Origin of the sequence: Natronococcus sp. A-GB7 (assembly GCF_029688865.1) — an archaeon.
Taxonomy (GTDB): Archaea; Halobacteriota; Halobacteria; order Halobacteriales; family Natrialbaceae; genus Natronococcus.
The window spans coordinates 1-113285 of record NZ_JARUKV010000005.1 but is presented as its reverse complement, the minus strand read 5'-3'; the positions used below and the strand labels follow the sequence as shown (position 1 = coordinate 113285).

107 protein-coding genes and 1 pseudogene (1 of these 108 running past the window's edge) are annotated in these 113285 nt (G+C 65.5%); 52 read left to right on the top strand and 56 right to left on the bottom strand.

Annotated features, from left to right (window positions below; all coding sequences use genetic code 11):
- The 6 genes from QA609_RS06320 to QA609_RS06295 all read left to right on the top strand — a co-directional run.
- Nucleotides 1-810: the 3' portion of a phosphatase PAP2 family protein gene (locus QA609_RS06320; protein WP_278301737.1), read on the top strand. The gene continues 201 nt to the left of window position 1, outside the view; the window shows 810 of its 1011 coding nt (coding positions 202-1011); its start codon lies off the left edge, out of view; its stop codon occupies nucleotides 808-810.
- A 110-nt stretch (nucleotides 811-920) separates the two neighbouring features.
- Nucleotides 921-1571, top strand: coding sequence for a helix-turn-helix domain-containing protein (locus QA609_RS06315; protein WP_278301736.1), 651 nt, complete (start codon nucleotides 921-923; stop codon nucleotides 1569-1571).
- Nucleotides 1572-1742: 171 nt separating this feature from the next.
- Entirely contained in the window at nucleotides 1743-1991 is a 249-nt protein-coding gene (locus tag QA609_RS06310; RefSeq protein ID WP_278301734.1) for a hypothetical protein, read from the top strand.
- 182 nt (nucleotides 1992-2173) lie between these two features.
- On the top strand, nucleotides 2174-2767 hold the full coding sequence (locus QA609_RS06305) for a universal stress protein (RefSeq protein WP_278301733.1): 594 nt from the start codon (nucleotides 2174-2176) through the stop codon (nucleotides 2765-2767).
- A gap of 426 nt (nucleotides 2768-3193) precedes the next feature.
- Nucleotides 3194-5176, top strand: coding sequence for an FAD-dependent oxidoreductase (locus tag QA609_RS06300; RefSeq protein WP_278301732.1), 1983 nt, complete (start codon nucleotides 3194-3196; stop codon nucleotides 5174-5176).
- Between the two features lie 221 nt (nucleotides 5177-5397).
- Nucleotides 5398-6321 carry a CBS domain-containing protein gene (locus QA609_RS06295; RefSeq protein ID WP_278301731.1) on the top strand — a complete coding sequence of 308 codons (924 nt, stop codon included), beginning with the start codon at nucleotides 5398-5400 and terminating at the stop codon, nucleotides 6319-6321.
- Between the two features lie 40 nt (nucleotides 6322-6361).
- On the opposite strand, the gene QA609_RS06290 is transcribed toward QA609_RS06295, so the two are convergent.
- Nucleotides 6362-6673, bottom strand: coding sequence for a hypothetical protein (locus tag QA609_RS06290; RefSeq protein WP_278301730.1), 312 nt, complete (start codon nucleotides 6671-6673; stop codon nucleotides 6362-6364).
- Complete coding sequence (locus QA609_RS06285; RefSeq protein ID WP_278301729.1) at nucleotides 6670-7479, bottom strand: succinylglutamate desuccinylase/aspartoacylase family protein; 810 nt, start codon at nucleotides 7477-7479, stop codon at nucleotides 6670-6672. Before QA609_RS06285 ends, QA609_RS06290 begins: the two co-directional genes overlap by 4 nt.
- Before the next feature lie 203 nt (nucleotides 7480-7682).
- On the opposite strand from QA609_RS06285, the gene QA609_RS06280 reads away from it, so the two are divergent.
- Nucleotides 7683-8105: a CoA-binding protein gene (locus QA609_RS06280; protein WP_278301728.1), complete on the top strand. Its 423-nt coding sequence runs from the start codon at nucleotides 7683-7685 to the stop codon at nucleotides 8103-8105.
- A 736-nt stretch (nucleotides 8106-8841) separates the two neighbouring features.
- Here QA609_RS06280 and glpK (QA609_RS06275) read toward each other — a convergent pair.
- Both glpK (QA609_RS06275) and QA609_RS06270 read right to left on the bottom strand, forming a co-directional pair.
- Nucleotides 8842-10377 (bottom strand): glycerol kinase GlpK, encoded by a 1536-nt coding sequence (gene glpK / locus QA609_RS06275; RefSeq protein WP_278301727.1) that lies wholly within the window; start codon nucleotides 10375-10377, stop codon nucleotides 8842-8844.
- Between the two features lie 254 nt (nucleotides 10378-10631).
- A complete protein-coding gene (locus QA609_RS06270; protein ID WP_278301726.1) occupies nucleotides 10632-11483 on the bottom strand; it encodes a translation initiation factor eIF-2B in 852 nt (283 codons plus the stop codon).
- 783 nt (nucleotides 11484-12266) lie between these two features.
- On the opposite strand from QA609_RS06270, the gene QA609_RS06265 reads away from it, so the two are divergent.
- The 3 genes from QA609_RS06265 to QA609_RS06255 all read left to right on the top strand — a co-directional run bounded on the left by QA609_RS06265 (nucleotide 12267) and on the right by QA609_RS06255 (nucleotide 15362).
- Nucleotides 12267-13154, top strand: coding sequence for a hydroxyacid dehydrogenase (locus QA609_RS06265; protein WP_278301725.1), 888 nt, complete (start codon nucleotides 12267-12269; stop codon nucleotides 13152-13154).
- Nucleotides 13154-13939 (top strand): aldolase/citrate lyase family protein, encoded by a 786-nt coding sequence (locus tag QA609_RS06260; protein WP_278301724.1) that lies wholly within the window; start codon nucleotides 13154-13156, stop codon nucleotides 13937-13939. Before QA609_RS06265 ends, QA609_RS06260 begins: the two co-directional genes overlap by 1 nt.
- A 166-nt stretch (nucleotides 13940-14105) precedes the next feature.
- Nucleotides 14106-15362: an HAD hydrolase family protein gene (locus QA609_RS06255; protein WP_278301723.1), complete on the top strand. Its 1257-nt coding sequence runs from the start codon at nucleotides 14106-14108 to the stop codon at nucleotides 15360-15362.
- A 13-nt stretch (nucleotides 15363-15375) separates the two neighbouring features.
- On the opposite strand, the gene QA609_RS06250 is transcribed toward QA609_RS06255, so the two are convergent.
- Complete coding sequence (locus QA609_RS06250) at nucleotides 15376-16242, bottom strand: class 1 fructose-bisphosphatase (RefSeq protein ID WP_278301722.1); 867 nt, start codon at nucleotides 16240-16242, stop codon at nucleotides 15376-15378.
- On the bottom strand, nucleotides 16235-17053 hold the full coding sequence (locus QA609_RS06245; protein ID WP_278301721.1) for an aldolase: 819 nt from the start codon (nucleotides 17051-17053) through the stop codon (nucleotides 16235-16237). The genes QA609_RS06250 and QA609_RS06245 overlap by 8 nt, the downstream gene beginning before the upstream one ends.
- Nucleotides 17054-17982: 929 nt before the next feature.
- Here QA609_RS06245 and QA609_RS06240 point away from each other — a divergent pair.
- The 5 genes from QA609_RS06240 (at nucleotide 17983) to glpK (QA609_RS06220) (ending at nucleotide 24319) form a co-directional block, all read left to right on the top strand.
- On the top strand, nucleotides 17983-18810 hold the full coding sequence (locus QA609_RS06240) for a transcriptional regulator (protein ID WP_278301720.1): 828 nt from the start codon (nucleotides 17983-17985) through the stop codon (nucleotides 18808-18810).
- Between the two features lie 157 nt (nucleotides 18811-18967).
- Complete coding sequence (locus QA609_RS06235; protein ID WP_278301719.1) at nucleotides 18968-19810, top strand: alpha/beta hydrolase; 843 nt, start codon at nucleotides 18968-18970, stop codon at nucleotides 19808-19810.
- Nucleotides 19811-19872: 62 nt separating this feature from the next.
- Nucleotides 19873-20691, top strand: a complete 819-nt coding sequence (locus QA609_RS06230) for a transcriptional regulator (protein ID WP_278301718.1) — start codon at nucleotides 19873-19875, stop codon at nucleotides 20689-20691.
- Between the two features lie 130 nt (nucleotides 20692-20821).
- Nucleotides 20822-21646 carry a methyltransferase domain-containing protein gene (locus QA609_RS06225; RefSeq protein WP_278301717.1) on the top strand — a complete coding sequence of 275 codons (825 nt, stop codon included), beginning with the start codon at nucleotides 20822-20824 and terminating at the stop codon, nucleotides 21644-21646.
- A gap of 1149 nt (nucleotides 21647-22795) precedes the next feature.
- Complete coding sequence (gene glpK, locus QA609_RS06220) at nucleotides 22796-24319, top strand: glycerol kinase GlpK (RefSeq protein ID WP_278301716.1); 1524 nt, start codon at nucleotides 22796-22798, stop codon at nucleotides 24317-24319.
- Nucleotides 24320-24437: 118 nt separating this feature from the next.
- On the opposite strand, the gene QA609_RS06215 is transcribed toward glpK (QA609_RS06220), so the two are convergent.
- Nucleotides 24438-25349 (bottom strand): helix-turn-helix domain-containing protein, encoded by a 912-nt coding sequence (locus QA609_RS06215; RefSeq protein WP_278301715.1) that lies wholly within the window; start codon nucleotides 25347-25349, stop codon nucleotides 24438-24440.
- Nucleotides 25350-25465: 116 nt separating this feature from the next.
- On the opposite strand from QA609_RS06215, the gene QA609_RS06210 reads away from it, so the two are divergent.
- Nucleotides 25466-26239, top strand: a complete 774-nt coding sequence (locus QA609_RS06210; protein WP_278301714.1) for a class I SAM-dependent methyltransferase — start codon at nucleotides 25466-25468, stop codon at nucleotides 26237-26239.
- A gap of 160 nt (nucleotides 26240-26399) precedes the next feature.
- Here the strand turns inward: QA609_RS06210 and QA609_RS06205 are convergent, their stop codons facing one another.
- Entirely contained in the window at nucleotides 26400-26615 is a 216-nt protein-coding gene (locus tag QA609_RS06205; protein WP_278301713.1) for a hypothetical protein, read from the bottom strand.
- 219 nt (nucleotides 26616-26834) lie between these two features.
- Between QA609_RS06205 and QA609_RS06200 the strand changes: the two genes are divergently transcribed.
- Complete coding sequence (locus QA609_RS06200; RefSeq protein WP_278301712.1) at nucleotides 26835-27500, top strand: glycosyltransferase; 666 nt, start codon at nucleotides 26835-26837, stop codon at nucleotides 27498-27500.
- Between the two features lie 53 nt (nucleotides 27501-27553).
- Entirely contained in the window at nucleotides 27554-27940 is a 387-nt protein-coding gene (locus QA609_RS06195) for a pyridoxamine 5'-phosphate oxidase family protein (protein WP_278301711.1), read from the top strand.
- A gap of 36 nt (nucleotides 27941-27976) precedes the next feature.
- Here QA609_RS06195 and QA609_RS06190 read toward each other — a convergent pair whose 3' ends face one another.
- The 7 genes from QA609_RS06190 to QA609_RS06160 all read right to left on the bottom strand — a co-directional run bounded on the left by QA609_RS06190 (nucleotide 27977) and on the right by QA609_RS06160 (nucleotide 35431).
- A complete protein-coding gene (locus QA609_RS06190; RefSeq protein ID WP_278301709.1) occupies nucleotides 27977-29020 on the bottom strand; it encodes a deoxyhypusine synthase in 1044 nt (347 codons plus the stop codon).
- Between the two features lie 133 nt (nucleotides 29021-29153).
- Entirely contained in the window at nucleotides 29154-30017 is an 864-nt protein-coding gene (locus QA609_RS06185) for a hypothetical protein (RefSeq protein WP_278301708.1), read from the bottom strand.
- A gap of 297 nt (nucleotides 30018-30314) precedes the next feature.
- Nucleotides 30315-31088 (bottom strand): Nif3-like dinuclear metal center hexameric protein, encoded by a 774-nt coding sequence (locus QA609_RS06180; protein WP_278301707.1) that lies wholly within the window; start codon nucleotides 31086-31088, stop codon nucleotides 30315-30317.
- 49 nt (nucleotides 31089-31137) lie between these two features.
- A complete protein-coding gene (locus tag QA609_RS06175) occupies nucleotides 31138-31632 on the bottom strand; it encodes a universal stress protein (RefSeq protein WP_278301706.1) in 495 nt (164 codons plus the stop codon).
- A 140-nt stretch (nucleotides 31633-31772) separates the two neighbouring features.
- The gene (locus QA609_RS06170) at nucleotides 31773-34250 is read right to left on the bottom strand and encodes a cbb3-type cytochrome c oxidase subunit I (RefSeq protein WP_278301705.1); all 2478 of its coding nucleotides are present in this window, start codon (nucleotides 34248-34250) and stop codon (nucleotides 31773-31775) included.
- A gap of 223 nt (nucleotides 34251-34473) precedes the next feature.
- The gene (locus tag QA609_RS06165) at nucleotides 34474-35139 is read right to left on the bottom strand and encodes a class I SAM-dependent methyltransferase (protein ID WP_278301704.1); all 666 of its coding nucleotides are present in this window, start codon (nucleotides 35137-35139) and stop codon (nucleotides 34474-34476) included.
- A 97-nt stretch (nucleotides 35140-35236) separates the two neighbouring features.
- On the bottom strand, nucleotides 35237-35431 hold the full coding sequence (locus QA609_RS06160) for a cold-shock protein (protein WP_005556387.1): 195 nt from the start codon (nucleotides 35429-35431) through the stop codon (nucleotides 35237-35239).
- 103 nt (nucleotides 35432-35534) lie between these two features.
- On the opposite strand from QA609_RS06160, the gene QA609_RS06155 reads away from it, so the two are divergent.
- Nucleotides 35535-36440, top strand: coding sequence for an acetamidase/formamidase family protein (locus QA609_RS06155; RefSeq protein WP_278301703.1), 906 nt, complete (start codon nucleotides 35535-35537; stop codon nucleotides 36438-36440).
- Nucleotide 36441: 1 nt separating this feature from the next.
- Here the strand turns inward: QA609_RS06155 and QA609_RS06150 are convergent, their stop codons facing one another.
- The 3 genes from QA609_RS06150 to QA609_RS06140 form a co-directional block, all read right to left on the bottom strand.
- Entirely contained in the window at nucleotides 36442-36795 is a 354-nt protein-coding gene (locus QA609_RS06150; protein ID WP_278301702.1) for a hypothetical protein, read from the bottom strand.
- Between the two features lie 102 nt (nucleotides 36796-36897).
- A complete protein-coding gene (gene speB, locus QA609_RS06145; protein ID WP_278301701.1) occupies nucleotides 36898-37749 on the bottom strand; it encodes an agmatinase in 852 nt (283 codons plus the stop codon).
- Nucleotides 37749-38123, bottom strand: coding sequence for a translation initiation factor IF-5A (locus QA609_RS06140; RefSeq protein ID WP_278301700.1), 375 nt, complete (start codon nucleotides 38121-38123; stop codon nucleotides 37749-37751). Before QA609_RS06140 ends, speB begins: the two co-directional genes overlap by 1 nt.
- A 126-nt stretch (nucleotides 38124-38249) precedes the next feature.
- Here QA609_RS06140 and QA609_RS06135 point away from each other — a divergent pair, with 126 nt between their 5' ends.
- Nucleotides 38250-38813 carry a hypothetical protein gene (locus tag QA609_RS06135; protein ID WP_278301699.1) on the top strand — a complete coding sequence of 188 codons (564 nt, stop codon included), beginning with the start codon at nucleotides 38250-38252 and terminating at the stop codon, nucleotides 38811-38813.
- Between the two features lie 36 nt (nucleotides 38814-38849).
- On the opposite strand, the gene QA609_RS06130 is transcribed toward QA609_RS06135, so the two are convergent.
- Nucleotides 38850-39953 (bottom strand): aminotransferase class I/II-fold pyridoxal phosphate-dependent enzyme, encoded by a 1104-nt coding sequence (locus QA609_RS06130; RefSeq protein ID WP_278301698.1) that lies wholly within the window; start codon nucleotides 39951-39953, stop codon nucleotides 38850-38852.
- Nucleotides 39954-40593: 640 nt separating this feature from the next.
- Here QA609_RS06130 and QA609_RS06125 point away from each other — a divergent pair.
- Nucleotides 40594-41679, top strand: coding sequence for an ATP-binding protein (locus QA609_RS06125; protein ID WP_278301697.1), 1086 nt, complete (start codon nucleotides 40594-40596; stop codon nucleotides 41677-41679).
- Nucleotides 41680-42128: 449 nt separating this feature from the next.
- Here the strand turns inward: QA609_RS06125 and QA609_RS06120 are convergent, their stop codons facing one another.
- The 5 genes from QA609_RS06120 to QA609_RS06100 form a co-directional block, all read right to left on the bottom strand.
- Complete coding sequence (locus QA609_RS06120) at nucleotides 42129-42332, bottom strand: helix-turn-helix transcriptional regulator (protein ID WP_278301696.1); 204 nt, start codon at nucleotides 42330-42332, stop codon at nucleotides 42129-42131.
- A 6-nt stretch (nucleotides 42333-42338) separates the two neighbouring features.
- The gene (locus tag QA609_RS06115; protein WP_278301695.1) at nucleotides 42339-42758 is read right to left on the bottom strand and encodes a DUF2178 domain-containing protein; all 420 of its coding nucleotides are present in this window, start codon (nucleotides 42756-42758) and stop codon (nucleotides 42339-42341) included.
- A gap of 135 nt (nucleotides 42759-42893) precedes the next feature.
- The gene (locus QA609_RS06110; RefSeq protein WP_278301694.1) at nucleotides 42894-43949 is read right to left on the bottom strand and encodes a hypothetical protein; all 1056 of its coding nucleotides are present in this window, start codon (nucleotides 43947-43949) and stop codon (nucleotides 42894-42896) included.
- Nucleotides 43950-44028: 79 nt separating this feature from the next.
- Nucleotides 44029-45636, bottom strand: coding sequence for an AarF/ABC1/UbiB kinase family protein (locus QA609_RS06105; protein WP_278301693.1), 1608 nt, complete (start codon nucleotides 45634-45636; stop codon nucleotides 44029-44031).
- A 66-nt stretch (nucleotides 45637-45702) separates the two neighbouring features.
- The gene (locus QA609_RS06100) at nucleotides 45703-46071 is read right to left on the bottom strand and encodes an Hsp20/alpha crystallin family protein (protein ID WP_278301692.1); all 369 of its coding nucleotides are present in this window, start codon (nucleotides 46069-46071) and stop codon (nucleotides 45703-45705) included.
- A 119-nt stretch (nucleotides 46072-46190) separates the two neighbouring features.
- Between QA609_RS06100 and glp the strand changes: the two genes are divergently transcribed.
- The gene (gene glp / locus QA609_RS06095; RefSeq protein ID WP_278301691.1) at nucleotides 46191-47465 is read left to right on the top strand and encodes a gephyrin-like molybdotransferase Glp; all 1275 of its coding nucleotides are present in this window, start codon (nucleotides 46191-46193) and stop codon (nucleotides 47463-47465) included.
- Nucleotides 47466-47480: 15 nt separating this feature from the next.
- Entirely contained in the window at nucleotides 47481-47753 is a 273-nt protein-coding gene (locus QA609_RS06090; protein ID WP_278301690.1) for a hypothetical protein, read from the top strand.
- A gap of 66 nt (nucleotides 47754-47819) precedes the next feature.
- Here the strand turns inward: QA609_RS06090 and QA609_RS06085 are convergent, their stop codons facing one another.
- Nucleotides 47820-48257, bottom strand: a complete 438-nt coding sequence (locus tag QA609_RS06085) for an SHOCT domain-containing protein (protein ID WP_278301689.1) — start codon at nucleotides 48255-48257, stop codon at nucleotides 47820-47822.
- A gap of 266 nt (nucleotides 48258-48523) precedes the next feature.
- Between QA609_RS06085 and QA609_RS06080 the strand changes: the two genes are divergently transcribed.
- On the top strand, nucleotides 48524-52966 hold the full coding sequence (locus QA609_RS06080) for a thermonuclease family protein (protein ID WP_278301688.1): 4443 nt from the start codon (nucleotides 48524-48526) through the stop codon (nucleotides 52964-52966).
- Between the two features lie 57 nt (nucleotides 52967-53023).
- On the opposite strand, the gene QA609_RS06075 is transcribed toward QA609_RS06080, so the two are convergent.
- The gene (locus QA609_RS06075) at nucleotides 53024-53266 is read right to left on the bottom strand and encodes a hypothetical protein (protein WP_278301687.1); all 243 of its coding nucleotides are present in this window, start codon (nucleotides 53264-53266) and stop codon (nucleotides 53024-53026) included.
- Nucleotides 53267-53300: 34 nt separating this feature from the next.
- A complete protein-coding gene (locus QA609_RS06070; protein ID WP_278301686.1) occupies nucleotides 53301-54443 on the bottom strand; it encodes a serine hydrolase domain-containing protein in 1143 nt (380 codons plus the stop codon).
- Nucleotides 54444-54529: 86 nt separating this feature from the next.
- Here QA609_RS06070 and QA609_RS06065 point away from each other — a divergent pair, with 86 nt between their 5' ends.
- Both QA609_RS06065 and QA609_RS06060 read left to right on the top strand, forming a co-directional pair.
- Nucleotides 54530-56386 carry a molybdopterin biosynthesis protein gene (locus QA609_RS06065; RefSeq protein WP_278301685.1) on the top strand — a complete coding sequence of 619 codons (1857 nt, stop codon included), beginning with the start codon at nucleotides 54530-54532 and terminating at the stop codon, nucleotides 56384-56386.
- A gap of 63 nt (nucleotides 56387-56449) precedes the next feature.
- Complete coding sequence (locus QA609_RS06060; RefSeq protein ID WP_278301684.1) at nucleotides 56450-57103, top strand: helix-turn-helix domain-containing protein; 654 nt, start codon at nucleotides 56450-56452, stop codon at nucleotides 57101-57103.
- A 52-nt stretch (nucleotides 57104-57155) separates the two neighbouring features.
- Here the strand turns inward: QA609_RS06060 and QA609_RS06055 are convergent, their stop codons facing one another.
- The 7 genes from QA609_RS06055 to QA609_RS06025 all read right to left on the bottom strand — a co-directional run bounded on the left by QA609_RS06055 (nucleotide 57156) and on the right by QA609_RS06025 (nucleotide 62677).
- Nucleotides 57156-57806, bottom strand: a complete 651-nt coding sequence (locus QA609_RS06055) for an HAD family hydrolase (protein ID WP_278301683.1) — start codon at nucleotides 57804-57806, stop codon at nucleotides 57156-57158.
- Nucleotides 57807-57853: 47 nt separating this feature from the next.
- Complete coding sequence (gene lwrS / locus QA609_RS06050) at nucleotides 57854-58246, bottom strand: LWR-salt protein (protein WP_278301682.1); 393 nt, start codon at nucleotides 58244-58246, stop codon at nucleotides 57854-57856.
- Nucleotides 58246-58527 (bottom strand): 4a-hydroxytetrahydrobiopterin dehydratase, encoded by a 282-nt coding sequence (locus QA609_RS06045; protein ID WP_278301681.1) that lies wholly within the window; start codon nucleotides 58525-58527, stop codon nucleotides 58246-58248. Before QA609_RS06045 ends, lwrS begins: the two co-directional genes overlap by 1 nt.
- A gap of 51 nt (nucleotides 58528-58578) precedes the next feature.
- Complete coding sequence (gene hemA / locus QA609_RS06040) at nucleotides 58579-59892, bottom strand: glutamyl-tRNA reductase (protein ID WP_278301680.1); 1314 nt, start codon at nucleotides 59890-59892, stop codon at nucleotides 58579-58581.
- Entirely contained in the window at nucleotides 59889-60545 is a 657-nt protein-coding gene (locus QA609_RS06035; RefSeq protein ID WP_278301679.1) for a bifunctional precorrin-2 dehydrogenase/sirohydrochlorin ferrochelatase, read from the bottom strand. Before QA609_RS06035 ends, hemA begins: the two co-directional genes overlap by 4 nt.
- Nucleotides 60546-60674: 129 nt before the next feature.
- The gene (locus QA609_RS06030) at nucleotides 60675-62156 is read right to left on the bottom strand and encodes an aldehyde dehydrogenase family protein (protein WP_278301678.1); all 1482 of its coding nucleotides are present in this window, start codon (nucleotides 62154-62156) and stop codon (nucleotides 60675-60677) included.
- A gap of 116 nt (nucleotides 62157-62272) precedes the next feature.
- Nucleotides 62273-62677, bottom strand: a complete 405-nt coding sequence (locus QA609_RS06025; protein WP_278301677.1) for a DUF5778 family protein — start codon at nucleotides 62675-62677, stop codon at nucleotides 62273-62275.
- 201 nt (nucleotides 62678-62878) lie between these two features.
- Between QA609_RS06025 and uppS the strand changes: the two genes are divergently transcribed.
- Complete coding sequence (gene uppS, locus QA609_RS06020) at nucleotides 62879-63811, top strand: polyprenyl diphosphate synthase (RefSeq protein WP_278301676.1); 933 nt, start codon at nucleotides 62879-62881, stop codon at nucleotides 63809-63811.
- 50 nt (nucleotides 63812-63861) lie between these two features.
- Nucleotides 63862-64080: a hypothetical protein gene (locus QA609_RS06015; RefSeq protein ID WP_278301675.1), complete on the top strand. Its 219-nt coding sequence runs from the start codon at nucleotides 63862-63864 to the stop codon at nucleotides 64078-64080.
- Nucleotides 64081-64144: 64 nt separating this feature from the next.
- On the opposite strand, the gene QA609_RS06010 is transcribed toward QA609_RS06015, so the two are convergent.
- Together QA609_RS06010 and QA609_RS06005 are read right to left on the bottom strand one after the other, a co-directional pair.
- A complete protein-coding gene (locus tag QA609_RS06010) occupies nucleotides 64145-64606 on the bottom strand; it encodes a hypothetical protein (protein WP_278301674.1) in 462 nt (153 codons plus the stop codon).
- 59 nt (nucleotides 64607-64665) lie between these two features.
- Nucleotides 64666-65271, bottom strand: coding sequence for an undecaprenyl diphosphate synthase family protein (locus QA609_RS06005; protein ID WP_278301842.1), 606 nt, complete (start codon nucleotides 65269-65271; stop codon nucleotides 64666-64668).
- A gap of 148 nt (nucleotides 65272-65419) precedes the next feature.
- Here QA609_RS06005 and QA609_RS06000 point away from each other — a divergent pair, with 148 nt between their 5' ends.
- Complete coding sequence (locus tag QA609_RS06000) at nucleotides 65420-66745, top strand: DUF92 domain-containing protein (protein WP_278301673.1); 1326 nt, start codon at nucleotides 65420-65422, stop codon at nucleotides 66743-66745.
- On the opposite strand, the gene QA609_RS05995 is transcribed toward QA609_RS06000, so the two are convergent.
- Entirely contained in the window at nucleotides 66742-66900 is a 159-nt protein-coding gene (locus QA609_RS05995; protein WP_278301672.1) for a hypothetical protein, read from the bottom strand. The two genes, QA609_RS06000 and QA609_RS05995, sit on opposite strands and share 4 nt — an antisense overlap.
- Nucleotides 66901-67052: 152 nt before the next feature.
- Here QA609_RS05995 and QA609_RS05990 point away from each other — a divergent pair, with 152 nt between their 5' ends.
- The gene (locus QA609_RS05990; RefSeq protein WP_278301671.1) at nucleotides 67053-68306 is read left to right on the top strand and encodes a transposase; all 1254 of its coding nucleotides are present in this window, start codon (nucleotides 67053-67055) and stop codon (nucleotides 68304-68306) included.
- Nucleotides 68307-68363: 57 nt separating this feature from the next.
- On the opposite strand, the gene dnaG is transcribed toward QA609_RS05990, so the two are convergent.
- Nucleotides 68364-69746: a DNA primase DnaG gene (dnaG, locus tag QA609_RS05985; RefSeq protein ID WP_278301670.1), complete on the bottom strand. Its 1383-nt coding sequence runs from the start codon at nucleotides 69744-69746 to the stop codon at nucleotides 68364-68366.
- Nucleotides 69747-69874: 128 nt separating this feature from the next.
- Nucleotides 69875-70678 carry a helix-turn-helix domain-containing protein gene (locus QA609_RS05980; protein ID WP_278301669.1) on the bottom strand — a complete coding sequence of 268 codons (804 nt, stop codon included), beginning with the start codon at nucleotides 70676-70678 and terminating at the stop codon, nucleotides 69875-69877.
- A gap of 172 nt (nucleotides 70679-70850) precedes the next feature.
- Here QA609_RS05980 and QA609_RS05975 point away from each other — a divergent pair, with 172 nt between their 5' ends.
- The 6 genes from QA609_RS05975 to QA609_RS05950 all read left to right on the top strand — a co-directional run bounded on the left by QA609_RS05975 (nucleotide 70851) and on the right by QA609_RS05950 (nucleotide 76924).
- A complete protein-coding gene (locus QA609_RS05975; RefSeq protein ID WP_278301668.1) occupies nucleotides 70851-71120 on the top strand; it encodes a DUF3311 domain-containing protein in 270 nt (89 codons plus the stop codon).
- Nucleotides 71117-72586 (top strand): sodium:solute symporter family protein, encoded by a 1470-nt coding sequence (locus QA609_RS05970; protein WP_278301667.1) that lies wholly within the window; start codon nucleotides 71117-71119, stop codon nucleotides 72584-72586. The genes QA609_RS05975 and QA609_RS05970 overlap by 4 nt, the downstream gene beginning before the upstream one ends.
- 141 nt (nucleotides 72587-72727) lie before the next feature.
- Entirely contained in the window at nucleotides 72728-73342 is a 615-nt protein-coding gene (locus tag QA609_RS05965; protein WP_278301666.1) for a hypothetical protein, read from the top strand.
- 118 nt (nucleotides 73343-73460) lie between these two features.
- Entirely contained in the window at nucleotides 73461-75092 is a 1632-nt protein-coding gene (locus QA609_RS05960; RefSeq protein ID WP_278301665.1) for a bacterio-opsin activator domain-containing protein, read from the top strand.
- Nucleotides 75093-75146: 54 nt separating this feature from the next.
- On the top strand, nucleotides 75147-76049 hold the full coding sequence (locus QA609_RS05955) for a DUF6293 family protein (protein ID WP_278301664.1): 903 nt from the start codon (nucleotides 75147-75149) through the stop codon (nucleotides 76047-76049).
- Nucleotides 76050-76162: 113 nt separating this feature from the next.
- Complete coding sequence (locus QA609_RS05950) at nucleotides 76163-76924, top strand: 5-oxoprolinase subunit PxpA (protein WP_278301663.1); 762 nt, start codon at nucleotides 76163-76165, stop codon at nucleotides 76922-76924.
- A 24-nt stretch (nucleotides 76925-76948) separates the two neighbouring features.
- On the opposite strand, the gene QA609_RS05945 is transcribed toward QA609_RS05950, so the two are convergent.
- Genes QA609_RS05945 through QA609_RS05935 form a run of 3 tightly spaced genes read right to left on the bottom strand, consistent with a single transcriptional unit; the run spans nucleotide 76949 to nucleotide 80186 of the window.
- Entirely contained in the window at nucleotides 76949-78301 is a 1353-nt protein-coding gene (locus QA609_RS05945; protein ID WP_278301841.1) for an acetyl-CoA carboxylase biotin carboxylase subunit, read from the bottom strand.
- A gap of 17 nt (nucleotides 78302-78318) precedes the next feature.
- Nucleotides 78319-79284, bottom strand: a complete 966-nt coding sequence (locus QA609_RS05940; RefSeq protein ID WP_278301662.1) for a biotin-dependent carboxyltransferase family protein — start codon at nucleotides 79282-79284, stop codon at nucleotides 78319-78321.
- Nucleotides 79284-80186, bottom strand: a complete 903-nt coding sequence (locus QA609_RS05935; RefSeq protein ID WP_278301661.1) for an allophanate hydrolase subunit 1 — start codon at nucleotides 80184-80186, stop codon at nucleotides 79284-79286. Before QA609_RS05935 ends, QA609_RS05940 begins: the two co-directional genes overlap by 1 nt.
- Nucleotides 80187-80372: 186 nt before the next feature.
- Here QA609_RS05935 and QA609_RS05930 point away from each other — a divergent pair, with 186 nt between their 5' ends.
- On the top strand, nucleotides 80373-80618 hold the full coding sequence (locus QA609_RS05930; protein WP_278301660.1) for an acetyl-CoA carboxylase: 246 nt from the start codon (nucleotides 80373-80375) through the stop codon (nucleotides 80616-80618).
- 378 nt (nucleotides 80619-80996) lie between these two features.
- Here QA609_RS05930 and QA609_RS05925 read toward each other — a convergent pair whose 3' ends face one another.
- Both QA609_RS05925 and QA609_RS05920 read right to left on the bottom strand, forming a co-directional pair.
- The gene (locus QA609_RS05925; RefSeq protein ID WP_343233788.1) at nucleotides 80997-82361 is read right to left on the bottom strand and encodes an AMP-binding protein; all 1365 of its coding nucleotides are present in this window, start codon (nucleotides 82359-82361) and stop codon (nucleotides 80997-80999) included.
- A 72-nt stretch (nucleotides 82362-82433) separates the two neighbouring features.
- Nucleotides 82434-85061: an MMPL family transporter gene (locus QA609_RS05920; protein ID WP_278301659.1), complete on the bottom strand. Its 2628-nt coding sequence runs from the start codon at nucleotides 85059-85061 to the stop codon at nucleotides 82434-82436.
- Between the two features lie 203 nt (nucleotides 85062-85264).
- Between QA609_RS05920 and QA609_RS05915 the strand changes: the two genes are divergently transcribed.
- Both QA609_RS05915 and QA609_RS05910 read left to right on the top strand, forming a co-directional pair.
- Complete coding sequence (locus tag QA609_RS05915) at nucleotides 85265-85903, top strand: hypothetical protein (protein WP_278301658.1); 639 nt, start codon at nucleotides 85265-85267, stop codon at nucleotides 85901-85903.
- Nucleotides 85904-86144: 241 nt separating this feature from the next.
- A complete protein-coding gene (locus tag QA609_RS05910) occupies nucleotides 86145-88868 on the top strand; it encodes a valine--tRNA ligase (RefSeq protein ID WP_278301657.1) in 2724 nt (907 codons plus the stop codon).
- A gap of 494 nt (nucleotides 88869-89362) precedes the next feature.
- Here QA609_RS05910 and QA609_RS05905 read toward each other — a convergent pair whose 3' ends face one another.
- The 5 genes from QA609_RS05905 to QA609_RS05885 form a co-directional block, all read right to left on the bottom strand.
- Nucleotides 89363-90349, bottom strand: coding sequence for a hypothetical protein (locus tag QA609_RS05905; RefSeq protein ID WP_278301656.1), 987 nt, complete (start codon nucleotides 90347-90349; stop codon nucleotides 89363-89365).
- Nucleotides 90350-90429: 80 nt separating this feature from the next.
- A complete protein-coding gene (locus QA609_RS05900; RefSeq protein WP_278301840.1) occupies nucleotides 90430-91209 on the bottom strand; it encodes an ABC transporter permease subunit in 780 nt (259 codons plus the stop codon).
- 83 nt (nucleotides 91210-91292) lie between these two features.
- Nucleotides 91293-92075, bottom strand: a complete 783-nt coding sequence (locus tag QA609_RS05895; protein ID WP_278301655.1) for an ABC transporter permease subunit — start codon at nucleotides 92073-92075, stop codon at nucleotides 91293-91295.
- A complete protein-coding gene (locus tag QA609_RS05890) occupies nucleotides 92072-93013 on the bottom strand; it encodes an ABC transporter ATP-binding protein (RefSeq protein WP_278301654.1) in 942 nt (313 codons plus the stop codon). Before QA609_RS05890 ends, QA609_RS05895 begins: the two co-directional genes overlap by 4 nt.
- Before the next feature lie 533 nt (nucleotides 93014-93546).
- Entirely contained in the window at nucleotides 93547-94257 is a 711-nt protein-coding gene (locus QA609_RS05885; protein ID WP_278301653.1) for a DUF1405 domain-containing protein, read from the bottom strand.
- Nucleotides 94258-94348: 91 nt separating this feature from the next.
- Between QA609_RS05885 and QA609_RS05880 the strand changes: the two genes are divergently transcribed.
- The 3 genes from QA609_RS05880 to QA609_RS05870 all read left to right on the top strand — a co-directional run bounded on the left by QA609_RS05880 (nucleotide 94349) and on the right by QA609_RS05870 (nucleotide 96962).
- Nucleotides 94349-95110, top strand: coding sequence for an acetoacetate decarboxylase family protein (locus QA609_RS05880; protein ID WP_278301652.1), 762 nt, complete (start codon nucleotides 94349-94351; stop codon nucleotides 95108-95110).
- A gap of 78 nt (nucleotides 95111-95188) precedes the next feature.
- Nucleotides 95189-96097 carry a pyridoxal 5'-phosphate synthase lyase subunit PdxS gene (gene pdxS, locus QA609_RS05875; protein ID WP_278301651.1) on the top strand — a complete coding sequence of 303 codons (909 nt, stop codon included), beginning with the start codon at nucleotides 95189-95191 and terminating at the stop codon, nucleotides 96095-96097.
- Nucleotides 96098-96194: 97 nt separating this feature from the next.
- Nucleotides 96195-96962 carry a hypothetical protein gene (locus QA609_RS05870; RefSeq protein ID WP_278301650.1) on the top strand — a complete coding sequence of 256 codons (768 nt, stop codon included), beginning with the start codon at nucleotides 96195-96197 and terminating at the stop codon, nucleotides 96960-96962.
- 27 nt (nucleotides 96963-96989) lie between these two features.
- Here the strand turns inward: QA609_RS05870 and QA609_RS05865 are convergent, their stop codons facing one another.
- From QA609_RS05865 to QA609_RS05845, 5 genes are all read right to left on the bottom strand, one after another.
- Nucleotides 96990-97340: a hypothetical protein gene (locus QA609_RS05865; RefSeq protein WP_278301649.1), complete on the bottom strand. Its 351-nt coding sequence runs from the start codon at nucleotides 97338-97340 to the stop codon at nucleotides 96990-96992.
- A gap of 9 nt (nucleotides 97341-97349) precedes the next feature.
- Nucleotides 97350-98234, bottom strand: coding sequence for a homoserine kinase (locus QA609_RS05860; RefSeq protein ID WP_278301648.1), 885 nt, complete (start codon nucleotides 98232-98234; stop codon nucleotides 97350-97352).
- Nucleotides 98235-98295: 61 nt separating this feature from the next.
- Entirely contained in the window at nucleotides 98296-99564 is a 1269-nt protein-coding gene (locus QA609_RS05855) for an MFS transporter (protein WP_278301647.1), read from the bottom strand.
- A 78-nt stretch (nucleotides 99565-99642) separates the two neighbouring features.
- Nucleotides 99643-99948 (bottom strand): HalOD1 output domain-containing protein, encoded by a 306-nt coding sequence (locus QA609_RS05850; RefSeq protein ID WP_278301646.1) that lies wholly within the window; start codon nucleotides 99946-99948, stop codon nucleotides 99643-99645.
- 209 nt (nucleotides 99949-100157) lie between these two features.
- Nucleotides 100158-100754, bottom strand: a complete 597-nt coding sequence (locus QA609_RS05845; protein ID WP_278301645.1) for a DUF6149 family protein — start codon at nucleotides 100752-100754, stop codon at nucleotides 100158-100160.
- Nucleotides 100755-100982: 228 nt separating this feature from the next.
- Here QA609_RS05845 and QA609_RS05840 point away from each other — a divergent pair, with 228 nt between their 5' ends.
- The 9 genes from QA609_RS05840 to carB all read left to right on the top strand — a co-directional run bounded on the left by QA609_RS05840 (nucleotide 100983) and on the right by carB (nucleotide 111015).
- Nucleotides 100983-102221: an FAD-dependent oxidoreductase gene (locus QA609_RS05840; protein WP_278301644.1), complete on the top strand. Its 1239-nt coding sequence runs from the start codon at nucleotides 100983-100985 to the stop codon at nucleotides 102219-102221.
- A 143-nt stretch (nucleotides 102222-102364) separates the two neighbouring features.
- Nucleotides 102365-102586: a hypothetical protein gene (locus tag QA609_RS05835; protein ID WP_278301643.1), complete on the top strand. Its 222-nt coding sequence runs from the start codon at nucleotides 102365-102367 to the stop codon at nucleotides 102584-102586.
- Between the two features lie 61 nt (nucleotides 102587-102647).
- A complete protein-coding gene (locus QA609_RS05830) occupies nucleotides 102648-103058 on the top strand; it encodes a hypothetical protein (protein WP_278301642.1) in 411 nt (136 codons plus the stop codon).
- Nucleotides 103059-103249: 191 nt separating this feature from the next.
- On the top strand, nucleotides 103250-104140 hold the full coding sequence (locus tag QA609_RS05825) for a winged helix-turn-helix domain-containing protein (protein WP_278301641.1): 891 nt from the start codon (nucleotides 103250-103252) through the stop codon (nucleotides 104138-104140).
- A 194-nt stretch (nucleotides 104141-104334) separates the two neighbouring features.
- Nucleotides 104335-105252 (top strand): ABC transporter ATP-binding protein, encoded by a 918-nt coding sequence (locus tag QA609_RS05820; RefSeq protein ID WP_278301640.1) that lies wholly within the window; start codon nucleotides 104335-104337, stop codon nucleotides 105250-105252.
- Nucleotides 105249-106121, top strand: coding sequence for an ABC transporter permease subunit (locus tag QA609_RS05815; RefSeq protein WP_278301639.1), 873 nt, complete (start codon nucleotides 105249-105251; stop codon nucleotides 106119-106121). Before QA609_RS05820 ends, QA609_RS05815 begins: the two co-directional genes overlap by 4 nt.
- Before the next feature lie 128 nt (nucleotides 106122-106249).
- On the top strand, nucleotides 106250-106786 hold the full coding sequence (locus tag QA609_RS05810) for a DUF5815 family protein (protein ID WP_278301638.1): 537 nt from the start codon (nucleotides 106250-106252) through the stop codon (nucleotides 106784-106786).
- 384 nt (nucleotides 106787-107170) lie between these two features.
- Nucleotides 107171-107659 (top strand): GrpB family protein, encoded by a 489-nt coding sequence (locus QA609_RS05805; RefSeq protein WP_278301637.1) that lies wholly within the window; start codon nucleotides 107171-107173, stop codon nucleotides 107657-107659.
- 125 nt (nucleotides 107660-107784) lie between these two features.
- Nucleotides 107785-111015, top strand: a complete 3231-nt coding sequence (gene carB / locus QA609_RS05800; RefSeq protein WP_278301636.1) for a carbamoyl-phosphate synthase large subunit — start codon at nucleotides 107785-107787, stop codon at nucleotides 111013-111015.
- Between the two features lie 466 nt (nucleotides 111016-111481).
- Here the strand turns inward: carB and QA609_RS05795 are convergent, their stop codons facing one another.
- Entirely contained in the window at nucleotides 111482-112378 is an 897-nt protein-coding gene (locus tag QA609_RS05795) for a DUF3267 domain-containing protein (protein WP_278301635.1), read from the bottom strand.
- A 185-nt stretch (nucleotides 112379-112563) separates the two neighbouring features.
- Between QA609_RS05795 and QA609_RS05790 the strand changes: the two genes are divergently transcribed.
- Entirely contained in the window at nucleotides 112564-112755 is a 192-nt protein-coding gene (locus tag QA609_RS05790) for a hypothetical protein (RefSeq protein ID WP_278301634.1), read from the top strand.
- A 248-nt stretch (nucleotides 112756-113003) separates the two neighbouring features.
- Here the strand turns inward: QA609_RS05790 and QA609_RS05785 are convergent.
- A pseudogene (locus QA609_RS05785) lies at nucleotides 113004-113285 on the bottom strand (hypothetical protein); the annotation flags it as partial.

Genomic DNA, 113285 nt, shown 5'->3' with positions numbered 1-113285 from the left:
GCGATCGCCGTCACGACGCTCGCGCTCGTCGCCGGACTCAAGGGCATCCTCGAGGTCCAGCGCCCGCTGTACGCGGCCGAGCCACCGCTAGCCTTCGCCCCGGAGACGTACCCGGGCTGGAGCACACCCAGCGCCCACGCGATGGGCGCCGCGTCGGTCTACGGCGCACTGGCCGTCGTGACGAACGTCGGGAAACGCTGGCAGCGGTACGCGGTCGCGGCCGCGTTGATCGTCGCGATCCCGTTCTCGCGGGTCGTCCTCGGGGTTCACTACGTCGGCGACGTCATCCTCGGCGTCGCGCTGGGACTCGCGCTCGTCGCCGTCGCCCTCCGGATCACGAACCGATCGGTCACGCCGATGTTCGCACTCTCGCTTGCGATCGCGGTCGGGGCCTTCCTGCTCGGCTCCGAGGAGTACACGACGATGGCGATCGGGGCATCGCTTGGCGGACTCGTGACGTGGCCGCTCCTCGAGGACCGGAACGCCGAGCCGCTTGGGGCATCCGTGCTGGCGCTCGGCCTGTTCGTGCTTCCGTTGCTCGCGGTCGTCAGGCTGCTCGACTTGCTGATCGCCGTCGAGGGCGGGTTCGTGATCGCCGAGACGGTGACGGTGAGCCTGCTGGCGATCCTCGAGACCGTCGGGTTCGCAGTCGCCTTCGGGGGCGCGATCGCGGTGCCGTTCGTCGCGACTCGGTTCAACGACTCGAGGGTGACTCGGACACTCCAGACCGCGTTGCCGTTCAGCGGGCGGACCGTCGACGCCGACGCCGTCGGTGAGGAACCAACACCCGAGGAGCGGACCGACGACTGACCGACCGCGGCCGGTTCGATTCGGCGAGCCGGCGCGACCGCCCGCTCCGAACTCGCGGCGATTCGGGAGGGGCTACGGTAGAGCTTTGCGTCCTCGCGACGAGGGCCGGTATGGCGATCGAGGCCTCGTTTACCGCGACGGAGGGGGAGTTTCCGCTCGCCGAAGTGTTCTCGAAGTTCCCCGCTGCTCGGATCGAGCTGGACCGGGTCGTCCCCACGAACGATGTACTGATCCCGTACTTCTGGCTCAAGCAAGAGGACTCCGCAGAGATCAGTTTAGAAGGGATCGACCACCCCGGGATCGACGGCCTGCGCGTCGTCGACGACGTCAACGGAGAGCTGTTCGTCCGCATCGACTGGGACTTCGAGTACGAGAGCGTGCTGACGGCGATCCTCGAGACCGACGTGGCGCTGGTCTCGGCCGTCGGCAAGGAGGGGGAATGGACGTTCGAGGTCCGCGGGACCGAACAGCAGGACGTCTCGGCGTTTCAGTCCTACTGCAAGCGCCACGGCATCCCGGTGGAGCTGACCCAGCTCCACGCGCTCTCGCCGCTCGAGTCGGGCCAGGAGTACGACCTCACCGAGGCCCAGCGGGAGGCGCTGACGCTGGCGTACGCCCGCGGGTTCTACGACTCCCCGCGCGAAGTCACGCAGAAGGAGGTCGCCGACGAACTCGAGATCTCCCGACAGGCGCTTGCCTCCCGCCTCCAGCGCGGAACCAGACGGCTGATCGCGAGCACGTTGATCGGACGGTCGGACTGATCACTTATAAACACGTTACGAAAGTAAAAGTTAAACTCACCACCGCTCCGTGCTAACGGTACCACGTGATGCGAAACGAGCGCCAGGTGTCGACCCGGTTCGGCGGTGTCGACGCCACGGTCGGGGAAGGGGAACTGCTCGAGGGGGACACCAGCGACCGCAAGCAAGCCAATGGGTGAGTCGGACGAGCAACCGGGATCGAACGGCGAGCAGGTGGTCGAACGGGAGGAGACTTACGAGCACGAACGACACGGCGAGGTCGAGGTAACCGGGATCTGGAAGGGCGTCGAGGAGGTCGACGGCACGCGCGACGCCAACGAGAACGACGTCTACATCGTTCGCTACTCCACCGAGGAGGACGGCAGAGAGGTCGACGAACTCACCGACACGCTCGACGAGTTTCTCGAGGCGCTCGAATAAGCCCGCGCGTTCAGTAGGGGAGACGTCGACGGATTTGCGTTCCCCCGCTTTTGCTTCGTTCGGATCGGGCCGTTACCAGGAGCCGAAGCACTCCCGAACGCTATCCACACCGTCGTACGCCTCGAGCACCACCGACTCGAGCGGGTGATAGCGCTATCTGTCTCGAGGTCGAAGGAAACTGTATGAGTGTAGACACGATCCTGGTGACCGTCGGTGAGGAGGATCGGGGCCGCACCGACGAGATTGCCAGCGCCGTAATCGACGTCGCCGCCCCGGTGGACGCGACGGTCGTGCTCGTCCACGTCCTCACCGAGGAGACGTACCAGCAGGCGGTTTCACAGACCGAAGCGGCGAGCGACGAGGAACCCCTCGAGTGGGTACAACGGTGGTCACGGACGGAACCGGCCACCCAGCCGGGAATCGAGGGCGACGTTCCGGAATGGGTGAAAGCGTGGTCCGAGCGCGGCGACGCCGCGGAACGGGCCGAGTCGCCGTCCGTGGAGGGAATCGAGACGGTTCTCGAGCGAAAGGAACTGATTCGGGAGTTCGCGGCGGCCCTCGAGGAGGACGGCATCGACTACGAGATCCGCGGCGACGTCGGGGAACCGACCGAGCGGGTCCTCGCTGCGGTCGAGGACGTCGATCCCGACTTCGTCGTGGTCGGCGGCCGCGATCGCTCTCCCGCCCGGCAGGCGCTGTTCGGCAGCGTCTCCCAGGAGATCTTGCGATCGGTGGACCGCCCCGTGATCTCGGTTCGGAAATCCGGTCGATCGTAGCGTGGGTCGCGGACCGTCGTTTCTCTCGGTGTCGGCATGTACTACGGCGTCGTGGACGTTGCCCCCGAGACGATCGACAGCCCGGCGGCCACGAGCGCGAGGTACAGCCGATCGACGCCAATGGCCGTGGCGACAACGAACCGCGAGCGATCGATCCCCCGAGTGAGCCGAGGGTCTCGCTCGTGTTTCCGTGGTCGATTCCCTCGAGTGGACGAAGCGTCAACCAGAGTCGGATCCAGCCCCGTCCGAGAGTCGACCGATGACAGTAACGGGGGTTGACTGGAGCGAGCTGGGCTGGCATCGAGAGCGTGATACGAGGCGTAGAATATCCACTTCCGATTATTCGAGCGTTAGAACACTGCGAGAGTTTATGTCGGGCCGAAAGAACAGTAGCCCACTGCACGCTCTCTTCGGCCCACACCACCAATGACCTCCGAATTTCCACACCTGTTCGACACTGGACGCATCGGCCCCCTCGAACTCCGAAACCGCCTCGTCATGGCGCCGATGGGGACGAATTATGCCACCGCCTCGGGAGAAGTTACCGACCGGCTGCTCGACTACTACGCGGAACGTGCGGCCGGCGGTACCGGGCTCGTCACCGTCGGTACCGCGGCCGTCGAGTACCCTCGAGGACGCGCTATCGTCAACCAGCTCTCGATCGCTGACGACAGTCACGTTCCGGGGCTCTCGAAGCTCGCCCGGCGTATCAAACAGCACGGGGCGAACGCGTTCGTACAGCTCCACCACGCCGGCGGCGGGACCACGGTGAAGAAAACCGGCGGCCCCCGACCGGTCGTCAGTTCGAGAGTCGAGAACGCGTACAACGCTCGGGATCCGCGGGTTCTCGAGACCGACGCAGTCGAATCGACGGTGGAACGCTTCGTCGACGCCGCAAAACGCGCACGGAAGGCCGGATTCGACGGCGTGGAACTGCACGGCTCGCACGGCTACCTCATCCAGGAGTTCCTGTCGCCACGGAACAATCGGCGGGACGACCGTTACGGGGGCGACCTCGACGCTCGTATGCGGTTTCCGACAGAGATCGTCGAGGGGATTCGGGACGCGGTCGGCGACGACCTCGCGCTGTCGTTCCGGCTGAGCGCCGACGAGTTCGTCGACGGCGGCTACGGCCTCGAGGAGGCCACACGGATGGCCGAACAGCTCGCCGCGGCCGGCGTCGACGCCTTCAGCGTCACGGTTGGCGCCTACGGCGTGCCGACCCGCGTCCTCGAGCCGATGAGCTTCGAGGAAGCCTGGCGGTCGCAGTACGCCGCAACGATCGGGGAGACCGTCGACGTCCCTACCATCACCGTCGGGGTGATTCGTCAGCCGGAGACGGCCGAGACCGTACTCGCCGACGGCGACGCCGACTTCGTCGCCGTCGGCCGGGGTCACATCGCGGATCCACACTTCGCGCGCAAGGCCCGGGAGGGACGCGTGGCGGAAATCAACCGGTGTATCGGCTGCAACATCGGCTGTATCGGCGAGGGGATCTTCGCCGACAGGGAGCTGGGCTGTACGGTCAATCCGACGGTGGGCCGCGAGCGGGAGTTCGCCACCCTCGAGCCCGCACCGGAGCGCCAGCGGGTACTCGTCGTTGGCGCCGGCCCGGCGGGGCTTCAGGCCGCTATCCGAAGCGCCGACCGAGGACACGACGTCACACTGTACGACGCGGCTGAGGAGGTGGGCGGCCAGCTCCACCTCGCGGCCGCCCCGCCCGGAAAGGGTAAAAACGGATGGTATCTCCAGTATCTGGAGCACCAGCTCGAGCGTCGTCCGGTCGACGTTCGGCTCGGAGCACGCGTCGATCGAGCGACAGTGGAGGCGGCCGACCCCGATGCCGTCGTCGTGGCGACCGGTGCCAGTCCTCGCGGGATCAGTGTTCCGGGAGCCGACAGATCCCACGTCGTCCAGTCGTGGGACGTCATCGACGGCTCCGTTTCGGTCGACGACGAATCGGTGGTCGTCGTCGGTGGCGGCGACGTGGGCTGTGACACGGCCGGGTTCCTGGCCGATCGGGGCTGTGAAGTCACCGTGATCGAGCAAACCGATCGGATCGCGCCGGACAAGGAACGGATCAGCCGTATCGACGTGCTTCAGGCTCTCGAGTCGAACGACAACGTCGCACTCGTCACGGGAGAGACGGTGTTATCCATCGAAGAGGAGAGCGTGACCACCGTCCGTCCCGACGGCTCGGAGGCCGCCTACGAGGCCGACCGAGTGGTGCTTGCGGTAGGACACGAGCCGAACGACGGCCTCGCCGACGAACTCGAGGAGTACCCCGCGCCTGTCTACGTCGTCGGCGACGCTCGGGAGTCCCGGGACGTCTACCGCGCGACCCTCGACGGCACCGAGGCCGGCATCTCGATCGGCGATCCGTACCGGACCTTCAGCCCGCAGCCGTGATCACGTCCGGTAGCTCGCGGCGCCGGTTTTCGGCGGACAGATCCAGGTAGCGCCCGTTCTGCTGTTCTCGTCAAACGCTTTCCTCCCGACCCCACGAGTTCGAAGAGCCTGGGACCGAATCCCGCTCGCCGAACTTCGAGCGACTGGATCGCACCGGACCGATCCACGATGCTGAAAACCGGACCACGATACTATGATCGACGCCAGCCTACGTCACTGCGATGTCGTATCCGATCCGCGTCGCAGACGTCATGAGCACGCCGGTGGTTACAGCTGCGCCGAAGGAGACGGTCGCCGACGCCGCGGGGACCCTCCTCGAGAAGGAGATCAACTCGGTCGTCCTCGTCGAGGACGACGAGGTCGTCGGCATCGTCACCGGAACGGACCTCATCCGGGCGCTCGACCGGAGCGAGTCCCCGCGCGAAAAGCTACTGGCGGACGTCATGTCCGCGCCGGTCGCGACGACCGATCCGGCCGCCGAACTCAAAGACGCCCTCGAGACCATGCACGACCACGGGGTGGCGCGGCTGGTCGTCGTCGAGGACGGTCGTCTCGTCGGCCTGGTGAGCACCGACGACGTGATCCGGTACGCTCCACAGGTCTTTCACCGTCGGACGCTCACTGCCGACGCCGAGTCGGCGCCCCAGTATCACGCCAGACAGGAGACCGAGTACGAGCACGCCGACTGGACGTTCGAGTGTTCGACGGTCTCCGCCGACGGGCTGAGCGTTGGCGACCGGGCGGAGTTCTCGAAACCCATCTCCGAGGCGGACGTGCGGTCGTTCGCGACGGCGTCGGGCGACACCAACCGACTCCACCTCGACGAGCGCTACGCGGGCGAGACGCGATTCGGCCGACGAATCGCCCACGGGACCCTCGTGAGCGGGCTCATCAGCTCCGCCCTCGCCAGACTCCCGGGGGTCACCATCTACGTCTCCCAGGACCTGGCGTTTCTGGGGCCGGTCGATATCGGCGAGCGCGTCACGGCGGTCTGTGAGATCGTCGGCGAGATCGGCGACCGAAAGTTCGAACTGACGACCGACGTCCTCGATTCGGACGGCGAACGGGTCATCGAGGGGGAAGCGACGGTGCTCGTCGACGACGCACCCGAGACGGCGACCGTCGAGGTCGAGACGATCGCCTAGGGAGGGTCATCGTCGCGGAGTGCCGTGGACTCGAGATCGCTCAGGATACGGACACGGACTCTCCTGTGTCCCGCAACGCGCGGACCCCGTAGTAGAGCCCGCCGACGACCGTCGCGATCCCGTAGCAGACGACAGTGAAGGGAATCCAGTAGACCCAGAGGGAGTACTGCGGGAGCACGTAGCTCCCGACGACGGTCATCGCGAGCAAGAGTGCGTATCCCGGCGCCGCGAACGGCGTCATCAGCCGGGTGTCGAGAACGCCGAGGGCCAGGGGGACGAACAGCAGGCAGAACGCGACGACCGTCGCCGGCCCGAACAGGACCCGAACCGCGAACTCGCGATACTCGTTCATGCGATCCGCTCGAGACCGTAACGCTCCAGCAGTCGTTCGGTGAGCGCTTCCGTCCAGCGCACCTGCGTCGCCGGATCGAGCATGAAGTCCGTGAGTTCGACGAGGAAACCGGGTCGCTCGAGATCGCCGCCGACCTTGTGGATCAACAGCGGGTTCGAGCCGGTTAGCGTGTTCCCCATCGTGAACCGATGGGGGAGCATGAGCCGCGGGACGTGTTCGTCGTTCATCTGTTCGATCACCGCCCTGGCATCGGCGGGGGCGTCGCCCGCTCCCGTCGGAAAGATCGCCTGCCCGACCCACTGGTTGTGGGTGTCGTAGATCCCTCGAGAGCGATGCAGGTCGAGCACGACGTCCGGGTCGTAGCGTTCGACCTCCGCCCACAGCGCCCGTGCGAGTTCGGTCGTCGGCTCCTCGCCGGAGGGAAACTTCCGGTTCAGGTCCCCCTCCGGACCGTCGCGGGTGTTTCGCTCGACGGCGACGATCTCGGCCCAGGGGATCACGACCAGCGTGCCGCTGTCGACACCCCAGCCGATGATCTCCTCTGCGGCTCGATACCCGTTCGTTTCGCCGCCGTGGATCCCGCCGAAGACGATCGCCGTCGGGCCCAACTCGGGGGCCTCGAGTTCGAACAGTGGCGTCTCACGGTCGGTTCCCTCCATGATCGGGTGCGTCTCGAGGTCCATCGACGAGTGGGGGGACGGGGGCTCGCTCGGTCCCGACGGCTCGCCCCTCGATCGGAGGACGCTCGCGCCCGCAACCAGGCCGACGGTCGCGGCCCCGGCGCCGAGCACCGTCCGTCTCTTCATATCGTGTTAGACCTCTCGAGCGCGCAAATATAAATGATATGTCGTCAGTCCCGATCCGAGATCGCAACGGATTTCGATCGCGTATGAACTGTCTGCGGTATCGAGAGTGTGCAGCTCGCTTCAATATCCATATCGTCGGCAAACCGAGCGGGACGTGAGTTCTCCGGCGGTACACTGATCTGTCGCCTCTCGCTATCGACCGTATGCCAATCGAGGACGACGAGGAACTCCGGCGAATTCTCGGATACGATCGCGTCGCGGTCGTCGGTGCGTCGACGTCGTACGAAAAAGCGGCGCACATCGTCCCGGCGTATCTCCAGCGCCACGGGTACGAGCTACTGCCGGTCAATCCGACCGCGGACGAGATCTTCGGCGAACACGCGTTCGATTCGCTCGCCGACGTTCCAGAGCCGATCGATATCGTCCAGATCTTTCGGCCTGGCGAGGAGGTTCCGGGGATCGTCGAGGAGGCGCTCGATCGCGACGACGTCGTAGCAGTCTGGATGCAGCAGGGAATTCGGAACGACGAGGCTGCACGGGAAGCGGAGACAGCGGGGGTAGACGTCGTTCAGGATCGCTGTATGAAGGTCGAACACGGGCAACTCATCCGTAATCCGATGAAGTGAACTGTTCGTTCGTACTATAAATACCTCCGGAGTCCACTATGAGAAGCACAAAAACTGTAACAAAGTGGACTGTTTTACAGGCGGGACAGGCCGAATGCCCATCTGGTGCCGAAGGATTCCCCTCTCGAGCCCGTTCCCGTTGCCCTATTACGTTCAACCGATCTTATATTTTCCCGAACGCGGGAGCGCGAGGGCCGTCGTCCCTGGATCAGGGGTAAAACCGCTGTCAAGACTGACGGCACCTAATCTTGTGCATATTTTGCAATAGAAGTCGCTACAACGTCCGTCCCCGACATCGCACTCTTTGAACGGCGAGCTACCGATCAAGCTGCAGCGTTTTCTGCACGAACACACCGAGAAACACGGTCTCTCCACCGCTGAATTTCTCGTCGATGGTAGTTGGCATCTGACGACTGTCTATCGATTAGGGGGAAACGGCCGCTTCGATTCTCTCGATCGAAGCCACATCGGAAACTGGGTTCGTACTCTCGAGATTCGGCGTCACTGATCCCACAGTTCGTGGCCAACAGTCAGGCAAGCGGTAGAGAGTATGTTGGACTCTCTTGGCACTACTATAATATACTCCTACCATAATCATCACTCAATGAATATCTTTCGTCGGAGGTGCTAAACAGTACAGGACGGTCAAAAATCACGCACCAACACACTACCGATACGACGATCCGTCGTTACCAGACACGGCGACCAACTCGAGACCGACAGTCGACCGTTGGCCTCACTCCTTGCGAGCCCAGTCACGAGCGCGTTCGATCGCGTCCTTCCAGCGCTCGTGGCGTCGATCGACGTCTTCGGTTTCCTCGGGAGTGAATTTCCGGTCAACCTGCCAGTTGTCTCGAAGTTCGTCGAGATCGTCCCAGTAGCCGACGGCGAGACCTGCAGCGTACGCGGAGCCAAGCGCGGTCGTCTCGTCGACTTCGGGACGGACGATCTCTACCTCGAGGATATCCGCCTGCTGCTGACAGAGGAAGTTGTTCTTCACCGCGCCCCCATCTACTTTGAGACTCGTGATCTCGAGCCCAGTGTCGGCTTCCATCGCCTCCGCGACGTCGAGCGTCTGGAAGGCGATCGATTCGAGCGTCGCACGGACGATGTGTTCCTTGCGAGTACCGCGGGTCATCCCGACGATCGCGCCCCGAGCGCGGCCGTCCCAGTACGGGGCGCCGAGGCCGGTAAACGCCGGCACCAAGTACACGCCATCGGTCGAGTCGACGCTTCGTGCCAGTTGCTCGGTCTGGCCCGGGTCGTCGATCAGACCGACGTCCTCGAGCCACTCGATCGCCGCGCCCGTCACGAAGATCGCTCCCTCGAGGGCGTACTGGACGGGTTCGCCCGAGCGCTGAAAGCCGATCGTCGTCAACAGCCCGTGATCGCTCGTGACTGCCTCGGTGCCGGTGTTCGTGAGGAAGAACGACCCTGTCCCGTAGGTGTTCTTCGCGTCACCCGGATCGAAGCACGTCTGGCCGAACAGCGCCGCCTGCTGGTCGCCCAGGGCACCTGCGACCGGAACCTCGGCACCGAGGAAGCCGTCCGCGTCGGTGTGGCCGTAGAGTGCCTCGTCGCTGGACGGACGGACCTCCGGCAGCATCGCCTCCGGAACTCCGAACTCCTCGAGGAGTTCGTCGTCCCACTCGAGGTCGTGAATGTTGTACAGCATGGTCCGCGAGGCGTTCGTCACCTCGGTGATGTGGTTGCCCGTGAGGTTGTAGATCACCCAGGAGTCGATCGTACCGAAGCAGAGCTCTCCGTCGGCCGCCCGTTCGTGGAAATCGGCCGGTCGCGAGCGCTGCATCTTGACCGGCGCAGCGTTGTCGAGCAGCCACTCGACTTTCGTCGCCGAAAAGTACGCGTCCGCCTCGAGGCCGGTTTTCTCGCGGATCTCCCCGACTTTGCCCTCCTCCTCGAGTTCTTCGATCCGGTCGGTCGTCCGCCGGTCTTGCCAGACGATCGCGTTGTGAACCGGCTCGCCCGTGTCACGCTCCCAGACGACGGTCGTCTCGCGCTGGTTGGTGACACCGATCGCCGCGAGTTGTTCGGCGTCGAGGTCGGCCGAGTCGAGCGCGGTCTCGATGACCTGCGTCGTCGTCTCCCAGATTTCTCTGGGGTCGTGTTCGACCCAGCCCGGTTCCGGGTAGATCTGTTCGTGTTTCTCGTAGGCGCTGGTGAGGATTCTCCCGCTCCGGTCGAATATCATAAACCGTGTGCCGGTCGTTCCTTGATCGATCGCACCGACGTATGTGTTTTCTGAGGACATGTGTGGTTGGTTTGTTCGTAATCAGTCGCCCCGTGTCTGCGACAGCTACGAGTACTGGCGTATCCTGGTCCGTGTGGACAATGCTCACCAGAGTCTTAAACTTATGGTGCCGCCAGTGAACCGTGGTTCGAACGACCGTCGAACACTACTGTCGGTGGAGGAGGACGTGGTCGACTGGCCGTCGCCGTGAACCAAGGAAGCGAGCGCTGCCGACCGAAATCTCCGGAGACGAAACAGGTAACGGTCGCAGTTCATCAGTACTCGTGTATCTGCTCGTCCGTAACGACCGTCTCGAGGAGGCCCACCGGTGTCGCGTCGTACGCGGGGTTCGCCACGTCGAACCCCTCCGACGGTTCGAGCAGTACTTCGGACGCCAATCGGTGCTCGTTTTCGAACACGAAGCCGCTGTCGATGAACTTCGTCGACGATCCGACGACCGTTGCCGGCACGTTCGACTCGGCCGCGGTTGCGATGATCGGGTACGTCCCCACGCGGTTGTACACGGTCTCCTCGATGATGCAGTTCATCCCGACCATGACTCGATCGCACTGGGAGAGGAAGTGCCCCGCAGCACTGTCGGTGATGAGCGTCACCGCGACACCGTCACGATCGGCTAGCTGGCGGGCGGTTTTCCGCCCGATGAAACGCGGCCGAGACTCCGTCACGTACAGTTCGAACTGCTTGCCCGCATCGAGAGCGTACTCGAGCGTTGCCATCACCGTCGAGGAGTTCTCGTGTGTCAACAACGCGTCTCCGTCCTCGATGAGCGTCGCTGCTCGTTCCGCGGCACGGTCCTTGCTCGACTCGACAGCAGTGACGACGGTCTGGATCGCAGTGAGCGTTCGTTCCTTCGCTTCCTCGACGGTGTCCGGATCGGACTCGGTAACGTCGGTGACGATACGTCGCTGTGTCGTGTACAGCGTCGCGTGCGAGGGGCTCGCACGGTGGAGCGCCCCGCTGTTTCGTTTCAGCGACCGGAGATACTCTTCGACGGTATAGAACTCCCGTTCGGTCAGTTCCCGGAGCGCTTCGGCAGCCTTCACTGCTACGATCGATGCACTCTGGGTCTGCATCTCCTCGATCTGTGTCACCGTCTCGTCTATCATACCACTTACTATGGTGCGCACCTACATGGAATTTCTCCCGAGGGAGGACAGTCGTCGTCGAAACGAGTTACTCGCTACTCATACTCGAGCGGCCAGCATCGGCCGCGCGGCCGCTGATTCGCAAGCGGGAGTGCACTGATTTTCGGCGACTACTACAGAGGCCGCGTTCGTGATCGGACAACACCCGACCCCCTCCCGCGAGTCCGCAGCGAGCAGGGCCCTTCCAGCAATACCCTTTTTATTGGAGACGAGAAAGAGGAGCGAAGAAGCAGATCCAGCCTCGGCTTGGGGTTTCTCGACGCGTCCGCGGACACGGAACGCTCTCACCCCACGAAGACGACTTGAGATCCACACGAACGGGTCACTCCCGAAGTCGTCTTCGCGACCGGACTGTCAAGCGTACGGTCACGAACAGTGTCTGTACGTTGTCATGGCTACGTACACTGGATCGCAGTCAGTGACATGAGGGAGCGAGAACCGGTCGAAATAATGTAGGTGTGACTATACGAGTGACGGAGGGGTTTACATACATACCATCGTATTCGAACTGGAACGATACGTTACGACTGGCTGGTACTATCGGGATGTGACTGCGAACGGAACTAACGGAGACCTATCGAACCGAGCCGTCACGCGGAAATCCGGGGCACTCAGCCGGAGTGCATACTTTTCTCTCTGGCCGGTGAACCGGTCGCTGTGACTACAGACTGGAACGTTCTCCTCCCGACCGATATCCACCCGTCGGGCCCGGAGTCGATAACGGATTTTGCACGGTGCACCGGTATGGACGAGTACGCCAGTTACGAAGCCGCACTCGAGGATATCGGACGGTACGACGCCGTCGTCCTCAGACTGGCGTCGGTCGACGACGACGTCCTCGACCGTGCGGATCGGTTGAAGGTCATCGCCAAACACGGGGCGGGCCTCGACTCGGTAGACGTCGAGGCGGCGTCACGTCGCAACATCGTCGTCTGTAACACACCCGGAGCCAACGCACGATCGGTAGCGGAACACGCTACTGCCCTGCTGTTCGGCGTCCGGCGAAACCTCGCAACCGCCGATAGACACGTCCGTGGTGCCGGCTGGGAACGCTCGGCGTTTACGGGCCGGGAGCTCACGGGCGACACGCTCGGACTGTTCGGGTTCGGAGCGATCGCCCGGGAGACGGCGGACCTGGCCCACGGAATCGGTCAGGACGTTCTCACGTACGATCCGTACGTTCCGGACGACGACGTGCCGGCACGGGTCGAGCGCGTCTCGGAGTTCGGTGAGCTGTTCGCCCGGTCCGACGCGGTGAGCGTCCACGTGCCGCTGACTCCGGAGACTCGCCACGCGGTCTCGGCGGACGAACTGGCAGCACTCGGCGAAACCGGCGTGCTCCTCAACACCGCACGGGGCGCTATCGTCGACGAAGCTGCGCTCCTCGAGGCGCTCGAGACGGGTGCGCTCGGCGGTGCCGGCCTCGACACCTTCGAGGAGGAGCCGCCGGGCGATGACCACCCACTGTACGCCCGCGACGACGTGATCTTGACGCCCCACGTCGGGGGCGTGACCCACGAGGCGCTCGTCCGCATGAGCCGGCGGGCAGCGGCGAACGTACGCCGGGTCTACGAGGGTGGGCTCCCCGAGTCGACGGTGAACCGCGAGGACCTGGACCTGGAGGTGACGTAATGCGAACCGAGAACGGACTCCGTCGCGCGCTCGAAGACGGTGAGACGGTGCTGGGGATGAATGCAGCGACGTTCTCACCGACGGTCGTCGAGACGGCCGGTTATCTCGGGCTGGATTACGTCTGGCTCGACTTCGAGCACGGCGGACCGAGCCCGTACGACAGCACCGCCTTCGAGGAGCTGAGCCGGGCGGCCGAAACGGCCGACGTCGAACTGCTGGTTCGGCTGCCGGCACCGGACCCCCCACTCGTCAGGAAGGTACTCGACGCCGGCGTTCGAACGATTCTGCTCCCCCGAATCGAGACGGCAAGCGAGTTACGCCGGGGGATCGAGGCGGCGTACTTCTCGTACGACGGCGACGTCGGCGATAGAGGGGAGGGAATCGGTCGGTCGGGCGAGTGGGCCGGCTACGCCGACAGCTACGTCGCCGGGGAAGACGACGAGGTTCTGGTGGGGACGATGATCGAGAACGAACGGGCCGTCGAGAACATCGAGGACATCCTCGCCGTGCCCCGGCTCGGGTTCGCCTTCGTCGGTCCGGCAGACCTGGCGATGTCGCTGTCTGCCGGTGACCCCACAGCGAAGCACCCCGACGCCGTAGCGTCCGCGATCGACCGAACGCTCGAGGCCTGTCTCGCGGCCGGTATCCCGATCGGTCGGATCCGGAACGACGCCACCGCTGCGCAGGCGGCGATCGACGCCGGCTACCGGATCGTTCGGATCGGTGGGGACGTCTCGTCGATCCGCGAGACACTCGAGGGTCGGATGGACGAACTCGAGCGATAATCGAGCCCGTCCGTTGCACGGTCCGTAGCTTTCGGCAGGCGGATGTCGTCGTCGGGAGACGTTCGGTACGGGGTGAGGTTGGAATCGGGGATCTCACGGGTCAGCAACCGTCGCCAGCTTCCGGTCCGTAACCGACGTTTATTGCACTGTCTCGCGTGGGTCTCACATGGAGCGATACGACCGACTCTACCAGCTGTACGAGAACCACGACACCGACACCCTGCGTGCTCTGCAGGACCTCGTCGATCTCTTTCCGGCGATCGACTCCCGCGTCGCACTCGATCGCTGGCAGGAGGCCAGCGAGGAACTCGCCGACGGCAAGGCCGAAATCCGCGACGCGTTTCCCGCGGTCGGGGCGACGTTCGCGGATCTGGCGACCCGGGCGACGCGGGAGCAGGCCTTTACCGCGCTCGACCTCTACGAGAAGTACGACCGCGCGGTGAACGTGTTCGTCCTCGACGTCGACGAAACACTGCGCTCGACGGGAAGCACCGACAACGAAATTCCCCGCGACACGATCAATCTCCTCACCAAGTTCCACGAGGCGGGCGTTCCGATCGTCATCTGTACCGGGCAGACCCTGGAGAACGTCAAGGGGTTCGCGATCCAGGGGCTGGGCAGCGAGATCGTTCACTCGGGGAACCTCAGCATCGTGTACGAAACCGGGACGGGCGTGTTCACGCCGAGACACGGCAGCGACACCAAACAGTTGCTCTACGCGGATCTGGACGCGGAGATCCAGACCGTGTTCACCGACATCCGATCGCGCATTCTCTCGGAGGCCCCCGAGCGGCTCCGTACGGGCTGTCACCTGCAGGGCAACGAGTTCAACGTCACGATGAAACCCAACTACGAGACGGGATCGAACGCCGCGCGCGAGACTATCGACGACGCGCTCGTCTACGAACTCGATCTCCTCGGTGACGCCGTCACCAGCCTGGAACACGTCGGAGACGTCGCGATCGAAACCGCTCAGGACTGGGCACGCGCCTACTACGCCGACCAGGATCCCGAAATCCGTCTGGTTCTCGAGCAACAAGGGGGGCTCCCGGCCGCAGCCCCGGCGGACGTTCCCGAGGACGTCCGGAGCGTGTTCGATCGGATCGACGTCGGCTACTACGAGGGTGATGCAGCCGAAATCGGCAGTCTCGAGCTGAGCAAGGTGGTCGGCGTTGAGGCGGCCTTCGACGTGCTCGGGATCGACGACCCGTTCACGATCGTCATGGGCGACTCCAAGAGCGACCTGCGGGTGATGCGCTGGGTCGCCGAAAACGACGCGGGGCTCGCTGCCGCCCCGGATCACGCCTCACAGAGCGTCCTGAATCACGTGCTCTCGACGGACGAACTCGTCTTCGACCGGGGGCGTGCCAGCGACGTTCTCCGGACCGTGTACGCGCTCAACCGGCTGGCGCGAGAGCAGTAGCTCCACCTGCCCGTCAGTCCAGTGCGGCTTCGAGCCTGTCGACGTACTCGGTCGTCCCGATGTGAACCGGAACGCGCTGGTGCAGGTCCTCCGGGGGCACCTCGAGGATCGATCGGTCGCCGTCCGAGGAACGCCCGCCGGCGGCCTCGACGATGTAACCGATCGGGTTCCCCTCGTACAGCAGCCGAAGCTTGCTCTCCGGTGCCGACCGGAGCGGTGGGTACGCGAAGATCCCGCCGTAGCTGAGCACCTGATTGATGTCGCCGATCATCGCGCCGCTGTACCGGAGTTTGAGCTCCTGCTCGATCTCGCGGACGAACGCTTCGACCTCGGCGGGCCACTCGGAGACACGCCCCCCGAATCCGAACACGCCCTTGTCGCCGGCCTCGTCCGGGATACGGACGTCCTCTCGGACGACGGCCCGGTCACCGTCCTCGATGACGTACTCGGTAACGGACCCCTCGGTCGCGGCGACCATCGTCGTCCGTGGCCCGTAGAGCACGTACGCGGCACCGACGAGTTTGTCGCCGCTGGCTGGAAGCGCTCCGTCGTAGATCCCGACGATGGTTCCGGCCGCGTTGTTGGTCTCGATGTTCGACGAGCCGTCGACCGGGTCGACGGCGACGCCGTACCCCTCATCCTCCCCATCGCCGTCGGTAACGAGTTCGTCGCGCTCTTCGCTTGCGTACTCGTTCACGCCGTCGATCGGACGCAACCGCTCCTCGAGCAACCGGTCGGCGTGGACGTCGGCCGCGATCTGTTTCTCCCCGCTCGGGTTCTCCTCGCTCTCGAAGCCGACGCGGTCGACGAGCGTGGCGCGGATCTCGGGCGCGGTCGCGGCGACGACGTCGAACACCTCCTCGGTCGTTGCGTCACTCATCGCGGGCGTCCTCCTCGAGTCCTGCGTTCGTCAGCGCGGTGTCGACCGTCGCGTCCTCGAAGACGATCGCCTCCAGTGCGTCGAGAATCGCCGACGGGTCCTCATGTTGCCAGACGTTCCTGCCGACGGCGACGCCGTCCCCGCCGACGTCCATGGTGGCCCGGACGTCCTCGAGGAACGCGCGATCGGTGGTCTTCGACCCGCCGGACATGACGACCTTGGAGTCCGCGGCCATCCGGACGACGTCCGCCATCGCGCTCTCCGAGCCGGGGTACTTGACCTTCGTCACGTCCGCGCCGAGTTCGAGTCCCAGCCGTGCCGCGTACTGAATGACCTCGGGCTTCGAGGCGTTTTTGATCCCCTGTCCGCGCGGGTACCCCCACAGCACTACCGGGAGGTCGTGCTCGCGGGCGCTCTCCTGGGCCTCGCGGAACTCCTCTGCCATGCCGATCTCGTTGTTCGCACCGGCGTAGATCGTGAATCCGACCGAGGACGCGCCGATCTCGTTCGCGTAGTCCACGGAGCAGTTGACCGCGGTGTCGGGTTCGCCCATCCAGAGGTTCGAGGTTCCGTTGAGTTTCACCAGTAGGTCGACGTCGTCTTCGTAGGAGGGATAGTATCCCTCCGCGAGTCCCTTCTGGACGGCGAGCGAGGTGACAGCCGGATGCGTGGCGGCCTCGAACACCGGTCTCGGATCCGCACGCTCGAGCATTCCGGTGAAATCCGCCGGTCCGTGTTCTATCCCGTGATCGTATGCCAGGATGACGATCTTGCCATCGCTGGCGAGGGGCGTCTCGTCTATCGGGTACATTCCCTCTATTTCTCACCCGTAGCACTATTACTCTAGCTATATGAACTATTCTGACACGGTCACTTTCGAACGAACGTCGGGTCGAGAGACCCCCGATTCGTGTATCGGAGACGGAAAAAGAGCGGACAGCGACGGTTACGAAAGCGACGGTGTCGTGCAATCGATTGGAGAGCAGTGTTTTCTACTGGTCGACGAATCACGCATCCGCCTCGAGAGCAGCTCCCTTTGCGTTCTGCGGACTCCCAGCAGGGCGTTCGCCGTCCACCTTCAGCAGGCTGGCTGTTCGCTCCGAGAGATAACGTGGTTCTCGCGGAGCGATACGTCAACGCCTCTCACGGGAGCGGTCCGGAGCCGAGTACGTTGACTAGCTGACAGCAATCGAGGCACGCCAGCGGCTTCGCCATCGCGGGTCGATGGTGACCGAACTGCTGTCGAGATCGACGGCGCCCAGTATTGTATTCAAACTGCAACAGAAAAGGGCTGCAGCTGAATCTCGACGTCTCGTAAGATATGATATATGATCTCGAGTTGAAGACGCCGCTTTTACCATCGAATCCGTAGAAAGCGCAGTGTTTGGGCTACCATGTTGTATTGTATGATCCGTCTATTGATGTTTTTCTCGAGTAGATCTGGTTGGTCGACTTGGTCCACCGATCGAAGCCTTGCTAAAGGCATCTCTGACCCTCAAAGTTCCATTATTCCTCTCAGCGACTCGCGGAGTGAATAGTCAGGTGCGCATCCAGCCGCTCTTGGGGGATTGTTACATTGCTACGGTCGCGGTTAGTTGGGGCTGTCGAATGACCTCGAAACCACCTCGAACGTCGAACCGGTAGACCACTACCGGTCCGACTCCGAGCTGTGACCTCAGTTCTTCGTCGGACTGCGTAGCACCCCAAAGACGTAATACCGGTTCCGTCCGATCGTCTGCAATGGGATCGCCGATCGAGGAGATCGAATTTATCGCCAGTTCGAACCACCGGGTCGGAATACTCGATGCGCTCGCCGAACGGGAGTACGACCGGGCTGACCTGCGATCACTGACTGGCGCCCACGCCTCGACCGTCGGACGCGTCCTCGGCGATTTCGAGGAACGACGGTGGATCGAACGGAACGGACCGACGTACGAACTCACGCCACTCGGCGAGTTCGTCGCCGAACGCTTCGGCGAACTGCACGACGCGATGGAGACCGAAATGAAACTCCGCGACGTCTGGCAGTGGCTCCCGCGGGAGATGGAGGGGTTCTCCGCGGAGCTGTTCGCGGACGCCGTCGTCTCCTATCCGGCCCCGGGCTACCCGTACGAACCGGTCGATCGAGTGGTCCAACTGGTCGACGAAAGCGAGTCGGTGCACGCGCTCGGAGCGACCGTGTTCAAATCGGTCGCCAACGAGGCGTTCTGTCAGGCCGTCGATGACGGCACGGAGATCGAGGTCGTGTACTCGCCGGCCGTCCTGGCGGCGACCGTCGCATGGGACCCCGACCGTTTCGAGGAAGTGGTTGCCCGGGACCACTGTACCGTTCTCGTCCACGACGATCTCCCCGACAGGACGCGCTGTGGAATCGACATCTTCGACGATCGCGTGGGTATCTGCTGTCACGACACCGAAACCAGGGCGCTGCGGGCGTGGGTCGACAGCGACGCGCCCGAGGCCAGAGCGTGGGCGCGAACCGTCTTCGAGCGGTACCGCGAGGAGGCGCGACCGGTCGACGAAGACGCACTCGAGACGCCGGTTCCCGAGCAGTTCACGGTCCCGTAGCCAGGTCGTGGTGACCGATCTCGGCTGAGCCTCCGACGGCCGATGTGCAGTCGAGTGCGGTGATCGACGCGTCTCGGTTGCACACCGCGCAATATTTCACTAGATAGTTACACGACTACTCCCGGCGTCGCTCCAGGTGAAGGTAGGTAATCGAACCATGACCGAACACACACTCTCCGACACGGCTACCGAGATGGAAACAGTCACGTCGGCCGACGGAACCGAAATCGCGTTCGAACGAACGGGACGCGGGACACCGTTCGTGCTCGTCCACGGAGCGAGCATCGATCACCGGTACTGGGATCTCTCCGGTGTCCGCGACACCGTCGCCGAACGCCACACCGTCTACGCGATGGACTGTCGCGGTCACGGCGAGAGCGAACACCCCGGCGAGTTCGAGCTAGAGCGGGAGTTCGAGGACGTCGTCGCGGTCGTCGACTCGATCGACGAGCCCGTGGCCCTGCTCGCGGAGTCCGGCGGCGCGTTCCACGCGCTCGAAGCGGCCCTGCGAACCGACAACCTCCGCAGCCTCGTCCTGCACGAACCCGCCGTTCCGGGGTTCGAAGCCGCACTCGACGTCGACGAGGTGTTCGCGACTATGCTGGCGTTGCTGGACGACGGCGAGAACGACCGAGCAGTCACGGTCTTTCTGGAGGAGCTCGCCCTGCTCACGCCCGACGAGCTCGAGGCGCTGCACACGGATCCGACGTGGCCGGCGTACGTCGACACCTTCCTCGAGACGATCCTCCCCAAGCTGGAAGCGGCAGTCGCCGCCGACTACGAGTTCGACCCGGACCGGTTCGCGGAGCTGACCGTCCCGACGCTGCTCGTCGCGGGTAGCGAGAGCGGCGAGTGGCTTCTCGATGCGACGGACGCGGTCGCCGACGCGCTGCCGAACGGCCGAGTCGTCACCATCGACGGACACGGACACGAGGCGAACGTCACCGCGCCGGACCGGTTTACGAACGAGGTGCTCGCGTTTACCCGTGACCGACGGTGATCCGTCCGCGATGAACGCGGCTTCGGCTATACTGTTTTGGTGTGTCACCGAGTAGCAACCGTATGAGTGCGACACTCGACGAGGTCGAGTTCCTCGCCAGTTCCGCCCACCGCACCGGGGTTCTGGAAGCGCTGACCGAGCGCCCGTGTGACCGACACGACCTGCGCGAGGCGACGGGTGCGTCCGCGCCGACTATCGGCCGCGTGCTCGCCGACTTCGAGGAGCGACACTGGATCGAGCGCGACGGCAGGTGGTATCGGCTGACCGGGTTAGGCGAGTTCGTCGCCGACCGACTGGCGGCGTTCGTCGACGCGATGGCGCTCGAGCGTCGGCTTCGCGACGTCTCCCCGTGGCTCCCGTACGAACTCGACGGCTTTCGGGTAGACTTGCTCGCCGACGCGGTGGTCTCGTACCCAGGTCCAGGATATCCGTACGAACCGATGGAGCGGAATCGAGACCTCATCGACGACACCGAGACGGTTCGGGGGTTCGGAATGGTACTATTGAAGGCGAGCGTCCTCGAGCACTTCTTCGAGAGCGTCTTCGACGGGCTGGCGGTGACGATGATCTACCCGCCTGCGGTGTTCGAGTCCGTCCACGCGTGGAATCCCGAGCTCGTCTCGGAGGCGGCCGAGCTCGACACCCACGACGTGTACATCCACGACGATCTCCCGAACAGCGACTGGTGCGGTATCTGTCTCACGGACGACCACCTGAGCGTCTGCTGTTACGAACCCGATTCCGGGATGATCCGATCGCTCGTCGACACCGACGCGCCGCGGGCGTACGAGTGGGGGGAGTCGATCGTCGAGCGATATCGCGCGGCTGCGACGCCCCTCGACGAAGCGGGGGACCTCCTCTCGGTCGATCCGCTCGCGTGATCCAGCCGCCGAATCGAACCGATGTCGACGACGCCGAACTCGTTCTCGGACGCTCGAGCGTTCACGATGTGAAACGATTTCACGCGGGCGATTGACGCCGGTTCGCGGCGTACTCTCCGTTCGTAGTACTATGAGCGATCAGACACGCCGATCGACCGGCTGGCAGCTCGACCGCAGCGCCCCCGAAGCCTACGAGCGGTACCTCGTGCCGGCGATTTTCGTCCCGTGGGCGGAACGCCTCGTCGACCGAGCCGACGTCGGGAACGGGGATCGGGTGCTCGACGTCGCCTGTGGAACCGGCGTCGTGGCGCGACACGCTGCCGCCCGAGTCGGCGACGCTGGCTCGGTGGTCGGGCTCGACGTCAACGAGGGGATGCTCGAGGTGGCAGCGAGGACCGCAGCGGAGGCGCAACTCGAAATCGAGTGGCGAGCGGGCGATGCGACGGAGTTGCCGTTCTCCGGAGGCGGGTTCGACGCCGTCTGCTGCCAGCAGGCGCTCCAGTTCGTCGACGATCCGACGGCTGCACTCGAGGAGATGGGTCGCGTCTGCGGGTCGGACGGATGCGTGGTGATAAGCGTCTGGCGGCCACTGGAGCACCAGCCCGGATACGTCGTGCTGGCCGAGGCGCTGGAGCGCCACGTCGGCGAGGACGCCGGTGCGATGATGCGCTCGCCGTTTCCCGCGTGGCACGAGGAGGAGCTTCGAACGTTCGCCCGCGATGCCGGGTTCGGTGAGGTGTCGGTCGCGATCGAGATCGGCTCGGTGCGTTACCCCTCGGCCGAGGAGTTCGTGCGTCGGGAGGCGGCGAGTTCGCCGCTGGCCGAGCCCATCAGCGGCGTCGGTCGGAACGTTCGAGATGCGCTCGTCTCGGCCGTCGAGGACGGACTCGAGGCGTATACCGACGACGACGGGATCGTCTTCCCGATAGAATCGTTCGTCCTCACTCTGCGATAGCGGAGCAGGGGTGGTTCCCCTCAACCCCCGGAAACCGCGAGCTTTGGGTAAGAAACCCCGGGGACCGACCGTTTCCAGAGCGCGAAATGATTTCACGCGGGCGATTGGCGCCGGTTCGCAGCGTCGTTTTTCGTTGAGACGATGACGGCAGCCGACCGTCGGACGGCGAACACGGAGGACGGACCGATACGGATCGAGGATCTCGACCAGCGCGATGTCGGCTATGGCCGACGACGCCGCGGGCGGTTCGACGGTAACTCGATCTCGAGCGATCGGTCTCCCTCGAGGCAGTCGTGCTCACCCCGGGAAGCCACAGGCCGGGGTCGTCACTACCTAGAGACATCTGGTGGAAGAACCGACGGTGTCCGAACTGCTCGAGGTCCACCACGGCATTTCGCAGGCTGGGCTGCTCCCGGTCGAGTCGATCAATGACGTCCAGTCAACTCGGGAAACCGGTCCTACAGAGTGTCGCGTGAGCAGTCACGCACTCGCTGCAAGATCTGGCCGGAATAGGTTCTGTATGACGACTAAACAAACTCGAGAAGAGCGATCGGATCGATCGAGGTGTCGGTAGGAGGTCAGACTGGAGCCTACAACTATCCGTTCGTCTGAACGGGCCGGCCGGAGCCACCAACCATCGGTGACTGGGTAGTTTCGTCGAAAGTATTGTCAGTACCGAACATTGGCGACTGAGGTTGGCCCGTTCTACTTTCGCTACCGACCATCGGGGTTCGTGGTTCCGTTACTTCTCGAGAGTCGAGTTCGTGATACATGACTGCTTGATTATTTACGCCATGTAGTAAAACATCTTTTGGTTCTTGGAAATATCCTTCACTATCTTACATCGCATACGTACGTTTCCGTGCACAATAATGTGGTTTTCAAACACTATTGTTAGCCGTTGATTGCCACGGACTGACTGCACAAGCTGTTGTGGAGCCACGTACTACGACGGGTGACGGCTCCGGCCAGTCCGTCCGGACGAACGAGGAATCCGATTGGCGACGATAACCCGTATCGTCTGTCCATCCCGCCGCTCATTACAAAGATTCACGTCCGCCTTGACCTTTTTACCAAGACGACGGAGACTGGACTCGAGATTGTTCCAGTCGACAACTCGCGTCAGATACGGAGTGTGTTACCTACGGGATGTCTCAAAACACGTACGTCGGTTCAATCAACCAGGGAACGGCGGGGACTCGGTTCAGTGTCTTTGATCACGGCGGGAACGTCGTCTCGAGCGCCTCTCGCACACACGAACAGTTGTATCCGAATCAGGGGTGGGTCGAGCACGACCCGATGGAAATCTGGGACAACACCAAACGTGTAATCACCGACGCACTCGAGCGTGGTCCCCTCGAGGCGAACCAGCTGGAAGCGATCGGTGTAGCGAACCAGCGAGAGACGATCGTCCTCTGGGACGCGTCGACAGGGAAGCCGGTTACGAACGCGATCGTCTGGCAAGACCGTCGAACGACGGATCGGATCGAGCGCCTCGAGGCTGAAGACAAAGTCGACGCCGTCCGGTACAAAACTGGACTCGAGCCGAATGCGTACTTTTCGGCACCGAAAGCCGAGTGGCTGCTCGATAACACCGATCCGATCACACTCAGCCGGTTGCGTTCTCGAGATGTCCGCGACCGAGCGGCGGACGGAGAGCTGCTCCTCGGAACGATCGACAGTTGGCTCGTATACAATCTAACGGGCAATCACGTGACGGACGTTACCAATGCGTCTCGAACGATGCTGTTCAATACGTTCGATCTGGAGTGGGACGACGATCTTCTGGCGGAGTTCAACGTTCCGGCGGCCGCGCTCCCGGAGGTTCGGCCCTCCGCTGACGAAGCGCTTTACGGACGGACGGATCCGGCCGGCTTCCTGGGAGCGGAAATCCCCGTTGCGGCGGCACTCGGTGACCAACAGGCGGCGTTGTTCGGACAGACCTGCTTCGAGCCAGGCGAGACGAAAACGACCTACGGAACGGGATCGTTCATGCTCATGAACACCGGCGAACGGGCCGTGATGAGCGAACACGGGCTACTCACCACGGTCGGATTTCAGCTGTCGGGAGACCCTGCACAGTACGCGCTTGAGGGTCCGATTTTCACTACTGGAGCGGCGATAGAGTGGCTCGAACAACTTTCGCTTATCGAGGACCCCGCGGAGTCCGAACAGCTTGCCCGGCGGGTCGAGTCGACTGACGGCGTCTATTTCGTGCCGGCGCTTACCGGGCTCGGGGCCCCACACTGGGACCAGCGGGCACGCGGGACCATCGTCGGACTGACACGAGACACACGTCGTGAACACCTGGTTCGTGCTGCGCTCGAGTCGATCGCCTTCCAGACACGGGACGTCGCCGAGGCGATGGTCGAAGACGCATCGATCTCGCTCTCGACGCTTCGCGTTGACGGCGGCGCTGTCCGGAATACCTTCCTTTGTCAACTTCAGGCGACGATCTTGCAAAACGAGATCATCCGTCCAGTGGTCGACGAAACGACCGCCCTCGGCGCTGCGTACGCCGCTGGGCTCGCCGTCGACTACTGGGCCTCTCTCGACGAACTCGAGGAGAACTGGCAAGTCGACCGGACGTTCGTTCCGACGGAAGGGACGAACGTCGAACAGCGATACAAACGGTGGCAAGAGGCGATTCTTCGATCAGCTGACTGGGCGTGACAGCTTGTTACACGGGATCGGAAACAGTTCGACTCTCTCACAGGCGAATCAGTAGCGAGAAACGAGGCCTCGGCACTCGAACCCGGACGATGTACCAGTACCCGGAACGAACGTAGTGTCACCACTGTCTCTCGACGTTCGTCAGTGACGCATCTTCCTCCACGAAACCGGTCACCGTCTCTCCATCGTGAGTGAAGGTCACTTCGATGGAAAGAGGATCACGGGTATGTGTGGTTTCGGTCGTGTCGTCGAGAGCAGCCCAGACCTCAGAATGGGGGCCACACCTCGTATCGAACCCATGTTCGAACAGGAATCCCTCGAAAACAGGATGGAACGTCGCAATCGTTGCACCAGTCAGATGCACCTGTTTTCCACACGTTATGCAGCTAAATCTCGCCAGTGATGGCTCTGGCGGGTCGCTGTCTTCGTTTACACCGTGTATCAGTTCGCCACTCATCTCGCCTGCACAGAGTGGACAGAATCTGTCGAGAACCCGTTTCACGTGTGTTCGGTACCAACGCGCCGAGACCGCTGGAAGCTCCTCAATATCGTAGTCTGGAAGACATCCTGGTGGAAACGGGAACGAGCGACCCGCTCCGCATTCGTCGCAGTACACCCTGACCCGCTCCTGTGTGTATTCGAAAATGAGTTCGCCCCCACAGAGCTGGCACGTTCCACCAAACGCAGCGGGCTCGACAGTGGCCTTTGCCTGATACGTGCCAGCCTGAACGGAGCCGACCACCTGCTCCCCGGCGTGACTCAACAGGTACTGTTCGTCCTCTTTGAGGACAAACGTTCCCAGAACTCTGTTCAGATGGTACGCAAAATTACCGCTGTCGTCTATCTCAACAGCCTTGTACAGTTCCGTGAACGACATCTTCTCACCCGGGGGGTTTCCCAGTGCTTCCAGTATCTCGATTCGCGTCTCACTGCCGAGCGTCTCGAATACATCCGCTGATGAGTGGGTTTCAATGTCGAGCGAGCTCTCACCCTTCTCGGTGGAACTACTTTCTGAATCCTCGCTCCCCATACTGAGCGGTTGTGAGTCTACGTTGTTTAATCAAAGGCTGGCAGTCCGTCTGTCTGGTTACTGTAATCTCCTACAGAGTAACGTTATGTCTGTCCCGCTCCAGTCTCACAGACACGATGAACGAATCAAGGCTATCGCTCGAACGGTCCGACCAGAAAGCCAAAGAGTGGTGGGAAAGCTGGTCAGACACGTTCCAGCAAGCATTTGCCGAGGCCGAGACAGAGGTCGGTATCGCGTTCGGACCCGGAGTACCCGATGGCGACGACCTCGGCCTGTTCGGCGATCTCGACGGGAAACGAGCGATCGAACTCGGCTGTGGCGGCGCGCAATTCGGCCTTGCGATCTCCAAAGCAGGTGCCGAGGTGACTGGCGTGGATCTCTCCGAAAACCAACTCGCACACGCTCGTGACCTCGCGGTCGAACACGACGAGGATATCGACCTTGTTGAAGCGAGCGTGACTAACATGCCGATGGTTAAGGATGCGTCTTACGACTTGGCATTTTCCGCCTTCGCATTCCAGTGGGTCAAAGATATCCGATCCTGTTTCTCGGAAGCGCATCGCGTCCTCAAACCCGGCGGGAAACTGGTCTTCAGTGTCGACCATCCCCTGTATCGATGCCTCGACCCGGAGACTGGTGAACTGACGGTCAGTTACTTTGCCGATTCACCACGCAGAGAATACAGCGAGGAGTTCGACGCCGAAATGATCGTCTACCGCAGAACTGTCAGTGAGATTGCGACCTCACTGCTCGAAGTCGGGTTTTCGATCGAAGAACTTCGTGAACCGGGGTACGAGGACCCTGAGAAGTACGAGTCCGAGTACGGGAGTTTCCAGCCGGACCGGATGGCCCGAATCCCACCGACGCTCGTCGTAGCTGCAGAAAAGTAGTCGTCGCTATCAATCCGGTACCAGTAAATCGTTGGCCTCGGCACTCATAGGGCTCGTCACCACCGGGTGCCGAGTCCGGCTCGGAGCGAGTGGGTCGTCATCGGCCGTACGGGCCTACGCTCGAGAGCCAAAAGACGGTTTGGATCTTCCCGAACGGTCCTCACTCGGCGCTCGAGCCGTCCGCCGCGAAGGCGGTGTTCCACTCGTCGATGAGATTCTGCAGGCGGTCGCTCCGTGTCCTCGAGAACGTTGCCGGAGCGCGGTCGCTCGCCGTCGCGGGCGAGGCCGTCTCGGTTGTCGGCTGCGTCGACGGTGTCTCGGTCGTCGGCTGGTCGGGAGTCGGTTCGGGCTTGGCGTAGTGGGGATGCGTGCTCATTGTCGGTCGTGTGGGAAGTCGCGTCGTCGGCAGGCGATGCTGTCGTCGGAGAATCAGGCGAGGGGGTGTACGGGTACGACCGACATCTGTACTCCATTCTTCAGACCGAACCATAATAAACGTTCATGATCTACCGAGTATCGCCGCGATCGGCGACGCGGCTGTCGGCACCTGCCCGCCCACAGGTTATACTCGAGGGTAGCGGACTCGAAAACACGGATGGCAGCCACACCGGACGTGAGTTTCGTCGTTCCCGCGAGAAACGAGGCCGACTACCTCGCCGACTGTCTCGAGAGCATCGCCGCCCTCGAGACCGATTACGAGTACGAGGTGATCGTCGTCGACGGCGCCTCGACGGACGCCACCGCCGACGTCGCCCGCGCACACGGTGCGACGGTGCTCGAGGGATCGGGCTCGAGCATCGCCGCGGGCCGAAACCTGGGCGGCGAGGCGGCCGAGGGCGAGTGGCTGGCCTTCGTCGACGCCGACACTCGCGTTCGGCCGAGCTATCTGACCGAGCTGCTCGGCTTCGTCGAGCGCGAGAACCTCGCAGCCGGCAGCTCGGCCTGTCGGATGACCGGACCCCTGCGGGCGAAGCTGATGGAGGGGACGATCAACCACGTCTTTCCCCACTTCGAGCGCCCCATTCTTCCCGGGTTCAACTTCTTCGTCCACCGGGAGGCCTTTCTCGAGGCCGGGGGGTTCCCCGAGGTGCCAAACGAGGACACCGCCTTTAGCCGACGGCTCGCCCGGCAGCTGCCGACGGGCTACCACGATTCGGTGCTCGTCGAGAGCTCCGGTCGGCGGATCGCCGACAGCGGACTGACGGGAACGCTGTTTCACTACGTCTCCCTCGACGCGGGTCGGCTCCGGACGTCGGTTTGAGTCCGGCAGTCGCGGGGCGGCCGCTTTTGCGGGCTCGGCACCCATCCTCGGCCGTGACGACGGTTCCACCCGAAGCCGAACGACTGCTCGAGAACGAACCGGTGATGGCCCACTTCGCCACCTGCGTCGACGGGCGCCCCCACGCCGCGCCCGTCTGGTTTCGCTACGAGGACGACACGGTCGAGATCGTCACGACGGGACGCAAGCTCGAGAACGTCCGCGAGAACCCGAAGGTCGCGCTGTCGATCCAGGCCGACGACGGCGGCGACACGCAGTGGATGGTGACGCTGCTCGGCACCGCGAACGTGGTCGAGGACGAGGCCGAGACCGACGAAGCCAGACGCCGGATCAACGAGAAGTACGGCGCGCCCAGCGACGCCTACGAGGAGAACCGGCTCGTTCGGGTCGACGTCGGCACGGCGAGCTATCGGACGTACTGAACCCGCCCGAGCGCCCCCGTACCGCCGACTCGCTCGCTACTCGAGGCGTTCCCGCGCAGCGGCGATCACCAGCGGCAGCGTGATCGTCGCGTCGGCGTACACCGAGACGTTTTCTGCATCTTTCTCGAGTTTGCCCCACGAGCGGGCCTCCTCGAGGGTCGCCCCCGAGAGCCCGCCCGTCTGTTTCGGGTCCATCGTCAGCTGGACCGCGTAGTCGTAGGCCCCGGGCGCGACGAGCATCGTCTGGAGCGTGAAGTTTTTCGGGACGCCGCCGCCGACGACGAAGGCGCCGGCCTCCTCGGCCTCGAACGCGATGTCGGTCAGCGCGGTCATGTCTGCGAGGGCGTCCAGCGAGAACGGCGAGGTCTGGGAGTACATCCAGGCCTGTAGCCCGAGAACGGAGTCCTGGACGGCGGGACAGTAGATCGGCACGTCGTTCTCGTAGGCCGCGGCGGCGATGCCTGGCCCCTCCTCGACGTCCTCTTGCTCGTTGATCTCGGCGTTGGCTCGCCCGAGTTCGCGAGTCAGGCGTTCGATCGAGACGGGGCCGGAGTCCTCCGCCTCCTCCTCGAGCACGGGGAAGACCTCCTCGCGAAGGTGCGATTCGAACGTCGCGAAGAACTCCTGGGGAAGGTAGACGTTGTAGATCCGATCGACTCCCTCGTCGCGCAGCGTTTCGTCGTGTTCGCGCTCCGTTTTGCCCTCGGCCTGTACGCAGCCGTGGTGGTGTTTCCCGCCGATGGCCTCGATCGAGTCGTGGGTGAGGTTCGCCCCGGTCGTGATCAGCGCGTCGATGTAGCCGTCCCGGATCAGGTCGGCGACGATCCGACGCATCCCGGTCGGCACCATCGCACCGGCCAGCCCGAAGAAGACGGTCACGTCGTCGTCGAACATCGCCTCGGTGACGTCGACGGCCTCGTGGAGGCTCGCCGCGCCGACGCCCGCGTTGCCGTACTCGTCGGCGAGTTCGCCGACCGTCATCCCCGCGCGGGCCTCGGCGTGGCCGACGGGGTCGTGTTGGAACGTCTCGCGCTCGGGCTCGTGGTCGTGATCCTCGTCGCTGTCGTGCTCGTCGGTCATGTCCTCGAGTCGGCGGGCCAGCGCTTTCAACGCCGCGATCTCGGCGGGACCGACTCGGCCGTCCGAATCGGAAGCGCCTGATTCTGGCGACTTGCCTCCGACGACCCCGTCACCGTCGGCGACGCGCGACCGCTCAGGAACGGTCGTCGACGAACTCGTCCGGCGGCGCGACGACGGAGCTCACCTCGTCGGCCGAGATCGGACGCGGACACGCGACGTCGGCGGCGCTGGTTCGCTCGACGAGCACCTCCCCGTCCCGGAGAAGCTGTACGGCGACGGGGCCGTCCGGCGCCTCGACGGCGATGCAGGTCGTCTCTCCGGGATCCACCGTCAGCGTCTCGAGGTCGTCAGCGGAGACGTCTTCGGCACGGTCGGCATCCGCCCCCTCCTCGGGATCGTCGTCCTCGCCGTCCGAGCCGCTCTCGACGAGCACCTCGCCGAAGAACGCCTCCTGGCAGGCGTCGAACTCGGGGTTCGTGACCGCGAGGTCCCCCGCTCCCGGGAGTACGGGCTCGTCGCGGAACGCCTCGATACCGTCGATGATCGCGTCGTCGGGGACGCCCTCGAGTTCGCGGACGTCGAACGTTCGGACGCCGTCGACGCCGCCGAACGGCTCGAAGAGGTTGCCGATCTGGCCGTCCGCGGCGACGAACGTCGCGCCGACGATCACGTCGACGAACTCGCCGACGACGCGTACGGTCTGGCAGTCGACGAACTCGATTCGTTCCTCGGGCGGATCGACGGGGCGCCACTCGAGGGAGACCGGACGCGTTCCGTCGTTGGTCACGCAGAAGACGGCCGCGTCGTCGTCCGTACAGGCGGGGACGAGCCGAACGTCGGCGGGGTCCGGCTCCGCGCACGCGGGATCGACGCCGCCGTCGGTCGCCGTTGCCGCGCCGTCGCCGGCGACCGCACTGCCCGATGCGCCACCGATCACCGCAGCGGTAACGGTGACCCTTCGTAACCACTCTCGTCTGGAAGGGAGCTCTCGTGTCATTGGTTAGTTCCCCGGGTCGATCCCGAGAGTGAGAGCCCCTTCCCGCGCGACGACCATTGTTATCGACGGGCTGCAGGGCGGTTCACGGGAGCCAACAGCGCGGCTCGAGCAATCCGTCGGACGCCACCGCGACGATCGGGTCGTCGGTCGCTCAAGCGGGGCGGTCGGGGCGACGGACGGCCCGAGCGCCGCGTCAAACCGATCGTCGCCGACTCGAGCCGATCGACGGGCGACAGTACGGCGTCGCTACGTCCCGCGTCGGCGGTGTACGCACCCGCATCCATCGTCAACGACAGCCTACAGCCCGGTCGGCGCCTCGAGGAACGTCGTCTCGAGCCCCCACTCCTCGACGAGTTCCTGCAGCGCCCGAACCCCGAACGTCTCGGTCGCGTAGTGACCCGCGAGGACGACGTTGATCCCCGCCTCCCTGGCCTCGTGGTAGACCTGCTGTTTCCCCTCGCCCGTGACGAGTGCGTCCGCGCCAGCCTCGACCGCCTCGTCGAGCCAGTCGACGCCGCTACCGGTGACGACCGCGACCGCCTCGATCTCGTCGGGGCCGAACTCGAGCAGCCGGACGGGTCGGCCGTCGGTCTCGAGCTCCGACTCGAGTCGATCAGTGAGATCGTCGGGCTCGTAGGCGTCCGGAGCGGTGCCGCGCTGCCCGATGTGTTCGGGGCCGAGCTCGCCGAACGGGTTCCGGTCCTCGAGTTCGAGGACGTCGGCGACGCCCGCGGCGTTGCCGAGCTCCTGGTGGCCGTCCAGCGGGAGGTGGGAGACGTACAGCGCGATATCGTGCTCGAACAGGGGCTCGAGCCGATCGTACGTTCGTCCCGTCACCCGATCGAACCCGCCCCAGGAGAGCCCGTGGTGGACGACGAGCGCGTCCGCGTTGGCCTCGGCGGCGCGCTCGAACGTTTCGACGGCGCCGTCGACGGCGAACGCGACGCGCTCGAGGCTCCCCTCGTCGGGGCCGACCTGCAGACCGTTCGCGCTGGCGTCGAGGTCGGCGTAGTCGTCGGTGTGCAGCCGCTCGTCGAGTCGATCCGCGAACGTCGAGAGCTCGAGGGACATACCGGGCGGTTACGCCGCCGATGGCTTGTAACCTTGCGATCGCTCCCGATCAGGCGAGCTCGGGTTCGGGTTCGGCTCGATCCTGGCGGTCGTCGTCCGCGTCGATCACCATCACGGGCACGTTCGTCTCGCGGGCGACATCTTCGGTAATGCTCCCGAACAGGGCGCGCCGGACGCCGCCGCGACCCTGCGACGTCATCACGATGAGGTCGACGTCGTTCTCCGCTGCAAACCGGGAGATCACCGTCCGTGGGATCCCAGCCTCGATCACGGGATCGACCGTGACGTCGGCCGAATCGACGTACTCGCGGACCCCATCGACGGCTGCCGCGGCCCGCTCGTGGAGTTCGGTCATCTCCGCGAACTGGCCGGCGCCGATCCGATCGACCTGCTCTGGACCGAGGACGTGACCGAGCGCGTCGGTGTCGACGACGTACATCGGGTGCAGTGTCGCGTCGAACCGTTCGGCCAGCTCGACGGCGTACGGCGCCGCTCGCTCCGCCCGCTCGCTGCCGTCCGTTGGGAGGAGGATCGTTTCGAACATACGTCCGAAGATATGCGCTGGGGTAGCAAATGACTATGGTAAGGTGAGGTATACGTCCGTCAATACGAAAACGAACGTTCGGTGTTCGCCGCTCGAGCGGGTGCGACCGAACGCGACCGACCGAAGGTCGTGAGTCCCGTTCACATCAGGTAGAACAGCGGGAAGAGGATCACCCAGACGATGTCGACGAAGTGCCAGTAGAGCCCGAAGAACTCCACCGGCCGGTGGTCCTCGAGATAGGCGTCGATCGACCAGACGCGGTAGATCATGAAGCCGGCGATCAGCAGGCCGAAGATGACGTGCAGGGCGTGCATCCCCGTCGTCACGTAGTAGATCGAGTACTCCAGGCCGTACCACCAGTACTCGCCGTCGGCGAACTTCACGCTGTACTCGTAGCCTTTCACGCCCATGAACGCCAGTCCGAGTCCGAGGGTCGCACCCAGCGTCGCGAGCAGGCCCCGCTTGTTCTTGCGTTCGGCCATCACGAGCGCGAGTACGACGGTGAAACTCGAGGTCAGCAGGATGTACGTGTTCAGCAGGCCGGGCCAGGAGGCGAACGGAACCCGCGTCCAGTCGCCCCAGCCCGCGTGGAGTCGCATGAAGATGTACGCGCCGATGATGGCTCCGAAGACGACGACGTCCGAGGCGAGGAACACCCAGACCCCGAACTTCGTGTTGCCGACCCCCTCGACGGGCCAGCGCTCGGCGATGGCCATCTCGGGGACGACGAACCGCTCGCGGCCGAACTCGAACAGCGTGTACCCCATGATTGCCACGCCAAGCACGGTCAGTATCGGGTACAGGACGCTCTGCTCGGCGCTGGTCCCGGTGAGCGCCTCGGGCGGGACGCCGGTTCCCTCCGCGAAGCCGATCGTGTACGGCGTGATCCCGGTCAGTCCGAGGAAGAAGACGAACGTGCCCAACCCCACCCCGAGCGGCCAGATGCTGGCGTGGTCGGCGTGTTCCCCGCCCCCGGCAGCCTCCGAGGCGGTCCGGTTCTCGTGTGCGACGCCGCCGTCGGGCTGGGCCGCCGAGTCCTCGACGAACTCGAGCGATCCCGAGGCGTAGCTGGGGCGGCCGTCCCAGTTCTCGAGCGGCGGTGGCGAGGGGACCGCCCACTCGGCCGTGCGGGAGAACTCCCAGGGGTTCTCGGGCGCTCGCGGACCCGCAACGAGACTGTGGGCGAGCGTCGCGAACAGGATGAGAAACGAGGCGCCGAAGACGAACGCGCCGACCGTCGAGAGCTGGTGGTAGAGCTGGAGACCCTCGGTGTAGTGGAAGACGCGCCGGGGCGTCTCCCAGGCGAGAAACTGCGGGAAGTACAGCAGGTTGAACCCGACGAAGTAGACCGCGAAGTTGAGCTTGCCGAGCGTCTCGGAGTACATCCGCCCGGTGAGCTTCGGCCACCAGTAGTAGAGGCCGCCGACCAGCGCGGTGACGCCGGAGGCCATCACGTAGTGAAAGTGGGCGACGACCCAGTAGGTGCCCCGGAACTCGTAGTCGAGCACGACGGCACCCAGGAACACCCCCGTAATACCGCCGAGGATAAAGAGGACGAGCGCCCCGAGCGAGAACAGAAACGGCGTCGTCATCCGCACGCGGCCCTTGACCATCGTGTAGATCAGCGCGAAGACGATCAGGTCGAAGGGCAGCGAAATGCCGATCGTCGTCGCCATGAACAGCGTCTTGATCTCGAGGTTGATCGTCGTCAGGAACATGTGGTGCATCCACACCAAAAACGACTGGACCGCGATGAGCACCATCGCGATGATGACCCACTTGCGGCCGACGAGTCGCCGTCCCGTAAACGTCTGGAACGCCTCGAGCATAATCCCCAGTGCGGGGAAGAAGACGATGTACACCTCCGGATGACCGAAGAACCAGAACAGGTGGGCCCACAGCAGGCCCGATCCCTGATCGGTCGCGAAGTACTGGGTCAACAGGATCCGGTCGGACGCCTGTAACAGCAACGCGGCCAACAGCGCCGCGAACGCGAACAGCATCATCCAGACGGTCAGCAGCCACGTCCAGGTGAACATCGGCATGTTCCACAGGCCGAGCCCCTCGGCCCGCGAGCGGTGGATCGTCGTGATGAAGTTCACCGAACCGAGCGTGATCGAGAGCACGAACAGGATCAGCGCGAGCACGGCGCCGTTGCCGCCGGTCGTCGCCTCCAGGGCGGGCGTGTACATCGGGACGTTCAGCGGCGCGTACATCGTCCATCCCCCCGAGAAGGAACTCCCCTGGAAGAACGAGATCCCGAACAGGATCCCGGAGAACAGGTAAAACCAGTAGCTCAGTGCGTTCAGGCGGGGAAAGGCGAGGTCCTTCGCCCCGATCTGTAGCGGGACGAAGTAGTTCGCGAAGCCGGACGCGATCGGCGAGAGGAACCAGAACACCATCAACAGCCCGTGGGTCGAGACCGCCTGGTTGAACTGGTTCTCCGTCAGCAGTCCCGTGCCACCGCTCTCCCAGAGGTGCGCCCGGAACAGCAACGCCATGATTCCACCCAGCACCAGGAAGAACAGCGCCGTCACCAGATAGAGGATCCCGACGTCCTTGTGATTGGTCGTGACGAGCCAGCGCCTGAGACTCGTCTTCGGCGGAAGGTCGCTCACTCGAGCCCACCTCCGAAACGGCCACTCGAGCCGATCGGTCGGCCGCCTCCGCTCGAGCGCGGCGTCGTGGTCGAACTGCGGCGATCTCCCCCCGTTCGGAGTCGAGACGCGAGAACCATAGGCAAGGGAACGCTCTCGACCGTCGCGGGTATGAAGCTATCCAGTGCGGTTGCAAGGTCGCTTTTGTACGGAACGGCTCACCCCTTCGCTCGGGCTCGGCGGGCTACTCCGCCGGCGGGCGGAACGCCCTGAACGTGTGGTAGTCGAGGACGGTTGCCTCCTCCTCGAGTTCGATCCAGCCGCGGTCGGCGAACACCCGCGACCAGTCGCGGACGTACAGGGGGACGCCGTCGACGTCGCGGACGTCGGTCACGGTCGAGTCGGGATCGTCGACGGCGTCGGCCGTCGATTCGTCGGCAGCAGCCACAGATCCGCCGGCGTCGGTCTCGGCCGTGACGAGTAGCGAGTCGGTCAGCCGAACCAGCTCGTCGAACACCCACTCGGCCTCGGGCGGGAGGTGCTGGAGGGTCTGGACCGCGTAGACGACGTCGAACCGATCCCGCCCGCGGTCGCGGACGAACTCCTCGAGCGAGCCGTGGGTGAACGTCCCCGTCGCGGCGAGGTCGGGGTAGACCCGTTCCATCACCTCGAACGCCGTCTCGTTGATATCGACGCCGTGGAGGTCGTCGTACCCGTGCTCGTGGAGGTGAGCGAGGTGACGACCCGAGCTACAGCCCAGCTCCAGGACGGCGGCGTCGGGACCGACGACGCGGTCGATGATCGCCTCGAGCAGTTCGCTCGTCTCGTTGGGGCCGTAGTGGGCGTAGTACGCCGGCGAGTACGCGCCCGTTCGGTCGGCCCATCGATCGTGGATATCGTCGGAATTCATAGAAGACAACCTGTAAGACGCCAAAAACGCACCGCTCGCCGTCGTCCGCCGTTCGTTCGTCTCGTCGCCGCGGATCGAAGCCCTCGATCGGGTCCGATCAGAGTCGCGTGAGGTTCTTCGCGCGCGGACCCTTGTCCGCCTGTTCGATCTCGAACTCGACTTCCTGTCCCTCCTCGAGGTCGGGGCCGCCGACGTCCTCCATGTGGAAGAAGACGTCGTCGTCGATTTCGTCGGTCTCGATGAAGCCGTAGCCGCCAGTGTCGTTGAAGAAGTCGACCGTTCCGGTTGGCATTACCTGTGTCTCCGGCGCCCGACCATATATATTCGAGGGGTGGAACCCTCGACGGGTCGACCGAGGGACCGTTTTACCACCCCTCCGTTCGAACAGTTAGTGTATGCAACGTGAACAAGTCACGTACGACGACGGCGTCGTGTACGAGTTCAGCCCCGACCTCGAGGCTGTAACGACCGTCGAGCCCGGCGCCGAGCTGACGATCGAGACGAGAGACAGCTTGGACGGGACGATCCACACGGAGGCGGACGTGATCGAGTCGATCCCCTCGCAGGTCAACGCCGCGACGGGACCGATCGCGGTCGAGGGAGCCGAACCCGGCGACGCCCTCCGGATCGAGATCGAGGAGATTCGCCTCACCGAGGAGCAAGGGCGCGTGATCACCATCGGCGGCTTCGGCCTGCTCGACGGCGAGGAGGGGATCGAGTCGCCGAGAACCCGGTTGGTGTCGGTCGAGGGCGACACCCTCGCGTTCGGCGAGCTCGAGATCGACGTCGCACCCGTGATCGGAACGATCGGAGTCGCAACCGACTCCGAGTCGTACACGACGCTGGTCCCTCACGACCACGGCGGAAACCTCGACACGACCGACATGACTGCCGGCTCCGTCGCCTACTTCCCGGTGTTCCAGGAGGGGGCGATGCTCGCGATGGGCGACTGCAAGGCGGCGATGGCCGACGGCGAGATGTGCGGTACCGGCGCGGAGATCGCCACCGAGATCGACGTCACCCTCGAGGTGGTCTCCGATCCCGACCCGGGTCTCGAGCGACCGCTGGTCGAGACGGCCGACGCCTGGAAGACGATCGCCAGCGCCGAGACGCTCCAGGAGGCCTGCAAGCTGGCGAACCGCGACGCGGTCGAACTGCTCGCGGCCGAGCACGGCTGGGACGCGACCGACGCCTACATGCTCTCGAGTCTGGTCGGCGGCCTCGAGATCAGCCAGGTCGTCGATCCGCTCGTGACCGCGCGCAACGCGGTGCCGAAGGCCTACCTCGAGTCGCCGCTGTAACTCACCGAACCGCCACGTCGGACTCGAGAACCGCCTCGAGCAGCCGTCGGGTCTCGGGGTCGGCCGTCAGGACGACCTCCAGGGTCGACGGATCGTACGCGATCACGCCGCAGTCGGCCAGCCGCGGAAGGTGATCGTGGGCGAGTGCGATCTCGATCCGGCGGCGGCTCGCCGACGTCCGTTCCCCGTCTCCGGGCTCCCCGCCCTCGATCCTCGCTTCGATTCCGCGAGCGAGCGCCGCGAGCGTCGTTCGCTCGGTTGAGTGGAGGTACTCGAGTACGTATCGGCGCTGCGGATCCGAGAGGAGGTGCCAAACCACGTCCGGATTGGGATCGTTCGTCTCCGGTTCTGGCATACCCGATACTAGGTGACAACCGTCTCAATCGCACTCCCTCACCAGTATGGTTCGGCGGAATCGGGTCGTGGGCTCGATGACCGAACGAATCCGCACGATCGGTTACGACGACGCCGAGCTAGCGTAGACGAACTCCCGGACGAGCTTCCCGGCCAGCGCCGCGGCTTGCCCGTCGTCCCGGTCGTTGACTTCCACGACGTCGAACCCAGTCGCGGCGGGTGCGAGCGCCCGGACGACGTCGCGCATCTCGCGGGGCTCGAGGCCGAACGGCTCTTTGGTTCCCGTCCCCGGCGCATACCCCGGATCGGCGGCGTCGATATCGACGCTGCAGTACAGCTCTCGCTCGAGCAGCGCCGGGTCGGGTTCCCAGTCGGGGGCGTCCTCGGGGGGAACGACCGTCACGTCGGCTTCGCTCGCCCGTCTCCACTCCTCCTCGCTGCCAGTTCTGGCGCCGAGTATCACCGCCTTCTCGACACGGTCGACACCCTCGAGGATCCGTCGGGTGACGCAGGCGTGCGAGAGGCGGTTGCCGTCGTACTCCTCGCGGAGATCGAGGTGAGCGTCGAGGACGACCAGCGCCTCGGGCTCGACGGCGCGGGCACCCGCGAGCGTGACGGTGTGTTCGCCGCCCAGCACGAGCGGGACGGCGTCGTCCCAGACGACGTCACGGACCGTTCCCTCGAGCCACTCGAGGTAGTCCTCGACGTCGTCCCACGGACGGACGTCGCCGTGGTCGACGACGCCCAGCTCCGAAAAGTACTGGTCCGTCCGGCGGTCGTAGTCGTCGAACGTCTCCGAAAAGTGGCGGATGCGGCGGGGACCGAAGCGGGTCCCCGGCTGAAAGGTCGTCGAGGCGTCCAGGGGCGCACCGACGACCACGAAGTTCGCGTCCGAGCGATCGGGCCCTCCCGTCGCGTCGGCTCGCTCGCGCTCGTCGGTCGCCCCGGGGAACATTATATAATCTTTCGCTGTTCTTCCATCTCGAGGAACTCGATGTTCTCGTCGGGGGAGACGTCCTGGTCGTCGGGAACGCGCATCGTCATCGTCTCGTAGGTCTCGAGGTCCATCACCTGCATGTCCGAGCCGTCGACGGAGACGACCTGGCCCTGCTTTCGCTCGACGATCGGGACCCAGATCTTCGCGTCGACGGGCTGGGACAGCGAGCGCTTCTTCCCGTCGAAGACGCCCTCGGCCTCGATGCGGGCCTTGGCGCTGCCGTGTTTGCCGGGCTTGGCCGTCGAGTACGAGTTGATCTTACAGGCCGCGTCGTCGATAACGACGTAGCTTCCTTCCTGGAGATCGCGAACCTCTTGCTGCTGTTTCGCCATATCGCCGGATAATCAACCGACGGCCATAAACCGTTTGGAATGGCCGCTCGAGCGGGTGGAATCCGATACCACGGCCCGTTCGCTCGGGTTCGTCCGATCCGGTCCGGAGCGAAAACGCCTCGGGGGATGGAGGCGAACGGACCGACGATGCGAACCGCGCTCGCCGCGTCGCTGCTCGTCGTCGCCCTCGTCGCTACCGTGCTGATCGTCCGAAGCGGTCGATCACGTCGCTCCCCGCTCGAGGAGGCTATCGACGACCGACTCGCAGCGTCGATGGCGCCGGGAACGGGCTCACATCTCGAGCGCGCGCCGAGGGTCCGCCGACTGGCGCTCGCCGAGGAAGGCGCCAGCGAACCGGTGTACGCGCCCCGGATTCGGATCGCCCTCGGAACGACCGATGCGCCTGGGATGAAGATGGTATTCGAATACGTCGCGAACGCACTCGAGACGATACATCCAGTGGTCGAGGAACACGACGAGCGCGTCGCGTACTACGACGTCGAGTTCACGTTCGGCCCCGACGGGCTGCTGGTCGACGGCGAGTGTCGGCGAGTGACGGTGCCGGCGGAACTCGTCGAGAGACTGCTCGAGGACGACCGCTACCGGGCGTTCGACCTCCGACGAGATATCGAGCGCGCCGACGGCGACGACGGCTCGGTCGCGACGCTGTGGGCGGCGTGTCGGTCGTAATTAGAGGGGTTCGGTACACCCCGGGCTCGCCCGTCGCTACTCGAGCACCCGCTCGATCCGATCCAATCCCTCCTCGAGCTCCTCGGTCGGCAGCCCGAACCCGATCCGAAACCGATCCGGGTGGCCGAAGAACTCGCCGGGCGCGAGGACGACGCCCTCCTCGAGGACCGCACGGCAGAACGCCTTCCCGTGCTCGAAGCCGTCAGGAACGGTCACAAAGCCGTTGACGCCGACGGGGTCGTACCACTCGAGGTCGTGGCGCTCGAGAAACGCCTGCACTCGGTCGCGGTGATCGGCCACGAGGTCGCGGTTTTCGGCGAGGATCTCGTCTTCCCGCTCGAGGGCCTGTTTTGCGACGTGCTGACCGAATATGGAGGGGGAAATGGTGGTGTAGTCCTTCCAGTTCCAGGCCGTTTCGAGCAGGTCTTCGTTCCCGACGAGCCAGCCGAAGCGCAGGCCGGCGAGGCCGTACGATTTCGAGAGGCTGGCGGTCGAGAGTCCCTTGGGTCCGAGACTCGCCACGGGCGGCAGCGGATCCTCGGCGAGCAGTCTGTAGACCTCGTCGCAGAGCAGGTACGCGTCGTTGTCGGCCGCGAGGTCGTACAACGCCTCCACTTTCTCGAGGGAGTGGTACCTACCGGTAGGGTTGTTCGGGTTGTTCAGCACGAGCAACTTCGTTTCGGGGCGGATCGCGTCGGCGACGGCATCGACGTCGAGCTCCCAGGTCGGGGGCTCGAGGGGCACTCGAGTCACCTCGCCGACGGCGTCGGGAACGGCGTGGAGCGCCTGATAGGTTGGGGTGACGATGACGGCATGCGGGCTCCGCGACGCGGAGCCGGACGACGAGGCGCCGTCGGCGCCGAACGTCGGCTCCTGGAGAACAGACAGGAACGCCAGGAAGTTCGCCTCCTGGGTCCCGCAGGTACACAACACCTCGTCGGCTTCTCGGTCGTACCGGTCGGCGATCCGCGCCCGGAGGTCGGGGTCGCCGTTCGTCGGGATCACGTACCCCAGTTCTCCGGGATCGGTATCGAAGCGATCCGTCGAGAGGCTGCGGACGCCGCTTTCGGCAAGCATGATATCGGCCTCGTGTTCGTACTCGGCGAACCAGCGCTCGAGACCGAAGGTGTCGATCTGCATGCCTGGGGGTTGGCGGGAACGGGTAATACGGGTTGCTGGTTCGGCTGGACCGTGGGCTCGAGAACCGAACGCGAACGGCGATCCGAGTGGGCCACGACACAGTGGCGCGCGCTGGTCGACGGTGAGCGAAGGCGAGGCGTGAGCATCGCGAACGCCTCGATAAGCGAGCGGTGACTGGAAGGAACCGTGAGTCGATAGCGAACCGTCGTACGACCCCGTGCGAGGTCTTCGCGTGCAGGCGAGCGAAGGCTTGAAAGACGCTTCACGTCTTTCTGTCAAAGAGCGAAGCGAGTGAGCGTAGCGCGGAACCTGCGGTTCCGCGGACCATACGAACGGGCGCGCAGCGCCCGTGAGCAGAAATCGGCTGGGGAGGGCGTGGAAGTTCACTGCTGCCAGTATACGTTGTAGAGAATGATTTGTTGCGTAGAGCGTGCGAACCTAATACGATCTCTTCAATCAACTGGGAGAGATGTTGAGAGTGCCCTGCTGAATACAGGGCGCGAATGTCGCACGCCCGATTCTCCAACGATGGAGGAGCTAGATCATTGCCGAAGCAAACACCGATATCTCCAGCGGCGGTCAAAGTCAGGTTGCTGGACAGGGGAACAATGTTTTCCCCGTCGGTCAACGAAAGTCGGATATGGATTTCCGGGAGCCGGAGGCTCTCGTTCCAGCGGCCGTTGAAACACTCCCGATCAACTTTGCCATTCTCGATAGTGACGGGACGATCCTGTATACGAATCGTGCATGGCGAGAGTTCGGTAGGGCCAACGATATCGACCTTCGCCCAGATACAATCGGTACCAACTATCTCGAGATCACCAAACAAGCGGAGACGGAAACGGCTCAAACTGCTGCCACTGGGTTATCCGAGATTTTAGCGGGTGAACGAGAACTCTTCGAGTTCGAATACCCGTGTCACTCTCCCGACAAACAACGGTGGTTCCTCATGCGAGCAGCACAGTTCACCGACGGTGATCGGAGATACGTCGCTGTCGCGCATTTCGATATCACCGACCGGTACGAGTACCAGCGTCAGCTAGAAGAATCCAACGAGCGCCTCCGGCAGTTTGCCCACGCTGCCTCCCACGACCTCCAAGAGCCGTTACGGATGGTCACGAACTACCTGCAGCTGCTCGAGCGTCGGTATAGCGACGAACTCGATGAGGATGCCGAAGAGTTCATCGAGTTCGCAGTCGACGGTGCCGAGCGGATGGAGGCAATGATTGAGGGGCTTCTTGTGTACTCCAGGGTCGAAACGCAGGGGAAGTCCTTCGATTCGGTCGATCTTGAAGCAGTGCTTGATGATGTTTTGACGGATCTCGGCGTTCGGATCGACGAAACCGATGCTGAAATCACCGCTGAACCGCTGCCGACTGTCAACGGTGACGCCAGCCAACTCCGCCAACTCTTCCAGAACCTGTTGGAAAACGCTCTCCAGTACAGCGGCGAGCAGACGCCTCGAGTGTCAATCTCTGCGACACGTGACGAGGACGAGTGGATAATTTCGGTCAGTGACGAGGGGATCGGTATCGATCAAGAACATGCAGACCGAGTTTTCGACGTGTTCCAGCGACTCCACACCCACGAGGAGTACGACGGAACGGGGATCGGCCTCGCACTCTGCGAGCGAATCGTGGAACGACACGGTGGCGAGATTTGGGTTGCCCCTGACCCCGGCGGTGGATCGACCTTTTCGTTTACGCTTCCACGGACTGATACGTGATCTCTTTTCGAGGGGGCCCGCTGCTCACGGACGCGTAGTGTCCGTTCACGGCTCACTCCGTTCCCCGTTCACAGCGCGGTTCTCGCTCACTGCGTTCACGCGCGCACCGTCCGCACGGTATGCGAGACCTTACCTCGCACTATTCGCATGGTCCGCAGAACCTTCGGTTCCGCGCTACGCTGTCGGAGCATGCTCTGACAAGCCTTCGTTCACACTATTAAGACCTCGCGCAACGCCACCACTGTAGTCCAGCCGAGGCAATCGGAGATGGGGTTCACTCCGACTCGATCGGTCGAATCCACCTTCCCCTCGCTTCTCGTGACCAGCGAAAGTCCTCGGAATCCGTGGGCGGCTCGAGCGGAGCGACTCGAGAGCCGACCTGTGGCCCTCGGCCTCGAGGGGAGTCTACGCAACTCCGGCGTACTCGAGGGTCGTGTCCGAGTCCGCCGTTACTCGCCGTCGAGATCCGGATCGAAGAGGTCGTCGACGCGACAGTCGAAGTACGCCGCCAACTTGAAGGCCAGTTCCAGCGACGGATCGTACCGTTCGCGCTCGATCGAATTGATCGTCTGGCGAGTTACGCCGACGGCTTCGGCGAGCTCGCCCTGACTCAGCTCGCGTTCTTCTCGGCGCTTCGTGACCTGATTGTCCATAGATCGTTAGTTGCGCCAGAGTACGATTCCGTAGCAGAGGCCGTAGAGGAGCGCGAGAGCCGACAGGACGTAGATCCCACCCCACATCGTCGACGTGATGGTGAAGTAGCCGCCGGCATCGAGAACGTAGAGCGCCGGAACGACGCTGATCGTTACGATCGCCGTGATCGAGAACATGAGACCGCTGGCGCGGTTGTGATATGCTTCGTCGCGTTCGTCGGATAGTTTGGTCTCGGTAACCCGTGGTAAGCCGAATACGATCCCCATCATGGTCCAGACTGCCACGAGATAGGTGATCGTTCCGACGAGTTGCGCATCGAGGTACATACCCAACCAAAGGCCGAGACAGCCGAACGCTACCAGTATCCACGTGATTCGTTCGTACGCCCGTTTGTCGATGCCGACCGAGCCGAGGGTGGTGTTCATGCTGTAAAGCACCTTTTACAGTAAAGCGTACTTTACAGCCAACAATAAACGTACCGGCTGTTCGGATATCGGCTATTTCAGAGAATCTGGAACGACGGTTCGGTGGAACGGACGAATTAGCCTCGTTCTTGCCCTTCAGGACCAGCGAAAGCCCTCGGGATCCGCGGGCGGCTCGAGCGGGCTCTCGGGCAACTCGCCTGTCACCTCGGGATCGTTGTACGCCCCCGGTGCGATGTCGTTAGGCGTCTCGGGGTAGAACACCGAGGCCAGCGCCTGGAGCTGGCCGCGCCCGATGCCGAGCTCGAACTGGCCCCCGCCGTACAGCGTCATGCCGCGCTCCCGGCAGTAGTCGATCGTCTCGAGCAGCGACTCGAGCGAACCGAAGCGCGAGGGTTTGATGTTGAGCCACTCGGGCTCCCACGGGAGATTCTGGACGTCCTCGAGGCCGTGGATCGGCGCGTCCCAAGAGGTCCGCGAGCGGACCTCGTCGTCCTCGAACAGCGCCTCGGTGTCGTCCTCGAGGGCGGGGTCCTCGAGGACGGCCTCGGGAAAGCCCCCGATCACCAGCTCGTACAGCTCCGGGTCGGCCTCGACATCGACCTCGGTGCCGTGGTACTGGCCCTTCAGGTCGAGGACCCGGACGGCGTCGGTCGCCGAGAGGGCCTCGACCAGCGCGGCGTCCCACTCCGGGGTCGGATCGAGCTTGAACTCGAGCTCCGGAACCGCCTCGCGCAGTTCCTCGACCCGGTCGGTCGAAGGCTCGTCGCCGAGTCGCGTGCTGGCGATGAATCGTACCGGTTCGTACTCGGCGTCCAGTTGCGACGCCAGGTCCGTCCCGGCCTGTCGGAGCGCGAGGTCGAGCGCGGCGGCCTCGAGCCCCCACTGGCGGTAGTTCCGGAACACCTCGCGGTCTGGCGCGCCCGCCGGAAACAGGTCGAGGTCGGCGAGCCGGCTCGAGAAGGCGTCGATCGTGTACTCGCCGGTGAGGTCGGGCAGCCCGCTCTCGGCGAGCGCGTCGTGGTCGTCGGTCTCGTAGGTGACGTCCTCGCCCTTTCCGACCGCGCCGTCGGGCCCCTCGAACGAGAACTCGGTGCTAACGCGGGTGAAGCCGCTCGAGGTCTCACGCTCGAGGCGGGCCATCGAGACGTCGTCGATCGTCAGCGACAGGTCAGCGATCCGATCGTAGCTCATAGGAGGGAGTCGGGAGCCAACGAAAAGAAGGTTGCAGTGGCGGCACTTGCAGTGGCGGCACCCTCCTCCCCTTCCCGTGTTACTCCTCGCGTCGTCGCTGGCGGAGGTTCTGGCGGGTGAACTGGGGCTTCGCCTGCAACGAGCTGCCGCCGTCGCGGAACGATCGGTAGAGCTGGACGAACAGCACTGCCGAGAGGACGGCGGCGACGACCGACGCCTCCGGCGCCTGGAGGGCGTACAGTACGCCCATCGAGAACAGCGCCATCGTCAGTAACATCCCGTAGACGAGTCGCTTCGCGAGCTTGTCGAAGACGCTCTCCGAGTCCTCGACGCCGATCCGAACGTAGAGGTTGTCCCGGTCGAGTCGGTCCAGCGTGCGCTCGGTTTTCGGCGCGAGGCGGGTCAGCGACTCGCCGGACTCGCGGAGCTGTCGACCCGTCTGCTCGGCGTACTGACGGATCGACTCCTCGCGGTAGCCCTGTTCGGTCAGGTACGTCGTGGCGGTGTCGATGAAGTCGAAGTCCTCGTCGAGCGTGACACAGACCCCCTCGACGACGGTCGCGACGCGTAGCACGAGCGCGAGGTTCTTCGGCAGCCGGAACGGGAACTCGTAGATCGAGTCCTCGATCTGGCCGACGATCTGCTGGACGCGGTACTGCTCGATCTCCTGGCCGCGAGCGTCCTGAATCGCGAGCTCCATCACCTCGGCCATCACCGCCCGGTCGGCGTCCGGACTCAGGGTGCCGACCTCGATCAGCGCGTCCAGGATGGCGTCGATGTCCTGGTTGGCGACCGCGATGTAGAACTCGACGATCTTCCCCTGGACGAACTCGTCGACCCGGCCGGACATCCCGAAGTCGTAGAAGATGATCGCCCCGTCGTCGGTCACCGCGAGGTTACCCGGATGGGGGTCGGCGTGGAAGACGCCGTCGTCGATGATCATCTGGAGGTACGCCCGCTGGAGGGTCTCCGCAACCTGGCTCCGGTCGATCCCCTTCCGATCCAGCTCTTCGACGTCGTTGATCTTCGTTCCCGGCACGTACTCCATCGTGAGCACGCGCGGCCCGGAGTGGCTCTCGAGGACCTCGGGAACGAGGATCCGGTCGTCGTCCGCGAAGTTCGAGCGGATCTCGGTCAGCATCGCCGCCTCCCGCTCGTAGTCCATCTCCTCGCGGATCGTCTTCGCGAACTCGTCGGCGAGGTTCTCGAGCGAGAACGATCGAGACTCGTCGACGAAGTACAGGAGCAGCGGCAGCGACCAGCGGATGACCCGAAGATCGGCCTCGACCAGCGACTCGATCTCCGGACGACGGATCTTCACTGCGACGGGGTCGCCGTCGACCTGTGCGCGGTAGACCTGACCGAGGCTCGCTCCGCTGATCGCCTCGGTGTCGAACTCCGCGAAGCGCTCCTCGAGCGGGCCGAGTTCGTCCTCGAGGACCCGTTTGGCCTCGGGCCAGTCGGCGGGTGGGACGTCGTCTTGCAGGGCGGCGAGCTCGTCGATGTACTCGGGCGGGAGCACGTCGGGCCGGGTCGACAGTAGCTGGCCGAGCTTGATGAACGTCGGGCCGAGGGTCAAAAGCGACTCGAGCAGGGTCTGTGCGCGGTGCCGTCGTGTCTCCGGATCGACCCGTCGTCGCGAGCCGAACAGCAGGAACCGGCGGCGGTCGCGGGCGTACGCGAGCAACAGCGGGAGGAACTGCCAGGCGACGACGACGAACCGGCGGTACGCGCGGAGTGTTGCCAGCCTCGGTCACCCCGTGTTCTCGTGCTCGACGGCATCGAGTGGCGTTTCGCCGCCGTCCGCCGGGCGCTTCGGAACGGTCAGCTCGAGGACGCCGCGCTCGACGGCCGTCGCCGTCTCGCTCGCGGCGTCGTCGGGAAGCGGTAGCTCGACGTCGAACAGGAGCGGCCGGTTCTCCTCTAAGTACCGGTACTCACCGTCGTCGAGCTTCTCGCGACGCGCCTCGATGGCGACCGTCTCCTCGGCGACCGTGACGGAGACCGACTCCGGCGTGGCGCCAGGAACGTCCAGCACGAGGAGGTACGCGTCGTCGCTCTCGAGCAGATCGAAGAAAACGTCGTCCGAGAGGTCCCGCAACGCGTCGCGCAGCGTTGACATGGTCGTGGGTTCGAACGCGGGTACGAAAAACCCCGCGGTAGCGGTCGGTTCCGGGCGAGCGCCGGGGACCCGGGGTGGCGTCCCGTACCCTTTTGGGTCCCGCCGACCCGAGTCAGCGTATGGAAGGAGCCGACAGCGAGCGCAAGGAGGCGGGGTTCAAGCAGCGAACGCCCGTCGACGAGGCGCGCCGGATTCTCAGCGAAGCGGCCGTCGGAGACGGAAACGACGCCGACGACCCGCCGACTGGCACAGAGACGGTCTCGCTCGAGCGAGCCGACGGGCGAGTACTGGCGGCACCGATCACGGCCGCGAGAAACGTCCCACACTACCAACGGGCGGCGATGGACGGCTACGCCGTCCGGGCGGGGGACACCTTCGGCGCGTCCGATCGATCCCCCGAGGTGCTGCGGATCGGCGACCGCGACGGACCGGTCGGTCCCGAGACAGCCGTCCGGGTCCACACGGGAAGCGCGCTGCCCGACGGGGCCGACGCCGTCGTGATGATCGAACACGCCGAGGAGCTCGCGGACGTCGGTGAGCTCGAGGTCGGCGACGCCGTCGCGGAGGGGGAGAACATCGCTCCGATCGGCGAGGACGTTACGGAAGGCGAGCGGCTGTACGAGGCCGGCCACCGACTTCGGCCCTCCGATCTCGGCCTGCTGCGGTCGGTCGGCTACGGCCGCCTCGAGGTCGCCCAGCGGCCGACCGTCGGCGTGATCCCGACCGGCGAGGAGCTCGTCGACGGCGAACCGGGCCCGGGCGAGGTCATCGAGACGAACGGCCTCACCGTCTCGCGGATGGTCGAGCGCTGGGGAGCCGACGCGACGTACCGCGACGTCGTCACCGACGACGCCGAGTCGCTTCGGGTGGCGATCCAGCGCGACCTGACGAAGGACGTCGTCGTTACGACCGGAGGGTCCTCCGTCGGGGAGCGGGACCTCCTGCCCGAAGTGATCGACGAGCTCGGCGAGGTGCTCGTCCACGGCGTCGGGCTCAAACCCGGTCACCCGGTCTGTCTGGGAATCGTCGAGGACACGCCCGTCCTCGCGCTCCCGGGGTACCCCGTCGCCTGTATCGTCAACGCAGTCCAGTTCCTCCGGCCGACGCTGCGCCGGCTCGAGGGGACGACGCCCGATCCGCACCCGACCACGCGGGCCGTCCTCGAGCGCAAGATCCCCAGCGAGCCCGGCACCCGGACGTTCGCGCGGGTCCAGCTCGAGGAGCGCGACGGCGAGGACGGTCCCGCGTTCGCGGCGACGCCGACGCGAGCCAGCGGGTCGGGCGTGCTCTCGAGCGTCGCGCTGGCCGACGGCTGGGTCGTCGTCGACGACGACCTCGAGGGGATCGCCGAGGGCGAGACGGTCGCCGTCCAGGACTGGGAATCGCATCCCTGACCGCCCGGAGCCTCGATGATCTCAGCCGCGATACTCGAGGACGCGGTCGCGACCTACAACGAGTACCGAAGTCCGATGGCCACGGCCGCAGTCGTCGACTCGACGGACGACTCGTTCACGGTGCGGTTCGAGGGGCCGTTTTGTCGGATGTGCTGTGACTACGACTACTTCGAGGACCTGCGGTACGAACTGGCCGAGTACGGCGTGGCCGTCGACGCGATCGAGATCGCCGATATCACCTACCGCGGCGACGAGACGTTCGTCGTCGAGTTCGCGGATCGATCCTGAAATAGCGTGCCGGAGCTTGCGGCGAACCGCGTCCTCGGGAGCGACGCTTCGCTCGGCGCGGGACACCTACCGGTCACGTTCCACTTCCGGCTCGAGTGCGGTCTCGGAGGGCGATCGGTCCGACGAGGGGCCGTCGGCGAAGACGTCCTCGAAGGCGTCCTCGACGCCGACCAGCCGCTCGAGTCGGCGCTCGAACTCGTCGTCGTCGATCTCGCCCGCGGCGTAGCGGCGTTTGAGCTCCTCGAGGGCGTCGTCCGATTCGGCCGTCGACGGCGGGACCGTCTCACTCGCGGAGTCCGGCGCACGCTCCTCGAGGACGATATCGGCGATCTCCTCGCCCCAGAACAGGAACACCGGAACCAGCAGGAACCAGCCGACGATCGCGATCAGGACCCCGACGGTCTCGAGGCCGATCAACGCGACGATACTGACGAGGACGAAGGTGACGATACCGACGAGAAGCCAGAGGTCCTCGGCCACGAACTCCCGGATGTCGGTCGCCATGTCCGCGTTTTCGGCGGCGAGCCACAAAGTCGCTCCGTCGGTGCGCGAGGTCGTCACTCGCCACGATCGTTCCGGGCCCGTCGCACGTACCGGTAGATGGTCGCTAGCGCGAGCGTGTTCGTCAAGAGAGTCGAGCGATGACACCGCGGATCGCTTCGCCGTCGTGTTCGTCTCCAGTCGAGACATCTTTTAAAAAATGGAGTGGTACACATACATGAATTGTTAAATGTACGAAATGCTTTGTATCTACGATCGTCTCAACACTCATGGCAAAAAGACGGAGCAGCCATCGTTCATTCGGTCGCCGCGGATTCCTCGCATCGGTCGTTGCCGGACTCGGCTCGCTCGGCCTCTCCGGAGGGACGGTTGCACAGGAACGGGCTTGGTCCGAGACGGAGCTCGACGCGCTGTCGTTTTACTCCTCGGCGAGCCAGATCGCTCCCGACGGGGAGAGCGAACTCGACGACGACGATACCGTCGTCGTCTGGGCCGAACCAAGCGCGCACAACTTCGAAACGACCGACGACGGGCCGGAGACGGTCATCTACGAGGACAACGATATCCCGCTGGTCTCCGAGGACGGCGGGGTCGTCGGTATCGGTACGGCCGACTTCGTCAGCGACGACAACGGCGGGTTCGACCTCGACAACGAGGAGTTCGTGCTCAATCTCTTCGACGCCAAGATGGGCGGCTCCGGAACGGTGCTGTGGGACGAGAGTCACGACCAGTTCGGCGGACTCGCGCTCTCGAACTACGACTCGTTCCGCCAGTACGCGGCGAACGCGGGCTACGAAATCGAGGCGACGACCGACCTCCTCGACAGCGAGTCACTGACGTTTCCGTCGACGGCCAGCCAGGTCGGCCCCGACGGCGGCCCACTCACTGACAGTTCGCACGTGGTCGTCTGGGCCGAGTCGACGGCGACGAACGTCGACAACGACGGGGACGAGGCGTCACATCTCTACGGGGACGACGAGGAGATCCCGCTGGTTTCGCGCGACGGCGACGTCGTCGGGGTCGGAACGGCGGAGCTGCTCGAGGACGGCGAGATGACCGAACCGAACGAGCGATTCGCACTGAACTTACTCGCCGACACGATCGGGTCGAGCGGGACCGTGCTGTGGGACGACGCCCACGATACGTTCTACGACTCCTCGGAGTTCGGCGAGTTCGCCGACGCGATCAAAGGCGAGGGCTACGAGTTTGACGCGGCCGAGGACTTGTTGGCCGAGCGCACCGCCGTCGACGAACTCGAATTCTTCTCGACAGCGAGTTTGCTCGACGCCGACTACGAGCCGCTGACCGACGGGTCGTCGGTCGCCGTGTGGGCCGAAGACACCGCCGAGAACGAGGACGCGAGCGAGGACGACACCGAGAGCGACGGCACCGCGCTCGTCGCCGACCCGATCGAACCGGGGACCGACTCGGTCCACACCTGGACGTTCGACGGCGTCAACTTCGAGGGGGAAGTCGACGCGATCACCGTCGAGTACCCCGAGAGCGCGAGCTTCGACGGGCTGACGAACGACGACGTGACCGTCGAACTGACCCGTCAGCTGTCGGACGGTCCGGACAGAAGCGAGATCAGCGTCAAAAGCGGCGACTACGATGGGGCAGCCGCAACGTTCGATCTCAGTGGGAGTTTCATCACCGACATCGCCGGTCCCGGCTCGGTCGTGATCCACGGCGTGCGAAATCCGGACGACGAGACGTACGCGGCGACGATCACGTTCGAAGGCGCGGAAGACGAGGCGAGCCTCGACCTCGAGGTGAGCGAATTTGCCGGCTCCCGGTTCGTCGACTACCCCGACGACACGGCGATCCCGCTGGTCGCCGTCGATGAAGGAGTCGTCGGCCTCGGCGCGGAGTTGGCCTCCGACGAGAGCGACGTCGACGCCAATCGCGAGTTCCTCGTCAGCGCCTGGATGGACCGGATCGGCGGGACCGGAACCGTTGTCTACGACGAGGGCCACGGCCAGGCGCTCACGCTGGCGGACTACTCCGAACTCGCAGGCCTCGCCGAAGAGCGCGGGTTCGAGATCGAGGCCACCGGCGACCTCGCGGCTGACCTCGACGGCGCTGACCTCGCGATGATCACGACGCCCGCGGACTCGTTCTCGACATCGGAACACGAGACGCTGGCGGCGTTCGTCGACGACGGCGGCACACTGTTCCTTCACGACGAGTCGAACTTCGAGGGCGACGGCACTGCCGAGTTGAACGAACTCGCCGACACGCTCGAGCTGTCGTTCCGGTTCAACTCGGATCAGATCGTCGACGAAGCAAACAGCGGGTTCGCCCCGTTCGCCCCCCGGACGAGCGCGTTCAACGCGTCGTTCGACTTCTTCGGCGGCGGCGACGAGCGCGCGATCGACGCCGCCGACGCCGTCGCGATCGCCTCGCCCGCGTCGGCCTACGCCGCCGACGAACTCGACGCCCTCGAGGCACACCTCGCCGACGGCGGGGCGCTGTTCCTGCTCGACGAATCCGAGTTCGCGAACGAGGAGACCGCCAACCTGAACGCGATCGCCGACCGCCTCGAGCTGTCGTTTCGGTTCAACGCCGACCAGGTCGAGGACAACGAGAACAACGCCGGCCCGGAGTTCGTTCCGACGACGGCCAACTTCAACGACGGCTTCGACGTCTTCGACGGGCTGGGTGCGCTGGGTCTCGACGACGCGGACGGCCTTGTCGTCGCCTCGCCCACGGAGTCGTTCTCCGGTTCGGAGCTCGAGGCACTCTCCGAGTTCCTCGACAATGGCGGCGCGCTCTTCCTGCTCGACGAGTCCGACTTCGGCGGTCAGGGCGAGGATCAGTTCGGGTTCGACGAGACGGAGAATCTGAACGCCATCGCCGACCATCTCGAGCTGGCGTTCCGGTTCAACTCGGATCAGGTCAACGACGGGGACGAGTTCGACATCACGACGACGAACGTCAATACCGAATTCGACTACTTCGACCGCCGGGAGGACTCGATCGGGATCGACTTCGAGCGCGGCGAGACGTACTACGGCCGGGTCGTCAGGGTGTTCGACGGCGACACGTTCGAGGTCGAGTTCGATTCCGAGTACGACTTCCGCGACGTGATCCGCCACCTCGGGATCGACACCGCCGAAACCGCACCCGCGACGAACGAGTCCGAGGAGTGGTTCGGTATCGAGGATCTGGACCACCTCGATACCTGGGGCGGGGAGGCGACGCAGTTCTCGCTCGACGTGATGGCACCCGATGCCGAGGCCGGTGAGGCGGACGTCGAGGGCCGACGGGTGGCGATGGAGTTCGACACGATCGAACCGCTCCGAGGGAACTTCGGCCGCCTGCTGATGTACATGCACTACGACCCCGACGACTTCGACGCCGGCCCCGACGGCGACTACTCGGCAGACTACAACCTCGAGACCGTCGAGGAGGGCTACGCGAGGGTGTACTCCTCGGGCTTTTCGCGCCACGACGAGTTCGCCGCCGCCGAGGAAGGCGCGCTCGCGGCGGGCCGGGGCGTCTGGTCGGCCGCGGACTTCGACGCGCTCGAGGCGGTCAGGAACGATCCCGTCGAGGAGGTGTTCGTTCCCCGCGCCTCGAGCATCACGACGAGTTCGGGACCGCTGTCGGCCGACCGTGCGCCCGTCCTCGCGAGTCCCAGCGCCGAACAGGACCCGCTCGGGAACGGCAACGTCCAGCCCTATTCGGCCGCCCCGCTCGTCGGCGTCGACGAGGATCGCAGCGTCGGAATGGTCGGTGGCGTCCTCATCGACGAGGCCTACGAGGAGGATGAGGCCGTCGACGTCGACACGAGCGGCTTCGGCAACTTCCCGCTTCTCACCAACCTCGCGACGTACCTCTCGGACAACGACGGCGACTTCCTGCTCGAGGGCGGCCACGCGCAGTTCGACGTCGACGGCTCGATCTCGCTCGAGCGCGCCCAGTTTTACCTGCGGTTCGTCGAGGGGATCGGAAGTCGGCTGCGCCAGATCAACGACGTCGTGAACACCTTGCCCGAGGAGGACGAGCCGACGGCCGTGTTCCTCACCGCCCCGGGTCGGGCCTACACGGACGAGGAACTCGCCGCGCTGGCCGACTACCGCGACGCCGGCGGCGCGGTCGTCCTGCTCGGCAGCACGGAGGCGAGCGCGGAGAACCGGGCGAACCTCGACGACGTCGCCGCGGGGCTGGGCTCGGACCTCCGGCTCAACGACGACCGGATCGTCGACGCTGAATCCAATCTCGCGGACGACCCCGAACTGCCGGTCACGGGCGAGTTCGACGAGACGTTCCCGCTGTTCGAGCCCGTCGGCGAGATGCCCGAGCCACCGGTCGAGGAGCTGGTGGTGCAAAGCGAGGACCACGAAGGGATCGAGGTCGGCGACGTCCTCGGCGACGTCGTCGTCACGGGCTCGAGCGAGATCGACGGCCCGATCACGATCGACGGCGACGTCGGCGGCGACATCGTGCTCGACGGGCGGAGCCGGATCGGCGAGCTACACGTCGCGGGCGATGTCGATGGAACCGTTCAGCTCACGGGCAACGCGGCGGTCGACGGCGACGTCGTGATCGACGGCGCCGCAGCCGGCGTCTCGCTTTGGGGTAATCCGACCATCGGCGGGGACCTCGTCGTCGGGACGCTCGAGGGCGACCTCGACGAGCGCGGCAACCCGTCGATCGGCGGCGACGTCGTCGTCGACGATGCCGAACCAGCGATGCGTATCGTCTGAACCGCGGCCCACCGAGCGTCGACCGCCGATCGGTGGTTAGTTAGCCTCGGAAAAGTCTCACTCGCCGCGACCGCGCCACCGACGCGTCGCGTACCGGTACACCGTCGTCAGTGCGAGCGCGTTCGTCGAGAGGCTCGAGCACAGCAGGAACAGGTTCCGGCGTTCGGTCCACTCGATCCGTTCGTTCTCCTCGGTCGCCGTCCAGGCGACGAACTGGGCCAGCGCCGTCGCGGTCCAGGCCAGCGCCGTCGCGGTCCAGGCCAGCGCCGCGACGACGGCCAGGCGTCCGAATCGTACCATGCCGGTCGTTCGGTCTCGAGGAACAAGACAGGTTCTACGTCCCCCCGGAGAGCGCGAGCCGAACCGCGTCCGCGAGACCGTTTACCCGAGCCACGTGCTCGTAGGAGCCGTCCCGGACCCCGTTGGTGACGTACGAGAAGGCGATCCCCGTCTCGGGGTCGGCCCAGCCGACGCTGCTGCCCAGGCCCGCGTGGCCGAAGGCGCGCTCGGGCGCGAGCGAGCCGAACGGGCTCGCGGCCGTGCCGCCCTTGTATATCCCGAGTCCGTACCGCCGCGGCCTCGAGAGGGTGCCGTCGTCGTCGGTCTCGGCCTCGAGCCGGGTCATCGCGTCGACCGTCTGCTCCGAGAGGATGCGGGTTCCCTCGAGTTCGCCGCCGTTCGCGAGGCAGGCGTAGAAGCGGGCCATATCGTGGGCGGTGCCGATCCCGTTCGCCGCGGGGATCACGGCCCGGTGGATCGCCTCGGTATTGAACGGCGCGGCGACCGACGCGTTGTCGCCCAGCCCCTCCTCGGGATCGCGACAGCGATCGAAGGCGTCGAAGGCGACGAGCGTGGCGACGTCGTCGGGTTCGTGGTCGCGCAGGCCGATCCCCGTCCGTGCCATCTCGAGTGGCTCGAACACGCGCTCGGCGGCGACCGTCTCGACTCGCGCACCCGAGACGCGGCGGACGAGTTCCCCGACGAGCCAGCCGAACGTGAGCGCGTGGTAGGCCGGCTCCTCGCCGGGCGTCGAGACGAGGTCGGCGTCCTCGAGGCTCTCCACGACGCGCGCCCAGTCGGGCCACAGGTCGGGGCGGTCGTCGAGTTCGCTCCGCTGGAGTCCGGCCGTGTGGCTGAGCACCTGCCGGACGGAGATTTCGGTCTTCTCGCTCCCGCTGTCGGCGAACTCGGGCCAGTGGTCGACGACCCGGTCGTCGTACTCGAGGAACCCGTCGTCGACGAGCGCGTGCAGCGCCGCCGCGGCGTACGGTTTCGTACAGGAGAATAGGACGTGGCGCGTCTCCGAGGTCGTCCGTTCGCCGTCGGGACCGGTCGTCCCGCCCGCGAGGTCGAGGACCCGCTCACCGTCGGCGTAGACGGCCAGCTGGGCGCCGTGGTGGAGGCCGACCTCGAGGTGGCGGTCGAAAAGCGCCGCGATCCGATCGCGCTCGCTGTCGGCGAGCTCGAGCCGTGACATACTCCGTCTAACTGCCGTCGGACTTGTAACCGTTCCCCCGCGGCGATCGACCGACGTTTTTAGCCCCGGCGCGCCAATCCCACCGTATGGACCGCAAGGAATTTCGCGATCTCGCCTCCCCCGAGGAGGCCCGCGAGGCGATCCGATCGCTCTCGCTCGAGGGCGGTATCGACCACGTCTCGCTGGCCGACGCTCGCGGACGGGTGCTCGTGGCGCGACTGGACGCCGAACTCGACGTGCCCGGTTTCGACCGGGCGAGCCTCGACGGCTACGCGCTTCGCGCGCGGGACACGTTCGGTGCCGACGAAGCCGACCCCGCGGAGCTGACGATCGCGGGCGAGGTCCACGCCGGCGAGGAGCCCGACATCGCCGTCGGCGAGGGCGAAGCCGTCGAGATCTCGACGGGGGCCGTGATGCCCTCGGGCGCGGACGCGATGGTGCCCGTGGAGAGAACCACTCCGGCAGGAGACTCGGTCCAGATCCGCACGTCGGTTGCCCCCGGGGACAACGTCATGTTCGCGGGCGCCGATGTCGCCGCGGGCGAGCGCGCGCTCGGCCCCGGAACCCGGATCACGCCGCGGGACATCGGGCTGCTGTCGGCGCTGGGAGTCGACGACGTTCCGGTTCGGTCGAAGCCGAAGGTGGGGATCGTCTCGACGGGCGACGAACTCGTCCGTCCTGGCGAGACCGTCGACAGCGATCGCGGCGAGATCTACGACGTCAACAGCTACACGATCGCCGCAGGCGTCGAGGACGCGGGCGGCGAGGCGGTGCTCTACCCCCACGCGGGCGACGAGCAAGAGGAGATGGAACGGATCCTCCGCGAGGCCGCAGCCGAGTGTGACCTCGTGCTCTCGTCGGGGTCGACCAGCGCGAGCGCGGTCGACGTCATCTATCGGGTCATCGAGGAGCAGGGCGAACTGCTGCTCCACGGCGTCGGCGTCAAGCCCGGGAAGCCGATGCTCGTCGGTCGACTGGAAGACTCGGCGTACGTCGGGCTGCCGGGCTACCCCGTCTCCGCGATGATGGTCTTTCGAACGTTCGTCGCGCCCGCGATCCGCGAGGCGGCCGGCCTTCCCGAAACGGAGACGGCGACCCTCGAGGGGCGGATGGCCAGACAGGAGCGCTACGACGAGGGGCGGCTGCGGCTGATGCCGGTCGGCGTGGTTCGTGACGGAGACGGCGAGACGCTGGTCTACCCCGTCGACAAGGGCAGCGGCGCGACGACGAGCCTCGCCGAGGCCGACGGCGTCGTCGAGGTCGCTCCCGGAACGGACTACCTCGAGACGGGCGAACCCGTCACGGTCTCGCTGTTCTCGCCCGACGTCAGGCCCCCGACGCTGCTGGGGGTCGGCGAGGACGATCCGACGCTGTCGCGGCTGCTCGACGGGCTGGACAACCCGCGCTATCTCTCGGTGGGTTCCCGACCCGGCCTGCGACGACTCCGGGAGGGCGTTCCGGACGTCGCCGTCGTCGCTGGACCGACCGAGAGAGACGTCGACGCCGAGGAACTGGGTAGCTGGGAGCGCGAGTGGGGACTGCTCGTCAAACCCGGCAACCCCGACCGAATAGAGGGACTGGCCGATCTGGTCGACGAGGACCACAGCTTCGTCAACCGGACGACCGACTCCGGGCTGCGCTCGAGTCTCGGCGCCGCGGTGGCGACCCTCGCCGAGGAGCGGGACGTTGATCGCCACGCCGTCGTCGACTCGATCGTCGGGTTCGACCTCGGGCTTCGCGCCCACGAGAGCCCCGCACGGAAGGTGATCGCCGACGAAGCCGACGCCGGCCTCGGGCTCCGGGAGACCGCCGACCGACTCGACCTGGGGTTCGTCTCGCTGGGCACCCAGCCCGTTCGAGTGCTCGCGAACCCCGACCGCCTCGAGAAGCCGGGCGTCGGCGAACTCGAGAACGCACTCGACGACGTGGCGAACGAGAGTTAGCGACGAGGAGAGTCAGCACCCGCTGAACAGCGATTTTTAACGCCCCGCGGTGTACGAAGCCCGATGTCGACCATCGCCGAGTTCCGGATCCCGGCCGCGGATACGACGCTCGAGGCCACGTTCGATCGGCTTCCCGAACTGCGAGTCGAACTCGAGGCGGCCGTCTCGCGCTCCCGACCCTGCCTCTGGATTACCGACGCCGAACGGACGGCGGTCGACGCCGCGCTCGCCGACGACCCGTCCGTCGAGACGTCCGACCTGCTCGTCGAGACGGGAGACCGTCTGCTGTACGACGTGACGTTCGCTCCGGGCGCCGATACGTTGTGGGATCGGCTGCTCGTCGACGGCGGCTCGCTGCTCGAGGGGTGGGGAACCGACGGCTGGTGGCAAGCCCGCGTCCGGTATCCGGACCGGGAGACGCTCTGTCGGGCCCACGACCGGCTCGTCGACCGCGGAATCGGCGTCGACCTCCGGCGAGTCACCGACGTCTCGCCGTCGTCGCCCTCGAGGACGAACCTCACCGCCGAGCAGCGGGAGGCGCTCGAGGCCGCCCTCGAGCGGGGATACTTCGAGATCCCGCGGGAGATCTCGATGGAGGAGCTGGCCGACGAGCTGGGGATCTCCCACCAGGCGCTGTCAGAACGGCTGCGACGGGCCTACGAGACGCTCGTCGACGAGGAGATCCAGCCGATCGGCGAGTCCGAGCCTCCGTCGTAGCCGTCGAAAGCCGGTGTACTTCCGCTCGAGTGCGATCGGTGAGTCGGTCGTTTCAACGGCTACTATAACCCACGCCAGGGAGTTCGTCGAACGACTCTACCCGATAATCGCCGAGGACACACTGCCCGCGGCGCTCGTGGCCAACGCGCTCGACGTGGATTGCGTCGAGCCCGGCGTTCCAGGCGGCGCCGACGTCGTTCGCGCCGTCGCCAGCCAGCACGCCCTGGTGGCCGTTGTGCGCGACGCCGAGCTCTCGCAGGACGGACTCGACGGGTGCGGGGTCGGGTTTCCAGCCCGTCTCCTCGGTACAGCAGAGACGAACGTCGAACCAGTCGCGGATCCCGACGTTGTCGAGGACGGGCTCACAGAGGAACTCCTGGCAGTGAGTGACGAGCCCGACGGGGACGTCGAGGTCGGCGACGAAGGCGGCATCCTCGTGGAGGTAGGTCTGTTCGGCCCGCACCATCGGGTCCTCCTCGGCGTGGAACGCCTCCCAAAACGCGTGCGGGTCGATCCCCCACGCCTCGAGCTGGCGGTCCCGCGAGCCGGTGAGCCCGCTCCAGATGATGTCGGCCTCCTGGTCGGTGAACTCGCGACCGAGGCGGTCGCCGACCCGGTCGAACACCTCCCGGGTGTAGGACCACTCGACGTCGATAAGGGTGCCGTCGAGGTCGAGCAGCCAGTAATCGTACTCGGAGACCATTGGGACCAGCAACTACGGGGCTGAGCGATAAATGCGTGTCGCTCGGCTCACGGCTCGTCGACGACGTGAACGCTCGAGCCGAGATACTTCGAGAGCACCTCGGAGACGTCGTCGGCGTTGAACGCCTCGAGGTCGTCGGCGATTTCGGCCTTCAGCGCCTCGAGGTAGGCCTCGTCGGTCCGCAGCTCCCGGAAGGAGACGGCCTCGATCGCGCCGAGGGGTTCGCCGAGCCAGTCGGCGGCCAACCGACGGGCGTGTTCCGCGTCGCCGACCTCGCCCCGCCAGAGCGTGTTCCGGAAGAACAGCCATCCCTCCGTGCCCGGCTCCGGGGCGTCCCGCGAGACCGTCACCGTCGTCTCGCCGGAGTCGCCGTCGACCCGAACGCCTCCCGTAGCCGGCTCGAGCCGGAGCCGAACGCGAAAGACGTAGGCGGCGTCCATCAGCCGCCGTATTCCTCGTCGGCGAGCTCCGCCATCTCGATGTCGGCGTCGGTGATCCCACCCTCCTCGTGGGAGGTCAGCCGAACCTCGACCTCCTCGTAACGGATGCGGATCTCGGGGTGGTGGAACTGCTCCTCGGCGACCTCGCCGACGTCTCCGGCGAAGCTCACGCCCTCGAGATAGTCGTCGAACTCGTAGGTGCGGACGATCTCGTCGTCCTCGCGCTCCCAGCCGTCGGGCAGCTGTGCGTCGATCTCGTCGTCCGAAAGCAGGTCTGCCATAGCGGACGAACGGAAGGGACGAAAATAACGGTTGTGCCGTCTGGATCGTGGTCAGTCGTCGTCGGTGACACCGACCTGAACGTCGGCGGAGTCGAGTTCGGCCATCGCGGCGATCGAGGGCGACCGGGGCGGCTCGCCGCCGAAGTCGGGATCGAACAGCTGCAGGGCGGTGTTGATCGTGCTCCAGTCGTCCTCCGCGGCGGCCTCCCGAAGACTCTTGGTCGGCGGGGCCAGCAGCTGGTTGACCATCGAGTCGGCCATCGCCTCGAGCACCTCGCGCTGGGAGCCGTTGCCCTTCTCGAGTTCGGCGATCGCCCGCTCGAGTTCGCGTTCCTTGATCCGGTCGGCCGACTCGTACATCGCGGCGATGACCTCGTCGGCGCGGGCCCGCTTGTACTGATCGCACAGCAGCTCGAACTCCCGATCGATCATCGCCTCGACCTCGGTCGCGGCGTCGGCGCGCTGTTCCCGTGTTTCGGCCGTGATCGACTCGAGGTCGTCGAGATCGTACACCGTCACCGACGGGAGGCCGCCGACCGCGGGCGCGACGTCGCGGGGCTGACCCAGATCCACGACGACCTGATCGGACCCGTCTGCGAGGTGGTGGGGTTCGACCACCGGCTCGTCGCTACCCGTCGCCGCGATCACGACGTCGGCGTCGTCGGCGACGGTGGCAATCGCCCCGAGCGGGACGGCGTCGACGTCGACCGCGAGCTCGTCAGCGAGGTGGGCGGCGCGGTCGACGGTGCGGTTCGCGACGAGCAGCTTCGAGACGTCGGCGTCGGCGAGGCTACGGGCCGCCAACCGGCCCATCTCGCCGGCTCCAACGATCAACCCCGTCGCACCCTCGAGGCTGACGTCGTCGGCGACGAGCCGGGTCGCGGCCGACCCCAGCGAGACGACGCCCTCGTTGATCGCGGTCTCCGTGCGGGCGCGCTCGCCGACGTGAATCGACTTGGTGACGGCGGCCTCGAGCATCGGCCCGATGCCGCCGCCGCCGCGGGCGTCCTCGTAGGCGGTCCGGACCTGGCCGATGATCTGATCCTCGCCGAGCACGACGGACTCGAGTCCCGTGGCGACCCGAAGCAGGTGGCGCAGGCTCTCGTCGTGGCCGGTGACGACCAGCGCGTCGTCGTCGGTCGTTGCGAAGAACTCCTCGAGCGTGGCCCGGCCGAGCGTCGCGTCGCTCGAGACGACGTAGGCCTCGACTCGGTTGCACGTCGAGAGGACGTACGCCTCCTCGATCTCGGGAACGCTACGGAGGGCCCTGACGGCTGCTCGCTGGCTGTCGGGGCTCGCGGCCGCGAGATCGTCGACGCTCCCGCTGTCGTGTGTCACGCGTGCAGCCGTGATAACCCCACTCATGGCAGATCACGCTCCGTCGCCCGTTCCTCACTCAGCACGTCCTCGATCACTTGGGATGGGTTGGACGCTCCCGTACGTAAATCTGTCCAAACGTCCGGTGATTTGACGACATCGCCGACAAGCTCGCGCCGACGGACCGGATCGACGTTCTGCGATCTGAGTTCCGTCCGCAGCGCCGCACAGACCCGGGCCATCTCGCCGGCACCCGCCAGCTGGTCCTCGAACTCCCGACGGAGGTGTTTGCTCAGCGCGGGGGCGGTTCCGCCCGTCGCGATCGAGACGACGACGGGATCCTCACGGACGGTCGCGGGAACGACGACGCTGCCGGGATCTCGCTCGCCCGAGCGATCGGCGCGGTTGACGAGCACGCCCCGCTCCCGGGCGGCCCGCGCGGCCGCCTCGTTGATCGCCTCGTCGTCGGTCGCGGCAACGACCAGCGCGGGCTCGCAGCGCTCGAGCCAGCCGTCGACGTCGCCGGGCTCGGGTGCGGCCCGTACGAGGTCGGCGTCGCCGAACCGTTCGTCGGCGAAGGCGGGACTGACGACGATCACCTCGGCCTCGCGGGCGAACCGCCGGGCCTTTCGAGCACCGACCGGGCCGCCGCCGAAGACGAGCACCGTCGTCCCCGTGAAGTCGTGGAGTAGCGGAATCATGGTGGTATCGAACGATCGGATCGTCGAACCGACGACGATCTCGCCGTCGTTCCCGCGACGACCGCGGCGGACGACGGCTGACGCATACGGGATCGTCGGGACGCGTCCCTCATAAGCGACTCGGCGGGGCTAAAACGGGTACTCCCGGTCGTCGTGTTGCAGGGAGAGCCACTTCCGTTCGGTGACCTCCTCCAGAAACGCCTCCGCGTTGTAGCCGCCGATCCCGGAGGCCCCGGTGCCGCTGAAGGGGACGTGGGCCTCGTCGTTGATCGGCTGATCGTTTACGTGGACCATCCCCGTCTCGAGGCGGTCCGCGATCCGCCGTCCCGCGCCGACGTCGCCCGCGTGGACCGACCCCGAGAGGCCGTACTCGACGGCGTTGTGGAGGTCGACGGCCTCGTCGATATCCGAGAACGGGATCACGGGCGCGATCGGGCCGAAGTGTTCGTTGCAGGCTGCGGCCATCTCGTTTGTCACGCCGGAGAGGACCGTCGGCGCGACGACCAGCGAGTCGTCGACGTCGATTTCGACCGTCTCGCCGCCCGTCTCGAGGGTCGCGCCCGCCTCGACGGTCTCCTCGACGTAGCCGAGCATCTCCTCGCGCTGGGACTCGTCGATGATGGGACCGACGACCGTGTCGGGATCGTGGGCGCTGCCAGCCGGCAGCGACTCGGCGCGCTCGGTCAGGCGCTCGACGTACTCGTCGTAGACGTCCTCGTGGACCAGGTGGCGGTTGATCGAGATACAGACCTGTCCCTGGTGGACGAACGTGCCGAAGACGCCGGCGTCGACGGCGGTCTCGAGGTCGGCGTCTTCGGTGACGATGTGGGCGTTGTTCCCGCCGAGCTCCATCGCGGCCTCAGCGAGGTTCTCGCCGGCGGTGGCGGCGACCTGGCGACCGATCGGTGTCGACCCGGTGAAGGCGACGACGTCGCTTTCGGGGTGGCCGGCGACCCGATCGCCGATCTCCGATCCCTTCCCGGTGACGACGTTGAGGACGCCGTCGGGAACGCCCGCTGCCTCGAACAGTTTCGCGAGCAACAGCCCGCCCGTGATCGGCGTGTTCGAGGCGGGCTTGAGCACGACCGCGTTCCCGGCGGCGATCGCCGGTGCGACCGCCCGCATCGAGAGGTTCAGCGGGAAGTTCCACGGCGAGATAACCGTGACCACGCCCTCCGGGACGCGCTCGACGACGTTTTCCTTCCCTGGGACGTTGGAGGCGGCGTGCTGGCCTTTCATCCGGCGAGGCAGCGTCGCCGCCTCGGCGGCCTGATCGGTCGCCAGCTCGAGCGACGTCTCGCCCATGATCTGCGAGCCGCCGGCCTCGCTCGCGAGCAGGTCGACGATCTCGTCGTGGCGGTCCTCGAGTTCCTGGACGACGCCCTGCAACAGCTCCTCGCGATCGGTTGGCGGGCGATCGCCCCACGCCGACTGGGCGGCCGCGGCGGCCTCGTAGGCCACATCGACGTCGTCCTCGACGGCTGCGGGAACCGACGCGATCGACTCCCGAGTCGAGGGATCCTCGACGGTCAGCTCCTCGCCGCTTTCGGACGGCGTCCACTCCCCGTCGACGTACAGCTCGCTCCAGTCGTCGGTGATTGGTAGAGACATCGAGCGCCGACGCTACGCGCGTCGGGAGCAAAACGGTCACGGACGGCGAACCCGACTGTCGGTTGCGGCGAGCCCCGCGAGGCCGACTTCTCGCCCGCCTCCGCGTCGTCCGCCCGCTACTCGCCCTCGACGCCGGTGACGTCGTGGCCCAGTTCCTCAATCTCCTCGAGGATCGCCTCGTGGTCGGCGCTGGCCTCGTAGTAAATGACGATGTCGAAGCTCCCCTCTCGGAGCAGCTGCTGGCACTCCCAGACGAACTCCTCGTCCTCGAGCGTGAGCCCCTGGTGCTGGTTCGAGGAGAAGTCGGGGTCGTCGTTGCCCGAGTAGACGTAGCAGTCTTTCGGGTCGTACCCCGAGTGCTCGGCGATGATATCGCCGACGTCGATCGTCGCCTGCATCATCCGGACGTCCTCGCTGCCGTCGTAGTCGGTGTGGACGATCGCGCCGTTGAGGTCGACCTCGCCGGGCTCGAGCAACGCCTTCGTTCGCTGGTAGAGATCGTCGTCGAGTGTGTCGCTCATCGGCCGAGACGAGAACCTCCGACCTGATAGCGGTCACGATTGCTCCCGGCGTGATACGGATCGGTGTAGCGTTGTATCGGCGATCGCTGTTCCGGTGGAGCGACCGTCGGTATGGAGCGACAACGGTCCGTATGCCAGTGTGTATCGATACCGCTGAGTAACACACAAGACACATACTTCTGGTCCTCATCACGTCGAGTGATGAATCGGTGGCTCCGTGAGCGCGTGGACGCGGCGTACGAGCAGCTCCTCTCGAGGGAGATCGACGGTGTGCCGACCCACGTCGCCGTGATTCAGGATGGCAACCGCCGGTACGCGCGCCGGCAGGGAGCGGACGCGACCGACGGCCACCGCGCGGGCGCCGAGACGACCGAGCGCGTCCTCGAGTGGTGCCAGGAGGTCGGCGTCGAGGAACTCACCCTCTACGCGTTCTCCACGGAGAACTTCGATCGGCCGGCCGAGGAGCGCGAGGCGCTGTACGATCTGCTCTGTGAGAAACTCCGGGAGTTCGCCGACGCCGAGCGCGTCCACGACAACGGCGTCAAGATCCGCGCGCTGGGGGCCATCGACCGACTACCCGATCGGGTCCGTGAGGCCGTCGACTACGCCGAGGAGCGAACCGCCGACTACGACCGCTTCGTGCTCAACATCGCGCTGGCCTACGGCGGCCGCTCGGAGCTGCTCTGTGCCGCCCGAGGCGTCGCGAGCGACGTCGAGGCCGGCGAGGTCGACCCCGAGGAGATCGACGTCGAGGCGATCGAACGGCGGCTGTACGACGAGCCGGTTCGGGACGTCGATCTGATCATCCGAACCGGGGGCGACGAGCGGACCTCGAACTTCCTACCCTGGCACGCCAACGGCAACGAGGCCGCCGTCTTTTTCTGTACCCCCTACTGGCCGGAGTTCTCAAAGCCCGACTTCCTGCGCGGGATCCGAACGTACGAGCACCGCCAGGAGTCCTGGCGGCGAACCCGCGCCCGCCGGGCGCTGGCCCTGCTCGGGGCGATGAGCGATCCCGAACTCGCGGAGGCGCGATCGATCGTCGACCGGTTCCGCGACTCGCTGCCGACCGCCGAACAGCCCGACGAGGAGGAACTGGAGGGGGTCGACTCGAGCGGTCCCGCCGCCGACTGAGCCCGGCCGTGTCTCGAAACCTACAATCGGACGGGCTCCCAACGCGGGGTATGGACCGCCAGCTCGCGGTCGGACTCGCCGCGACGGGGACCGGGCTCGCGTCGTTCCTGGTGCTCGGGAGCGCCGGCGTGCTTCGCCACCCCCAGACGGCCGCCGACTACACCCAGCCCGCGGAGTTTCTCGCGATCGGCGGCGGCTTCTTCCTGCTGACCGTCGGGATCCTCGTGACGCTGTTCGCCTACGTCGAGTTCCCCGAACCGGAGGCGTAGGGCTCGGGCGAGCGTGACGAACCGGATCGCAGTTCCGCGATCGACCGCAGCGCGAGTCCCCGAGTCAGCTCTCGAGCACGGTGATCGAGAACTCGAACCGATTGGAATCCTCGCGGTCGTCGTCTCCGTAGACCGTGATCCCGTAGGGGTACTCTCCCGGCGGTGCGTCCTCCGCGACGGTCACCGGGAGGCGGATCTCGACGTCGGTTCGATCGTCCCAGAGCCAGACAGGTGGAAAGGAGTCAAGCTGGCGGTCCGGTGAGGGCGTCGGCGAACCGCGGCCGAGGTCCAGCTCGACCGGTGCATCGTCGAGGCCCGCGAACCCGGTGTCGCCCGGGGCGCTAACACTCAGTCCGACGACGCCGTTCGCCTCGAGCTCGAGTTCGCCCGCTGTCCCCGGCTGAAACTCCGGTTCGGCGCCGTCTACGTCCGGGCTGTCGTCGGTTTCGCCCTCGAGCGAGCCGAGACAGCCGCTCAGTCCGACGGCTCCGCCGAGGCAGGCGGCGAGGTACCGTCTCCGGTCCATACCGTGCCACGCGCTCGCCGCCTATACGTACTTTCTGTCCCGAGCCAGTTCCCGGTGGGCTACCGACCGAACCGCCTCGAGCGGTTGCAGTACTCCCGGACCGCCCGCAGGAAGTCTCGTTTACGGAAGTCCCGCCAGTTGACGTCGGTGAAGTACAGCTCCGAGTAGACCGACTGCCAGATCATGAAATCCGAGAGCCGTTCGGCGCCCGTCTTGATCACCAGGTCGGGCTCGGAGGGAAAGACGAGGTGGTCCTCGACGCGCTCGTCGTCGATCTCCTCGGGCTCGAGCTCGCCCGCCTCGACGCTCTCGGCCAGCGTTCGCACGGCGCTCGTGAACTCGTGTTTCCCGCCGAGGCCGATCCCGATCTGGATCGGGGCGTCGGCCTGGCTGGGGTCGTCGGGCGTGCGGACGGCGACTTCGCGAGGGGCGTCGACGGCCTCGAGCTCCCGTTGCAGGGCCGGGATCGCGGCGGCGTCGAGGACGCTGACGTAGACCGTCACCCGGGTGGCGTACTCGAACGCCCAGTCGAAAAACGCCGAGAGCGTCTCGTAGGCCCCGCGCTCGAGCAGGTCCCGCTCGGTGATCACGAGCGCGACGTGGTCGGGGCTGTCGGCGTCGTGCCGACCGATGCGAACGGAGAGGTAGCGCTCGTACAGACCCACGCCCTCCCGTTTCCGGGCCGGTGGCATACCGGTTACGGGTTCGATTCGGATCCGTCAGACGCCCGCTTCAGCACCGCTACCCGCCACAAATCGCGCTCGAGCCGGTTCACGAAGGTTCAAGTAATCCCCACAGAAAGGACCGCTTACCGTGACAGAACCCGTCCGGCGAGCCGGCGTCTTCGCGCTGCTGTGTACGCTCTCGCTCGCCGTACCGCTTCTCGGCCCCGAGATCGCGGCGGCGCTGGCCGCGGTCATCCTGCTCGGAGCGGTCGCCGTTACTGACGGGCCGATCTTCGACCTGCTGGCCTATCCAGACGACTACGAGGACGGGCGCCTCTACGGACTCATCGCGTTCGTCCTCGCCGGCGTCGCGCTCGGCTTGCTCGCCGTTCAGTCCTCGATGACGAGCGCGATCTTCGTCGGAACGGTGTTTCTGATCGGCTACGGAAACTTCGGCGAGCGCCTCGTCCGAACGCGAACCGACAGCGACGTCGTCCACACCGCGGGGTTCTGTCTCATCGCGACCGTCGCGGCCGTCCTCGGCCAGGCGGCGACGGTCACCGTTACCGGCGGCTCGATCCCGTCGGCCCTACCGACGATCCTGTTTCTCGCCGCCAGCGGCGCCCTGCTCGCCGCCCTGCTCCGCGACGTCCTGTTGCTCTACGACGATCCCGTCGTCATGCTGTCGGTCGGGCTGTTGCTCTGGCTGCTCGCGGAGCTCGATCCCACCCTCGGTGCGGCCGAGATCGCGGTCGCGCTGGCGATCACCGCCGCGCTCGGCTACGCCTCCTACGCCCTCGAGACGGCCTCGATCGCCGGGATGCTCACTGGCGTCCTGCTCGGCCTGTTGACGATCGTGCTCGGGGGGTACGGCTGGTTCGTCGTCCTCATCTCCTTCTTTGCGATCGGCGGGCTCTCGACGAAGTTCCGCTACGATCGCAAGGAAGACCTGGGCGTCGCCGAGGACAACAACGGCGCCCGCGGCACCGGAAACGTCCTCGGTAACGCGGCCGTCGGGCTCGTCGCCGTCCTCGGCTACGCCGCCAGCGAGGCCGCCTTCCTCCCGATCGGTTCCGAGCTGTTTCTGTTCGCGTTCGCCGGCTCCGTCGCGACCGCGATGAGCGACACCCTCTCGAGCGAGATCGGCAGCGTCTTCGAGAAACCGCGGCTGATAACCACGCTCGAGCCCGTCGAGCCCGGTACCGACGGCGGCGTCACCTGGCAGGGGGAGATCGCCGGGATCGTCGGCGCGGCGATCGTCGCGGTCATCTCCTACGCGCTGTTCGCCGAGGTCGGCGTCGTCGGCGCGGCGATCATCGTTACGGCCGGCTTCGTCGGGATGACCGTCGACAGCCTCCTCGGGGCGACCCTCGAGGGGCCGCTGCTGGGTAACCAGGGCGTCAACTTCCTGGCGACGCTGTCAGGCGCGATCGTCTGTGCGCTGCTCGGACTGTCGTTCGCGTTGCTCGGCTAATCGTTCGATCTCGAGCGCTTGCAACCGTCAGCCGTCGAGTCGTCGAGCCACGCGGTTGTGCGGAGCTGATCCTCGCCGGTGGCGGCGGTGACGGCGAACATCATCAGGACCCAGAGACCGAGCAGGGCGACCGCGGCAAAAGCGGATGGGGACATGGACGTCCGGACGATGTGCTCGGTTATACGAAATACAGGAGAAAACCCACGGCTTTAGCCGTGGGATGAATCCGTCACTCCTGGATCAAACCACGCTACGGTGGTAGTCCGACTCCCCAATTATTAAGAAATACCAGTTCTACATATAAGATATGGACGTGCGGCGTACAGTCCCCGTTGCGCTCGATGTGGACAGCGACGACGCCGCACTCCTCGAAGATACCGTAGCCACGTTCCTCTGGTCGGCACAATACGTCGTAGACCACGCTTTCAAAGGCGAGTACGTTACCACCAGCAAAACCACACTGGACGACGAAACCTACGACGATGTGCGCGAAAAGACCGACGAGTTCAACGGTGGCCTCGTGCAAGCCGCTCGAAACAAGGCTGCCGAAGCCTGCAAAAGCGTCGTCGCCCGCTGGAAAAACGGGAAGAAAGCGTCCAAACCCACCTTCACCAGCCCACACGTCGTCTACGACCACCGCACTGCGACCTTCCACGACGACTACGTGAGCCTCGCTACCACGGACGGTCGCGTTGAAGCAGGCTATGTGCTACCTGACGAGGACAGCGACACACCGCACTCCGAGTACCTATTCTCCGACAAGTACGAAACGACGGGTGCGGAACTGCACTACCGCGACGGTGAGTGGGTGCTTCACATCCATTGCAAGCTGGAACTGGAGTCCGACACGTCGGAACAGGCAACACCCGAGAACGGAACGGTTCTCGGGGTTGACCTCGGCGTGAACAACCTCGCCGTCACCAGTACTGGTGCGTTCTGGACGGGCGACGAGTTCGACCACTGGCGACGCGAGTACGAAAAACGCCGTAGCTCGCTCCAGCAATGCGGAACACGGTGGGCCCACGAGAACATCCAATCAGTCGGGCGGAAAGAACAAGGACGGTTCAAGCTGATGCTCCACCGGATTAGCAACGAACTCGTCGCGGAAGCCCGTGAAAACAGATGTTCAGTCATCGTGTTTGAGGATTTGACCGATATCCGTGAGCGAACTGGCGCCTCGTGGGGTCACAAATGGGCGTTCAACCGCCTGTACAACTACGTCGAGTACAAAGCCGAAGAACACGGTATCGACGTAGAACAGGTTGACCCCGAAAACACGTCGCGGCGTTGCTCGAACTGCGGGTTCACTCATCCAGACAACCGCGATAGCGAGGAGTTCGAGTGCTTGAAGTGCGGGTATGAGAATCACGCGGACTACAACGCCGCGAAGAACATCGGTTTGCGGTATCTCCGTCGCAACCAAACTGGGGATGATGGAGGCGCACCTTTGGGCGTGCGCTTGAACAGCGGGATGATGAACGTAAACGGAGGCTATTCTCCTGCCTCAACTGAGGCCAGAACGGGAGTCTACGCTGAATCCCACCGCTTTAGCGGGGGGTAGCTCAACAACTCCTCGGACGGCGAGGGTGCTGCGAGCGGCTTGCAAACCGGAGAGAGCTCACTCCGTCGGCGGCGCGTCGGCGATCTCGTCGAGCGCGTGGACCTGAACCGCCGTCGGTCGCTTGGTGAACTGTCCGAGCGAGCGGGCGACGATCCTGTCGACGCCGCGGTCGGCAGCGAGATCCAGCAGCCGCTGGTCGAGGATTTCGTCGAGGACGATCGTCGTCGGCTCCGTCTCGGCCGCCTCGAGCGCGTCGTAGACGTCGCCCGCGGGCGCCTCCTCGAGGACGTCGCCGTCGGCGTCGAGGAACCGGACCTGATCGGTGTCGCCGGCGATCACGACGGTCGCGTGACCGTAGACGGTCTGTGGCCCCTCGTCGACTGACGGCTCATCGGCCGTCGGGTCGGCGTCCGGAGAACTCGACTCCGTCTGCGTTTCCGCTCTGGTTTCGGACTCGGTCGACGACGCCGACGCGCTTGAGCCCGTACCCGACGACTGGGTTCCGTTCGGCTGGCGGTTCGCCCCGGTCGAGGGACCGTCCGGGGACTCCTCGTCGATCGTGTGGGGCGAGGACGTCGGCGGCGCCGGCGTTGCGCTCCCGTCGGTCGCGGCGACGGCCTCCCGGGGTTCGCTGAGTCCGGAGACGCTGTCGTAGGGGACCTTGTTTCGCAGCGCGGCGAACAGCTGGTGGTGGTCGAGCTCCTCGACGGACTCGCCTGCGGGGGCGAAGGCGACGTAGTCGATATCGCCGACCTGGGAGAGCTCCTCGAAGATCAGGTCACCACCCCGATCACCGTCGAGGAAGACGGTGACCGTTCGGTGGCGGGTCAGCTCGGCCACTGCGTCGGGGACGTTCGTCCCCTCGACGGCGATGGCGTTCTTGACGCCGTACTTCAGCAGCGTCAGCACGTCCGAGCGACCCTCGACGACGATGATCGCGTCGCTGTCGGTGACCCGCGGGCCGGCGGGTAACCCCTCGTACTCGGTGATGTCCTCGACGCGGACGTGCTGGCGGACCTCCGCGAGGATCTCCTCGGAGGTCATCATCGAGTCGTCGAACCCGGTTCGGAGCAGCTCCTTCGCCCGATCGACGACCTCCTTTCGTTTGGCCGTGCGGACGTCCTCGATTTCGCGCACCTCGAGGGAGGCACGGCAGGGACCGACACGGGTGATCGTCTCGAGCGAGGCCGCGAGCGTCGCGGTCTCGACCTTGTCGAGGCTGGTCGCGATGGTGAGCGTTCCGTGTGACTGGCCCTTGGTGCTAGTTATTTCGACGTCGATACGGCCGACTTTCTGTGACTGACGGAGGTCGCGGAGGTCGAGTTCGTCGCCCAGTAGGCCCTCCGTCTGGCCGAAGATCGCACCGACGACGTCGCTTCGCTCGACCACCCCGTCAGCCGTCACGTTCGCGTGGATATGGTATTTCGAGGTGTCTTCCATGGAGATCTGTCCCCGGCGGGACGGGGACACCGAGACGAGATCGCACGTCCGGGAAGTTACCTAGAGTGAGGGCAGTGAGACGCAAATAGCTGTTGACCTGGAGGTGCCCGGGCGGTGCGACAGTCGGGTTAGTAGGCTGGCCGGGTCCAGTACCAGTAACACGTGACCGCGAGCAACACCGCCAGCCCGCCCAGAAAGAACAACAGTCCGGGCGGGACGGTCGCGAACACCGCCTCCGCGGTCTCGCCGCCGTCGAGGATCACGTCGATCCCCTCGGCGCCGTCCCCGTTCGGGTCGCTCGCGCCGGGCTCGTCCGTCGCGGCGTCGTCCGTCCGATCCGGCTCCTCGGCGTCCTCGCTGGCGATACCTACTCCTTCGTCCTCGGTCTCCCCATCGTCGCTCGCGGCGTCCTCGCTTACGGCCTCGTCACCCGCGGTGTCGGCGGCGTCCCCGCTGTCGGCCGCCCCCGGGGCCGTTCCCGCCCCGTCCCGTCCGACCCAGCGGGTGACGCCGTACTGGACGAGCAGGCTCGCACCCGCCAGCCCGGCGAGGCCGCCGACGAACCGCGAGAGGGCCGCCCGCAGCTGCGAGGCTGTCGACTCGTCGCTGGTGACGATCAGCGGGCCGTCGGTCGTCGCGTAGACGCTCATCTCGTTGCCCCGCGAGGAGTACCAGGTGTCGACCACCTCGACTAGCCCGGCGTCTTCCAGCTTCTCGAGGTGGTAGCGGACGTTCTGGATCGAGGAGTCGATCGCCTCCGCGATGTCGCTTGGCGTACTCGGTTCGTCGTCGACCCGTGCGTAGATCCGGCGGGCGGTCGTCGAGGAGAGGGCGCCGAACACCGCGTCGGCGTCCTCCCCCTCGAGGTCGACGATCCGGGGCTGGCCCTCCTCGGACTCCGGCTCCGACCGGAAGGGGAACAGCCGAGCCATGCGTTATACCCATTCGATTCCCGACACATATACCCCTTTTCCTCCCTGAAACGACGGTTTCACCTAACGAAATTCGCCGGACGTGACGGGAGCCGACGCACCGATGGAAAAATCTATTCAATAGCCGGTATCGAACAGTAACAGTTACCCACGTGGGAACGAACGACGACGTATGTCACGCCCGGCGCTGTGGGGATGGATCGTCGTCGCGGTCGGACTGAGCGCGCTCACGATCCCGTGGTTCCTCTGGGGCGACGCGACGCTCGTCGCGGGGATCCCGCTCTGGCTCTGGTGGCACGTCGGCTGGATGGGGCTGGCCTCGCTCGTGTTCTGGCTGTTCGCCCGCCGGTTCTGGGGGATCGGGATCGAATCGAACGGCAACTCGAGGGACGATTCTCCGGGTTCGGCCTCGAGGGCCGACACCGGGGGTGAGCGGCGGTGACGGTCGCGATCCAGCTTGGAATCATCGTCGGCTACCTCCTGCTGGCGCTGGCGATCGGGCTGGTCGCCTACCGCCTGACCGATCGGACCGCCGAGGACTTCTACCTCGCGAGCCGGACGGTGGGGACGATCGTCCTGCTGTTTACGACGTTCGCGACGCTGCTGTCGGCGTTTACGTTCTTCGCGGGACCGAACGTCGCCTACCAGCAAGGTCCCGAGTGGGTGCTCGTCATGGGGCTGATGGACGGGATCATCTTCGCGATCCTCTGGTACGTGATCGGCTACAAGCAGTGGCTCCTCGGCCGACAGTACGAGTACGTCACCCTCGGCGAGATGCTCGGCGACCGGTTCGCCTCGCGCCGACTCAGGGGGCTCGTCGCGGGCATCAGCCTGCTCTGGCTGTTTCCGTACGTGATGCTCCAGCAGGTCGGCGCCGGCACCGCGTTACAGGCGCTGACCGAGGGCGCGGTCCCGTACGCCGTCGGCGCCGGGCTCATCACGGCGTTCATGATCCTCTACGTCGTCGTCGCCGGCTTTCGGGGAATCGCCTGGACAGACACCCTCCAGGGGGCGTTCATGCTCGTCACCACCTGGATCGCCCTCGTCTGGGTGCTGGCCGCCGTCGGGGGTCCCGGCGCGGCCTCGAGCGCGCTCGAGGCCGAGGCGGCCCACCACCTCGCGCTGGGCAGCGACTTCTACACCGTCCAGTGGATGCTCTCGACGGCGATCACGATCGGGTTCGGCGTCGCGATGTTCCCGCAGGTGAACCAGCGCTTCTTCGCCGCGGGCTCGAAGACGGTCCTGAAACGGTCGTTTGCCCTCTGGCCGATCCTCTGTGTCCTGCTGTTCGTTCCCTCGTTCCTGCTCGGGGCGTGGGCCCGCGGGCTCGACGTCGCGATTCCGGAGGGCGAGAACGTCCTTCCCGTGATCCTCGCCGAGTTCACGCCCGTCTGGTTCGCCGCGCTGGTCATCGCCGGCGCGATGGCCGCAATGATGTCCTCCTCGGACTCGATGCTGCTCTCGGGCTCGTCGTACTTCACGCGGGACCTCTACCGGCCGTCCGTCGAGGCCGACCTCTCCGAGCGCCGCGAGGACCTGCTCGCCCGCGTCGGCGTCGTCGGCTTCGCGACGGCCGCGTTCCTCGGCAGCCTCCTCCAGCCCGCGACGCTGTTCGAGCTCGGCGACGCGGCGTTCAGCGGGTTCGCCCAGCTCGCCCTTCCCGTGATGGTGGCGCTCTACTGGCGGAAGACGACCCGGGCCGGGATCACGGCCGGGATCCTCGTCAGTCAGACGTTCTACCTCTCGAGTCTCTTCACCACCGTCGTTCCGAGCGCGTACGCAGGCTGGACGGCCGGGCTCGTCGGGATGGGGCTCGGCCTCGTCGTCACCGTCGGCGTCTCGCTGCTGACGACGCCCGCGCCCGACGAGCGCCGGGCAATCTACTTCGACGGACTCGAGGCGGACTGATACCGACCGCTGTACGTCGTTTCCGGTGCAACCGAAGAACGCGTGGCGGTCGCGCCGGCAAATCGTCACAGCGTTCCGTACGACGGCGCGGCGGCACACGAGAGCAACACACCGAAAGGGGGTGACTGCGTACCGCTCGTCATGACGTCTGCGCTGCCGGAAGCCGTCCCCGGAACGTGGCACCGCGCCGGAACCCGAACGGGGAAGTCGAACGTCCTGATCGCGACGATCACCGCCGAAACGACCGTCTACGAACCTGCCGAGGAGGCGACGTCCCTCGCGGCACTCGGCGCGAGCGACATCCCCGTCCAGTCGCTGTTCACCGTCGATATGCAGTTTTCACCGTCGCTGTCGGTCGTCGGCGTCTCGCCCAAGAGCGTCCTGTCGACCGCGGCGCCGAAGGCAAGGCGCCAGTTCGTCGACGTCGTCGAGGACGAGGGGGTCGTCGTCGAGGACACCCGCGAGACGCTCTCGTTCGAGCGCCCCGACGGAACGGCGGGACGCTGGTACGTCCTCGACGTCTCCTATCCGCTCTCGCCCGACCTCGAGACCGACCGAGCGACGATCCCTGCCGAGACGAACATCGCAATCTGGCCGACCGACGACGCCTACGGGATGGCCGGCGGAACCCTCCCGCTCGAACTACCCGACGGCGTCGCGGAGACCCTCGGCGGGCTCGAGGTCGATCCCGAGCGCGATCGCGAGACGATCGCGGCGCTGATTCGGTCGGTCGATCCCGACAGCGCATCCGAGTAGGGGACGAGGAGCGGTCGACCGGAGTACATACTAGTCTGAAACGATACTGTACTGTTCATCGGCAGTTTCCTGTTCAATAATGTAGTACCCTTATTGTGCTGAGCAACACTCTGTGGCTATGGACGAGGACTCTCGTGAGGTCACAGCGCTCCTCGAGAGCGGCGACGTCGAGAGCGCGGGGACGCTTCTCGATCGACTCCCGGACGGCGTGTACGTCCTGGACGCCGACCTCGAGTGCGTCTTCGTCAACGATCGGGTCGGCGAACTCCTCGACACGGACCGAACAGGGGTCTCGATCCCGGAACGACTTCGATCGCTGTTCGACGGCGCACACGAACGGGCGCTCGAGAACGGAGAGTCGGTCACCGCCGACACCTATCACGCGCCCGCCGAGACCTGGTTCGAGGTGCGCCTCGAGCCCGCAGGCTCGGGTCTGACGGGCTGTCTCCGAGACGTGAGCAGACGGAAGGAGCGCGAGCAGCGCTTCGAGCGCCAGCGCGAGCGAATGGAGGCGCTGAACGGCGTCTACGAGGTCATGCGAGCGATCAACGACGTGATCGTCGCCGACTCGAGCCGGGCGGAGCTCGAGCGGGTGACCTGCGAGACGCTGGCCGACGCGCCGAGCTACGAGTTCGCGTTCGTAGCCGGCATCGACTCGGCGTCGGGGGAGATGAGCCAGCGGACCGAGGCCGGCGTCGAGGGCTACGTCGAACGCATTCCGCTCTCGATCGATCCCGACGAGCCGGCGGGTCGAGGTCCGGCCGGCCGGGCGATCCGCACCCAGGAGCTACAGGTGTCGAACGACGTCCTCGCCGACCCCGATTTCGAGCCCTGGCGCGAGGACGCACGCGAGCTCGGCTACCGATCGGCCGCCGCGATCCCGATCGTCCATAGCGGCGGCCTCTACGGCGTCCTCGGCGTAACGAGCGCACACCGGTGCGCCTTCACCGAGGAGGTCGCCGATGGGATCGGCCAGCTCGGCGAGATCCTCGGACACGCGATCGCCGCCATCGAGCGCAAGCGCGCCCTGATGGCCGACGAGCTGATCGAACTCGAGTACGAGATCAAGAACGCGGTCGAGCTGTTCGACGGCCCGGAGATGGCCGACCGACAGGTTTCCTTCGAGCGGGTCGTCCGGGTCGACGACGAGCGGTTCCTCGAGTACGGCGTGACGAGCGTCGAGGCGTTTCCGGAGGTCGAGGCGCTGGTCGAGCGGGTCCCACACTGGGAGGACGCAACCGTACTCGACGAGTCGGCGGGCGAGATCACGTTCGAGCTCACGATCACGTCGCCGCCGCTGTTCTCGGTCGTCGCCTCCCACGGCGGCTACGTCGAGTCCGCCACCATCGACGGCGGCGACTACTGCATGACGATCCACCTGCCCGAGAGCGCGGACGTTCGGGCCGTGACCGAGGCGATCCGGGACGTGTATCCGAAAGCGACGAATATCGCCCGGCGACAGGTGACGCCCTCGAACGAGTCGATCGCCCAGATCCAGGACCACCTCTACGGCGTCCTGACCGACCGCCAGCGCACCGTCCTCGAGACGGCGTTCTACGCCGGCTTCTTCGAGTGGCCTCGACACAGCTCCGGCGAGGAGATCTCGGAGACCCTGGGCATTACGCCCGCGACGTTCCACGAACACCTCCGTTCGGCCCAGCAGAAGATCGTCGCGGCGGTGGTTGACGAACCCGACACGACGCGGACGAATGTCGAATCCGACCGCCCGTCGACGGACGGCTCGAGCTGAGCGATCGGCGACGGACCTCACTGGTTTCATTACGACGCCGACGAAGTATCGGCTATGCAAACCCACATCGTCCCGGTCGGCTTCGACTACGACCGGCTGATCGCCCCGCTGGTCCGCGATCAGATCGACGTCGACCGCGTCGTCCTGCTCGAGGGCGCCGTCGGCAGCGAGGCCAACGTCGAGTACTCCCGCCACCTCTCGGAGAAACTCGAGACCGACTTCCGGAACCTGCTGGGCGCCGAGACCGAACGGTTCGTCCTCGAGGACGTCTACGATTACGACGATGCGTTCGAGCAGGCGTACAACCTCATCACCGCCGAGCTCGATCGGGGCCACGAGGTCTGGGTCAACGTCGCCGCGATGCCCCGCACCGTCAGCTTCGCGTTCGCGACCGCGGCGAACTCGCTGATGGTCGAACGCCAGGACGAGCGCGAGGCGATCCACACCTACTACACCGCCCCGGAGAAGTACTTAGAGACCGAGCTCGCCGAGGAGCTGCGCGAGGGGATCGACCTGCTCGAGGACCTCGAGCGCGAGGGCGACCTCGAGGACGATCGGGTCACGACCAGACTCGAGAGTGCCCGCGCGCTGCTCGCGGAGTTCGACGAGCGCGGGACGACGATCGGCGCGAAGGAGATCGGCGGGCAACACGTCGTCGAACTCCCGGTCGCTTCCTTCTCGAACGTCAAGCCGTTCGAGGAGCTCATCCTGTACAAGCTCGGCGAGGACGGCGAGTTCGCTTCGGTCTCCGAGCTGGCGGAGGCGCTGTCCCGCGAGCTCAACGAGGAGTACACCGACAGCTTCCGCTCGAAGGTGATCTACAACGTCGATCGGCTCGGCCCCGGCGGGAAGGGGTATATCGAACGCGAGGAACACGGGAAGTCCTACCGGACGCGGCTCTCGCGGATCGGCGAGCTGTGGGTGCGGGCGCACTCCAACGACGGCTCGGAGCCATAGCACCGCACGGTCGGCGTGTTTCGACGGTCGTGGCAGCGCCGGTCGGAGGCGGTTCGGAGATCGCTCTCGCGACGCTCAAGTGTGGGGGTGACGAACGTACGACACACTCGACGATGACTGCAATCGATATCAACTGTGACATGGGTGAGAGCTTCGGGAACTGGACGATGGGCCGCGACGAGGAGGTGATGCCGTACATCACCTCCGCGAACATCGCCGCCGGCTACCACGCGGGCGATCCGCACGTCCTTCGCGAAACCGTCAAACTGGCCGCAGAACACGACGTGGGGATCGGAATCCACCCCGGCCTTCCGGACAGGATGGGGTTCGGACGCCGGACGATCGACGCGACTCCCGACGAGGTTCGCGACTACGTCGTCTACCAGCTGGGCGCACTGATGGCGTTTGCGAGCCGCCACAACGCGTCCGTCCAGCACGTCAAACCGCACGGCGCGATGTACTCGATGCTCTCCGAGAGCGACGCCCACTGTCGTGCCGTCATGGAGGGTATCCTGGAGGTCGACCCCAGCCTCGTCTACCTGGCAACCGACATGAACATCTACGAGGTCGCCCAGGAGTTCGACGAACTAGATGCCGTCTTCGAGGGCTACGTCGACCTCGACTACAATCCCGATCGAACGCTCATCGTCGAGAAGGAAGTCGAGCCGAAAGATCCGGACCTGGTCGCGGACCGGGTCGTCTCCATCGCAACGCGTGGCGAGGTCGAGGCCGTCGACGGAACGACGATCGACGTTCCCGCGTCGTCGATCTGTATCCACGGTGACGGTCCGAACTCGGTCGAGTTGCTCGAGACGATCCACGACCGACTCGAGGCAGCGGGGATCGAGTTGGCTCGCCTCGACGAACTCGTGTGATCGGATCGGTCGCCACCTCGTCGATCAGGCGTCGTCCAGTCCGTCGAACTGTTGATCGAGGTACTTCGTCGTGTGATCGCTCTCGACGAATACCTCGTCCTCGAGCACCGCGAGGTGGAACGGAATCGTCGTCGAGATCCCCTCGATCTCGGCCTCCTCGAGCGCGCGCTTGCTGCGTTCGAGGAGCTCCGTCCGATCCCGGGCGGTGACGACGAATTTGCCGACGAGGGAGTCGTAGAACGGGCTGATCCTGTCGCCCTCGTTGACGCCGTCGTCGACGCGGATTCCCGTTCCCGTCGGCGGACGATACGTCTCGAGGGTCCCGGGCGTCGGATTGAACTCCTCGAAGGGATCTTCGGCGTTGATGCGAAACTCCATCGCGGCGCCCCGCGGTTCGACCTCGGACTGCTCGAACGACAGTTCCTCGCCGGCGGCGACCCGGAACTGCTCTTTGACGACGTCGATCCCAGTCACGGCCTCGGTGATCGTGTGTTCGACCTGGATCCGGGCGTTCACCTCGAGGAAATAGAACTCGCCGTCCTCGTAGAGGAACTCCACGGTCCCGGCGCTGCTGTATCCGGCTTCGGCGACGCCCGCTCGAGCGGCCTCGCAGAGTTCCTCCCGAGTCGCCTCGTCCAGAGACGGGGAGGGCGTCTCCTCGATGAGCTTCTGCTGGCGACGCTGGACCGAGCAGTCGCGCTCGTAGAGGTGTCGCACGTTCCCGTGGGTGTCGCCGACGACCTGTACCTCGATGTGACGCGGGTTCTCGAGGAAGCGTTCGACGTAGACGGCGTCGTTGTCGAAGTACGCCTCCCCCTCGCGTTTGGCGTTCCGGAACTGTTCGTCGACCTCCTCGGGTCCGTTAACGACCTTCAGGCCGCGTCCGCCGCCACCGCCGTCGGCCTTGATCGCGACCGGGTAACCGTGGTCGTCGGCGAACGTTTTGATCCGCTCCGGGTCGTCGACCGGTTCGTCGGTTCCGGGAACGATCGGGACGCCGGCCTCGTCCATGATGGCTCGAGCCCTGGTCTTCTCGCCGAAGTCGGCCATCGCATCCGCCGGCGGTCCGACCCAGACGAACTCGGAGTCCTCGACGCGGCGAGCGAACGACTCGCTCTCGGCGAGGAAGCCGTAGCCCGGGTGGATCGCGTCGGCGCCGGTCTCGGCCGCCGCTTCCAGGAGCGAGTCCTGATCGAGGTAGCTCTTGCCGGCGACCGAGGAGCCCACGTGGGCGGCCTCGTCGGCGCGGCGGACGTGTTTTGCCGTCTCGTCGGCGTCGCTATAGACGGCGACCGTCTCGATTCCGAGTTCGGTCGCCGCTTGCATTACGCGGACTGCAATCTCGCCTCGGTTCGCAACGAGTACTTTGTCGATCATCTGTTGGGTAGTCTCCACTACAACGACCCCCGAATTTCCTCGAGGAGATCGTCTCGCTCGCGACGGATCTCGAGGGCTTCCTCGACGTCGACGGCGTTGAAATCGACGGTGTTGTGGGTTCGACACTGAGCGAGCGCGTCGCGCTCGGGACTCACGACGGTCCCCACGGTCACGTATCCGCCGCCCGTCACGGCGTCTCGCATCAGAATAATCGGCTGTCCGGCCATCTGGATGGAGCCGACGGGATAGCCGAGATCTACGACGTTGGTGACGTCCGGTCCGGCACCGAACGGCTGCTCGCGCTCTTCGAACATATCGGTGATATCGGGCCCCTCGAACCGGTAACCGACCCGATCAGCTTCGTCGGAAACCGTCCAGTCGGCGTCGAGGAACCGCCGTCGTCCCTCGTCGGTGAGCCGGTAGTCACAGAGCCCCATCACGACGTTGATCTCGGTCGTCGAGTAATCCGGTCGGCTCTCCTCGCCGATCGAGGTGCCGACCATTTCGTCGGCGTCCGCCGCCGCCTCGCCGATCGGCAGTTCGTCTCCCTCCTCCAGCGACCGCCCCTCGTGGCCGCCGATTCCGATCAGGGTGTACGTCGATCGACTCTCCATCACCGGTTCGACGTCGATCCCGCCGGCGACTGCGAGATACGAACGCGCACCTTCCGTCGCGAACTCGAAACTGAGCGTGTCGCCGGCCTCGGCCCGGACGGCCGTCCAGGTCGGGACCGGTTCGTCCTCGAGCGAGGGGTCCATGTCCGCACCGGTAACGGCGAAGACGGCGTCGTCTTCGAACTCGACGTCCGCGCCCATGTACGTCATCTCGAGGGTCGCGTCGGAGTCGTCGTTTCCGACGAGCCAGTTGCCGACCGTGTGGGCGAACTGATCCATCGCGCCCGAGGGCGGCATGCCGATGTGGTAGTGACCGTAGCGGCCGGTATCCTGTACGGTCGTGACGAGTCCGCCGTCCAGAACACGCATCAGTCGAGCACCTCCAGCAACTGCTCGTTGTAGCCGCGCGGATCCTCGAAGAACGCCTGCGGTTCGAACTCGACCCGATCGTAGTTGTACTGGTAGGTTCCGTCCTCGACCGCCTCGCGGATCGCGTCGTACTCCTCGCGGTCGATCCGCCGGAAGTTGAGGATGTCTCCCGGGTTCGGGAGCACCATCGACTCCTCGAAGCCCGACAGCTCCTGATCGACGTCCAACACCTCGACGGGCGTTCGACCGTAGAGCTGATAGCCGCCGGCTCCGGGAACGGGGTAGATCGCGGTGAACGCGCCGCCGAATCCGATCGCTCGGCTCGGCGTCGCCGTCCGCGGCTGTTCGTACTTCGGAACCTCGATCTGTTCGTCGCGAGGAACCATCTGAAAACAGAACGGGAGCCCGGGGACGAAGCCGATCATCGTCACCATGTGCGGCGCGCCGGAGTGGTGGTCGATGAACGCCTCGACGGAGTCGAAGCCGTTAATCTCGGCGGAGTACTCGAGGTCCGTCGAGTCCGGATCCTGGTGGCGCTCTCGAAAGTCCATCACTGTCTCGTGGGTCCACGGATCGTCGTAGAAGACCGGAACGTCGAACACGCGAGCCTCCCACTGGTACTCAGAGACGTCGGTCTCGTCCTCGAGCGATTTCAGCTCGTCGATCAACTCGTCCGGGTGAAGCACGCTCGGATCGAACTGGATCAGGTAGGAGGCGTTCGACGGTGCGACCTCGATAAGCCCCTCGAGACTGTTCCGTCGGATCTCCTGTGTGATCGCCTGCGCCTTGAAGTTCGCGTCGAAACTCATCGCCTCGTCGAGTTCCACGAACACCCAATCGTCCCCGCCGTACTCGTATCGCGGAGACGGCAGCTCCTGTCTCGCTATCGTTCGGTCACTCATCCTACCGGGTGAGAGAACGGTTGTCACTGTATAGATACCGACTAGAGCACGGCTGTGGAACTGTCGCTATCAGTACCAGTTTTCGTAAACGAACCGCTACAATCGGGTTTACAGGCGACTGTCGCAGGGGTAGCTTTGTCAAAGTCTATATGCGCGGGGCCTGTACTGCGTCGTAAGATTTCGTAGATGACGACAGAACACATCCAGTCACCGATACCCGGCGTCTTTTATACGCGACCCGACCCGGACGAGGAGACCTTCGTCGACGAGGGCGACGAGGTCGCCGAGGGAGACGTCGTCGGACTGGTCGGCGTCATGAAGAACTTCCACGATATCACGGCTCCGGCAGACGGAACGATCACGGAGTTCGTCACGGAAAACGAACAGGAGATCGACGCCGGTGACGACCTGCTGGTTCTCGAAACCAACTGACGCTGGCCCCTGATCGACGATCGACCACTGTTGTCGCCGGTGCCGCGCCCGTAGCCGCTTTCGACTGTTCTCGAGCGCAGGCGACGACGGTCGCTCACTCGTCGACGTCGATGGAATCAGCCTTGAGTACGACGGTCGCACCAGCGCCGACAGATGTCGGCTGTACCGAGCGCGTCGCTTAGCTCACGACCACCACAGAGAACGAAGAACGGATTGATCGTCCGCTCGAGGGCGGAATCAGACATCGGGACCGCAGCGAGCTCCGTGACGGCATCGTAGTCCGGAGCGGCACGTTCGACGGGGAACCACCCGATCTGCGAGTCGACGCTGACGACCACGTTCACGAGAACGGAGCGCTTCCGGGCCGACCGGAACGCGCTACCGCTCGCTGGCGTCGTCGGCCCGGCCCTGGTACCAGAAGTAGCCGTCCTCGTCGACCTGCCCGAGATCGCCCGTCAGATACCAGTCCTCGACGAACGCGTCCTCGGTGCGGTCGGGGTCCTCCCAGTACCCCAGGAAGAAGGAGGGGAACTCGCCGTCGACGGCGATCTCGCCGGTCTCGCCGGCCTCGAGCTCGTCGCCGGTGTCGGGATCGACCACGGCGGCCTCGACGCCGGGCAGCGGTTTCCCCATACTACCCGGTCTGGTCTCGATCGACGGGTAGGTGTTGATCAGCATGTTCCCCGTCTCGGCCTGGCCGTAGCTGTCGGCGATCGGTGTTCCGAGCGTCTCCTCGCCCCACTCGATCAGCTCTGAATCGAGCGGCTCGCCCGTGCTCATCGCCCGGTGAAGATCCAGCTCGTCGGGTTCGAGGGCGTCGGCCTCCTCGCGCAGCCGACGGTAGTGAGCGGGAACCCCGGAGAGCACGGTGACGGGGAACTCCTCGAGCAACGTGGTCCAGGTGTCGGGATCGAACGCGCCCTCGTAGGCGAGGATGCTGTGACCCCAGAACCAGACGCCGAGCGCGTTGACCGGGGCCGTGAGCCACCCCCGGTCGCCCGTACCCCAGTAGAGGTCGGTCTCGTGTTGCTGGAGGTCGGCGGCGTACAGCTGAGCCGCGGCGATACCGACGACCCAGCGGTGACCGTGGACGATCCCCTTCGCGGGCCCCGTGGCGCCGCTGGTGTAGTACAGCAGGGCGGGATCGGAGCCCTCGGTTCGGACGGTCTCGTACTCGTTGCTCGCGCGGTCCATCGCCTCGTAGTAGCTGACGTCGCCCCGGCGGACGCCGACGCCGTCGTCGCTGACGACGATCACGTGTTCGACGGAGGGGACGTCCTCGAGGGCGGTCTCGAGGGTGTCTCGGTTCTCGGGCGTCGTGACGACGACGCTCGCCTCGGCGTCGGCGAGCCGGTAGGCGACCCCCTCGGGACCGAACTGCGGGTCGATCCCGCCGTAGACACAGCCCGCCTTCAGGGAGCCGAGCATCGCGACGTACTGCTCGGGCAGCCGGGGCATGTAGCCGAAGACGCGGTCGCCGCGCTCGACGCCGAGGTCCTCGAGCAGGTTCGCGAACCCGTTCGACCACTGCGCGAGCTCCCAGAACGCGATCCGCTCGCGCTCGCCGTCGCTCCCGACGAAGTACAGCGCGACGGTGCCCCGATCGGTCCCGTAGCGGTCACAGACCTCGTGGGCGACGTTGATCTCGTCGGGCGCGTCCCAGTCGGCGTCGGCGTAGATGCTGTCCCACTCGAAGACCTCCGAGAGCCCCTCGTAGTCGGCGAGGTTCGGTGCCGTGTCCATACACGGACCACCCACGGGAACGTCCATAACTCATCGGACGGCACGGGCCGTCTCGGGTAGCGGCCCGACGACTTACGCCGACTCCGTCGATCCGACGCGCTCGAGGACGCGTTCCCGAACGACGAGCAGACACGGGAGGACGGTGAGACAGGCGATGAAGGCGAAGACGATGCTCATCCCCGTCACGAGCCCGAACCGCTGGAGCGGTGGCGCCAGCGCGAGCGCGAGCACGCCGAAGCCGGCCGCCGTCGTCAGCGCGCTGCCGAGCAGCGCGCCCCCGGTGCCGGTGATCGTCGCGCCGAGGGCGTCCCGGAGCGACTCCTGGCGCGCCGACTCGTCCTGGAACCGCTCGCCGACGTGGATGCTGTAGTCGACCCCGAGCCCGATCGCGAGGCTCGTGATGACGGCCGTCTCGCTGTTAAACGAGACGTCGAGCAGGGCCATCGCCCCGAGCAGCCACGCTAGCGCGGCGACCACCGGCGCGAGCGTGATCGCCCCGAGCGTGAGCGCGCGGTGGCGCACCCAGTAGAGGACGGTGAGGAAGACGAGGATGACGACCAGCGTGACGGCAAACGCCTGGACGAGCGTCTCGAGGAGTGCGTCCTGAACGACGGCGTTCGTCACGGGACCGCCGGTGGCGATCGCCGAGACGGGTGCGTCGGCCTCGATGACGCTCGCGAGGGCGCGCGTATCGTCGGCGACGGCCTGAGCAGAGGCGTCGCCGCGGACGTCGACGAGCATCCGTGCGGTTTCGTACTCACCCTCGTCGGTGCGGTGCAGTACGGTGGCGGCCGCGTCCTTGTCGGCCTCGTAGAGGACGTCGTACAGTCCCGCGAGGTCCTCGTCGGGCAGCCCGTCGCCGTCCGTGTCGCGTTCCTCGAGGGCCGCGGCGACGTCCTCGTTCTCGGCGGCGAGATCCTGCAGGACCGAGACCGGGCTCTCGACGGCGGGCTCGCCGCCGGGGCCGACCGTGATCGTCCCGCGCTCGGCGTCGCCGATTCCCGCGGTTCCGTTCTCGATCGCCGCGAGCGTAGCGGGATCGGTGACGTCCCCGCGTATCAGTATCTGAGACTGGCTCCCCTCGCCCTGTCCCTGGAAGTTGTCACCCAGGTACGCGGCGTCGTCGCTGATCGTGTACGTGTCGGGCGCCAGCGGCCCCGGCAGCGACTTCGCCCAGTCGGGAGCGTCCTCGGGCAGGAAGTCGGCCTCGTTGAACTCGGTGTCGATCCCCGTGGCGCCGTAGGCCCCGCCGATCGCGAGCAGGAGTGCAACGGCGACGACCGCAAGCGGTGCGCGCTGGACCAGCGAGACGACACCAGAGAGTGCGCGGTTGACGGGCCCCGCGCTCCGCCCGAAGGGCGCTTTCCGCCGATCGATCCCGAACCGTCCCTCGAGCAGCTCGTCGACCTCGACCTTGAGCGCGGGGACGAGGACGGCGAAGGCGACGAACGTCGCCAGGATCCCGCCCGCCGAGAGGATCGCGAAGTCCTGAATCGCGGGCAGCGGGCTGACGACGTTCGAGAGGAAGCCCACCCCGGTCGAGAACGTCGCGGCCGCGAGCGCGAGAACGACCCCGGCCAGCCCGAGGCGCATCCCGTTTCGCGGCGTTCGCCCGTCGCTTCCCCCGTCGGCGGCCGGCTCGTCGACCGGCACCGAATCGGCCCGCCGGCGGTCGTCGCGCTCGAGAACGCCCGCCCTCGCTTCCCGTGAACGCATGATGACGTGCAACGAGTAGTCGATACTCAGGCCGATCAGCAGGAAGGGGACGGCGATCAGCAGCTGGCTCGTCGGGATCTCGAGCCACCCCAGGATACCCGCGAGCCAGGCCATCACGACGCCGATGCCGAACAGGCTGACCAGCACGTCGGCGACGTCGCGGTAGGCGACTCCGAGCGCGAACAACACGAGTACGAGCGCGACGGGTGTGATGATCGCGAAGCTGTCGCCGACCGCGTTGCTCGAGGCCTCGTCGGTGACACCCTGGCCGAAGACGAAGGCGTCGTCGAAGCGATCCTCGACGAGCCCGTCGATCTCGACCTGGGCCGCGTAGGCGGCCTCGGGGTCCTCGTCCTCGCCGCTTTCGTCGACCTGGAAGAGGAACGCGATCCGAGATTCGGCGGTCGTCGAACCCGGCTCGTAGTCGTTCGGGAGGAACTCGTAGGGGTCCTCGCCCTGGTTGTCCGCGTCGGGGTCGAGCACGTCGGCGAGCAGCTCTTCGACCTCTTCGTCGGAGCGATCCTCGAGGGCCTCGATCTGTTCCTCGAGGGTGGGCTCGCTGGTGTCGGGCGGCCCCTCGGTCTCGGCCGCACGGTCTTCGAACACCGCCCCCGTCGCGACGACGTTCTCGAGGGCGACGAAGCCCTGCTCGTCGAGCGTCGCGTTCAACGTCTCGTTTTCGCGGACGTCCTGCTGGAGGTACAGCCCCTCGAGCAACGAGTCTCGCGTAAGTACGTCGCCGCCTTCATCCCGGACGACCAACTGTGCGACGACCCGATCGTCGGTCGCGTAGGTTTCGTCGATCTCCTCGAGCGCCTCGGTCTCCTCGGAGTCGGTCTCGAACTGGCCGATCTCGCCCTCCTCGCTCTCGCCGATCGCGGCGCCAGCGGCGACGACGGCGGTGAGAACGAGCACGAGCAGGACGATCAGCTTACTGTGAGAGACGATCGCGTCGGCGTAGCGATCGGCGAGCGACCCGCCCATTCGTTATCGTCTCCAGCGGTTTATCGACGTACTGTGGGGCGATTCTCGAGCGGTTCGTCCGCGTTCGGAGGGCGTCGAATATCGGGAGGGCGAGCCCGAAACGTCGACGCTCCGCCGTTCACTGATAGGCATGCTCACCTCTCGAACCCAAGCGCTAATATCGGTTCGGATGGTAGCCGGTGTCGTATAATCGAAATCCGATTATGAATACCGATATCGACCGCGACCGCGGAATCCTCACGCCGGCCGACCGCGAGTTCCTGCTTGGCGAACGTGAGCTCGGTCACGAGCAGTCCCGGCGAAACGCCGAGGCGCGCGTTCGACGGCGCGTGATCGACTCCGTTCGGGACTTCGACCTGCTTCTCCACACGCTCTCCGCGAAGGATCGCCGACAGGTGTTCGCGGAGCTGACGAGCGATCCCGACTCCCTGGACGGACTCAAGGCCATGCTCGCGTTCGCCTACATCGGCATCGACGAGCAGGGTCTCGATTTCGAGGACGTCCTGGTACCGGCCGTCCGTCACTCCGAGGAGGCCTGTGCTGCCTCGAGACGCGGCGCGAACGTCTCCGTCGACGTCACCTTCGAGGTCGAGACCAGCGTCGAATCGACCCTCGAGGGAGTCGTCGCCCGCCTCGAGGCGGGCGACCCCGTCACCCCTCGGGAGCTGTTCTCGCTTGTCATGCAGGGCGAACACGATCCCGGAACGCACGACCGGATCGCGCTCGCCGTCGGCGGCGACGCGGACGCCGACGACCAGTTCCTCGAGCGACTGGCGACGTATCTCGAGGGGGAGCTTCGTCGACCGACGCCGTCTCGAGCCGTGATTCGGCTGTCCGACTGATCCGCCCCGAACGACGCGAAACACCTAACAGCGCCCGCGGAGAAGTAGTATTATGATCCGCGCTGTCGGAACCGGCGCGTTCCGCGACGTCGTTTTTGTAGGGGCCCCGTAGCCCCACACGCCAACCCCGTATCGACGGATGTATTGTAGCCGACCAGCATTCACCGACAACGACCGGTATGTACGATCGAATCCTCCCCACGACGACGCACCGACGACGCCCCCCTCGGGCGGTGAGAGCATGAGTACGGACCCCGAAACCCGCGAGCGAGAGGAGCCGACTCTCGAGGGCGGCTACGACCCCGAAGCCGTCGAACGCCGCTGGCAAGATCGCTGGGTCGACAGCGAGGTGTACGCCTACGACGGCGACCCCGGCCAGGATCCCAACACCACCTACGCGATCGACACGCCGCCGCCGACGGTCTCGGGTAGTCTCCACATGGGCCACCTCTACGGCCACACGGTCCAGGACTTCGCGGCCCGGTTCCAGCGGATGTACGACGGCGACGTCCTCTTCCCCTTCGGCTACGACGACAACGGGATCGCCAGCGAGCGCCTGACCGAAAAGGAACTGGACATCCGCCACCAGGACTACGAGCGCCGCGAGTTCCAGAAGCTCTGTCGCGAGGTCTGCGAGGAGTACGAGGCGGAGTTCACCGACAAGATGCAGGGACTGGGCTGTTCGATCGACTGGGGCCACACCTACAAGACGATCGAGCCCCGCGTTCGGCGCGTCTCGCAGCTCTCCTTCCTCGATCTCTACGAGAAGGACCGCGAGTACCGCAAGAAGGCCCCTGCGATCTGGTGTCCCGAGTGCGAGACGGCGATCTCGCAGGTCGAGATGGAGGACGAGGAGCGGGGCTCGCACTTCAACGACATCGCCTTCGAACTCGCGGGAGAGAACCCGCCACGCGACGAGTTCGTCATTTCGACGACGCGACCCGAACTGATCCCGGCCTGCGTCTCCGTCTTCGTCCACCCCGACGACGAGGAGAACCAGGATCTCGTCGGCGAGACCGCCCGCGTTCCGATCTTCGGCCACGAGGTGCCGATCATCGCAGACGACCGCGTCGACATGGAGAAGGGAAGCGGCGTCGTGATGTGCTGTACGTTCGGCGATCAGAACGACATCGAGTGGTACCAGGCCCACGACTTACCCCTGAGAGTGGCGATCGACGAGTCCGCGACGATGACCGAGCTGGCCGGCGACTACGAGGGGCTCTCTACCGAAGAGGCCCGTGAGGCCATCGTCGAGGACCTCGAGGACGACGGCGCCCTCCGGGACCGCTGGGAGATCAGCCACGCCGTCCAGGTCCACGAGCGCTGTGACACCCCCGTCGAGTACCGCGTCTCCAAGCAGTGGTACGTCGAGATCCTCGATCACAAGGAGGAGTACCTCGAGGCCGGCCGGGAGATGGACTGGTACCCCGAGAAGATGTTCTCGCGCTACCGGCACTGGATCGAGGGCCTCGAGTGGGACTGGCTGATCTCGCGCCAGCGCGACTCGGGGATCCCGTTCCCGGTCTGGTACTGCAGCGAGTGCGACCACGAGGTCATGGCCCGCCGGGAGGACCTGCCCGTCGACCCGCTCTCGGACGAGCCGCCGATCGACACCTGTCCGGAGTGCGGGAACGACACGTTCGATCCCGAGGAGGACGTCTTCGACACCTGGGCGACCTCCTCGCTGACGCCGCTGATCAACGCGGGCTGGGACTGGGACGAACGGGCCCAGGAGTTCACCATGGACAACCCGGAGCTCTACCCGTTCGACCTGCGCCCGCAGGGCCACGACATCATCTCGTTCTGGCTGTTCCACACCATCGTCAAGTGCTACGAACACACCGGCGAGGTTCCCTTCGACGCGACGCTGATCAATGGCCACGTCTTAGACGAGAACCGCGAAAAGATGTCCAAATCGCGGGGCAACGTCGTCGCCCCCGACGAGGTGCTCGCGGAGTACCCCGTCGACGCGGTCCGGTTCTGGGCGGCCAGCGCCGCGGTCGGCGACGACTTCCCCTACCAGGAGAAGGACCTCACCGCGGGCGAGAAGCTCCTACGGAAGCTCTGGAACGCCTCGAAGCTCGTCGACAATCTGGCGCCCGCTGACCCCGAGGAGCCCGCCGACCTCGAGGCGATCGACCGCTGGCTGCTCGCCGAACTCGACGACGCTGTCGAGGAACTGACGGCCCACCTCGAGGCCTACGAGTTCGCGAAGGCCCGCGACCGCCTGCGGACGTTCTTCTGGAACACGTTCTGCGACGACTACCTCGAGATCGCCAAGGAACGCGAGGACAACCCCTCGACGCAGTACGCGCTGCGGACCGCCCACCGAACCTTCCTCGAGCTGTGGGCGCCGTTCCTGCCCCACGTCACGGAGGAGATCTGGCAGGCCCGCTACGCGGGAAGCGAGGCGCTACGCGCCTCGGATACGTCGAGCGGAGAGCGAAGCGAACCGCGAGACAGCGACGCCGACCTCGCGGAGACGAGCATTCACGTCCGCGACTGGCCCACCCCGCAGGGGTACGAGGCCGACCTCGAGGCCGGTGAGACCGCGATGGAGGTTATCTCGGCGCTGCGCCGCTACAAGAGCCAGAACCAGCTCTCGCTGAACGCCGACCTCGAGGCCGTCTCGGTGTACGGCCCCGTCGAAGGGTTCGAGGACGCGATTCAGAACGTGATGCACGTTCAGGACCTCGAGGTGCTCGAGGAGCCTCCGGAGATCACCACCGAGGTCGCCTCGATCGACCTTGACTACTCGACGCTCGGGCCCCGCTACGGCTCGAAAGTCGGCGATATCGACGCCGGCATCGAGAGCGGCGAGTACGAGATCGACGACGACGAGGGCGTCCTGCGCGTTGCTGGTGAGGAACTCGAGGACGAGCTGTTCGAGATCGACCTCGAGCGGACGTATTCCGGTGACGGCGAGATGCTCGAGACCGACTCGGCGATCGTGATCCTCGAGTAAGCGCCGGAACTCGAATTTCGGTCGCAATCCGTCGGATCGGCGTCTGTTTTTGACACGGAACGACGAACGCGGGTCGAACGATGTGTTACGTATAGAGTGCCCACGTACCTTTTTCCGCGTCGGGATTCCGCGCTTCGTGCGGAACCACTCGCGCAAAAATCTACGCTAAAAAGCCGCCTCCGCGGGCTTCGCCCGCTTCGGCGGGGAACCGCTCGCTTCACTCGCGGATGCTGGCGGTGATACCTGGTTCACCTGTACGTAACTCAGTGTCTTCCATAGACAGACCCCTCAAACTGGCAACAGTGAATCGCCACACCCTCCCCAACCGATTCACTCACTTCGTTCGCTCATCCACTGTCAGAGCGCGCTCTGACAAGCCTTCGTTCACGCTGTTCACGAAGACCTCGCACAACGTCGTCGGCCGCCCTCGCTGATGCTCGGACGGCCGACAGCGCGCGCCACCGTGACATCGATCGGTTCTCGCCGGCCCTTCACTACTCCCGGGTACCCGTCACGGCCTCTTCTCGCCACGTCGCCGTCGCGGTCACTCGATCGCCGTCGACGTCGACCGACTGATCCTCGCCGGAAGCACCCAAAAGGTCCTCGAGCGCGGCCTCGTCGGGATCGTCGATAACCGCCGCGAACTCGCCGGTCGACGTTTCGAGGTCCTCGACGGTGAGTGCGGAGACGACGCTTTCGGCGTCCTCGAGTTCCTCGTATCCGAAGTCGACGAGGCCGTCGCTCCCCGTTTCCGGCCCGTACTGGCCGACGACGGCGTCGCCGTCGCCCGCGTTCGAGAGGGTCCACGCGAACGCCTCGCTCTCGTCGGTCGCCCGCTCGACGTCGCCTTCGGCGGCGCCGACGACCGTCTCGAGGGTCGCGATCGGGTCCTCGACCTCGGAGGCGACTGCGAGGGCGTCCTCGCCGACGGCGATCGCGGCGTCGTCCGCCCCGACTGGCGTGTAGACGTCGTACCCGCCGATCTCGTCGGTTCGTTCGAGCTGTCTGATGAACTCGGCCTCCGGGTCGGCGGTGACTCGGGTGTCGATTTCCACGGGATCGATCGTTCCGATCGCGACGAACGCGTCCGGGGTCTGGAGCAGTTCTTCGACGCTCGAGTCGAACGCCTCGTCGTCGTCGAGGAGCCTGCCGAGCCGGTACTGGGCGAGGTCGAGTCCGACGAAGAAGTACGTGGAGAGCGCCCCCTCCGAGACGGGCGCGATCATCGGATCAGCCTCGTACTCCGCCGGAACCTCCTCGCCGGGCTCGGCCGCCTCGAGTTCGTCCGCGACGAACTCCTCGAGGGCGGCCCAGTCGAGGAAAGCGAACTCGAGGGTGGCGTTCTCGGGTGCGAGCCACTGGCTGTACGCCGGCAGCTCGTCGTCCTGTACGGCGGCCGTGGCGGCGCCCGTCGGTCCGACCGTCGCGATCGCTGCCGTCGTTCCTGCGAGTTTCAGCACGTCCCGTCGATTGGGCGTCATGCGGGTGCTCCACGCCGGCGAGTTCGATATAGGTCGGGTCCTCGTTCCCGACGGAGAGACAGTTCGATCGAGACGACCGCTCAGATGTCGCGGCGCGTAAAGAGCAACACGGCGAGGACAAGCAGGACGAGAAACACCGCCAGCAGGATCCCGGCGTCGGCGAACGCGTACTCCTCGCGAACGAGGATCGCCGTCTCGTCGTAGTACCGGCTCGGACCGACGGCACCGATCCACTCGTAGTCCTCGTCCAACCGGGAGACACCTTCGACCAGCCACAGGACGAAGACGACGGTCAGCGCGGTTGCCCGGGCAGTCCGGACGTGGTCGATCACGACGGAGATGAGCAACCCGATCGCGCCACAGACCAGCAGGTACGGGATCGAGAGCAGATGCACCATCGTGACGGCAACCGGATCGAGCGGTTCTCCGATGATGATCCCGCCGAGGAGGACGATCCCGCCGACGCCCACGTTCAGCACGACCAGCGGGAGCCAGAGGGCGGCAATCTTCTGAAGTACCACCGATTCACGCGAGACCGGATTGGAGAGCGTGAGGTCCATTTTCCGCTCGTCGACGTCTTTCGCGATCATGCCGGCGCCGACGTAGGCGAAGTAGATGCCGACGAGGACGATCCAGAAAAACGAGTAGATCTCCGCGGCGATGAATCCCTCGATGGTGTGCAGCGCTTCGATCCCGAACATATCGAAGAAGACCGCGGGGAACGCGTCCTCGAGCAGTTCCGCCTCCTCCTGGATGCTCGGGAACATCGCGAAGTACATCGCGGCAAGCAGGGCGAAGACGACCACGAGCACGACGGAACTGCGGACGCGCTTGCCGGATTCGATGCGCAGGATGGCCATCGCGGCGCCGTCGATCGCGGATCGTGTGTCGGATTTCGCCGCCTGGCGTGCGTCCGAGCTGTCGGATTCCGGTTTCGATCCCATCAGATATCCCTCCGCACGAAGACGAAGAGTGCGATCCCGAGCAGTGCGAGAAACGCCGCCAGGAGGACTGCGGCGTCCGCGAGCGCATACTCTTCGTGGACGAGAATCGCAGACGGATCGTAGTATCGACTCGGTGATGCGATCCCGATCCAGTCGTACTCCGGCGCCGTCTCCGAGAGCCCCTCGATCAACCAGAGGACGAACACGAGTCCCAGCGCGCCGGCTTGCGCGCTCTCGACGCGGTCGAGAGTGACGGAAAAGAGGATGCCGATCCCGGCACAGACCAGCAGGTACGGAACCGTGAGGAGGTGTGCTACCCCGAGCGAGACGAGGTCGAGCGTCTCACCGATCGCCGCTGCCGCGGCGTACACGACGACGAACAGGCCGATATTCAGTGCGACCAGCGGCACCCAGAGCGCGGCGACTTTCTGGAGCACTACCGACTCGCGTGAAACCGGATTCGAGAGCAACAGATCCATCCGGCGCGCACGAACGTCTCCGGCGATCAGTCCACCAGCGGCGTAGGCGAAGTAGATTCCCGCAAAGAGGACCCAGATGACCGAGAAGACATAGCCGCCGACGAACCCCTCGATGGTATGCAACTCCTCGATCCCGAGCAGGCCGGCGAGAAACGCCGGAAACGCCTCCTCGATGAGCGCCGCCTCCTCGGCGAAGGCCGGAAACACCACGAAGAAAAACGCCGAGAGGAGAGCGAACAGCCCGGTAAGGACGAGCGAGCTGCGAACCAGTTTCGCCGACTCGACACGCAGGATCGCCGTCATCCCGCACCCGACGGGGAGTCGTCCCCGTAGTAGTGTTTGAAGATGTCGTCGAGCTGTGGATCGCTGATGTCGACGTCCTCGACCGCAAACTGGACGAGATACTCCAGCAATTCGGCGGGCTTGCCGGTGTAGGTGAACCGAACCGTGGCATCGATGATCTCGACGTCGATCATTTCCGACGTAACGAACGCCGATTCGTCCACCGGCTCTGCCAGTTGCACCCGAACGCGTTTGCCGCTGCGTTTGAGCAGGTCGTCGACGTCCTCGAGCGCGACCAGTCCTCCGTTCCGAATGATCCCGACTCGATCGCAGACGCGTTGGACTTCGCTGAGGACGTGCGAGGAGAAAAAAATCGTCTTGCCGGCGTCGCGTTCCTCCTCGAGGAACGCGTGCATCCGATCCTGCTTGAGCGGGTCGAGTCCGGACGTCGGTTCGTCGAGGATCGCGAGATCCGGATCGTGCATGAACGCCTGGACGATCCCGAGCATCCGTTTGTTCCCGTGGGAGTACGTTTCGACGCGCTTGTCGAGCGGCGGGTGAAACAGCTCGAGTAACTCCTCGCGGCGCTCGTCGCCGCGCATCCGGGCGAAGTAATCGAGCACCTGGCGCCCGGTCTGCCGTTCCTCGAAGCCGAGCGAGTCGGGAAGATAGCCGATGTTGGCTTTCACTGCGGTGAGCGCCCGTCGATCCCGAATATCTGCACCCAGCACCGCTGCGGAACCCGAGGTCGGTTTGATAAGGCCAAGCAGCAGCCGAATCGTCGTCGTCTTTCCTGCCCCGTTCGGGCCGAGGTAGCCGAAGATCTCGCCGGCCCCGACGTCGAAGCTGACGGCGTCGTTAGCGGTGACGTCGCCATAGCGTTTGGTGAGGCCGTCCAGACTGATCGTCGTCGCGTCGTGGTCCGGTTCGGTGTCGAGCGTTTCGGTCTGGGCACACATACTTTCCCACCCGTGTCGAGAACTCGCGGTCGACCGCGATGATCGCTATACACGCTCGACACCGAATCCGTTTATAAAACGCTTTCACGATAGCGGATACTCTCTGCTTGCGGTGATGGAGCCGACCTCGCCGAACGACATCGGCGAAATTCGTCGTAGTGCGACGTGACCGTTGACAGCGGAACGACGATACTCACGAGGCCACCGGTGGACATCGGTCGGGCTCCCGGAACCGGCGTTTCAGTTCCCCGAACCCGTATGGTAGCAGTTGTGATACGTATGAGGTTCGCCGCCCCGTTTCGCACAGCGTCCTCCTCGCATTCGGTGGAACGGGTATCGCAGGCACGGACTCGCAGTAGCGACGAATGCCGATTCGGATCGCCCGGCTGTCGCACGAATCGGCTGTCCGGACGACGACGATCGGGTCGACGCGACCGCTGCAACGAAACCGACGGACGAGCTGCGACAGAAACGTCCTCGAGTACGCCGACACCGAATATCGGTTCGAGACACGCGAGCCCAAGGAGAAACGCTCAGTTCCGTGGTCGGTCCGACGACACGAGTTCGCACTTCTTGACCCGGGTCGCAAGCGCGAGAAACAGCGCTAGCAGCACGAACGTCGTCTCGCCGGCCGCGACGACGCCCAGCGCATCGGCACCGAGGAACATCGGTTCGTCCTGCGCCACGGGGATCGTCGTGTGGTGAACGCCGTGAGGGCCCTCGAACACCGGGATGAAGTAGTCGACGATCAGATTGCTGGTGTACCAGGCGAGTGCGACGGTGATCCCCCAGACGGGAAAGTCGGTGATCCGGTGGAGGACGAACGCCTGGACGACCATCGCGAGGTGGCTCCAGAACAGGAACTGGTACATCAGCGGGTGGGTCTGGGCGGCGTAGGTCTCGTAGAACACCAGTAAGGTGTACGGCGTCCACAGCCCGAGCACGATGTTTCCGAAAAACGCGAGCGCGGTCAGCCAGGGCAGTTCGTGGCCCAGCTTCCAGGCGGCGATGGCGAGCGCGATAAACAGCGTTGCAAGCGGGCTGTCGGGCACCCAGGGCCACATCACCGTCGGCGTCGCGGCGAGCTGAGCCGAGTAGTACCAGAAGCCGAACGCGGTGCCCGCGAGGTTGATCGCGACGACGAGCCACGCGAACCGCAGCCCGAGATCCTCGAGCGTCTTCGGGACGGGAGCGAGGTAGCTCGGCAGCGTATCGCGGTCAGGCAGGCCGGTCGGCGCGGTCATCGTTCGGCGCGACGAACGGAACCCGCAAAACGGTAGCGGTTGCGTCCGAACCGGCCGCGGAACTATTTCGCTCGCCGTCGTCGATACGGCTATGGACTCACGCTCCGGCGATTCGGACGGACGCAGCCGAGAGCGACGGCAGCTCTCGACCGGAGACGAGGTTTCGCTACCCCTCGAACTCTCGTGTACGCTCGGCGGAGTCGTCGTGCCAGCCCGTCGGGCGAGCCTCGAGGGGATCCTTCCTAACGGGCTCTCGCCACTGCCGATCGCTCCCCGCGTCGGCTGCGTCACGCTCGTCGGAATTCAGTACCACCGAGTCGGCCACGACGCTGAACTCGATCCCTACGACGAGTTCGCGGTGATCGTTCCTGCGATTCGCGGGAGCGAAACGAGCCGACTACACTCACGGTTGCTCGACGGCGAGCTCGGCGGATACGTCCACTGGCTGCCTGTGACGACCGACGCGTCGGTCGCGCTCGGCCGCGAACTCTGGGGGTACCCCAAGGAACGGGCCCAGATCACGGTGACCGACGGACCGCGAGGGCTTCGCGCCGTCGTCGGCAACCCCGACGAAAGCGGGGAGGCGATCCAATTCGAGGTCTCCCGTCCCCGGACGGGGCTGTCGCTTCGCGGCACGGAGCTCTCGAGTTTCACCGTTCGTGACGGCGAACTGGTCCGAGCGCGGATGCGACTTCACGGCGAGGTTTCGGTCGGGCCGCCGGTCGGAACCAGTCTCGAGGTCGCGCCGGAGCTGGCGTCGGAGCTCGGACTCCGGCGACGGCCGCTGGCTCGGCTGTACGGCTCTCGAGTCCGGGCGCGACTCGGTCAGGGCGAACCGGTATCTCCTTCGTGATCTGATAGCTCGAGGAACGCGTCGGACCCTAACTCGATAAAGGACACGCGTAAGTACAGTGCGTCCTAACGCCGCGACATGGCCGAAACCACCGATCTCGAGGAGCTTCGCCGGGGCACGGACCTCGTGAAACGCGGCTTCGCACAGATGCAGAAGGGCGGCGTCATCATGGACGTCGTCGACAAGGAACAGGCCCGGATCGCCGAGGACGCCGGCGCCGTGGCTGTGATGGCTCTCGAGGCCGTCCCGGCAGACATCCGCAAGCGGGGCGGCGTCGCGCGGATGGCTGACCCCGCGGACGTCGCCGAGATCGTCGACGAAGTCTCGATCCCGGTTATGGGCAAGTCCCGGATCGGACACACGAAGGAGGCCCAGATCCTCGAGGCCGTCGGCGTCGACATGATCGACGAGTCCGAAGTGCTGACTCCGGCCGACGACGCCTACCACATCGACAAGCGCGACTTTACCGCGCCGTTCGTCTGCGGCGCGCGCAACCTCGGCGAGGCCCTGCGCCGGATCGGGGAGGGCGCGGCGATGATCCGCACGAAGGGCGAGGCCGGCACCGGCGACGTCAACCAGGCCGTTCACCACCAGCGGACGATCAAGGGTGCGATCCGCGAGCTCGAGGGAATGAAACACGAGGAGCGAGAGGCCTACGCTCGCGAGATCGAAGCGCCCGCGGAACTGGTCCACGAGACGGCCGAGATGGGGCGCCTTCCGGTCGTCAACTTCGCCGCTGGCGGGATCGCGACGCCCGCCGACGCCGCCCTGATGATGCACCACGAGTGCGACGGCATCTTCGTCGGCAGCGGAATCTTCGGCGCCGAGAACCCGACCGAGATGGGCGAAGCGATCGTCGAAGCGGTCAACAACTGGGACGAGCCCGAGCGCCTCGCCGAGATCGCCTCGAACCTCGGCAAGGGGATGAAAGGCGACGCCAACGCCGACCTCGAGGAAGAAGAGAAGCTCCAGGGTCGCGGCGTCTGATCGGGTAGCGATCGAGACTGTTCTCGTCTGCTGCCGGTTTTCGCGCGAACGAATCGGTAAGCAGCCCCGTTTTCTCGGTGCCGAGCGTACCGGTCCTATGAGTCAGTCGACACCTCTGGAGCAGCTGTTCGATCGCCTCGCGAACGCCCTCGAGGAACTGCTTCGGGCCGTCGCCGAGGAGACGTCGAACGAGACGCTGGCGGCGACGGCGGCCGAGCTGTGGGACGTCGTCGCGGAGTTCGAGGACGTCGTCGACACCGTCGACCTCGAGCGGCTGCCCGACGCCATTGACGGCGAGGCGGCTGTCGACGTCCTCGACCTCGAGGGGCTGTCCGAGGCGATCCGGGAGCGGGATCCGAAGCTGGCGCTCGACCTCGACGCCCTCCGACGCGCGATCGAACTGCGGGAGCTCTGGAACGCCGTCGACCTCGCCGACTTCGGACGGGAGTCCGACGAGCTCCGGGCCGAACTCGAGGACGTCCTCGGCCCCGACGCCTTCGACTCGACCGACGACTCCGAGGCGGCCGAGGAGGTTGAGGCGTTCGCCGAAGAGGTGAAGGGAGAGGCGACGAACGCGGCGTTCCAGCAGGAAGTCAGGGAGCGACTCGAGCCCGCCAGGGAGGCGGTGATCGACGCCCACTCGACGGTCGAGGAGCTGTACGAGTCACACCAGCGCGGCTCCGGCTACGAGGGGCGACGTCCGACGTCGAACAACCCGACCGCCGTCTCCTCGATGCCCGTAGGCCCGCTCCCGGCGAGCGTCTCCACCCGGGTCTCGACCGTGCCGACCGACGTTCGCCACGCGAAGGTCGAGGCGTTCCCCCGCGTGTATGGCCGTCGCTGGCGGCGCGCTCGACGCGACTAAGGGCATGGGCAAAGCGCCAGGTCGGCCCTACCACCACGTCCGAGGGGGCGGGACGGCCCCGACTCGGACGAGTCCGAGAAACACGAGATAGGTCGCTACCGCGCCACAACACAGCGACAGTACCGGCGCGGGCGCGACTCGAGCGCCGACGGCGGCGAGCCCGATCGCGACGGCGAGCGAAACGGCCTGGACGTCCCGTCGCTCCCAGTACCGACGGACGAGGCCGTACTCGCGGGCCGCGAGCAGTTCGAACAGGATCGTTCCGAGACTGCCGACTGCCAGAAAGAGCGGGGAGAGCGACGCGTCGACGAGAGCCGCGAACGCGAGGAAGACGGCGAGCGCGACGAGCGAGAGTACCGCGTCGGTTCGCGCACCCATCGATCCGCGTCAGCCGTCAGGGTAGAGCCGCGCTCCCTCGCCGATCGTCGTCTGGTAGGCCCGGCTCTCGATCCCCTCGGCGTCGAAGGCGTCCATCATCGCCCCGGCGATGGCTCGCCGATCGGCGGCGTAACAGACCGCGAGCACGCCCGGGCCGGCACCGCTGACGGTGACACCGGTCGCGCCCGCCTCGAGGGCGGCCTCGCGAACCGCGTCGTAGCCGTCGATGAGGGCGCTGCGCTCCGGCGTGACGATGGCGTCGTTCAGCCCTTTGCCGACGAGTTCGGGGTCGTCCCGGGTCATCCCGACGGTGAGGGTGGCTGCGTGGCCGACGGTGTCGACGACGTCCTCGAGGGCGGCCGTCTTCGGGACGACGTCGCGGGCGTCGCGCGTGGAGACGCTCGTCTCGGGAAGACAGGCGACGACCGGGAGCGACGCGTCGACCTGGGTGACGCCGTCGTCGGTGGCGATCGTAAAGCCGCCCAGCAGCGAGGGGGCGACGTTGTCGGGGTGGGCCTCGCCCGAAACCAGGGCCTCGCCCTCGGCGGCGACGGGGACGAGTTCCTCCCTCGAGAGTCCCCGGTCGTAGAGGGCGTTGAGCGCGACCGCGGCCCCCGCCGCGCTGGCCGCCGAGGAGCCGAGGCCGGAGGAGGGACGAACCCCCTTGTCGATCCGGATCGTCGCCGGGGCGTCGAGGGCCTCGGCGACGGCGCCGACGGTGTTCTTCTCCGGATCGGTCGGGATGTAGTCGCTTCCGGCGCCGGTGATCGTGATCGACGTCTCCGGGGCGCGCTCGACCCGGAGCACGTCGGCGGGCGCTCCGAGCGCGACGCCGAAGACGTCGAAGCCGCTCCCGAGGTTCGCACTGGTCGCCGGAGCCCGCACGGTGAGCATGCCGAGTGCTTTCCAGAGAGCGGCCAAAAAGGTAGCGAACGACGAGAGAATCGACGGGAGGTCAGTCGTCGGTCGCGGTCTCGGGCGTCGGCTCCGCGTCGGCGAACCAGTCCAGCCCCGCGACCAGCGCCGCCGAGAGGAGCATCCCCATCAGCGCGAACGCGGCGATCATTACGAAGAACCAGCCCAGCGAGACGTCGAGGACGAACCCGCCCAGGGCGATGCTTGCGGCCCCGAGACCGAACTCGCCGAGGTAGGTGTAGCCGTACGAGAGGCCGCGACTATCGGCTGGCGTGTAGACCGCGACCGCGTTCTGGTAGAACGGCTGGATCGCGAACAGGAAGAAGCCGAAGACGCCACAGAGGGCGACGACCGCCCACAGCCCCATCGTTGTAACAGGGATGAACGCCAGTGCGAGGACGGTGAAGATCGCGAAGAGGACCGCCAGGCCGCGGGCGGGCGGAACGCGGTCGGTCAGTTTACCACCGACGTACTGGCCGGCCATCCCGACGACGAGCAGCCCGACGTAGATGTAGTCGGCGGGTTCGATCCCCTCGAGCCCGTCGGGCAGGGCGAGAGCGTCCATCGCGGGCAGCCCGTGGAGGATCTCCGGGAGGTAGGTGAGCATCCCGCGGTAGTACAGCCCCTCGAAAGTGACGATGACGAAGACGATGGCGAACGCGCTCGCGAACAGTGCCTTCGAGTTCGAGACGAGATCGGACAGCGACAGGGCCTCGTCGGCCCCCGCGTCGACGTCGCCCTCGACCGCGGCGGTCGGTTCGAACTCCGCGGTCAACCCGTACAGCACCGCCAGGAGACCGGGGGCGGCGAGGATCGCGGCGACGTACTGCCAGTCGAGAAAGATCAGCAGCGTCGCGGCGACGAACGGACCGAGCGCGATGCCGGCGTTGCCGGCGATCCCGTGCCAGGCGAACACCGTCCCGCGCTCCTCGACGCCGGTGCTGATCAGCGAGAGCCCGGCGGGATGGTAGATGCTGGCGGCGATTCCCCAGAGCAGGAGGCCGACGGCGATCGCGTAGATCGACGTACTCATCGCGAGGACGAGGAAGGCGAGGCTCATCCCCGCGAGACAGAGCACGATGAGTCGCTTCGTTCCGTACCGGTCGGCCAGGATCCCGCCGGGCAGGGCGCCGATGCCGAACGGGGCGTAGCCGAGCGCGACGACCAGTCCGAGCAGGGCGATGCTCACGTCGAACTCTGCAAGCCAGACGACCAGGAAGATCGGAATCGCCGTCTCGAACCAGTGAACCAGCGCGTGACCGGCCATCGTGAAGCCGGCGATCGACCGATCGTTTGCGTTCAGTGCCATCGAGTCAGTACTCGAACGGCGACGGGCCGTGTACTTAGCGGCTTGGAATCGATCCCGCTCGAGATCGGTCCGCCGGCGCTACTCCTGGACGACGACGAGCCCGGAGCCGTACACCGTGATCGTGCAGCTCTCGAGCGGGAAAATCAGCCGCGCACTCCCCGGGTCGCGGTCGGTTCGACGTCGATCGAACAGGCGGTTGAGCGACCCGGGATCGAGGCGGTCGTGAAGCCGTTCGACCTCCGTCTCGTCGCTGCCGGTAACGTCGGCCACCGCCGCAACGACCTTTTCGACGAGGTTCTCCCGGGTCGTCCAGTCGTGGCGGAAGACGACCGTGTTCGTCGGCGCGGAACCCGCATCCCCTGGGGTGAAGTTTCGTGACGTCATAGCTCTCGTCTCTCGCGCGTGACGGAAAGCCTGTATGTGAGCGTTACTAATAAATACCTGTCAGACACCTCTTATAAAGCCGTCGTACAAAACGACGACCAGGTCGGTTCCCGCCCGGGAATCGTCCGTCTTACGGTAGCGAGATTTCGGAGCGGTCAGCCGGCAAGTCGGGACGGATCGCTCGACCGGCTGGACCGGCGCCTGCGTCGTCAGTTCGTCTCGTCGACTTCCTCGTCGACGCCGACCGCCTGCGAGACGTCGACGTCCTCGGGCTCTTCTTGCCCGCCGACGATCAGTTCGCCGTCGTCGGTTTCGACGTAGACGTCGTCGGCGAACCCACCCTCGGCGTAGGGGTGTTCGGGTTCGTCGAGCTTCTCGGGGGTCGAGGGCGCCTCGGCGACGCCGCCGACGGGCGCGAACTGGCCGAGCGGGTCGTCGATCGTCACGTCCCAGCGCTCGAAGAACTCCCGGTAGCGATCGTAGTGATCGCCGAGTTCGTCGGCGGGGAACTCCATCATCTCCGTCCAGCCGTGGTTGTAGAAGTCGAAGTTCGCCTGGATGTGGGTGATCTCGCGGGCTTCGGCCTCCGAGTACCCCTCCTGGAGCGCTCGCAGGTAGGTGTCCATCGTCGCGTCGAAGAAGTCGTCGAGGTGATCCGTTCGCTCCTCTGCGTGGGCGGGATCGGCCTTCTTCGTGAAGATCTTCGTGTGCATCCGGACGAGGCCGGATTTGGCGACCGAGCGAACGACCGGGGTCTCGAGGGCCTTTCGAGAGGCGAAGTGGCGCACGTTCTGGCTGATTTTCATATGGGCCGCTAGGGAGTGATCCCTCAAGAACGGTTCGGAGGGGGCGAAGGTGACTGGAACCGGCTCCGTCCGAGGGGGCGAGCCGAGGCGAGCCGGGAGGGATCCTCGCCTTTCCGTTCTGGACCGAGAGCGGGGGTCTCGGTGTACGAGCGTGGAGACAGTCTGGGGACACGACGGAAATAGACGAGATAGCAATCCACTTTAACCCGCATTACGAACGGTCTGGATATGACCGAGTACGTCATCATCGGTGACGGGATCTCGGGCAGTTCGGCTGCCGAGACGCTTCGGGAAGAGGACCCGGAGTCTTCGATCACCGTCATCACCGATGAGGGGGAGGCACTGTACAACCGGATCCTGATCAAGGAACACGCGAAGGGCAAACTTCCCGAGGCGCCGATCTCGATCCACGAGGAGGACTGGTACGAGGAGCGCGACATCGAGCTCTCGCTGAACACCCACGTCACCGGCGTCGACACCGACGAGAAGGTGGTTCACACCCACGAGGGCGACGAGATCGGCTACGACAAGCTGCTGATCGCGACCGGCGGAACCCCCACGCAGCTCCCGGTCGACGGCAGCGACGCCGAGGGGATCCACCACTTCTGGACGTTCCAGGACGCCCGCAAGATCCGCGAGAGCGCGGAGGAAGCCGAGAAGGGCGTCATCGTCGGTGCCGGTCTGCTCGGCATCGACTTCGCCGCCGTCTGTGGCGCTCAGGGTGTCGAAGGCAAGTACCTGATGCGGGGCGACCGCTGGTGGCGCTACGCGCTCTCGGGCGAGGGTGCAGAGATCATGCACGAGGGGATGCGCGACGTCGGCGTCGAGCCGGTGTTCGACAGCGGCGTCGACCACTTCGAGACCGACGACGACGGGCAGGTGGTCGCGGCGGTCGACCCCAACGGCGACCGCTACGAGTGTGACTTCGCCGGTGTCGCCATCGGCCTGACGTTCAACACCGAGTATCTCGGCGACATCGACCTCGAGCAGGACAACGGGATCGTCGTCGACCAGTACATGCAGACGAACCTCGAGGACGTGTACGCGGCCGGGGACATCACCCGCTTCTACGACGTCCTGCTCGGCGAGCAGGCCCAGAACGGCTCCTGGGGCTCCGCGAAGGAGCAGGGTCGGATCGCCGGCGTCAATATGGCCGCCGACGACGAGGCCGAGGAGTTCGAGTGGGTCTCCTCGTACTCGATCACGCACTTCGACTTCCCCTTCCTCTCCTTTGGCCACCCGACGCTTGGCGACGACCACGCCGAGCGCAAGTACAGCGACACCGAGTGGCGCCGGATCGCGTTCAAGGACGGCAAGGTCGTCGGCGGCGTCCTCATCGGCGATCTCGCCCCGCAGAGCAAGCTCAAACAGCTGATGCGCGAACAGCGCGTCGTCGCCGATCAGAAGGAGGTCCTGCTCGAGGAGACCGTCGACCTCGACGACCTCGCGCCGCCACAGGAACAGTAGCCCGTTCGGCGACCTCCCCGCGATAACGGGCCGAACCGCCACTGTATCGGACGTACGTGACCTCTCGACCCCCGCGTACTCGATTGATCCAATTCGTGCAGTGACAACAGTTAAGTTATAGCACTGGTTTGGTAACCACACGCATGGCAACTACTACCAGTACGGGACGGTCACTCACGCTCAGGCGCGTCGACTCCGTCGCGCCGGACGCGACGGTTCGACACATCGATCAGCTCGACGACCGAAGCCTCGAGCTGTTCTACGCGGCGCTCGAGGGAGGCCGTCGGCTGACCGCTACTGGTACCGATCTCGAGCCCGGCACCGTCGTCGTCGCGACGGGCTACTACCGGGTCGAGGCGGCGTAGTCGTTCCGAGTTCGTTGGAAGTATCGAAGCCGTTTTCCCCCGTGCGCCGCTTCGATAGCGTATGAACGGCGGTAGCGACATGACCCTGGCGTTCGAGCTCGAGGCGCTGCAAGCGCTCGCGTCGCCCGAAAGCGTCTTCGAGGACGCCAGAGGCTGGAGCGAGTACATCGGCGTCGTCTCGGAGAAACCGACCTACGTCGTAACGAACTACACGCGCAAGAACCGCATCCGACAGGACTTCTTCTCGGGTCCCCGGGGCAAAGCGGAGAGCCTCGAGGCCGTCAAGGACCAGTTCGACACCGACCGGTACGTCTTCATCGCCGACGACGAGGCCGACGAGGAGCTGGCCGAGGAGGTCGGCTGGGAGTACCTCCCCGTCGAGGACGCGGCCGAGGCCGCCGACTGGGTCGTCGCGACCGACGTCGAGGACGACGAGGAGGACGCCGAGCCGGTCCGGGACGACTGGCCCTGATACGACTCCTGCACGCCAGTCCCGGTGCAACCGCGACCGTTCTGCGGTTTCGACGGGACGTCGGTACGGCAAACCGTACGAACCGAACGCAAGACCGAGAACTCGGCGACCGAGCGCGGGACGAACGGCTTCCTCCCGGGCTCGAGACGGTGGCCTTGCCTCGGTGAAACCGCCACTCAACACACCAACCGATGACTCCGAGAGACGACGGGGCGCGAATCGACGAGGACGTCATCGACGCGATCGGCGCGCTCGGCAACCGTACCCGCCTCGAGATCCTTCTCGCGCTGGCCGAAGCCGAACGAGACCGACAGGAGCAGTGGCTTCGAATGTCGTTTACCGAGCTCTACGACGCCGTCGACGTCTCGAGCACGTCGCAGTTTTCCTACCACCTCGACCGACTCGTCGGTCCGTTTCTCGCCGAGACCGACGGCGGCTACCGGCTCACGTACGGTGGCGACAAGATCGTCCGAACGCTCCTCGCCGGATTCTACGAGAATACGCGACGCTTCGACGATACCGACGTCGACGGGGTCTGCGTCTTCTGTGGGAGCGAGTCGCTCGTCGCAACTGTCGACCGAGAACGGTTCGTCGTCCGCTGTGACGCCTGCGAGTCGAGGCTGCTCACCGATCTCCTTCCGCGCAGCCAGACGCGACACCGATCAGCGGAGGAGGTCGTCGACAGCGTCGGCGCGCGGATCTGGGGGTCCGTGACGCTGATCCGGGACGGCGTCTGTCCGGAGTGTTACGGCGTCGTCGAGACGACCGTCGAGTCACACCCTCGCGACGATCGGACGCTGTACTCCCTCGAGAGCACCTGTCGAGAGTGTTGGCTCGCGATCCACGTCCCGCTCGAGGCGATCGTCGCCCACCATCCCGCGGGCACCGCGTTCTTTCGCGAACACGACGTTTTCGTGTTCGAGCGCCCGCTCTGGGAGTTTTTCGAGTGTATCGCCGCGGAAACCGTAACGATCGACGTCGCCACCGTCGATCCGTTCTCGGCGGCAGTCGAGATCACCCTCGACGGCGAGACGCGGCGATTCGAGATCGACGACGAACTGACCGTGACGCCCGTTTCGTAGCCGGGCGCAGGCGACGCCTGACGTATGAATCGGCTTGCTCAACTGATTTTGAGTTGTTGCGCTGTCAATATGTAACGAAAACTACAATATTTATTTCGGTCGGCGGCGATCAGGAGGTATGAACACTGCTGTGGCGAAGTTGGAACGCGTCTCGAACCTCTCACGTTCGCGGTTCGTCTCGAGGAGAGGTGAGCATGGCGGCGATTGAACTCGAGGGACTGACCAAGCGGTTCGGCGACGTCGTCGCCGTCGACGGGCTCGATCTCACGATCAGGGAGGGAGAGATCTTCGGCTTCCTGGGGCCCAACGGGGCAGGGAAGTCGACGACGATCGACGTTCTGCTGGATTTCATCCGCCCGACGGCGGGGACGGCGACCGTCCTGGGCCACGACGCCCAGGAGGCGGGCCAGCTCGTCCGCAGTCGAACCGGCGTCCTCCCGGACGGCTACCACGTCTACGATCGGTTGACGGGTCGCCAGCACGTCGAGTTCGCGATCGAAATGAAAGGGGCGAGCGAGGACCCGGACGCGCTGCTCGAGCGCGTTCGCATCGCCGACGCCGCCGACCGAAGGGCCGGCGGCTACTCGAAGGGGATGCGCCAGCGGCTCGTGCTCGCGATGGCGCTGGTCGGGGACCCCGACCTGCTCGTCCTCGACGAGCCCTCGACGGGTCTCGATCCGAACGGCGCCCGCGAGATGCGCGAGATCATCCGCGAGGAGAACGATCGCGGGACGACCGTCTTCTTCTCGAGTCACATCATGGAGCAGGTCGAGGCGGTCTGTGACCGCGTGGCGATCATCAACCGCGGGCAGCTGGTCGCCGTCGACACCATCGACGGCCTCCGGGACGCGACCGAGACCGGCGAAACGCTGTACGTCTACGTCACCGATCTCGACGAGCGCGTGCTCGAGCAGGTTCGGAACCTCGACGGTATCGGTAGCGCGGCGATCGACGACGGCCGCCTCCGGGTGTCGATCGACGGCGTCTCGAAGTTCGCCGCCTTGCACGCGATCGACCGCGTCGCGTCGGTCCAGGACTTCTCGGTCGTCGAGTCCTCGCTCGAGGATCTGTTCGTCCGCTACACCAACGATACCCAGGAGGTCGAGGCGTGACCTGGCTCACCGTCGCGAAGAAGGACTTCCGCGACGCCGTCCAGTCGCGGGCGCTGTGGGCGCTCGTCGCCGTCTTCGTCGTGCTCTCGCTCGTCTCGACGTACGCCTACGTCGAGGTGCCCGAGATGTTCGGCTCGCCCGCAGGAGCGACGTTCGGTGGGCTGCTCTTCTTTACGATCGGACTCGTCGGGCTGTTCGTTCCGATCGCGGCGATCGTCGTCTGCTACAAGTCCCTCGCGGGCGAGCGCGAACTCGGGAGCATCAAGCTCCTGCTCTCCCTGCCGACGACCCGCGGGCAGGTCTTCGCCGGGAAGGTTCTCGGTCGGGCCGCCGTCCTCGCGTTCGGACTCGGCGTCGGGCTGGTCGTCGGGCTCGGCTTCGGCGCCGCGCTGCTCGGCGAGTTCGAGGGCGTCGCCGTGCTGGTGTTCGTCCTCGCTACGCTTTCGTTCGCGGCCGTCTACGCGACGATCGTCGTGAGCATCTCGGCGACGACGGGGTCGACCTCGCGCGCGACGACGCTGGCGCTCGGCTTCTTCGTCGTCTTCGAACTGCTGTGGGACGTCGTTCCGATGGGGGTGCTGTACGTCGTCGAGGGCTTCTCGTTCCCAGCGACGATCCCCGACTGGGTGTTTACGGTCACGCAGCTCTCGCCCTCCTCGGCGTACTTCTCGACGATCGTCGCACTGTTGCCCGACCTCGCGGAGACCGTCGGCGCCGATCCGGCCCAGGCGGGCGCCGGCGTCGAGGTGACCGCCGCCGACGCGGAGCCGTTCTACGCCAGCCCCGAGATCGGACTCGTCGTCCTCCTGCTGTGGCTGGTCGTCCCCCTCGCGATCGGCTACTACCGGTTCGACTCGTCGGACCTCTGATACGGTCTGCTGTAGCGGTTTCCCGGCGCAACCCAGGGTGACTCGCGGTTGCGTCGTCAACGACTTACAGCAGTCCGTCCGAGAGCGGAGTCGTCGACCTTTTACTGTCGACGCTCTAACTACGCACAATGGCAGAGCCCCGCGTCCCCGGCCCCGAGCCCGACGATCAGCTCGAGCTTCCCTGTGGGGAGTCCCTCGATCCCCACGAGATCGACCTCGGCATGCGCGAGTACGCCTGTACCTGCGGCGAGACCCACGCCGTCGTCACCGACGTTCACCCGCCCTCGCGTTTTTTCCCCGAGTCGTTCGTGGTCGTGCTTCAGGAACTCGTCGAGACCGACGACGAGTTCGACGAGTTCGGCACGCCCCACCTACTGGGCGTCGTCATGGAGGAGTTCCCCGAAGCAGTCGTCACCCACGACGCGAGCGACGACGGCGCGGTCGGCTACTCGATGCTGTGGGTCACCGACTTCGACTCCCGGAGACTGCACGAGATCGTCGTCGAACTCGTCGTCGAGCTGATGGAGCACGCGATCAGTCACGCCGAGGACGACACCGCGATCACGGAGTTCGAAGAACAGATGCTCGAGTTCGACGTGAGCGAGTTCGTCGAGCAGTACCGCCGTCAGCGGGAGTTCGAGAGCGAGCACGACCGGGCGCTCTGACGCGAAGCGCTAGCTGATCGCAGTCACCACGTCGTCCACCGTATACAAGCGGAGATCCTCGCGCTCCTCGAGAAGAGCGCGTATTCGACGGCTCACTCGCCTCCTCCCAGTGGAGTCCACCGAAGCTCTCGGACCTAATCCTCGAGCGACCGAAGAGCGCCGTAGTTCGCAGACGAGTTCTGATATCGGGGAAACTCGTCGCGGCATCGAACGGAGGCTGTCGAACGTCGAGCTTCAGCGAAGAGCGTCCGCTGGAAAAATACTTCCAATAATCATACCTGAACGTATCGTACCGTCAACGGGTGTACCGACTTGTCTCGTGACCTTGGTTACTCCCGACACACCTGAAGAAGTTCTAAATAGACGTTCCGAGTTGGCAAAACAATGGTCAACGCCGACCAGGACCCGATCGAACTCGTTCCTGCCGACTACGAAACGTGGCGCGAGCGGTTCGTCGCCGAGCGCGACCGCGTTCGCGACGCGCTCTCGAGGGCTGGACTCGAGGACGACTGCGAGCGAATCGAACACGTCGGCTCGACGGCCGTTCCGAACCTCGCCGCGAAGGACATCGTCGACCTCGATATCGTCGTCGCGGACGACGCCGTAAGCGAGGTGTCGAAACTGCTCGCCGACGAACTCGGCGGGACCCGCATCGAGAACTCCGGGGAGTGGCACCCCATCTTCCGCGAGCACGACGGCCAGCGGTTCAACGATCACGTGTTCGCGGCCTCGAGCGACGGCTGGAAGATCAGCGTGGTTACGCGCGACGTCCTCGCCGCGCGACCCGACCGCCGCGAGGAGTACGAGCGGCTGCTCGAGGTCGCCCGCACGGACGACGTCGGCGTGAACTGTCCCGTCCCGGCGAGGGATTGACCCGCCAGTCGCGCTCGAGTGCGGTGCGGTTCCCCGGCAATATTCGAATTTCGAAATCGAGTTACGAGAATCGTATCGTTTCGTGGGGCTTATTACGATGTACGAACTCCGGACGGATAGGACCAATGAGTACGGACCACCAGAGCGGCGGGGACGCCGCCACAGGGGACGGACGCACGATCCTGCTGATCGGCAGCGGGCCGATCCAGATCGGACAGGCCGCCGAGTTCGACTATTCTGGCGCGCAGGCCTGCCGAGCGCTTCAGGAGGAGGGCGCTCGAGTCGTCCTCGTCAACTCCAACCCCGCGACGATCATGACGGATCCGGAGATGGCCGACCGGGTCTACATCGAACCTATCACGACGGAGGCCATCGCCGAGATCATCCGCAAGGAACAGCCCGACGGCGTTATCGCGGGCCTCGGCGGACAGACCGGGCTGAACGTCACCGCCGAACTGGCCGAGGAGGGCGTGCTCGAGGAACACGACGTCGAGATCATGGGCACCCCCCTCGACACCATCTACGCGACGGAGGACCGCGATCTCTTCCGCCAGCGCATGGAGAAGATCGGCCAGCCCGTGCCCGCCTCGACGACGATCGCGCTCGACGAGGGCGAGAAGGTCTCGGAGCTGACCGAAGACGACCTCGAGGAACGGGTTCAGGACGCCGTCGACGAGGTCGGGGGCCTACCGGTGATCGCCCGCACCACCTACACGCTGGGTGGCTCGGGGTCGGGCGTCGTCCATGAGTTCGACGAACTGCTTCGCCGCGTTCGCAAGGGGCTGCGCCTCTCGCGCAACAGCGAAGTCCTCATCACGGAGTCGATCGCGGGCTGGGTCGAGTACGAGTACGAGGTGATGCGGGACGCCGACGACTCCTGTATCATCATCTGCAACATGGAGAACATCGACCCGATGGGGATCCACACCGGGGAGTCGACGGTCGTCACGCCCTCCCAGATCGTCCCCGACGAGGGCCACCAGGAGATGCGCACCGCGGCGCTGGACGTCATCCGCGAACTCGGCATCCAGGGCGGCTGTAACATCCAGTTCGCCTGGCGCGACGACGGCACTCCAGGAGGAGAGTATAGGGTCGTCGAGGTCAACCCCCGCGTCTCTCGCTCCTCGGCGCTCGCATCGAAGGCGACGGGGTACCCGATCGCCCGCGTCACCGCGAAGGTCGCGCTGGGCAAACGGCTCCACGAGATCACCAACGAGATCACCGGCGAGACGACCGCGGCGTTCGAGCCCGCGATCGACTACGTCGTCACCAAGGTGCCCCGGTGGCCCAAGGACAAGTTCGACGACGTCGACTTCGAGCTGACGACGGCGATGAAGTCGACGGGCGAGGCGATGGCCATCGGCCGCACCTTCGAGGAGTCGCTGCTGAAGGCGCTTCGCTCGAGCGAGTACGAGCCCGACGTCGACTGGGCCGACGTCTCCGACGAGGAACTCGAGTCCCACTATCTCGAGCGCCCCTCTCCCGACCGCCCGTACGCGATGTTCGAGGCCTTCGAGCGCGGCTACACCGTCGACGAGGTCGTCGAACTGACGGGCATCTTCCAGTGGTACACCGAACGGTTCAAGCGCATCGCGGATTCGACCCGCGCCGCCCAGGAGGGCGACTTCACCGAGGCCGCCATCGCCGGCCACACCAACGCGACGATCGCCGCGACGGCGGGCGGCGACGTCGACGTCGACACCGTCGAGCAGGCGGTCCCGGGACGCACCTACAAGCAGGTCGACACCTGCGCCGGCGAGTTTGAGGCCCAGACGCCGTACTACTACTCCGCACGTAAATCCGAGTTCGACTCCGGCCCGCTCGAGGGCGCGGCCGCTGCAGGCGAGCTCGAGGTCGACCGCGACGTCGAGAGCGTGATCGTCGTCGGCGGCGGCCCGATCCGGATCGGCCAGGGCGTCGAGTTCGACTACTGTTCGGTCCACGCCGTCCAGGCGCTGCGCGAGCAGGGGATCGACGCCCACGTCGTCAACAACAACCCCGAGACGGTGTCGACGGACTACGACACCTCCGACGGGCTGTTCTTCGAGCCCATTACCGCTGAGGAGGTCGCCGACGTCGCCGAAGCGGCCGACGCCGACGGCGTGATGGTCCAGTTCGGCGGCCAGACCTCGGTCAACATCGGCGACCCGCTGCAGGACGAGATCGACCGCCGCGGGCTCGACTGTGAGGTTATGGGCACCAGCGTCGAGGCGATGGACCTCGCCGAGGACCGCGACCGGTTCAACGCCCTGATGGACGAGTTAGGCATCGCCCAGCCCGAGGGCGGCGCCGCCCACAGCAAACCGGAGGCGATGGAGCTGGCCCACGAGATCGGCTACCCCGTCCTCGTCCGCCCCTCCTACGTGCTCGGCGGGCGCGCGATGGAGGTCGTCTACGACGACGAAGAACTCGAGCGCTATATCGAGGAAGCGGTCCGGGTGAGCCCGGACAAACCGATCCTCGTCGACGACTTCCTCGCCGACGCGATCGAGCTCGACGTCGACGCCGTTGCCGACGGCGAGGACGTCCTCATCGGCGGCGTGATGGAACACGTCGAGACCGCCGGGGTCCACTCCGGGGACTCGGCGTGTATGATCCCGCCGCGCTCGCTCGACGACGAGACGCTGGCCCGCGTCCGCGAGGTCACCGAGGATATCGCCGAGGCCCTCGAGACGGTCGGGCTGCTGAACGTCCAGCTCGCGGTTCGCGACGGCGAAGTGTACGTCCTCGAGGCCAACCCCCGCTCCTCGCGTACCGTCCCCTTCATCTCGAAGGCGACTGGCGTCCCGATCGCCAAGCTCGCGGCCAGAGTGATGTCCGGCGAGTCCCTCGCGGAGCTCGAGATCGACGAGCAGATCCCCGAACAGACCTCGATCAAGGAGGTCGTCCTCCCGTTCGACCGCCTGCCGGGCTCGGATCCGCGCCTCGGTCCGGAGATGAAGTCCACGGGCGAAGTGATGGGCAGCGCCGACTCGTTCGGCCGCGCCTACGACAAGGCCCAGGACGCGACGGGTAAGCCGATCCCCGAGTCCGGGACGGCGATCGTCGACCTCTCGGCCGACAAGTTCCCCGACCCGGACACCGAGGCCGGCGACGCGCTGGTCGAAGGGTACACCGACCACTTCGATCTCTGCGAGGCCGTCGACCTCGTCGACGCCGTCAAGAAGGGGGAGGTCGACCTGATCATCTCGCGGGACCGCGACCTGCTCGAGGTCGCCGTCGAGGAGGAAGTGACGTACTTCTCGACGCCCGCGAGCGCGAAGGCAGCTCTCGAGGCGCTCGAGGCGAAAGACGAACCGATCGACGTCCAGCCGATCACCGAGCGCCCGAAGCGGACCGCCGAGTGGGGACGGTAACGTAGCTGGAACTACGGTTTTCGTTATTCAACTCCGAAGCTGAGTCCGAATCGGTCGAGTCGTTACGTGGGGGCACCTAACGCCGTTTCTTCCATCAACTAATAGAGGCGTTAAAGGACTCGTCCTGAGTACGGGGCGCGAATGTGGCACAGAGATATGCTGCACTCGGATAACACCGGATCGGTCGGTGTGGGCGAACGATTCACGCGATAAGCTACGGTATCTACAAATCCTATCAAGAACAGCGTGGTGAACGGAGTGACAAGACTAACAGGGGCTTCCCGATGACTCGCCACGACAGACGGGGGATGACTGTGCCGCCTATCTCGGGTCGGTTCGGCCGCGTCATTATATGTCGTCTCAGTTAACAACAAGAAAGATTCAGCGTGGCGTCCGGTCGGCAGCCGGGTAGCCGCTCAGGGTTCGCTGGCAGTTTGTCCGCTCGCTGTGTGTTCCGTACCCAATTTCACTCATCCCTGCCGCTACGCCGTTGTGCACTTGTGAAAGCGTACACCAGCCCGATCACCGCTCCGACGACGATCAGTCCCCATCCCACAGTGAAGTTTGCCCCGCCGTTCGTCCGGGCGAATTCAAAGAGGACCAGGGGTGTGTCGGGGATCCCGGCTACCACCGCTTCGACCCCAGTGGCCGACAGCACGACTGGCACCAGCACGCCGATACCGATAGCTGTGATAATCACGCCCCCGGTGAACCCGAGCAGAACATCCCAGGCCACCGTCGCCGGTGCGGTTTCACGCCGTGTTGTGCCAGGTGGACCGTACACTTCAAGACCTGTTTCCTTGTCGATGACCCTCACACTCGCAGGGTAACTGAGGAGGATCAGCGACATCCACACGTCACCGACAGCACCAGCGGCGTTCAGCGCAAGGGCAATCGCTAGCCAGGGAATCTCGAAGACGAGCATCAGAGGGACGCCGATTCCCGTCAGGACGACCAACGGTGCTAACGCGACGACGATGAATTTATCGCGGGTAAGCCGAGTTTCGCTCGTTGCGAATGCGTAGGGAAACAGAACGTAGGCGACTCCGAAGCCGTACCGTGGTTCGCCGCCGAACGCCCGGATGGCGAGGCCGTGACACAGCTCGTGTGGCACGATAACCAACGCGATCAAGACGATGAACGTCAGAAACGACAGCGCCAGACTCCACCACCACACCCCATCGATTGCCAGTCCAAATGGCAAATTGGCAGCGGTCTCGTCGCCTGTGATCGCGTAATAGAGGGCCAGAAAACCGATCAACGCAATCACGAAGCCGAGCGTGCTCACCGCCGTCCACTGAAAAACCAGCGACCGCGATAGCTCAAACTCCATCAGTAACGTCTCTTCCTCGCGTTCGTTCACTAGAAATTCAACCTAATTGAACCGGCGTTGTCCTGCAGAGGTATTCAATCTACTGCAAACGAAGGGACCACGGGAACTCACTGACTGATACAGACGTCCACGATCGGTCACGTACACCGCTGTTCTTGAACCAGGGATACGGGAAGACGTGTGGATACAAGTATTCCGGATGTATTTTCGAGGGCATGAACCTCACCACGCCGACACAGATCAGATCGCTGCCTCACACGCTCGCGTTCGGGATTGGGTTGTTGTTGGGTATCGGTTTGGTGCTTGCATCGGGAGTCGAGATCCCTGCGGTAGTCATCCTGATCGTCGTTTTCCTCGGATTCTTCCTCTACGGCGATTTCAGCGGAGGGAACCCCACGAACGAATGATCACAGCGTCAATCCGTCACCGAAAGCGACGCATTCCGTGATGACGAGATTGATGTCGTCGACGTGAACCCGGCTCTCGCAGCGTATGCGACCATCGGAAACACCTATCGCAGTACGCCGTGGGTGGGAATTTGGTATTTCTGTCAGTCGATCTGTAGTGCTGAGTCGATACTCGGGAGCGGAGCGTTAGTCACGGACCACTCAAACGGATTTTTTCGCTCCCGGGGTTCCGCCGTTCTCTCTTTGTACTACGAGGGCAGATCAGCTGATTCACAGTGCTCGAGACAGAGTTCAGCCAATTCCGGAAGGTTACGAACTACGACCTTCTCGGACCGTCTATCGTATTCGATGAGTTTTGCATCTTTCAGTTGTGGGAGATGCTTGTGGTGTAGATTCAGTGTAACTCTCTCGACTACTTCGTCCGAGACTTCGCCGGGCTGAGAGCCGTATTTCCACGTAACGAGTTTGTGAATCAGTTCACTTTTATCGGTGGCTCCTTCATATCGAAGATGTGAAATAATGCGTCGGCG

Excerpts from the sequence above, each read along its gene's own strand:
- QA609_RS06315 (WP_278301736.1), top strand. The coding sequence starts at position 921 with ATGGCGATCGAGGCCTCGTTTACCGCGACGGAGGGGGAGTTTCCGCTC.
- QA609_RS06310 (WP_278301734.1), top strand. The coding sequence starts at position 1,743 with ATGGGTGAGTCGGACGAGCAACCGGGATCGAACGGCGAGCAGGTGGTC.
- QA609_RS06305 (WP_278301733.1), top strand. The coding sequence starts at position 2,174 with ATGAGTGTAGACACGATCCTGGTGACCGTCGGTGAGGAGGATCGGGGC.
- QA609_RS06300 (WP_278301732.1), top strand. The coding sequence starts at position 3,194 with ATGACCTCCGAATTTCCACACCTGTTCGACACTGGACGCATCGGCCCC.
- QA609_RS06295 (WP_278301731.1), top strand. The coding sequence starts at position 5,398 with ATGTCGTATCCGATCCGCGTCGCAGACGTCATGAGCACGCCGGTGGTT.
- QA609_RS06290 (WP_278301730.1), bottom strand. The coding sequence starts at position 6,673 with ATGAACGAGTATCGCGAGTTCGCGGTTCGGGTCCTGTTCGGGCCGGCG.
- QA609_RS06285 (WP_278301729.1), bottom strand. The coding sequence starts at position 7,479 with ATGAAGAGACGGACGGTGCTCGGCGCCGGGGCCGCGACCGTCGGCCTG.
- QA609_RS06280 (WP_278301728.1), top strand. The coding sequence starts at position 7,683 with ATGCCAATCGAGGACGACGAGGAACTCCGGCGAATTCTCGGATACGAT.
- glpK (WP_278301727.1), bottom strand. The coding sequence starts at position 10,377 with ATGTCCTCAGAAAACACATACGTCGGTGCGATCGATCAAGGAACGACC.
- QA609_RS06270 (WP_278301726.1), bottom strand. The coding sequence starts at position 11,483 with ATGATAGACGAGACGGTGACACAGATCGAGGAGATGCAGACCCAGAGT.
- QA609_RS06265 (WP_278301725.1), top strand. The coding sequence starts at position 12,267 with ATGGACGAGTACGCCAGTTACGAAGCCGCACTCGAGGATATCGGACGG.
- QA609_RS06260 (WP_278301724.1), top strand. The coding sequence starts at position 13,154 with ATGCGAACCGAGAACGGACTCCGTCGCGCGCTCGAAGACGGTGAGACG.
- QA609_RS06255 (WP_278301723.1), top strand. The coding sequence starts at position 14,106 with ATGGAGCGATACGACCGACTCTACCAGCTGTACGAGAACCACGACACC.
- QA609_RS06250 (WP_278301722.1), bottom strand. The coding sequence starts at position 16,242 with ATGAGTGACGCAACGACCGAGGAGGTGTTCGACGTCGTCGCCGCGACC.
- QA609_RS06245 (WP_278301721.1), bottom strand. The coding sequence starts at position 17,053 with ATGTACCCGATAGACGAGACGCCCCTCGCCAGCGATGGCAAGATCGTC.
- QA609_RS06240 (WP_278301720.1), top strand. The coding sequence starts at position 17,983 with ATGGGATCGCCGATCGAGGAGATCGAATTTATCGCCAGTTCGAACCAC.
- QA609_RS06235 (WP_278301719.1), top strand. The coding sequence starts at position 18,968 with ATGACCGAACACACACTCTCCGACACGGCTACCGAGATGGAAACAGTC.
- QA609_RS06230 (WP_278301718.1), top strand. The coding sequence starts at position 19,873 with ATGAGTGCGACACTCGACGAGGTCGAGTTCCTCGCCAGTTCCGCCCAC.
- QA609_RS06225 (WP_278301717.1), top strand. The coding sequence starts at position 20,822 with ATGAGCGATCAGACACGCCGATCGACCGGCTGGCAGCTCGACCGCAGC.
- glpK (WP_278301716.1), top strand. The coding sequence starts at position 22,796 with ATGTCTCAAAACACGTACGTCGGTTCAATCAACCAGGGAACGGCGGGG.
- QA609_RS06215 (WP_278301715.1), bottom strand. The coding sequence starts at position 25,349 with ATGGGGAGCGAGGATTCAGAAAGTAGTTCCACCGAGAAGGGTGAGAGC.
- QA609_RS06210 (WP_278301714.1), top strand. The coding sequence starts at position 25,466 with ATGAACGAATCAAGGCTATCGCTCGAACGGTCCGACCAGAAAGCCAAA.
- QA609_RS06205 (WP_278301713.1), bottom strand. The coding sequence starts at position 26,615 with ATGAGCACGCATCCCCACTACGCCAAGCCCGAACCGACTCCCGACCAG.
- QA609_RS06200 (WP_278301712.1), top strand. The coding sequence starts at position 26,835 with ATGGCAGCCACACCGGACGTGAGTTTCGTCGTTCCCGCGAGAAACGAG.
- QA609_RS06190 (WP_278301709.1), bottom strand. The coding sequence starts at position 29,020 with ATGACCGACGAGCACGACAGCGACGAGGATCACGACCACGAGCCCGAG.
- QA609_RS06185 (WP_278301708.1), bottom strand. The coding sequence starts at position 30,017 with ATGACACGAGAGCTCCCTTCCAGACGAGAGTGGTTACGAAGGGTCACC.
- QA609_RS06180 (WP_278301707.1), bottom strand. The coding sequence starts at position 31,088 with ATGTCCCTCGAGCTCTCGACGTTCGCGGATCGACTCGACGAGCGGCTG.
- QA609_RS06175 (WP_278301706.1), bottom strand. The coding sequence starts at position 31,632 with ATGTTCGAAACGATCCTCCTCCCAACGGACGGCAGCGAGCGGGCGGAG.
- QA609_RS06165 (WP_278301704.1), bottom strand. The coding sequence starts at position 35,139 with ATGAATTCCGACGATATCCACGATCGATGGGCCGACCGAACGGGCGCG.
- QA609_RS06160 (WP_005556387.1), bottom strand. The coding sequence starts at position 35,431 with ATGCCAACCGGAACGGTCGACTTCTTCAACGACACTGGCGGCTACGGC.
- QA609_RS06155 (WP_278301703.1), top strand. The coding sequence starts at position 35,535 with ATGCAACGTGAACAAGTCACGTACGACGACGGCGTCGTGTACGAGTTC.
- QA609_RS06150 (WP_278301702.1), bottom strand. The coding sequence starts at position 36,795 with ATGCCAGAACCGGAGACGAACGATCCCAATCCGGACGTGGTTTGGCAC.
- speB (WP_278301701.1), bottom strand. The coding sequence starts at position 37,749 with ATGTTCCCCGGGGCGACCGACGAGCGCGAGCGAGCCGACGCGACGGGA.
- QA609_RS06140 (WP_278301700.1), bottom strand. The coding sequence starts at position 38,123 with ATGGCGAAACAGCAGCAAGAGGTTCGCGATCTCCAGGAAGGAAGCTAC.
- QA609_RS06135 (WP_278301699.1), top strand. The coding sequence starts at position 38,250 with ATGGAGGCGAACGGACCGACGATGCGAACCGCGCTCGCCGCGTCGCTG.
- QA609_RS06130 (WP_278301698.1), bottom strand. The coding sequence starts at position 39,953 with ATGCAGATCGACACCTTCGGTCTCGAGCGCTGGTTCGCCGAGTACGAA.
- QA609_RS06125 (WP_278301697.1), top strand. The coding sequence starts at position 40,594 with ATGGATTTCCGGGAGCCGGAGGCTCTCGTTCCAGCGGCCGTTGAAACA.
- QA609_RS06120 (WP_278301696.1), bottom strand. The coding sequence starts at position 42,332 with ATGGACAATCAGGTCACGAAGCGCCGAGAAGAACGCGAGCTGAGTCAG.
- QA609_RS06115 (WP_278301695.1), bottom strand. The coding sequence starts at position 42,758 with ATGAACACCACCCTCGGCTCGGTCGGCATCGACAAACGGGCGTACGAA.
- QA609_RS06110 (WP_278301694.1), bottom strand. The coding sequence starts at position 43,949 with ATGAGCTACGATCGGATCGCTGACCTGTCGCTGACGATCGACGACGTC.
- QA609_RS06100 (WP_278301692.1), bottom strand. The coding sequence starts at position 46,071 with ATGTCAACGCTGCGCGACGCGTTGCGGGACCTCTCGGACGACGTTTTC.
- glp (WP_278301691.1), top strand. The coding sequence starts at position 46,191 with ATGGAAGGAGCCGACAGCGAGCGCAAGGAGGCGGGGTTCAAGCAGCGA.
- QA609_RS06090 (WP_278301690.1), top strand. The coding sequence starts at position 47,481 with ATGATCTCAGCCGCGATACTCGAGGACGCGGTCGCGACCTACAACGAG.
- QA609_RS06085 (WP_278301689.1), bottom strand. The coding sequence starts at position 48,257 with ATGGCGACCGACATCCGGGAGTTCGTGGCCGAGGACCTCTGGCTTCTC.
- QA609_RS06080 (WP_278301688.1), top strand. The coding sequence starts at position 48,524 with ATGGCAAAAAGACGGAGCAGCCATCGTTCATTCGGTCGCCGCGGATTC.
- QA609_RS06075 (WP_278301687.1), bottom strand. The coding sequence starts at position 53,266 with ATGGTACGATTCGGACGCCTGGCCGTCGTCGCGGCGCTGGCCTGGACC.
- QA609_RS06070 (WP_278301686.1), bottom strand. The coding sequence starts at position 54,443 with ATGTCACGGCTCGAGCTCGCCGACAGCGAGCGCGATCGGATCGCGGCG.
- QA609_RS06065 (WP_278301685.1), top strand. The coding sequence starts at position 54,530 with ATGGACCGCAAGGAATTTCGCGATCTCGCCTCCCCCGAGGAGGCCCGC.
- QA609_RS06060 (WP_278301684.1), top strand. The coding sequence starts at position 56,450 with ATGTCGACCATCGCCGAGTTCCGGATCCCGGCCGCGGATACGACGCTC.
- QA609_RS06055 (WP_278301683.1), bottom strand. The coding sequence starts at position 57,806 with ATGGTCTCCGAGTACGATTACTGGCTGCTCGACCTCGACGGCACCCTT.
- lwrS (WP_278301682.1), bottom strand. The coding sequence starts at position 58,246 with ATGGACGCCGCCTACGTCTTTCGCGTTCGGCTCCGGCTCGAGCCGGCT.
- QA609_RS06045 (WP_278301681.1), bottom strand. The coding sequence starts at position 58,527 with ATGGCAGACCTGCTTTCGGACGACGAGATCGACGCACAGCTGCCCGAC.
- hemA (WP_278301680.1), bottom strand. The coding sequence starts at position 59,892 with ATGAGTGGGGTTATCACGGCTGCACGCGTGACACACGACAGCGGGAGC.
- QA609_RS06035 (WP_278301679.1), bottom strand. The coding sequence starts at position 60,545 with ATGATTCCGCTACTCCACGACTTCACGGGGACGACGGTGCTCGTCTTC.
- QA609_RS06030 (WP_278301678.1), bottom strand. The coding sequence starts at position 62,156 with ATGTCTCTACCAATCACCGACGACTGGAGCGAGCTGTACGTCGACGGG.
- QA609_RS06025 (WP_278301677.1), bottom strand. The coding sequence starts at position 62,677 with ATGAGCGACACACTCGACGACGATCTCTACCAGCGAACGAAGGCGTTG.
- uppS (WP_278301676.1), top strand. The coding sequence starts at position 62,879 with ATGAATCGGTGGCTCCGTGAGCGCGTGGACGCGGCGTACGAGCAGCTC.
- QA609_RS06015 (WP_278301675.1), top strand. The coding sequence starts at position 63,862 with ATGGACCGCCAGCTCGCGGTCGGACTCGCCGCGACGGGGACCGGGCTC.
- QA609_RS06010 (WP_278301674.1), bottom strand. The coding sequence starts at position 64,606 with ATGGACCGGAGACGGTACCTCGCCGCCTGCCTCGGCGGAGCCGTCGGA.
- QA609_RS05995 (WP_278301672.1), bottom strand. The coding sequence starts at position 66,900 with ATGTCCCCATCCGCTTTTGCCGCGGTCGCCCTGCTCGGTCTCTGGGTC.
- QA609_RS05990 (WP_278301671.1), top strand. The coding sequence starts at position 67,053 with ATGGACGTGCGGCGTACAGTCCCCGTTGCGCTCGATGTGGACAGCGAC.
- dnaG (WP_278301670.1), bottom strand. The coding sequence starts at position 69,746 with ATGGAAGACACCTCGAAATACCATATCCACGCGAACGTGACGGCTGAC.
- QA609_RS05980 (WP_278301669.1), bottom strand. The coding sequence starts at position 70,678 with ATGGCTCGGCTGTTCCCCTTCCGGTCGGAGCCGGAGTCCGAGGAGGGC.
- QA609_RS05975 (WP_278301668.1), top strand. The coding sequence starts at position 70,851 with ATGTCACGCCCGGCGCTGTGGGGATGGATCGTCGTCGCGGTCGGACTG.
- QA609_RS05965 (WP_278301666.1), top strand. The coding sequence starts at position 72,728 with ATGACGTCTGCGCTGCCGGAAGCCGTCCCCGGAACGTGGCACCGCGCC.
- QA609_RS05960 (WP_278301665.1), top strand. The coding sequence starts at position 73,461 with ATGGACGAGGACTCTCGTGAGGTCACAGCGCTCCTCGAGAGCGGCGAC.
- QA609_RS05955 (WP_278301664.1), top strand. The coding sequence starts at position 75,147 with ATGCAAACCCACATCGTCCCGGTCGGCTTCGACTACGACCGGCTGATC.
- QA609_RS05950 (WP_278301663.1), top strand. The coding sequence starts at position 76,163 with ATGACTGCAATCGATATCAACTGTGACATGGGTGAGAGCTTCGGGAAC.
- QA609_RS05945 (WP_278301841.1), bottom strand. The coding sequence starts at position 78,301 with ATGATCGACAAAGTACTCGTTGCGAACCGAGGCGAGATTGCAGTCCGC.
- QA609_RS05940 (WP_278301662.1), bottom strand. The coding sequence starts at position 79,284 with ATGCGTGTTCTGGACGGCGGACTCGTCACGACCGTACAGGATACCGGC.
- QA609_RS05935 (WP_278301661.1), bottom strand. The coding sequence starts at position 80,186 with ATGAGTGACCGAACGATAGCGAGACAGGAGCTGCCGTCTCCGCGATAC.
- QA609_RS05930 (WP_278301660.1), top strand. The coding sequence starts at position 80,373 with ATGACGACAGAACACATCCAGTCACCGATACCCGGCGTCTTTTATACG.
- QA609_RS05925 (WP_343233788.1), bottom strand. The coding sequence starts at position 82,361 with ATGGACACGGCACCGAACCTCGCCGACTACGAGGGGCTCTCGGAGGTC.
- QA609_RS05920 (WP_278301659.1), bottom strand. The coding sequence starts at position 85,061 with ATGGGCGGGTCGCTCGCCGATCGCTACGCCGACGCGATCGTCTCTCAC.
- QA609_RS05915 (WP_278301658.1), top strand. The coding sequence starts at position 85,265 with ATGAATACCGATATCGACCGCGACCGCGGAATCCTCACGCCGGCCGAC.
- QA609_RS05910 (WP_278301657.1), top strand. The coding sequence starts at position 86,145 with ATGAGTACGGACCCCGAAACCCGCGAGCGAGAGGAGCCGACTCTCGAG.
- QA609_RS05905 (WP_278301656.1), bottom strand. The coding sequence starts at position 90,349 with ATGACGCCCAATCGACGGGACGTGCTGAAACTCGCAGGAACGACGGCA.
- QA609_RS05900 (WP_278301840.1), bottom strand. The coding sequence starts at position 91,209 with ATGGCCATCCTGCGCATCGAATCCGGCAAGCGCGTCCGCAGTTCCGTC.
- QA609_RS05895 (WP_278301655.1), bottom strand. The coding sequence starts at position 92,075 with ATGACGGCGATCCTGCGTGTCGAGTCGGCGAAACTGGTTCGCAGCTCG.
- QA609_RS05890 (WP_278301654.1), bottom strand. The coding sequence starts at position 93,013 with ATGTGTGCCCAGACCGAAACGCTCGACACCGAACCGGACCACGACGCG.
- QA609_RS05885 (WP_278301653.1), bottom strand. The coding sequence starts at position 94,257 with ATGACCGCGCCGACCGGCCTGCCTGACCGCGATACGCTGCCGAGCTAC.
- QA609_RS05880 (WP_278301652.1), top strand. The coding sequence starts at position 94,349 with ATGGACTCACGCTCCGGCGATTCGGACGGACGCAGCCGAGAGCGACGG.
- pdxS (WP_278301651.1), top strand. The coding sequence starts at position 95,189 with ATGGCCGAAACCACCGATCTCGAGGAGCTTCGCCGGGGCACGGACCTC.
- QA609_RS05870 (WP_278301650.1), top strand. The coding sequence starts at position 96,195 with ATGAGTCAGTCGACACCTCTGGAGCAGCTGTTCGATCGCCTCGCGAAC.
- QA609_RS05865 (WP_278301649.1), bottom strand. The coding sequence starts at position 97,340 with ATGGGTGCGCGAACCGACGCGGTACTCTCGCTCGTCGCGCTCGCCGTC.
- QA609_RS05860 (WP_278301648.1), bottom strand. The coding sequence starts at position 98,234 with ATGCTCACCGTGCGGGCTCCGGCGACCAGTGCGAACCTCGGGAGCGGC.
- QA609_RS05855 (WP_278301647.1), bottom strand. The coding sequence starts at position 99,564 with ATGGCACTGAACGCAAACGATCGGTCGATCGCCGGCTTCACGATGGCC.
- QA609_RS05850 (WP_278301646.1), bottom strand. The coding sequence starts at position 99,948 with ATGACGTCACGAAACTTCACCCCAGGGGATGCGGGTTCCGCGCCGACG.
- QA609_RS05845 (WP_278301645.1), bottom strand. The coding sequence starts at position 100,754 with ATGAAAATCAGCCAGAACGTGCGCCACTTCGCCTCTCGAAAGGCCCTC.
- QA609_RS05840 (WP_278301644.1), top strand. The coding sequence starts at position 100,983 with ATGACCGAGTACGTCATCATCGGTGACGGGATCTCGGGCAGTTCGGCT.
- QA609_RS05835 (WP_278301643.1), top strand. The coding sequence starts at position 102,365 with ATGGCAACTACTACCAGTACGGGACGGTCACTCACGCTCAGGCGCGTC.
- QA609_RS05830 (WP_278301642.1), top strand. The coding sequence starts at position 102,648 with ATGAACGGCGGTAGCGACATGACCCTGGCGTTCGAGCTCGAGGCGCTG.
- QA609_RS05825 (WP_278301641.1), top strand. The coding sequence starts at position 103,250 with ATGACTCCGAGAGACGACGGGGCGCGAATCGACGAGGACGTCATCGAC.
- QA609_RS05820 (WP_278301640.1), top strand. The coding sequence starts at position 104,335 with ATGGCGGCGATTGAACTCGAGGGACTGACCAAGCGGTTCGGCGACGTC.
- QA609_RS05810 (WP_278301638.1), top strand. The coding sequence starts at position 106,250 with ATGGCAGAGCCCCGCGTCCCCGGCCCCGAGCCCGACGATCAGCTCGAG.
- QA609_RS05805 (WP_278301637.1), top strand. The coding sequence starts at position 107,171 with ATGGTCAACGCCGACCAGGACCCGATCGAACTCGTTCCTGCCGACTAC.
- carB (WP_278301636.1), top strand. The coding sequence starts at position 107,785 with ATGAGTACGGACCACCAGAGCGGCGGGGACGCCGCCACAGGGGACGGA.
- QA609_RS05790 (WP_278301634.1), top strand. The coding sequence starts at position 112,564 with ATGAACCTCACCACGCCGACACAGATCAGATCGCTGCCTCACACGCTC.